Origin of the sequence: Pseudomonas corrugata (assembly GCF_050920615.1) — a bacterium.
In the GTDB taxonomy this organism is placed as follows: domain Bacteria; phylum Pseudomonadota; class Gammaproteobacteria; order Pseudomonadales; family Pseudomonadaceae; genus Aquipseudomonas; species Aquipseudomonas corrugata.
Map to the genome: position 1 here is coordinate 3,495,964 of NZ_CP130434.1, position 115,343 is coordinate 3,611,306.

Here is a 115,343-nt window from a genome sequence, read left to right on the forward strand (position 1 = left end):
CGGTGGCTTGGTCAACTCTGCAGCGGAAAATTGATCACGCAGTTCGGTTGGGCGCCATGCTCAACGGCGTGACAATCCACGAGGGGATAAGCGGTGGACATGTTCAACCTCCTTGAGCACAGGCATCCAGCGCTTGGGTGATGTCGGCCAGCAGGTCCGCGATGTCTTCAAGGCCCACCGACAAACGCACCAACCCCTCGGAAATCCCGTGGTGCGCACGCTCTTCAGGCGTGTAGGTGGAATGGGTCATGCTGGCTGGATGCTGGGCCAGGGACTCGGCGTCTCCCAGGCTGACCGCGCGGGCGAACAACTCCAGTGCGTTCATGAAACGCCGGCCGGTGGTCAGGCCGCCCTTGAGTTCGAAGGCGATCATGCCCCCAGGCAACTTCATTTGCCTCGACGCCAGGTCGTACTGAGCAAAGGAGGGCAGGCCGGGGTAAGCGACCCATTCGACGGCCGGGTGCGCGTGTAAATACTCGGCGATCACCTGGGCGTTGCTACAATGGCGTTCCATGCGCAGTGACAGGGTCTTGAGCCCGCGCATCAGCAGAAAAGCGTCCTGAGGCGACATTACCGCACCGGTCAGGTCCTTGAGGCCTTGCAGGCGAATGCGGTCCGCCAGTGGATGACTGGTAACTACGATGCCGGCCGTGATATCGCCATGGCCACTGAGGTACTTGGTGGCCGAATGCACCACTACATCCGCACCCATTTCCAAGGGGCGTTGCAGGTATGGAGTGCAGTAGGTGTTATCGACCACCAAGGTGACATTCCGATGATGGTGGGCAATCTTAGCCACCGCGCAAATGTCGACCAACTGCATGTTCGGATTGGCCGGGGATTCGAAATAGATCATGCGCGTCGAAGGACTGATGGCATCGCGCAGTTCGGCCAGGTTGGACATGTCAACATGACGCACCTTGACGCCAAACTCGCCGATACCGTGGTGCAGCAGGGCGAAGGTGCAGCCGTACAACGTACGGTTGAGAATGATCTCGTCACCGGGGCGCAGCAGGGTCCAAAAGGTCGCGGCAATGGCTCCCATGCCGGAGCTGAAGGCCACCGCCGCCTCGCCGTTTTCCAAAGCCGCCATGCGTGACTCCAACAGAGCCAATGTGGGGTTGGAGATCCGCGTGTAAAAATGCCCGGATTCTTCGCCGGCGAAACAACCGGCGCCGTACTCGGCGGTAGGGAAGGCGAACGTGGAGGTCAGGTAGATCGGCGGGATCAGTGCGCCGTTGTGGTCCAGCGGCTTATAGCCGTGATGGATGGCGCGGGTGGAAAAGCCCAGTTCATTGTTTTTATTGTTCATGTTGGACGCTCCTGTATTTCCTACAATGCTATGCTCAATTTCAACAAGAAAAATTCCAAATTGACCCAGAAATAACCCATAAATTGGAATAAAGGCTCCGGAAAACAAAATTAGGAGGCAAGACATGCCTAGCGAGCTGGATCGTACCGACAAGGCCTTACTCGCGGCCCTGCAAGGCAACGCCCGGCTGACCATCGCCGAACTGGCCGAACATGTGGCGCTGACCACTTCGCCGTGTTGGCGCCGGGTGAAAATTCTTGAAGAGAACGCAGTGATTACCGGCTACCAGGCGATTCTTTCGCCCAAGGCACTCGGCTACGGCGTCACCGCATTTGTTAGCGTGATGATGGAGTCCCACAGTCAGGAAATGGCTCGATCCTTCGAACAGCGCCTATTGGAAATCCCGGAGATCGTCGCCTGTCACAACGTTTCCGGACGCTACGATTTTCTACTGGAAGTGGTGGCCAAAGACCTGGAGTCTTTCGGCGAGTTTGCGCGAGAGGTGCTGCAAACCTTGCCGGCGGTCAAAGAGATTTATTCAAGTTTTTCGTTCAAATCGGTCAAGCCCTCGCGGGTGATCCCGGTGCTGGGCTGAGCGCGGTATTACCTTTTGATGTTTGTCCGGGCAGGCGCGTTATTTGGAGTGAAGGCCAGGTCGCAATATGGCTTCGTTAGCGAAGCTGATCACTTCAAGCACAGATGAGCTTGTCCACCTGTGCGCTGCGCAGTTGAGGAGGGCCCTCAGTTGAATACGTCGATGGTTCCAATTGCGATAGCCGCCACGAACATGACCAGGCACGTACCGATGCTCCAGCAGATGGACGCTCGCTGGTTGTCGCCGTAGTCGATATACAACAACCCGCACAGCAGGTAGGTGGAGGCTATAAGTGGGCTTAGGAGATGAACGGGCTGGCCGATGAGACCAGCAATGGCCATCTCTTTTGCGCCAATGCCATAGTGGCTAGCGGTCTCGGCCAGGATCGTCATAATCCCGAAGTAGAAAGCGTCATTCGTCGACACGATCCTTTGTTGAACAAGTGGGCGATGTCAGATGTTCATGTGTCGGTCAAGGCGCCGTAATAGCTGGATAGCATTCTATGAATGGGAATGGTTGTTCATCTATACGTGTTCATGAACCTTGTTCGTCCAGTACAACGGCAGCAGCGTCTGCTTGGAGATGGGCAACCTCGAATAGGAAGGAAAGACATCGCCGTGGTTCACGAAGAGTCCTGAAATCGCTATGTCCGGCGCCTTGCTCTAATTGTGGAGCCGAATGTTCATAAATTGATGCTCATGAGAGACAGCTCTCTAGGCCCCCCCCTTTTTCGGACCGCTGCAGCGCGTTCAGATTGAACGCGCTTGTCTGATTCATGCTGGACCGACTCAGCTCACCTCGGGGTGAATGAACCCGCCTGCTCTTGATACCCTTTGCGTAGTTTCTCCCCGATCAGCTTTTCCGCTTCACGCAAAGCACGTTCGGGACTGTCGAGGGACTTGATCAGGGTCTGACCCTCGGTGCCGATACGGCCAAAATTCACCGTCACCTCGGCCTCTGCGACACCAATACGCCAGAACTTGTTGGAGTTGCCTTCACCGAAGGTGAACTCGCGCATCAAGGGTGTCGCTTCAGCGGTGACAGGCGGCTCAGCCTCGATCTCGACGCTTTCCTCTACCGACTCCGGTTCCGGCAACGCAGGGGCTTCCTCACCCCGCAGGAGCGTTTCGATGCGATTGAGCACGTCTTCCGGATCGCGCAGCCAGTCATGGCTAAGCACGTCGATGATCTTCCAGCCAAAACTGCGCAGTACCGTCGGGCGGAAGATGTAGCGCTCACGCACGTCAGTGGCCGATGCGGTGTCGCCGTCCAGCAGCACGCCGAGGCTGAAGTGTTCGCCACTGGCGTCACTGATCGCCAGGTCACAACGGAACTGAGAACGCCCGACATATTCCTGGACCGAATGCCCGCGTTTGCGCAACGCAGCGGCTAGGGCGCTGCGCAGGTGGTCCTTGGGCAGGCTGACGGCAAAGGATTGCTTGGCGCCTGGATTGAGGTTGGCGAGGATACCCTGGGAGCGCGGCGCATCCCCAATGGCACTGGCCTGGGCAAACTGCAGGAACGCACGCAATGCAGCGGCACCATCGTTGTGGGTGTTGGTGATGGCCTCGGACTCAATGCTGGAGACGATCGCCATGCGCTTGCGGGCGCGACTGAAGATCACATTCAGGCGTTTTTCCCCGCCACGCTGGTTGATCGGGCCGAAGTTCATCAGCATCTTGCCGTTCGGCCCTGGCGCGTAGCAGATGCTCAGGATAATAACATCACGTTCGTCCCCTTGGACGTTTTCCAGGTTCTTGACGAACAGGCCATTGAATTGCCCGGCATCTTCACGCACATACTCGCGCTCAAGCCGTGTGGCAAAGGCCGAGTCGCTGCTGGCCAAGTCTTCCAAAGCCTGCTCGATAGCGCCTTGCTGGGCCTCGGAAAACGCCACGATGCCCAGGCTAAGGCCGGTCTCGCGTTGCAGCAATTCACGCACCAGGTTGGCGATATAGCGTGCTTCGGCCAGGTTGCTGCGGCTGAGATAGACACCGTCGCTCATCTTCAAGAAGCTGATCGGGCTTTCCAACAGCGTATCGGCACCTTGGATCACGGCCTCGGTATCCGTGGAGTCCAGCGCGGCGTGGGCCGGGGCAGGGCGCTCGATGCGACGGTCGGGAATGGTGATCAACCGCCCTTCATAGAACGCCGCGTTGGAAAAACTGATCAAGGCTTCGTGGCGGCTGCGGTAGTGCCAGGCCAGCAGGGTCGCCGGCAGGTTACGCGCAGCTTGACTGAGCAGGCTGTCGGCATCAAGGTTGATAGCGATCTGTTCGCCGTCCTCCATGGCAATCAGTTCGTTATCGTCCTGGTCGCCGGCACTGGAGAAGAAGTTGGTCGGTGGCAACTGCATCTCGTCACCCACCACAATCACCTGCTGCGCACGGCTCAAGGCCGGCACGGCTTCTTCGCTGGGGATCTGGCTGGCTTCGTCGAAAATCACCACGTCAAACAGGTCCGGCGTCAATGGCAGGGTGTCGGACACTGACAGTGGGCTCATCAACCAGATGGGCTTGAGGTCGTTGATCACCCGGCCACTGTCACCACTGGCCATTTCACGAATGGAGCGATAGCGCATGGTCTTGCCCAGCTCATGCTCCAGTTCACGGCGACCCTTGGCGTAGGCCTTCTTGAACTCGCGCGCCTGGGCGTCCAGTTGCGTCACCGACATCGCCGATTGCTTCACATGCTCCAGAAAACGCTGGTGCAGCGTGGCGCTGAGTACGTGAGCGTTGCTTTTGAGCAGGTTGCTTTCTGCCTGGCTGACCTGACGCGCAGCCAAACTCAAGGCAGGGCCATCGAAGCGGGCCAACTGAGGATTGGCGCGGTACAGGCGGGTCAGGTTTTCCTGGGCAATCAAACCGTCCAGTGCACGTTGCGCCAAGGCGTACTGTTGCACGACCGCGAGGCAGACAGGATTGGCCTGGTGCAGCTCATTGAGCAGGGGCAGGGTATCGGGCAGTTCGTCGAGTTCTTCACGTAGATCGCGCAGGTATTCCGCCAACTCGCCCAGGCTTGGCGCGGGGTCGAACACACAATGTTGCGCGACCACCTCGGCCAGGCGCGCCAACGGCTGACGCAGGCTGGCTTCCTGGCGCACGCCGGGCAGGGCATCCGGGTTACCCCGCAGGCTTTCGACCCACTGGCGCAACAGCGGTGATGCGCTGAGTTGCTGGAGCAGGGCTTGCAGGTTGTGCACGAACAGGTCGATGTCCGGGATTCCATAACGGCTTTGCAAGCGTTGCTGCTCGGCGTGCAATTGGGCCGTGGCGCGGTGCTCGCCCGCCAGGTTGTCGAGCACACTGCGCAAACTCGGGCGAATCGCGTGCTGGCTGAAGTCGTAGCGTCGTTGCAATTCACCGCGCAGCCGCCACCAGGCGGGTTGCAGCCAACGCAGCGGCGAGCTTTCCAGCCGCTGTACCAGCTCGAGGGCCGCCTGGGTGTCCTGTGGTGCAAGTTTTTCACGCCAGTAGTGGGTGGATTCGCGGGCGTTGTGTTGCTGCACAGCCAGTGCCTGCAACGCCGCTTGTTCGGCATGCAGCGCTTGAGAGCCTGATGAGCCTGGCTCCAGCAGATCGAGGTGCGCGGCCAGGTTGGCGCTGGTCAGTTGTTCGGCGGCCTGGGTCAGTACGCACGCATCTGCCAAGCGAGTATTCCCGGACAGCAGGCTCGATGATGACTCCAGAAACAGCTCGACACTGTCCATCAACCCACAGGCTTCATCCAGGAACGCCTTGAGTTGACCGTACGCATGTTCATGGGTAATCAGGCTTGAGGCCAAATGGCTGAAAGGATGACGTGCAAAGCTGTCGAGACCGAAACGTTCTTTGATCGCCTGATACACGCGGCCGGTCAGCTCGCTTTGGGCCTGCCAATGACGCCACTCGGGCAGACGCTCCAAGGCTTCGGGTGGCAGCTTGGCAAGCACGGGCGGCAGCTCGATCAGATGACGCACCAGCTCGCGTCCCGAGCATGCCAAAGACTCCGGCACGCCCGTCATGGCCTGTTCAAAACGCTCGATCAAGCCCAGCTGTTGGCTCAGGCCGGCCAGTAAGGTGTCGCGCCGCGCTTGCAACTGCGGCGACTGGGCATCGCCGGCGATCCAACGCTCATAGCACTCGCGCAGGTTACCCACGAAGGCTTTCTTATCGGTCTGGGAGTCATGGATCAGGCAGCACAAGTCGCCCAGTTCACTTTGTTGCAGGCGATGGAATACCACGTCCAGCGCCGCACGTTTCTCACAGACAAACAGCACTCGCAGGCCGCGACCGGCATAGTCCGCGATCAGGTTGGTGATGGTCTGGGATTTGCCCGTGCCCGGCGGCCCCTGAATAATGAAGTTGCGCCCGGTGCGGGCCAGGCTGACGGCAGCATTTTGTGTCGCGTCGCCGGCCACCACGTTCCACTGTTCGGGTAGTGGGATAGGGTCGGGGGCCTTGACCTCGACGTCCCGAGGCTCGATGGAGAACATCCGGTCAAACGCTTCGTTCTGCGCCGGTTCGTCGATCAACTGCGCATAGTCACGCACCAGCGACATCTTGCGATAGTTGAAGTTGGCCAGGGTCACCTGGGTTAGGTCGATGTCCCAAGCGTAGCGATGGCCCTGGTTCTCGGGCAGGGCGAAGGTGCTGTTTTCGGCGCTGCTCGCAACCATCTGAGGATGTTGATTGCGCAGCACAGGTTTGGCGCCTACGGCCAGGCGCAGCGGCAACTCACTGGGCAGGACCTTCTGCTGGAACCATTGCAGGCCCAGCGGACGGAAATCTTCGCGGTCGTAGCTGAAATCCGGTTTCACCAAAGGCGTCGACAGGCGCTGGCGGGCACGATGGCGCTGGAAGTGGTGCAGATGCTGCACGGCCTTCTGGTGGATCAGCTCGATTTGCGGTTTGCTTTGCAGGCGTAGCTCGACCCCGGGCTCGGTCAGTTTGATCTGGCGCGCAATATCGGCGTGGATGTCTTCCAGCGAAGTCTTTTGCAGGTCGACGGTTTCCGGCAATCGGATATCGTAGAGCTGACGCAGTTGATGGCGCAGCACCGGGTTGAATTCGGCCTCGGTTTCGTCGCACTGCAACACGAACTGATCACGCACGCCTTTCTTGCGACTCAACTCCACTGGAAGCCACAGCAGCGGGGTGACGATGCGTTCTTCCGGCGTGTCCTTGAGGTTGTGCCAGCGCATGAAGGCCACCACCAGGCGCAGGTTGCTGAAACCGAACTCGGCGCGGTCGCGGCGGGTTTCCTGGATGATGCGCTCCAGCGACGCCTGCAACCAAGTCTGGTCTTCAAAGCGCAGCCACTGTTGCAGGCCAACGGGCTTGCCGCTCAGCACTTGCTCGGAGAATCCGCCGAAGGTCGGCTGCCAGGTGCACAGCGCTTCGGGCCGGATGCTTTCAATGCGCATCACCAACGGCACGCTAGCCACGGTCAAGTTGACGTTGGCCTGGGTCGGCCGGAAATACAGCAGGCGATTGCGCCGCGAAAGGTCAAACAAGCGGTTGCGCAGATGTTCCAGCACCACCGTACGCCGCGACGCCGGGCCTTCAGCCTGGGCCAACACACGCTCGACATCCAGGCTGGCCGGCTGTTCGCGCCAGGACTCCAGGCGCCGCGCCAGCGAGCCGACATCCGTGGCACGTTCGTGGCGGTTGAGCTCCGTCATCTCGACGATCAGGTTGGCCAGCACCGGGTTGAGCCGGCCATTGAGCTGGAACAGGTTACGGCGGTGCCGTGCAAACGTCTTGAGGTCATTGATATCGGCAAAATCCAACCCGCACGCCAGACACGCCAGTAACTGACCAAGCTGGAATATGTCGGTGATCTCATCGTGGTGCCCGAGGCGATGCTCCCAACTGTGCAGGTCCGGAAGGAACACCGGGTGGTCGATAGCCTGATGCAGATCCTCCTGGACCTGCAGGTCGGTAATGGCCACGCCACTTTCCGAATCCCGGGTCAGGCGGACTTTGCCGACGACGTTCAGCGCCGATTCCGGATTGGGCTGCACCTGCTTGATCGCTTCCAGCGCCAGCCGCGGCGGCACACCCTCAGGATTACGCAGTTGCAGCGTGCGTTCCGGTCCCTGCAGCACATCGAGATAACCGAGCTGGGCGACACGTCCCAGTTCGTGAAGTTGTGCCACTTGACGTAGCAATGGCAGCGCCAGGAACAACACATCGTCGATGGGCACGGCGGCGCCATCGTGGCTCTGCAGTAATTGAGTGAACGTGACGGGTTGGATTACTGGGTCCATGTGTCGACCTCCGCTTTGAGCGCGCGAACGAGCGGGTCGAGCTCACGTTTGGGTAATTTGATATCGCGCTTGAGCACGCTGATAAAGTCATCGGCGCTGCCGAGTTTCTTCGCGGTGCGCGCGGCATGCAGCAGAGCCTCATCCCGCAAGTCACGGTCCACGAGGCTCAGGTCGAGCATGATGAAGTGCAAGTATTCATGGATGCTGGTGTCGATGCGCTCGGCATTCAACGTCGTCAGGTCGAGTGGCGTTTCGTTGTCTTTCCAGTCCGGGAAAAAACCACGTACCTGATTGAGCACAACCTCGGATTGCAACACCGGGGAGCCGATGAAATGGGCCATAAAGCCGCGGGTGAGGGCGGTCAACTCGACCTGATCGGTCACATCCAGGCGATTGAGCGACAAGGGCCCGCGCAACCGGCGATCCAGCCAGTTATCCGTCTGCGGGAGTTGCTGCCACCAGCTGTCCACCGCCTGGGAGCGCAAAAACGTCTCCGGATGGGAAACGCCCTGGGACAGCTGCGCATCCTTGCCATCCAGCTCGCGGGCCTGCTTCAAGTAACTGGCCGCATCGACGCTCACAATGCCGGTGTGAATCTTGACCAGCGAGGTAATCGACGCCTCCGACCCATTGGCCACCAGTGCCGCGCCGCGGTCGGCATAGATCTCAGTGTGCAGGCTATATAGACGTGCAGTCTGTTCCAGGCTGGGCGGCGTATTCACGTCGGCCATGGCGTGATTGAGAATCCGCTCGGCGGTGAGAAAGTCGCCACCGTGCTCCGACCACAGTCGGTAATGAGCCAGCTCGTGCCCAAGCAATGCCAGCAGTTCCTGGGCGTCCAGACGCTCAAGAATCGGCCCATAAAACACCACATGCACCTCATCGGCCAGGTAATACAGGCTCGCGTTCATCGCGCCGTCGCCGGCCTGGTAAAGGGTGGCGGGTGCCTTGATCTGCAAGCACTGCAACGCCTTTTCACAGGCTTGATAGGCCTGTGGATGGGCCTCGGGGCTCAGGCGATAAGTATCTCGCAGTAACTGTGCACGCACATCTTGAGCATGTTCCTGCTGAACACCCAAAGACGATGCCCAGTTCCAAACGACAGGTTCATGGGTCTTCAGGTAATCAACCACACGTTGCTGGTAAGGCAGTGGTGTCAGGTTGCTGATATCCAGCGCGGGGGGGCTCATCGTTCAAACATCCTTGAGGATACGGCTCCATAACTGCGACTGCGCAGCAGAGATATGGGCTGGCATCCCGGTATCAGTGATTGGCAATAAGCGCGGAGCATACCTAGGGGGCAGGGAAATTACTTGTGAAACTGCATGTTACCTGGCTCAAGAGCTCAGGCGACAAACCAAATACGCATCGTTTAACATAATATACATTATGCGTAACAAAATATTACCAAGCCTGCCTAGTCATGAACGCACATTGCTGTCGAGAACAGCTAAAAATGCGAAAGCTGTCATTTAAAAATGCCACCCTAGATTCAAGCGCTTACGAGCAACCCGCTTCGTCCACGTCGATCCCTGCAATTAATTAATGCGACATTTTAGCGATCTAGGATCGCGCGCCCGTCCGCGCTTATTCGTTCTTTGCCACACGGTGAGTGTAAAAAACACCGGCGAACTCCATATGGTGCGTGATGTTTAACTCATTGAATTTTCAACGTATTAGTAGAAATCTGGCTTTTTGGTTTTTGCCGCGCTAACCCGTTCTATAGAGTTCCTTGGGACAGGTAAAAAAGCGATTTTTTGAAAAAGACCGTCTTGCGAGTTTTTGTCAGTTAAAAATGATACTGACGCTGTGTGAAATCTGTAGCGTTGAACATGGGGTCTGTTAACGAATTTCAAGCACAATCCTTCGTGGAAATATCAATTTCAGCTATTTACAGCCAGATGCGGAAGGTTTGGGGGTAGACACCCTGTACTGCTTCCACCCAAAAACCTGATAGGTGGAGGTAGGCGCCGCCCATTTTCATCAACCAAAACGATGTCCATGATGAACGTGGAAGTCTCAACGTATTTCTTCATTGATAGGTACCCCATAAGATTTTAATCTTGAGAATAGACTAGTCGCTATGGGACGTTTTGCGTAACTCAACCAAACGGCTATTTAGTTGAGTTAGATTTACATCCATTTTATGGCGAGTTCAGTCACCGTTTCAGTGGCCCTATCTAGATCGTCAGGAAAAATGGTGTAGAACAGTTAATAGATCATCACTTTACATAAAAATGCACGTGCAATGTACTCAGCAAGGTTACCTACTCTAACCCGCCCTCCCCCCTTTTTTTTGTATTTTAAAGGATGTCATTGATATCACCGGGCATCTCAAATCGCATACTTATAGTCCGGTCATGCGCTACAGCAGTCTTATCAACATCAGACGTGATGTTAAAAGGCACAGATTGAGTAGTATCGTTTTTGATAAAGTCCATGACTTTCAGCATTGTCTCAATTTCGGCAGCTTGAGGACTCTCTCCACCGTGCACCATACCGCCGACATGACCATCATGTGGGTGCTGCTCGCCATGTGAGTCAAGGCTCACACCAAGGAACGGAGTGTCGGTAATCACCCAGGGTGGGTTAACTTCAAACCAATCGATACCAAGCACTTGTTGGCGCTTGATTTTTCCGGGGTTAGCGTTTTCTTGAGCTTTAAACCAGTCGTCAATCCGATCGTCGACCCAGCCATGAAGGCGCCAAAAAACCGGGTTTACGTGAGATGAGTAAAACTCACCAAGGTAATCGTATTTTGGGGAATTCCACTTATCGGCAAAATCGAAAGGGCCTCGCTCGGAGGCTTCTCCTGTTACCGGATCTACTACCAGCTGCCCTGTTTCGGGATCTCGAGCTGGTGTAGCCCATCGATTGTGCATCGCGTTATGAATGGTGAACTCAAGCAAATTGCCCAATGCCCCAAGACTTAGACTGGCGAGCGTCGTAGGACTTTTAAACTGCAGCTCCCACTGCCGCATGACACTTGCGAAATAATCCGAAGATTTTGCCCACTCGGAGGTGGAAGGGACCATGTTGCCGGACAGGGTGAGATCTTTCCTATAGATCACCTCACCCGATGCGATTTTGACTGGAGCATAAACAATTTGGGCAATATCTGGAGACGGAATATTTTTCCAGGAAGTGGGAGGGGGTAAACCTTCTCGGACATAACTGTCATGCACCATCTTGATCATCCATCGGTGCATGAAAAGAAAATCCTCTCCAGCCCCATTGTCGAGAATCAAGCTACCTCCTTGGTCTTTAGACTTGCGAGGCGGACGCTCGACCGCCCAACCAAGCTTGGTGATGTCAGCATAGGTATCGGGGTTCTTAAAATTAGGCCACCCTCCCCGCACGGTATGCCATGTAGCATGCCATAGCCTATGCCACTTGCTTGAAAGCATGGAAAGGACTGATGACGATAAACCGACACCTTCAATATCTCTTGGCTCAACGAACTCTCTCTGTATTGCAACGACACTTGCTGTGAACCCGGCAGCATCGTTACCGTGATCTTTGGCACGCATGACCGAGCCGACGAGGCATGTACGGCGGCCAGTCGTTTCGGGCCATTGTGGTGCGAGCGTTAAGTCATAAACATAATCGTAGCCCTCAGTGGAGGATCCTTTGGCCCCGGTGCCGTGGAGGCGGAGAATTAACGGCTCACGAGAGACGACTTGGCCAGTAATACCCATTACCCCGCGCTGAGTATCATCTTCATTTTCGGGCCAAGAAAGGCTCCCGGTAATGGCACCCCCAAGGTTAGAAAATATCGTCATTTCGGCCTCAGCAAACTGAAGCTTATTGAAATCGACAACAATGGCCGGTTCGTTGATGAAACTACGGTAGGTATAAGTTCCGACCAGCTCGAACGGTTCCATTGAATTATTCCTTATGATCAGCCATGCGGAGGAGCATGGCCCAGGAAGGTATAGCAGAGCTGCGTTGAAAATATCCGCCATCCCGGATTGCTGATTACGCGGCCCAAAGGCTCGGTTTCCCCTGCCAACGATTCGCCCAGCACCTCGCGGGGCAACATGCATGACTGGGGTCAGGTTGATTCGCCAATTCTTACCAGAATCGAAGTCGAAAACTCCCACTTGCTTTGACCTTGTATCTTCAGTGGGTAGTGCTATACCTAGCCAATATGGTGGCGATTTGCCTATGGGGCTAGCCATCGAATCGCGTCCTGACCGGTAACGACGATTGGGTCGCAAACGCGTATTCAGTTATTTCCTAGAAGTGCCGGTGGATCCCACCACGGGTGCGCTGATGTAGGAGGACGCGGTGGGAAGGTAAGCGAACAATGCTCCTACGTGATGCGCTTGTTCTGTTCTCCACCGACTGGCAGCTGGATCTCCCCTCGCCTTGGCGAAGCGTCCTGGGTTCAGTCGAGCCCGCCGCCGCCGACGTCGCATCCTTCCTGACATTCGGGCCCGAGCCGGTGTTTCCCGCACGACGCGCAAGTCCGCTACCGGACGCCCGGGCAGACGCCCACGTGTTCCGTGCTTTCGACGGCCTGGCGCCGGAGAAAGTCCGGTGCATGCTTGTCGGCCAAGACCCTTATCCTCGCATTGCACGCGCCACTGGCCGCTCGTTTGAACAAGGCGACCTCCAGACCTGGCCCGCGAAATCCAACGAGATAGCGCTTAGCCTCCGATGCCTGGTGCAGAAGCTTGCACAGTCGCGCACTGGTAAATCGGCCTATGTTGCCCAGGACGGTTGGTCGACGGTCATGGCCGACGCGATGTCGGGCGCACTGCCGCTCGAGTCTCCACAGTCGCTGTTCGATCACTGGCAGCAGAACGGCGTGCTGTGCCTGAACGCCGGTCTCACGCTGACCCGTTATCTGCAAGGCGGCGCGCCAGAACAGGCGCACGGCCATATCCCATTCTGGGCGCCGGTGGTTGGCGGCGTGTTACGTCATCTGGCGGCGCGGCAGGACAGGCCGGTCGTTTACCTGCTGCTGGGCGGATACGCGCAAACGCTGGCACAGAGGATAGGCATCCGCCAGACCGCCGAAGCCGCAGGTCGCTGGGGCGTCGAAGTGGACGAGGTACGTCTGCTGCATCCCGCCGCGCAAGGGTTCCTGTCGGGCCCGAACCCCTTCGATGAAGTGAATAAGAAACTCGTAGCGCTGGGCGAAACCGCGATCAACTGGTGACACCAAGGAAAGGAGGACGCGATGGCTAAGGCCGTATTCTGCGACATCCGCGATACGCTCGGTATCGTCGACTACAAGGGCCACTTGGTCCTGTACAGACCCACGAGCGTCGACTTGCTCAAAAGTCTCAGAGACATGGGGTTGCGTGTCGGGCTAATCACCAACCTGCCCAGCGACGTCTCGACCCAAGAAGGCTTACAGATGGTCAAGGACGCCGGCATCGACGAGTTCATTGATCCCGATGGCTTCGTGACCAACCACGACGCCAACGCGGGCAAGCCGGACCCCGCGATATACCGGTTCGCCGCCGCGAAGATGGGGCTGCTCACAGAGGACTGCATCTTCATTGGCGAGAATCTGTCCGAGGTAGTCGGCGCACAGGCGGCCGGTATGGGCGCGGTGCTAAAGCCATTCCCGCCGGGCCGGGAGTTCCTCCAGAAACCGCTCGCCGCCGGCCAGATCTCGGACACGTCCAGCGGCCGGCTGAGCGAAGTCCTTCTGGAGGAGGATCACCTTATCGCCAAGCGAATCGTGCTGAGCGCCGTCAAGCTGAAGGAGAAGCTGAACGCCCTGGGGCCGACCGACGAGGTGCGCACGTTACTGCGGCCCATGGGCTTAATCGTCTGGCTCACCAACAACTTCGTGGACACCTACCACCACCGCAAGGAAGAGGAGGTACTTTTCCCATTCGCGATGATGTGCGGGGTCGATCCCGCCGACTTGGCCGGCACCCTGGTCGATCACGACCAAGGGCGGGCCTACTTCCGGGCCATGGGCGCTGCCTACCGGCGCGTCTGCATGGGCAATCGGGCGGCCACGGTCGAGTTCGCGGCCCTACTGGGCGCTTTCGCGAACCTCTACAAGACCCACGGCAAGTACGAAGACGACATCCTCTTCAAGAAGATCGGCGACCGTCTCAGCGACCAAGACGACGCGCTCATGGCGGACCTGATCGGCCGGATCGGGCCGCCGGACATCACGCTCTACATCAATCTGATCGCCATGCTGGAGAAGGAGCTGGGTCTATGAGCTGGACACAGACTTCGCAGGCCGAAGGCTTGACGCCGGAACAACTTGCCCAGCTCGCGGTGCTCATGGATCGGTTGCTACCGGGTGATGCACGGCGCGGGATTCCGTCTGCAGGTGAGGTTGGCGCTGCCAACTTCGTTAGCCGGCTGCTGGGGCGCACGCCCGACGTCTACCATGAGACGTCGGCTTGGCGGACGCTCTATCCGATTGCATTGGCAGGCCTCGACGGCTATGCACTGAGCCAGTTCGGGCGTCCGCTCACAGGGCTTACGCAGGCGGAGGTCGACTTTGTACTGAACGGCCTGCAGGTCAGCGGACTGCCCGGCATCGCCGCGGCTGACCAGAAGGTCTGGTTCAAGACACTGCTCCGACATTGCTACCAGGGGTGTTTCGGCGATCCCCGCTGGGGCGGTAACCGTGGGGCCAAAATGTGGCGGGCGATCGGGTACCCGTTGCTGCCGGCGACGGAGGATGCATGATGGACAAGACCTATGACGCTATCATCGTTGGCAGCGGCGCCGGTGGCGGCACCGCCGCGCGGGTCCTGACCAAACGCGGCTGGAACGTCCTGGTGCTGGAGAAAGGCGACTGGCGCCACCCCGACGAGTTCCTGCCCTTCGACGAGATTCACTTCAGCGAGCACAAGGCGTTGATCCCACCGATCGAGGACGGCCAAATCTGTGTCGACCCCGTCGATCCGACCAAATCGCGACCGGTCGAGCGCTGGTGGATCGGCAACATGGTGGGCGGCTCCACGATGCTCTGGGAAGCGAACCTGCCCCGCTACACCGAGGAGGATTTCACCCTCTCGAGCGTAATGCCGCAAAAACCTGCGGACGTTTCGATGCCCGACTGGCCATGGCGGTACAGCGACTGGCATCCCTACTTCGAGATGGCCGAATGGGAGTGGGCGGTTTCGGGCCGCACCAACCAGAGCCCCGCGCAGGAACCAACACGGGCCGGCTACGACTACCCCATGCCACCGATTCGGCAGCACGGATCGACGCCGTTCCTGGTCGAGGCCTTTGGAAAGGCCGGGATGAAACCCTACTTGAGCCCTCGCGGCATCAACTCGCGGACATTCGATAGCCGCCCTGCTTGCCCGTTCTGCGGCTTCTGTCAGGGCTTCGGTTGCGCGGTGAACGACCGGTCGAGCAGTACCAACACCGTGCTCGCCCGCGCGCTGCGAACCGGCCGATGCGAGGTTCGCACCGGGCACTACGTGACTAGCATCGTCCACGAAAAGGGTAAGGTCGTGGGCGTCGAGTACATAACCGAGCGTTTTGGCGTGCGGCAGGTCATCAAGGCGTCGCGTGTCTTCGTGTCGATCCAGGCGATCGAGTCGGCTCGGCTCTTCCTGTTGTCAAAGGTGCCCAATCCCAACGTCGGCAAGTACTTGACCTACCATACAAAGGGTACGGCCGAACTGACCTTTCCCGGTCAGCCGGCATGGAACGAGGGGCCGGAGGGTATCTTCCAGCCTAAGACTTCGCTGGGTAGCCTGCAGCTGCGAGACCTCTATGTGATCCGCGATCCGAAGCGGCCTGAGCTAACCAAGGGCGGGAAGTTCTCGATCTACGACCCGATGACGGTCGCGCCTCCGATCAAGTGCATCTCGCGCACCGGCGGCGCTGGAAAGCTCGCTGGCGACCTCTGGGGCGCCGACCTCGTGAACCGTCTGGCCGAACTCCGGGATCAGGGCGGCGTGCAGTTCTCGTTTACTGGCGAGACCATGTCGATGGAGTCCAATCGCGTCGAGCTGGATCCGAAGGCCGTCGATTCCTGGGGCGTGCCGATGGCGAAAGTCTTCTACAAGCACCACCCGTACGACCTCGAGATCAGCAAGTACTGCCTGGAGCGGGTGGTCACGATCATGGTCGATGCGGGCGGTGAGCTGCGCAAGTTCGATCCTCAGAAATTTGCAAATGAAGGCTACGGCCACAACCACGGCACGCTGCGTGCTGGCACCGACCCACAGACCAGTGTCCTGGACGCCAACTGCCAGTCCCACGACGTGAAGGGCCTCTACGTGCTCGACTGCGCCTTCATGCCGACGGCGGGTGCGTCGAATCCGACGCTCACGCAGATCGCCAACGCAATTCGCGTCTGCCAGTCGGTTCCTGGGCCATGACGCGTTTAATCGCCCGCCGGGGGGCCGCCCGGCACGCACCCGAGAACAGTTTGGTGGCGCTTCTGAGCGCCTATACTGCCGGCGCAGATGGCTTGGCCATCGAGGTGCGCCGCACGGTGGATGGCCAACTGGTGCTGGCGGCCGACGACGACCTCTCGCGCCTGACGGGAACAACGGTGAAAGTTTCGACGTCGACCCTGGCGGATCTGCTGGCACTGGACATGTCGGAGACCTTCCGCCCGCCAGCATCGCCAAACTTCCACTACTACGACCCGTCCGTCATCGGCCGCAAACTACGGATCGCTACCCTCCATTCAGTGTTGACCGAATTGCCGCACGACCTGGACCTCGTGGTCGCGCCGTTGCCGCCGGAGGGCGCGGCTGATGCAATGATCGGCGAGGTCGTGAGCCTGCTCGCCCTGCACCGCGTCCTGGATCGTGTCGTGCTGTGCGTCGAAACTGCGGCGCTGGCGGCCAAAGCGCGGGCGGTCGCGCCCGAAACGCGGGTGGTGACCTTCGCCGATGAGACCGCCTATTTGAATGGCATTGTGGACGGTTCGGTCACATCCCTCGACGACCTATTCGATGCGGACGGCGGACTGACCACTCGCGCGCAGGCTTTCAAAGCTGCATTCGAGCATGGCGGTCGTCTCGGCGTGCTGGTTCAGCCCTCGGTACCGACGCTGTCGGCGAGCGACTGGACGAAGCTGGCGGCACACGCCTGGATCTGGGGGGCGCTCACCGACTCACCCCAGGAGCCGGGCGTGCGCCCCGGCGGTCTGACGCACCTGGACACCCAGTTCGCGGGAACTCAGGTCGACACCACCCAGATCGCTCTAGGCTATGCCAAGGCCAACCGTTTCGCGTGGATCCGGCAGCAGGATGGCGTCCACATCAACATTGCACCCTACGACGACCCATTCCCTGCCGCACCGACCACGCCCGAGGAAGCGAGGCTTCAGCGCCTCGAGAACGGCCTGATGTATACAGCCAAGGACTGGCCGTACTACTCCGGCGGCGGCCTAGGCACCGTGGTTGGTATCCGGGGCGATTTCGTCGCCGAGACGCAGTACCACGTCGAGGCCGTAGGCCAGGCCACGACGCTTGAGATGGCTGCCACGAACGTGGACCCTGGCGCCCATCAGGCGACGCCTGCGACAACCTTCCGCCAGAAGGACAGCTTCTACGACCCGCATGGTGCGCCGCCTTACGTGGGCGTCGAGCACGATGAGGACGACGGCTACCGAATTAATTGGAACCTCGGTGTCGAGTACGACAGCAATCAGTACGGCAAGCCCGTGGGTGACGGTCGTTCTCCCCGCGGAGCGCGAATGCGCCTGGAGCGTCGTGGATCGGTATTCACGGCTTACTACCGCGAAGGTGTCGACGCAATGGACAACCCTCTGGGGCCGTCCGACTGGGTCGCAGTGGGCGCAATCCGCAACGAGTCGATGAACCCCACGGTCTTCCTGCGCTGCGCTGGCAAGCGCTGGCGCCAGGAACGCGAGGACGATCCTGACAAGTACATGCCAATCCTGGCCAACAGGTTCCTGTTCAAAAGCCTGAAGGTCCGTCGTTTCCCCTAACTCAGCCGGAGCGCCCATGCCATTCATCGAACCCGACTTCGAACGCCAAATGATCGACTACGGCCTGACGGTGGAGGATCTGGGCCCGCGCCTGGATCCGGGGACGACGGCGGCCGCCCAGCTGGATCTTGGATTGCCTTGGCCTCCGGGCCTGGCGCCCCAGCCCAAGGCGATCATACCGGAACCGGACCGCGATACCCCACTGCCCCATGCCGACGTGCTGGTGGTGACGTGGACGGTCGCCGAGGTCGAAGCCCTGGCCGACGTGCTGACGCCGGGTGTCGGCCGCAACAGCTGGTACCGCTATGCAAACAAGTTTGAGAGCGACTATGTAAGTGCAAACAAGATCCGCAAGGGCGCGCCGGCCCTCGCAGCGAAACGGCTAGGTTCGTACTACCTCACCGAGATCGCGGGCAAGAAGCTGCTGCTCTTCAAGTCCGAGCTCCACCTCAATCAGGACGGCATACGCACGGCACCCGGTAAAGCAACGCTGCCGGTGGCGGACCTTTTCCGCCAGATAATCAAGGAAGTGAACCCGTCGCTCGTCATCACCGTCGGCACGGCGGGCGCGACGTTTCCACCGACAGGAGAGACTGCGATCGACGGTCAGAACTGGCAGCCCCATGCACTTGGCGATGTGATGATCACCCGGGGAGCGAAGTTCAGGCTCTCGCAGGAGTTCGCCAACGAGGCGTTCGCCCACACCGGGTACACGTCCAACCACAATCTGCCGACCTCCCGACTGGCCCAGGCGGCAACTCTGCTGGACATGCACGCCGCCAAGCTTACGGAGCCAGGGTTCGGCCCACCAACTACCAAGTACGCCTGGCCCCAGGGCGGGTTGGTCAAGGGCCATCCGAATAAGCCGAAACTGCGGCTGGACGGCGAGGACTTCCCGGCCTTCCACCCCATCCTGACCACCGATTCCTTCGAGTTTGGAACCTCGACCAACGACCTTCAACTTCAGGGCTGTGGGGTAGAGATGGGCGATGCCGTCCTGGGCATGGTGGTTCAGGAGCTGCGCGACGCCGGCAAGCTCGCGCCCAACTGGCTGGTGATCCGCAACGCCTCCGATCCGCAGATCAACGGTGGTCTGCCCGACGGCCAGTTGACCGACATCGACCCACGAATGCGCCGTGCCCTGAACATGCAGGCGCACTGGGCGGTCTGGTATTACGAGGTCTACGGCTACTGGACGAGCGTCAACAGCGCCATTGGCGTTTGGGCGATGGTGGCCTGAAATGGATGAAATTAAAGTCCGTGCGCTTCCGACAGAGGTGGAACTGGTCCTGGACGTGATGCCCTGCCAGGGCCTGCGCCGAACCTACGACTCAGGATCTGCGCCGCATCCCTGCGGCCACTTCGCCGAGTGGGGACTACACCATAGCTTCGACTATGCGAAATCGGGCCCGCCGCCCGCGCCCGGCGTAATCCAGCCCGCTGTGTACCGCGGCAAGCGGCCCCTCTTGCCCGAGGTGCTGTCGGGCTGCCGCAAGGCGCCAATCATGTGCGTCGGCATCAATCCCAACCTGCCCAGTTGGTGGGATCACAACGCGCTCAATCCGTACTTCGAGGACTATCTCCAGTACGCCCACTACTTCCGCTATCGCTCGACAGCCAAGCTGCGCATGCCGGAGGCGGCTTACGTGGCGGCCCTGGCCGGACGCCAGGACGGGCCAGGCGTGGCGGAGCCGCTGATACCCGAAGGCACTGAGATCCCGGTCGAGCTCCATCCGGTGACGATGTACCTGGCCTACCAATCGCTGCTCGACGGCTTGGCCGACGCCGAAGGCTGGCCGGCCGGCAAACTCGTGGTCGGCGAGGACCTGAGCTACGCCAACATGGTGGCCTGCCCATCCGCGCGCTGGACCTCACGACCCAATCCGCAGGCGCCGGACCTGCCATTGATGGGGACGAAGCGCGAACAGGGGATCGTCGCGGAGTGCTTCTATGGACGAACCCACTTCCTGCGGCAGCTCTTCCAGAGTCTGCCGGCGGTGATCCTGGTATTCAGCGCCACCACTGCGCGACCCTTCATCACCGCGCTCAAGACGCACTTCCGTCCCCAGGGCGCGCCGAGCCCCGACGAAGACCTGGATCAACTGGCCCAGCGGGAGATCCGACTGGAATACGGCCGCCTGGCCGATGGCACGGTTCTAGACGCCCGGGTGCTGTTCATGCCACATGCCTCGGCCAACCCGGCACAGTTCAAGGTAGCCCTGCCGAAGACTATCGAACAGCTTCGCCAGGAGGTGGCCGCGGGCCGGATCCGCTTCCGCCCGGATACCGGACGGCTGGAGCGCCCGCGCGGCGGATGCGTGTTCTGCACTAACGAACTCTACAGGATCGGCCCCTGTGACTACCGCGCCGAGCTGCGCGCCCTCGAGGTGGGTGCTGTAGGACCGCTGGGCGCGGCGGCGGCCGTGCCGCCCGATCCGCTGACCGAACGCGCAACCCAAGAACGGCTGCTGGCCGACTTCATGGCGCCGCCGCAGCCTGACCTGGAAGTCGAGGCGCTCGATGCCGCCGCGCCATCGGCACCGCCCTTGATCCTCTTCGGCAAAGTCGTGCCGATGGCGGGCGATCCGATCCCGAACGGCGCGGTGTATCTGAAGGCTGGATTGATCTTGGGAGTGCAGGACCGCGATGCCCCGCCGCCCCCGGGCTTCGAGGCTGCGGCGAAGATCGAGACCGCAGGTGTGATTGTTCCCGGTCTGCTCGATACGCATAACCACCTTGCCTACAACATCCTGCCACTATGGAACGCCAACCGACGCTTCGACAATCGCTCGCAGTGGCAAGGCCTCACCGACTACCGGCGCTTGATCTCGATTCCAATGACCATCCTGGCGCAGGAGCGCAAGGATCTTATCAAGCTGATCGTCCGCTACGTCGAGGCCAAGTTGCTAATGGGCGGTGTGACCTCTGGCCAGGGTATGATCAGTCGCTTCCGCGGGGAATCGCTCTATCGCGGCATTGTCCGCAACTTCGAGGTGACAGGCGATCCCAATCTGAAAGCCGCCCGCCACCGCGTCGGCGACCTGACCGCACGGCCCAAGGACATCGACGAATTTCGCGGGTTAATCAACTCAGGGGCACCGTTCTTCTTCCACCTTGCGGAGGGCGAGGATGCGGATGCGCACCGCCAGTTCGAGCTGCTCGAAGAGCACAATCTGCTCTCGGAAAAAATGCTGGCGATCCACTGCGTGGCCCTCAAGCGCCCAGACTTCGACCGGCTGGCCGAGGTCGGCGCCAAGGTGGTTTGGTCGCCGCTAAGCAACCTGCTCCTCTACGGCCGAACCTTGGACCTCAAGGCCGCACTGGCCTCGGGCGTATCGCTGTCGCTAGGGAGCGATTGGACGCCGTCCGGAAGCCGCAACATCCTACTGGAGATGAAAGTCGCTCGGCGTGTCGCCGATGCTCAGGGTGCCGATCTGACCGATCGCGCTATCGCCGAGGGCGTCACTGTGAAGGCTGCGCAGGCGGCTGGCTGGGGCGAGAAGTTGGGTGTGCTAGCGGCAGGCCGTTACGCCGACCTGCTAGTCGTGGACGACAAGGGCGGCGATCCGTACAGCTCGCTGGTAGCTGCGACCGAGGCCAATGTGCGTCTGGTGGTGGTGGCCGGGCACGCGCGGTACGGCGATGCGGACCTGATGACGGCTGCCGGCATCGCGCCCGCCGCGGGCGAGGCAGCTACGGTGGGCGGACGCGCCAAGCGGCTCAACCTCAACCACCCGGCCTCGCCGTTGAACAACGTCACGCTCGACTTCGCGCGGTCGATCCTCGCGGACGAGATGTCGGACATCCAACGGGCGCGGTCGCGGGCGGCATTCTTTCCCCTCGCCGACGAAGCCGCCGAGATCGAGCTAGACCTGCAGGCCGACGACGAGTTCGAAGCGTTGGCTGAGGTGGCGCCAGTGGCGTCGATCATCCTCGACGCGCTGACCATTGTGGACGACCCGGGATACTTCGGCCGATTAGCGACATTTGCACACCTGCCCGACTTCTTGACCGGTGAAGACGGAGTGTCGCAGTACTACAGCGAGTGAGGGTAGACGATATGGTTAAGGTTCCGGATCTGATCCCGGTTAGCGTCATGGCGACTAGCGGCTCGGGCGTGAAGGCCACCGAGGCTGCTCTCCTGCGGCACGGGCAATTCCTGCGACAGGGTGCGTATCGGCTCGGTCGTCTCAAAGCCCGCGACATCAAGGAACTCGAGCGCCTGGGCCAGATCGTCGAGGTCCTGCCCACCGCGGACCGCGAATTGACGATCGGCTGGCTAGAACCCGGCACTACCACCACGCCGCCCGAGGCGCTTAACGCCGAGGAGCCCGTGCAATACCGGGATCTCGCGCAGCAGAGCCCTGAGTACTACGTCGTCCAGTTCAACGGTCCTCTCAGTGACCAGCTCCGGGCCGAGATTGCAGCCGGCGGCGTTGCGTTTGGCGGTTACGTTCCCGAGTTCGCCTACAAGGTAAAGCTGACGAAGGAGCAAAGGGCGGACCTCATGCTCCGCCCTGAGGTGCGCCGGATTGTGCCTTTCTCCTCTGAGCAGACGCTTCGGCGCCTGCGAGTCGTGGAGGAAATCGAAGTGGTGGGTCCGAAGCGGCCGCAGGAAGAGGTAATCTTCGACATCAAATGCCACGATAAACGCGACTTGCCGCAAGTGGCGGCGGCCCTGAAGGCCGACGCGCGTCTGATGCGGGTCGAAGTGGGCCGCAACCGCGCCCGCCTCTGGCTCGCAGACGGCGCTACCGAGGAAGTGGTGAAACAGAACCTGGGCAGTGTGCCGCAAATCTCGGTGGTGGAACGCTTCCACTATCCCACCATCGACGCACAGTTCGTCCGCGCCGGTCTACACGCCCCAGCGGCCGACGCCGCCGTGCCGGGCCCGACCCAGGGCAAGGGTGAACTCATTGGCGTCGCGGACACCGGCGTCGACCGTACGCACCCCGATATCGGGACGCGCATCAAGGACGTAGTGCTCCTGGCAACCAACGCCGTCGAGGGCGATCCCGCCGGCCACGGTACCCATGTCTGCGGCATCATTGCGGGCGACGGTGCCGCGTCCGACCACGAGATCCTGGGTGTGGCGCCGGCGGCAGAGCTGTTTGTGCAAGTGCTCGCCGACGCAAGCGGTCGGTTCAGCGGCATCCCCGTCGACCTGAACGATCTGTTCCAAGAAGCCTACGACAAAGGCGTGCGCATCCACAACAATTCGTGGGGGGCACTGGCGGCCGGGCTCTACACGATCGACGCCTACGAGGTGGACCAGTTCGTCCATGAGCACCCCGACTTCCTCATTGTTATTGCTGCGGGCAATGCTGGGCAGCAGGCTGGGGCCGATGGTGGGCTGGGCCGTATTGCCTTCAATTCGCTGCAATCGCCAGCGACGGCCAAGAACGCGCTCTCGGTCGGGGCATCGTGCTCGCCACGCCGCGATGGCGCCTACGAGGGCATGATCTGGCGCAATTGGGCCGGCCGTTTCCCTGCGCCAACCTTCCCGATAGTAGCCGACGAGCCGATCTGCGGCGTACCGGACGTGCTGGCGGCTTTCTCCAGTCGTGGGCCCACGGACGAGAGCCGTGTGAAGCCTGACCTCGTCGCGCCGGGCACCGCCGTCGTCTCCGCTCGTAGCGTCGCATCGTCGCCAACCACGCCCTTCCCGGGCCACGGCGACAAGTACTGCTACATGAGCGGTACCAGCATGGCTGCGCCCGCGGTAGCCGGCAGCGCCGCCCTGCTGCGCCGCTGGTTCATCGAGAAGCGCAACACGCCGACACCGTCAGCCGCGCTGCTGAAGGCAGTCCTGATCAACAGCTGCCACTGGCTTGAGCGGGAGTCGGCGATTGACACGACCGTGGGACGACCGAACTTCCACCAGGGCTTCGGCCTGCTGGACCTGGATCGTGTGTACCCCAAAAACGGTTTCGACATGGCGTTCGAGGACATTGCGAGCAGCGACGCCAACGCGCTGAAGGCCGACCAACCCGAGCGCGCGGTGTGGCGACGTCGAGTGACCTGCCGTTCGAGCACGCGCCTGTCGGTGACCCTAGCCTGGACCGATCCGCCTGCACACGGGCTGCAGCACAATCTCGACCTCATCGTGGTCGACTCCGCGCGGATGCCGCGCCCGGGCAACGAGCAACTATCGCGAGTGAGCTGGCAGAAATTCGACCGCACCAACAACGTTGAACAGGTAGCCTTCGATGCACCAGCTGGCGTCTATGTCGTGCAGGTGACTGCCCAGAACACCCTGTTCGGGCCGCAGGGCTTCGCCATCGTCGCCACAGGCGATATCGATCCCACGTTCACCTAGGCCATCCCTTCCTTTGATGCAGCTGGCGCCAGGCACTGCGAATGGCCATACCGTTATCCTGGCGAAAGTCGGCAATGGTCTTATCGTCTTGGGCCAAGCGTCCCGTGAGCCACATCTGCTCGAGGTCGCGCTTGGCCTCACGCTCAAGCCGGTGGCTGGTTCGCCTCCTCCATCACGTCGAACCGCAGGGACATTTGCAGCGTTGAGGCTGCGCTCCGCTTTCTCAGGTTAGCCCTCACGACGTTGTCTTCCCCTGCGCGCCACGGGTTCTGCGGGCGAACTGCTCCAGGCGACGAGTGGAGCAGCCAGCGCCAGCTGTAATGCCTCAAGCCGTGCCAGCGGCGGCCGCACGGTCGCCACGACGGTCAGCCAGCTATCTCAAGCGCCGGTTCATCACGCTGCACTTCCAGCTGCGTGCTACCGAGCAGCGTCATCCGCGACCAGCAGGCCAGAATCGCCAGTTTGCCTTGGGGAGATGCCAGGTTGGCGATCGCCTGCGCCAACGTCGGTATCCCATCGGGCTGTTGTTCGCGCTTGCGCTCATCATGGTCGTGTAGCGGCGCACCGATCCGCGCGCGAGTCGCCAATTCGGCAGGCTTCGGTGCGCCACCGAGGCGATCTTCCAGCGCCTTGGCGGTTGCTTCAGCGACGTCAGCCAGCCGACTTGCGCTGGCAGATGCCATCTTGCCGCACAGAGCAGCAAACAATGCCTCGCGATCTGCGGGCTTGCTAATCGACGTCACACCCCAGCCTAGAGCGCGGCGCAACTAGACCGTTCGCTGTGTGTCGTCACCGGCGGCGCGCAGTCCGGCGATTAGGTTTGCACATGCGCTGTGCAATGCGCTGTATCTAAGTGTCAGCTCGTCGTAGATATCGGCATCGACAGCCTGCTGTGTTGAGGCGTCCTGAGTGACATCGTGGCCTGCGGCCGGACGATTACCCAGCGCCGCCGCGAGGTACCGCGCCAGTTGGTGCTGCGGCGGCGGGTCAATACGTACCTGCAGTTTGGTGTCAGGCCTGTACAAAGGCCTGCAGTTTGTACAGGCTTAGTGACAGGTCGAGTGCGAGCGGCGCCCCAAGTACAAGTCACTGGCCGAGACGGCGGCACTCCTGGTGTTGGACAACTGACCTCGCTGTCTGAACCGCTGCAATCGTTAACTATCCTGACACCGGGGGAGCCACTAGTATTCAGCAGATCTGACATTTGCGCAGGCACGCGATTTTCGCACTTACTCTTATAGCCAAATTCCTCTACAGCGCTTTCATACAACTTGGATCTGTACCCGCTCAGGCACTCTAAAGCGCCTAACAAAAACGTACTACAAGTGCAAAACTTTGCTCCTCCAAAGCAATGGAAAATGCGTTTACCGTAATGTTGGCTGTGCCGCCAGGCACGTCTTTCCACAACACCTGTTCGACGTTGTTGGTTCGATCGAAGTCCAATGAGCTTGGGCTCATGTTTCCGTGGCGTTCGTCGCCCCCAATCTCTACAGAAAGATCCAGGTCGTTTTGTAGGCCCTCCCCTGGAGGGTCCGTCCATACAAGGGTGACCTTTAACTGACTTGCATCGATGGGCACCGGAACATTGAAGACTTGGTTTTCTCCAGTGTCTAAAGCCATATCTTCGTCAAGAAGCTGAATTGATTTGTTTGTCCCATCCGCCGCCACGATTGCATGCACATCGACTCGTCCAAAACCTTGACTGTTATTGGGAGAGGCACCCGCTTCGGAGGCTTGGTACTGACCGGCCAGGGAATATGCCCCGTTAATGATCAGCGCCTTAATTAGTGCTGCACTCGGCGACTTCAGATTGTGCTCCACTCGTAGAAACTCGCGCACAACCGCTGCTGAACCTGCAACCAGAGGGGTGGCCATGCTGGTGCCTCCCTCAAACATATAGAGTGGGTCGTCGCTGAGCCCCCATCCTTCCGACCTCGTGGCGCGTGACCTGGTGGACAAGATATACGAGCCAGGAGCAACGACATCCGGCTTTATCCGCCCATCAGCTGTAGGCCCCCGACTGCTGAAAGCAACCATGCCTTCAGCGCTATTGGCCACTCTGTCGGACTTGATGGGATCTGCAGAGAAATCTGCGGGCCATCCTTGCCCGTAAGTCAGGAACTGTTCTGGGCGACTGTTCTCGCTCGCACCAACGGTCAGGCAATTCTTCGCTGTGCCTGGGGGAGCAACTGAGCCTAGATCAATCTGTCCATTAGCATCGCGGTCAGTACCTTCGTTGCCTGCGGCAAAGCAAATCAGCATATCGCGATGCTCATAAACGAACTTATCGAGGGCCCTTGCCTGACCATCATACTGACCAAAATTTCCTACACTCCCCCAGGAGTTCGTGTGAATACGTGCCTTGTCGGATGTATAGGGCGTTGTGAACAGTTGCTCAAGTTCGTCAGGCAATCCACCCAAGCCACCTGAATCATCAAGGACCGATTGAAAGATGAGTTTTGCGCTAGGTGCCGTTCCCTTGACAGGTCCATCGGAAGTTGAAATGCCGTCACCAAGCACACTTCCAGCGACATGCGTCCCATGCCCGTCGGGATCATCCTTCCTTCCAGCGCGCCCTAATGCATAGAGTTTCTTCACCCTGCCTGTAAATGCGGCGTGTACGTCCGTAGTCGAACCGAGATCAAAACCAGTGTCCGCGATTGCAATGAGCTCCCCTTGACCGGTGTACGGGATCGCTGTGTTCGTGTTTGGGTCTTCAATGCCCAGTATTGTCCGCGCAATATTGTTGAAGAGTTTGCGAGCGACAACGCCTTCAATGTGACGAACATCATCAACCGCCGCAACATCGGACAGGCGACGACGCTTGAGGGTTAACCGAATTTTGTTGCCTTGGATAGACAATTCCGATTCATGAAGATGTGCTGCTTCGGCGATGCACTTGGCCGCATTCTTAACATCTGCATTGCAGTGCAGGACTGCATCGACCGTAATCCGGTCAGAATCCAATGCTGGTGTTCTTGCAATAACTGCTGCAGCAGCCTCGACACCTCCCTGCTTTGGCGGAATCTGAAGAAGCCGAGGTCCGATCTTTACGACGTTCGGGTAAACGTCTGCCCAGCTAACAAACGACAACGCTCGGAGTTTAGCCAGATCGGTTCCGGGGAAGTGGCAGATCAATGCGCCGGGGACGGCCTCGAGAATATGAGCACCTGCCTTAGCAAGCTCAGTTCGCTCGGCCGCTTTTAGTGGGTGAGAGGTTTGGACGAGCACGTAGTCCGAGTCGGTTGCTGTCGCGTTATTAAGTGAAAGCGCCGCAAGCATCACTTTGGGAGCGGACGTATTTATCGTAATGCCGTTGATCATGATAGGCGTCATGGTTTCCTCCAAGTTCCCTTCAAGTTGGTGGACTGGCAAGCTGTCGCGCATAGGGCATGCAGGTGTGAAAAATGCTAGGTCTGTATTAACTTCGCAGTCATCACCACCTGATTTTTAGGTAATACTTCATTTTTTGTTGGAGTAAGACGTGTGACCGATGCAAGCTGATCTTCGGGCCGCGATAACATCGAGGTGTACTACTAATTCAGGATGAACAGATCCCCTTCCACATCCGTAGCGTTGTGTTTACGACTCTTCGCCGCGGAGTCGTAGAGGATCAGCAGAACCTCCCCACGCTGCTCGCCCGACTCGAACAGACACATGCCCTCAGCATGATCGTTGCCTTGTCCGAAAGGCACCTCCAACACCTTCTCCAATTGATCCGTAAAGACCACGCTTTGCTCGTCGGACGTGAAACCACCACGCCAGCGGAAGACCGATACCGGACCGTCATGGTCCATAGTGGGCCCCGCCAGGATCAGCAAATCGTCGCCGCTCGTGCACAGGTCACGCACTCCCAGGCCGTTTAACGCAAAGAAGTGCTTGCGGTAGTGGCGCGCATCTGGGCCGATCTTCTTGAGCACCAGCATTTCAGTCGAGTCGTCGCTCAGCTCGGGCTCGATCTCCAGCAGCAGGGCCCAGCCGCGAAGGACCGGTCCACGCAGCCCCAGCAAAAGGCGCGAGCCGATCACCGTCAACCCTTCGATATCTAAGCTGTTGTCTTTACCCGGGATACGCAGGAAGTCGCGTAGCTGATGATCTTCAGCAATTTCCGTGGTCAGATCGTTTCCGACCTGGTTGCCATGCAGCTGCGCCGCCGTACGTCCATCGGCGTCCACCTTCCTGGCGAGTGCATAGCGGTCGTACTGCTGAACCACAGGGATGCGGGCCAGCAGAAAGCGATTGCCGTCCGCCTCTACCGTCGATAGCCGCTCGACATTCATCTGGGCAGGCTTGTCGACCTCGGCCTTCTTTCGCTTCAGACTATGGGAGCCCGCCACCCAAAGATAACCACTGTCATGTGCATAGGCCAACCCTTCGATATCGATCTCGGCGGCTTGGTTTGGTTTGGGCAGGTCCAGGTACTCTAAGAGCTGAAACGATTCGTGCTCAGCGCACATCACGACGCCGCCAGGCGCAGTGTCTTGGATTGTCAGGCGTTCCAGGTTCGTGGTTTCGTCGTTAGCCACCCAAAGTGTGTTGCCAATCTGCTGAGCGACCGAAAGGCCATCGCGCAACGATGCAAACGCCGGATCAAATCTCAACATCGCAGTATTGCTTCGGCTACTCATTGCGCTCTCCTGTCCTCACGATGTTGTGCCCAGGTTATTCAGAATCAGACTTTCCGCGTCTCCTTCGTCCGATCCTTGCGATCGTCCTGTCCGACCGTTCCACCGTTGATGGCTTCGGTCAAATCGATGGGGCTGTCCAGGTCCGCGTACTTGTTGCAACCGCTCGCTTTCCATTTGGCGCAGCAACGAATCTGATGTCGAGGCTAGTAGCTGCCCAACGATTATCAAGGCCATTTGCTAGTACGTTTTCTGACAATCAATAGAGCGCTGGGGAATTTGTGAGGTGGGTGAATGCCTCGATCGCGGTAGCTTTGACATCTTTATCGGGATCAATTGTCATGGGATGCTTCCTAGTTACCTTTCAACGCTTCTGCTGCACAAAGCGTTGCTGGTGTGCAGCGGGCGAAGTGCCTAACACTTCAGGCGCCAATATCGCTATGACTTGATTGTAAACGCCGAAGTTAATTATTGCGGTTTAAGCTTGGCTCCCAACCACTGTGAAAATACGATTCCAATCTCGAGCCACCAATGTTCGACACGCGATTTCTGATCCCCCGAAGCAGCGTTTTGAGACCGTCTGCATGCTTGCTTCAGTTACATAGAAAATTGACTCGCCATTTTCATCGAGCAAAATGCCACCTGCACCTCGCAACAATGCGTGTCCTGCAACGACGTCATGTGCGGAAACCGCGTACAGAGAAACTCCGCAGACTCCATCTCCTGCGGCGACTTTTGCAAGCCTATAGGCAATTGAGGGCATCGCAACAAAACTGCTGGGGGTGCACAGCTCACAATTGATCTCTGGCTTCAAGATCGCGGCGGCACTCACCATCACGTAGGAGCTGCTCGACAACGCCAGCCCAGAAAGCTTACTTGTTACTGGCTGTCCGTTGCGTAACAAATCGGGTAGTCCTTCGGACCAGGCGATGCAATCAGGCGAGCCCTCAACAGTGACTGGTGCGTAGACCACCCCCAATACCGGAATTTGCTTATGCAGAAGGCCGACAGAAATGGCAGACCCTTTGAGACCTTTGAGAAAATCACTCGTACCGTCGTTAGGATCGACGACCCAACACCAGGAATGTCCCGTGAGGCTATGTCCGGTTTCCTCGCCCCAGAAGTCACAAGAATAAAGTCCTAGAAGTTGCTGGCGTAGAACGCGTTCGATTTCTATGTCTACTGTGGCCTTATCGCCCTTCCCTCGTGGTCCATTTACCCTCGCCCATTCCGCAATAAGTAGCTGCCCCGCGCGGATCACTACCTCGATAGTCCGAGTGAGTAGCGTTGGGAGATCTGATTTGTGCATGGGTCTCTCAATATCGGAAGAAATGCTGGGGCGCTTGATGAGGGTTAGGCTGTCAGCTAGGCAATTCAGATTTGTCTATGCATCCAGGGGGCATTATCTGACCACATGTAATGCGTCGAAAATAGGCGTGTGGAGCCGCGGTCACCTTGAGGATTAGGGTTATGCTAGCCACCCGCAAGGCGCCCAGTAGGTTCATGTTCTATTCCGAATTGCGAGGCCGCATCAAGAAATCTATGTGCAGCTTCATTAGATCTATTTGCCATTATGCGCTGAGCTTCGGCCTCAAATTGAGCCTTTAAAAACCACTTAGACGTTTTGACTTTACGTCTTCCTTTCATGGCCGTCTCTCGTGAACGCTGTTGGGTAAGGGGGCTTCGTCGTCGCGCTCGTCGTGGCCTATTGCTGGCAGCGATGATTGGCGTGGAGGTCGATAAGTTTGAAAGCCAGAAGTATCCGTACCCTCCTCCCCGGTTTGATCTGCAAAAAGGTCTCCTTTGGTATTGAGCTACAGTACCAATGGAGAGCCGACAACTACTCAGGGGCATCCTCCTCATCAGGTAGATTTACTGCGTTGACCATTCGAGTGATGACGATAGACAACCAGGTTTGATGGGCGACAAGCTCTGGATCAACGTCACCATCCGCATTGGACGTTTTATAGAGTGATCTCCAGCCCAGGATATCTGCTGGGTCGACCTTGTCGTTGTCTCTGAATACAGCTTTTGAAGCAAGCCGGTAGGCGTATGTATCTAAGCAAGCGTCATCCGCTAACCTTAGCTCGACTCGGCCAAAATCAAAGACATTCTCAGCGATCCATCGCGAAGAGCCGTTAAGTTTTGGAGGTATTGTCAGCAGGACACCAACGATGGCCTTATCTGAATCAGGCCGATCCATTTCGTTGAACAGGTCGATCAGTTGTTGGCCGGAGAAGCGTTTGATTATCTCTATCCCCTGCTCCGGCTGAGCAACGTTCGCCACCGCGACCATAAGCATGGTTGAAGGACTGTGCTCATTACTCGTCGCAGATAACTGACGGGCGCTAATCTGAAGTGCGGGCATAAATCTCTCTCAAAATGAACACTATAGATTGTAGCTCTATAGAGTTCAAAAAGGCTTCATCGTTCCTTTTGTGGATTAAGCAAAATGGAACTGAAGGAAGCGTTCGCCATTGCGTTACGTAACACACGGCTTCGCCGGGGCTTGACCCAAGAAGATTTTGGAATCGTCAGTAGCAGGACATATCTCAGTACGCTTGAGCGCGGCCTTAAGAACGTTACATTGGAAAAGGCATCGGAGCTTGCCGACAGAATGGGGGTGCACCCGCTTACCCTCCTCCTTGAGAGTTTTTTGCTCCTCGATCCAGATACAGATTTAGACTCGCTGTTTGAACGTATTCGGCGTGAGATCAATACGGACCAAAACTCTTAGCTCGGAGCCGGTGATGTCGAATTATTGCGGAGCGTTGTCTGGCGTCTCGTAAGGAGTCAGGTAGATCGACCTTGAGCAACTTGAGGTTTCCGGGGAAGCCCACTAGTCAATCTCAAGGTATACGAGAATCTCCAGCATGGCCCTGATGGCGTGCCGGCCAGGTAGGCGACTGGTTTTCCGGCGATATGTCACCTGCCGTTGACCAGCCTCTCCCCGCGGCCTGTCATATCTGCAAAGTGCTTATGCGCCATAGAGTCAGAATGCCAACCCTTCTGCTAACTGAATCAGCATCTCCTCAACCCGGCGGGTGCCCTGGATGGTTGAAAGCATCGCAATTGGGCTTTTACCCGAAAAGCAATCCTTGGACTTGGAGAGCCAGTGCTTGGCCTTTTCGTCGTCTCCGAAGAGCGTCTGGGCCATGGCGATGATGTGTGCAACACGAAACAGGCGATCGCTCTCGTCCACCGTCAATCGCTGGCCGCGCGCCAGCCTGGTTTTGAGAGCTTTGGGCGAAAATATTTGGTCGCGCTCTAGCGGACTCATTCTGCCAAAGTCGCAAAGGGCTTTGACATTACCAGCCGAGAAACCAGCTTCGATCAGTTCGTGGATGTCCCGATCTGAAGCGTCCGTGGGGATTTGGAGAAGTGCTTCCAACCGTACCCGGTAGGCACCATAGGCATTCTCACGCAGAATTTCAGCAAACATAGGGCACCCTCTTGTTCGGCATTTGCCGTGCACCTTTCGCGACAGGCAGCGACCGTCCATGACCGGCCGGTAATATCCGTCCGAGTAGAGCTCAGCATGAGCATAATGAAACGTCCCCTACGATGGAATGAGAGTCAAACGATCATGAGCGAAAACGAACGCTGGACAGTCAAATGCCAGGAAACCGTGGATGGAACTGGCGACGTCATCGTTGATCTGCCACCAGAATTGCTTGCGAGATTAGGTTTGGGCCTTGGGGACGAGTCGACTATCGAGATGGTAGATGGCGCGATAGTCCTGAAACCGAAGCACAATACGTCGTCCTCGTCCTGAACTTTGCTCTACTCGTCAGAACTGCCTCGATTTATCGAAAACCGGTAAGAACCCAAGCCCGCTTCCCATTGCGGTTTTTTGACTTGGGATCGCCTTCGAAAATCCATCTTGCTCAAGCAAGAATATTGATCGCCCCTCTATCCAGCGTCGATTCTCCGAGGACGAACACAGCGACCAATCTGGTTGAACCCCTATCATTTCCCAAAGCTTTGGTTGAGTTGGGCTGGAAAATACCTGCAGTGAGCAATACCCTGCGTGTATCCGCCGAACGTTACGAGCTGAAATATGTCAGGGACTAAGATATTTGAAAGCCCACGTTGGCTGCGCGACCTGTTGCGCTTCCTGCCGCTGAAGAGCCAATTCGTACTGTCAGGCAACATTCGCGATCTGCAAGCAAGCGAAGTGACACCTGGGACAGTAACCGCGCAGAGCTTCAATCAGACCCTTTGTAATGCCCTGCTCGATGCAGGCTATGCCCACGTGCTTGTCTGGGACCCGGTATCCGGTTTCCGGTTCATTGGTAAGCCCGGTACTGATCCTGCAACTGGCCAGACATTCATGCAGGAACTTGGTTTGACCCTAATTGACGGGGTCGCGCCAGCAGGCATCGATCTGTTAAGCGCCACCTTACCGCGCCTGGTGGGCCGAACCGGCGAGCCCGTCGCGCTGTTGGTTGACTTCGCTTCGCGCCTAGTAATGCGCAACGATTCACTCAACGCCGCTGAACACCAACTGTTCACCCAAGCTCTGGTGCAATCCCATCAGGCCCGTAGCCGTCCTGCGACTGAGTTGCGTAAACCGTTCTTTAACTCTCTGATCTGGCTAGTGGAAAAGGAAGGTGATCTACCTGATTGGTTTTTGGTCGACAACCCACGCCTTCGCCATATCCCGGTGTCCAAACCTGATCAAGTTGTCCGCCGAGCACTCGCGCCCGCTCTGCTCAAAGCGCTCACAGGTAGTCAGGGCGTCAGCGAAGAAACCACTACCCAGGCTGTTGAAGCGTTTGTACAAAACACTGAGGGGCTGTTGTTGCTCGATCTCAGTGCCATCGCGCAGTTGGCACGGGTAGAGAGTGTACCTATGGAAAAGATCGCCGATGCCGTGCGCCGCTATAAGGTCGGTGTTACCGAAGACCCTTGGCTAAAAATTGATCGTCAGCGAATTCGCCAGGCAGACGCCATCGTTCACCAGCGGGTCAAAGGCCAAGAGCATGCCGTGACTCACATGCTCGACATCGTCAAGCGCACGATGACCGGTGTCGGCGCCAGCCGCAAGGGCAATCGGCCCAGGGGCGTGGCCTTCCTCGCCGGCCCGACCGGGGTGGGCAAAACTGAATTGGCCAAGACCATCACCAGCCTGCTGTTTGGCGACGAAAGCGCCTATATACGCTTCGACATGTCAGAATTTAGTGCTGAACATGCCGATCAGCGCTTGATCGGCGCACCGCCCGGCTACGTTGGCTATGACGTCGGCGGCGAGTTGACCAATGCGATTAGGGAGAAACCGTTCAGCGTGGTGCTATTCGATGAAATTGAAAAAGCCCACCCCCGTATCCTCGACAAATTCCTGCAGATCCTTGATGACGGTGTACTCACCTCCGGCCGCGGAGATCGGGTGTACTTCTCTGAAGCACTGATTGTGTTCACCTCCAACCTGGGCATCTACCGTCAAGGCGACAACGGCGAACGAGTGGCTAACGTGCTGCCTGGCGAGGCCTTCGAGCAGGTTCAGAGCAAGGTGCATAGCGAGATCGACCGGCATTTCAAGCTGGTGCTTAACCGACCGGAAATTCTCAATCGTATTGGCGAGAACATCATCGTCTTCGACTTTATCCGCGAGGATGTCGCCGTACAAATCTTCGAGCAGATGGTCAACGCTACCTTTAGCGACCTCCAGGGGCAGGAGCTGTTTATCGAATTGACAGCCGAGGCACGCCAAACCCTGCACAGCCTTTGCTTGCAGGACCTATCCAACGGTGGACGGGGTATCCGCAACCAGTTGGAAGCACGCCTGCTCAACCCATTGTCGCGAGCGTTGTTCGACCAGGATGCGCAGCCAGGTGAACATTTCACGATCACCGAGTTGACTAGTAGTGGACTGATGATGGAACGTCATTGAGCATGGACTTGAGCCTGTCGCGCGTGCATTTCCCGGTCACTACCCTAGGCCCCGGCCGACGCCTGGGCATCTGGTTTCAAGGCTGCAGCATCCGCTGTCCTGGCTGTATTTCTGCCGATACATGGGGGCCAGGGCAGCGTCGACTGTCGACGGCACAACTGCTGGATCAGATTACGCCCTGGCTGGACGTTGCAGACGGCATCACGATTTCAGGCGGCGAACCGTTCGATCAGTTTGATGCCTTGATCCGCCTGCTCCAAGGCCTGCGTCGTCTTAGTCAGGTCGATATTCTCGTTTACAGCGGTTATTCCCTGGAACAACTCGACGACCAACTGCGCCAGGCCAACGGCCTGATCGATGCGTTGATCAGCGACCCCTACGACGAAGCCCTCAGCCAAACTATGGCTCTGCGCGGAAGTGACAACCAACGCCTTAACCTGCTTACCCCCTTGGGTCGGGCGCGCTTGGGCGACTTTGAACGCCTACTGATGACCACCGACAAGGCACTCGACCTAATGTTCGACGAGACGGGCAGCGTGTGGATGGCCGGTATTCCTCGGCGCGGTGATTTGCTGCGTTTGCGCGACCTGCTGCAGGACCAGGGCCATCAATTACAGATCAGCGCTCACGCATCGCGACGCCGCTGAATGGAGTACCCCATGATTCGTTTCTGCCCCAATTGCAACACCGAGCGCTCGCTTCAGGAGATGTTCTGCGAGGGATCCATCTTCGAGATGGCCTGTGGCTGGGATCTCGCTGGAGAACCCATCCACCCTGAAGGATGGCGCCCCCAGGCCATCACGACTCAGGAGACCATCGCTAGAGTGAGCCCAGCACCGGACAACGCAACGGCCTTGCTTTGTGAAAATGGTCACCCGATGGACCTAGGCGACCTGATGTGCCACGAATGTGGCGGCGAGCTCGCGCAATCGGTACCTTCCGCTTCCGTGCCAGACAGCGGCGAATCAGAAGCAGTCACGGAAACCCTGATCGATGGCTGGCGCTTTGTTCGAGAAATCAGCAACACCGACGGCGTTTGTGAGCGCTACCTCGTCGAGCACAACGAAACCGCGCAACAAGCGGTATTGACCTTGTATCGATCCGGCTCTGAGCCGGATCCGGTGATCTACGATGTGATACGCCGGTTGCCTCGCGAGCATGTACCCGAGATCATCGTCACCGGTCGCTGGAATGATCGCGCCTACGAAGTTATTGAGGAACTTAGCGGTGGGACCCTGGCTGACCTTGGCAGCGTCATTCGCGATAACGCCAGCGTACGTCACGTAGTCAGCGAATTGGGCCAGGCGCTGCATGTGTTCAATGAGGCCGGCTTGCGCCATCGCGACCTGCGCCCCGCCAGCCTTCTCGTTCGCTCCCGCGAACCGCTGGACCTGGTGATCAGCGGCTTCGGCTCGGCACGCCTGTCGGAGTTCGACCTGGATATCGTCTCGCCCCTAGAAACCAGTCGTTACATGGCGCCAGAGGCCATTGCAGGCGGCGTTGCAGCGGCCTCAGACTGGTGGAGCATGGGCATGATTCTGCTCGAGCAACTGACGCAGGGTGCCTGCTTCAGTGGCATCAATGCCAATGCCTTCCTGATCCACGTACTGGCAAACGGCGTGCCGATCCCCGACGACCTCGACCCGCAACTCCATTTGCTGCTGCGTGGGCTGTTGGCGCGCGACCGCCACCAGCGCTGGCAATGGCTGCAGGTCGAGGCCTGGCTTAACGGTATTGCGGTAGAGGCACCGCCCTCCTCCGTTCAACAGAATGATGAGGGCGAAGGCGCTACGCTGCAGTTAGGACAGCGCCGCTATCACTTGCCCGGCGTATTCGCCCTTGCAGCGGCACAGACGGACAACTGGCAACAGGCCCTCGACCACCTGCTTCGTGGGGTAATAGTGACCTGGGCCGAGCAGGTCAGCTTGGCGCCTTCCCTGGTCGCAGGTTTGCGTCAGATCGTTCAACACGAAGGCATCGAGGACGACTTCCGCCTGATGCTGGCACTGAAGGCTCTCAATCCAGAAATCCCCTTAATCCATCGCGGCGAGATCGTGACCCCGGGATGGTTGCTGGAACACCCCCTGGAAGGCTATCGCCTGATCAGCGGTTCGGTTCCAGACCTGCTCGAGCAGCTACAGACTGACCATTGGCTGTCGCGCCTGAAGACCCGTGCGGAAAACGTCCGTCAGCGTGCCTTGCATCAACATATCGAGCTGGTCGAGGAGCCGTTGCGGATTTACTTGCTATCGACCTCGCGTGCCAAGTTGGCGACGCAGTGGCTGGAGCGCCAACGACTACTTCCCGACACCGATCACCCGGGGCTGCTGTCACTTTCAGAGCGCCGGGTAATCGCGGAAGAGGATCTAATTGTGCTGCTCAGTGCCGCGATTAGCCAATTTCGTTCGGCCAGCTCGATCATCGAAGAGGCCGCCCAGCTGGCCAAGACCGCCGACGTCAGCTGGTTCGATACTGAGACTGCGGGTGAACTGCTGCTGCATTCACGTCTGGAGTTGTACCGTAGTGTCGATGAGCGCATTCGCGGCTTCGCCCGCTCCGGCGTGGCAACAGTGGACCAATGGGCCGAGCACTTCCGTCTGGAGCGGCGCATGCCATTGGCTCAGATGTTGGTGCTGCTGGCCATTCCGTCCAACCAGTGGCTGGAGCCACAGAAACAGCAGTATGTGTCGCAGATCCTCGAGTTCTTCGAGAAGAAGGTAGTGACCGCCGTGATGCGCGGTCCGTTGGTGCGCATGAGCATTGGTAAGACCACCGCCCGCGTTGACGTCAACGAACTGAACAGCGAACGCAGTCCGGCTGCGGCCTTGCTCGACCATCTGTTGCAACGCAATGCCAATGCGGTGAACCTGGACCCGGAAAGCTTCCAGCTCAACAGCCAACTGGAATCACGCCTGCATGCCCTGTACCGGCAGAGCGCGCTGTACAAACGCGACACCGGTATCGATGGCCTTTATTTGGGTTTCCCATTTCTGCTCAACCGCGATGCACGCGGTACCACGCGTACGCGGATTATCCCGTTGTTGCTGTGGCCGGTTAAGCTGCAGCTTGAACTGGGCAGCCGTGGGCACGCCGCCCTGGCGTTTGACAGCGAGCGTGAAGAAATTCGACTCAACCCTGCCTTGGAAAGCGTGCTCGGTGCTGAAACCTTCAAGCGCTGGCGTAAGACCGCCGATGAACTACTAGGTCGCTCGTCGATCCGCGCGGCGGATGTGATGGATGCCTTCGGTATGCTCGCTACCATCCGCTCGCGGGCGCTCGGCAGCTTACCGCCCAGTATCGTGGAAATTGCTCCTTACCAAGATGAACTGAGATGCGCTGCGGTACTTTTTCATGTGACTTTCATGGGGCAGGCGATCGGCGAAGACTTGCGCCAGCTGAAGAATCTGTCGCCTGTCGGCACCGGCCTGGAAACTGCATTGCGCCTCAAAGCAGCCGATGCAGCTGTGCCTGAGACACCACCAAACGAGTTGCAGCGGTTCTTCACTGTTGCAAGCGACCCGTCCCAGGAAGCGGCGGTGATCCAGGCACGACATAGTCCAGGGCTACTTGTTGAGGGGCCGCCAGGTACAGGTAAGAGCCAGACCATCGTCAATATGGTCGCCGACGCCATCGGCCATCAGCGCAGCCTGCTTGTTGTTTGCCAGAAGCATGCCGCGCTAGAAGTGGTGTACAAACGCCTGGTGGCTGAAGGTCTGGGCCAACGCATCGTTATGCTCAATGACGTCAACCGCGACCGCGAGCCGGTTATCCGTAGCATCCGCGAACAGCTGGAGCGTTTGTTCGCCGACGGCACTCGGCCGCCAAGCTGGCAGAGACAACGCGAGCAGATCGCTGCCCGTATCGAAGCCCTGGAGGGTGAACTCGACCGCTTCCACCAGAGCTTGCACCGTCTCGATGAAAGCACCGGTCTTAGTTATCGCCAACTGCTCGGCGAGCTGATTGAATTGGAGGCAGGTCCTGAGCCAATCGAGTTCCCGGCCTTACGTCAACGCTTGGTAACACTGGACCTCGCCAGCCTGACGCGTTTAGAGGAAAACTGCGCCCCTCTGATACGTCTGTGGCTACCCTCTCGCTTCGAAGGCAGCCTGTTGAAGCAGTTGAAGCCATTCGCCGCCGACCGTGCGACCTTGCAGGCCTTCACTGACAACCTGAACAGTTTCACCCAGGCCGAAATTAACCGTCAGGCAACGCTGCAGACGCATTCGGCCAGCTTCGAAATTGACGATCCGACGCCGTACCGTAGTTGGATAGCGTCCCATGTCGCTACTCTGCTCGATTTGAAAGAAGAGCAACGCCTACGCTTGGCGCGCTGGCTGCCATTGTTCCGCAGCCGCGAAGTCGGCCAGGCGCCGAGAGGTGAGTCGATTCTCGGCGAATTACGCCAGCTCGATCAGCAGCTCGGTCAGCTGGACCAGGGCCACTTCGCAGCCACGCTATCGCCAGCGCTGAGTCTGGTTGAGAGCAAGACACTCAGGCATTTGGAGCACGACTGCGCCAAAGTCATGGCTACCCGAACCTGGCTGGCGAACATCAACCCGTTGCATCTGCTGCGGCGCAAGCGCTTGCGCAACTTTCTTCAAGAGCAAGGGCAAAGTCTCGCTGCTGATGTCCTCCCGACTCTGCATGCCGCGATCCACCTGGAAATTCAGTGGCGTCCTCTGCGCGCCGAGTTGGCGACACTGCATCAGGTACTTGAGCTGGAGACCGTGAGCCAGCAAGCCTGCCTGGAGTTGGTCAGCGCAGTGAAGAGCGACATCCGCCACCTACTAGAGATCCAGGCGCTGGCCCACGCCATAGCGCAATCGCCGCGCCCTGAGGAAGCCGACGAGGCCGTCCTGGCTGGAGACAAGCAGCACCTCGAGGCGCTTCTCAATAATCTCGACGCCTCGTTGATGCGCCACGGGGTCCGCCAGTCCAGCCTTGACCAGCTCAAAGTGCTCGGTGATTGGCTGGGCGATGAGCTGGTGCAACAACTGCAACACGCCATCGCGCACAACCTGAACAATCAATTGACGCTTGATCGCCTGCATGAGGCGCAGCCGTTTCTCGCCGCCTATCAGTCATTCCGTGGCCGCGCTAGTCAGCTGGCCGAGCTGGATCTGGAGCTACTCGCACTGCTGAGACAGCGCCAGGAGCAATTGGACGGCATTGCACCCGAGCAACTGGAGGCCGCCGTAAGACGGTTGCTTAATCGCGAAGCGCGACTAGGTTGGAAACATCGACTTGAGCAGGCCCACCCCGAACTGCTGTTCAGTCAGGATGAGGCTCGGACAAAGGTGGCCAGCCTCGCTCAAGCCGACGCGCAGATGCGTGTGCTCAACCGAGAGTTACTCGCCAACGGCATCGACCTTACTCGCCTGGGCAATCACAAACAGTGGGAGGACGTCACCCGACTAACGGGCAAGCGCTCGCGGCGCCTGCGCGAATTCATCGAACTGGGCAGCCACCTCGGCCTAATGAGCTTACGTCCGGTATGGTTGATGAATCCGGACGTGGCCAGCCGTGTGCTGCCGCTTAAGGCCGGCCTGTTCGATACCGTAATCTACGACGAAGCTTCGCAGATGCCTGTGGAATTCGCCTTGCCGACCCTGTTTAGAGGTCAGATCACCGTGGTCAGCGGCGATGAGAAACAGATGCCGCCGACTGCTTTTTTCTCCAGCCGCATCGAAAGCGACGAAGCCGAAACATTCGATGGCGACGAGCCTGACGCTGACGCTGACGAGGAACAACGCGAAGCCTTCGAAGACACCTGGAACCGTCGCGAGATCAAGGACTGCCCTGACTTGCTGCAATTGGCGCGCACCGCCCTGCCCAACACCACATTGCAGATCCACTACCGTTCGGCCTACCGCGAGTTGATCGGCTTCTCCAATGCATCATTCTACGGCAACCGTCTTAACGTCCCGGTCCGTCATCCGCAAGCGAACATCCTGCGTATCAAGCCTCTGGAGCTGATCGAGGTCGGGGGGCTATACCAGAACCAGAGTAACGCCGAGGAAGCCGAACGTGTCGTCGAGTATCTCAATGAACTCTGGCAGCAACCCTACGATCTGCGTCCCTCGGTCGGCGTGGTCACGTTCAACCGAAAGCAGGCAGAGTTAATCGAGGAGCACTTGGAGCAGCGTGCGGAACAGGACGAACTTTTCCGTGCTGCCTACACCGAAGAGCGCGAACGCAGTGAGGACGGCGAGGATATGTCGGTGTTCGTCAAAAACGTGGAAAACGTACAGGGCGATGAGCGCGACGTCATCGTCTTCTCTTCGACTTTCGGTCGCAACAGTCAAGGCACCTTCCGTCGCAGCTTTGGTGTACTCGGACAGACCGGCGGCGAGCGTCGCCTCAATGTGGCGGTGACCCGTGCACGACGCAAGGTGGTGATGATCACCTCGATGCCGATCGCCGATATCTCCGACATGCTCAACACACACCGCGCGCCGATCAGCCCGCGTGACTATTTGCAAGGCTATCTGGAGTACGCGCGCGCGCTCTCCGCGGGTGAGTTCGGTAGTAGCGGTAAACTGCTTGAGCGCCTGCAGACAGACCGAAACGGCCAGCAACGAGAACAAGGCCAACGCCGTGATGGTTTCGTCAGACTGGTCGGCGAGTTTATTCACTCCCTGGGCTGGCTGGCCGCCCCTGCCAGCGAGGGCGACGCCTTCGGTCTCGACTTCGCCATCGAGAACGCAAGCACGGGCCTATACGGCATCGGCATCGAATGCGATGCCCCGTGCCACGCACTACTAGAGCGCGCCCGCGCCCGGGAAATCTGGCGTCCGACCGTACTGCACCGTGCCATCCCTCATATTCACCGAGTCTCGTCACAGGCTTGGTATCACAATGGTGAAAGCGAGCGTGCACGCCTGCGTGAAGCCATTGAACAGGCCATGCAGGCCGCGCCCCCGTCACAACAGACGCCAACTACAGCCGATACGGAAACCTGCCTATGAGTGGTCCGAAGGTCGTTCGCATTGTCACCCGGGAAGAAATCATCGCCATCTGCGAAGGCCACCTACAACGCCTGGAGCTGGTCTTGGCACGTTGGCAGGCGCAAGCCAGTAAGGTCGGAGAGCTGAACGAACAGGAGCGCGTCGCCACCTTCGCCCGACGCGATCGCCTGCGCGCCCTGTTGGCGCAAGAGCGCTTTGCTGAGCTGCAGAAGGCCGTACCGGCCGAGATCGAGCACCTACGCCGAGACCTGGAGGATCGCGAAGAACGCGCGATTATTCGTGCCGCTCAGCGACGCCAACGCGAACGACGCCTTAAGGAGAACGCCGCAACATTGCTCGAGGCATTGCAAGCGCGCTCCGAAGGCGCCGATCAAGACCTGTTGCGTTCTCTCACGCAATTGGCCAACGGCATCATCAAGGAAGATGGCGAGCGTCTGCTGGCTGCGGGTTTCGCCCAATTGGCCAAGGCCGATCAGAAAGAGACGCTCAGCGAAACCCAGCGAGCTTTGGCACAGCAACTCAAGGTCGATGACACTCCGAACTCCTTGAGCGAATGGATGGCTGCCCGACACCCTGAAACCTTGCCCGATATACGCCTGCAACGCATAAACCGACACATCGCTGAACTACAGCTGCTGCAGGGTACCGACAGCGCCGCGTCATTCCTTCAGGCGCAGGAAAGAGCCGAGGCGGAACCCGAATCGCAACGGCGTAATCTGCTGCTCGACAGTCTCGTCCTCGACTTGGTCTCATCCACTCGTACTTTCAAAAACAAGCGAGAGAGCCTCGAACGGCTACAGGACTTGGCCAGCGAAATGGAAACACAGGCAGGTACTGACTATACCGCGCTGTTAAGTCAAATCAGCACCTGTAGTACTGTCACCAACCTAGAGACGATTGCGGGACTGACCGAGCAGTGTGAAGCCTTTATCGCAACCCATTTGCAGGCCGAGGCGGCCCTGGCCCGCCGCGAAGCCGTGCTAAGTGGATTGGCCAGCCTCGGCTACGAAGTACGCGAAGGCATGGCGACCGCTTGGGCGGAAACTGGTAAGGTCGTGCTGCGTAAAGTAGCCACTCCCGGCTATGGCGTAGAAGTCGGCGGCAAGGCTGACAATGGTCGTCTGCAGGTTCGTGCAGTAGCTCTCAGCGGTGACCGTGACAAAACCCGGGATCGAGATATTGAAACTATTTGGTGTAGCGAGTTTCAGCGGTTACAAGCGCTGTTAAAAGACAGGGGCAGCGAGTTATTGATCGAGCGCTCCCTCTCAGTAGGTGAAGTTCCGCTCAAAGAAGCGAGCGCTTCCATACAGGTCGCGGAAGCGGTCATTGCTCAGCAAAAAACAGTATAAAACACTACAGTGCAACGCTCTCGTAAGCGTGGCTTTCTCACATTCTGCTCAACTGGTGTGGCGACCCGCACGCTCCCTGGTTATGACTGGCAGCAGACTGCCCCACCGCTGCTGTTGACGCCGCCCTACTTCGATTGTTTTCAAGCCAAATTGCGCCTACCTGAGTAATAGCCAACCGTACGGCTGCCGTTATGCCGGTAAGGAAGTGAGTCAAAGTATCAATGATGGCCACTAATTCCTTCACCACGCTCTGCGGCTGAGGCATAGTGATGGCATCGCTTAGCCCCACCAAGGACAGGGTATGAAGGTCAAGCTCCTACCTGCTGCGTTTCTCTTTCTCGGCTCGTATTTTCCGCTGAGTGTCATCCTGTTGTTGCAAGACATCGCCGAAGCCAGTTGGAAGAAATCCATTTGTTGGTCCCTGCAGAACTGCGAACTGCCTACGCTGATGAACAGTGGGCGTTCTCTCACCCTTTTCATCCTGTGCTCCGCTAGCTTGATCGTATTTCTGTGGGTACTTCGCAACCTGCCCAGCGACCATGAGGTCACGGTCAAAGATGCCAAGACCGTTCCCAACGACCTGATCAACTACGTTTTCCCATACGTTGTTTCATTCATGGGGCTGGATCTGGGGAGCGACGGAAAATTTTACGGGTTTGTGGTTTTCCTGGCCTGGATGTTTTTGATCACCTATCGATCGGGGCAGATCCTGATGAATCCACTGCTGCTCGCAATGGGATGGCAGTTGTACGAGCTCAATGTCGTGACCACGAAACACGACCGCACTCGGATGGCACTCTCCAAATCAGCGGTCTATCCGAAAGACACGCTCAAGTGTTGCTACATCCAAGGAATGTATATTTTGTCGAAGGATCAGAATTGATGAACGCAGACCAAGCCCTTGATGCACTCCATCAGTTCGACGTGGAAGCGGCAAGCTGCAGCGTTTGGACTTTCAAGAAAAGCCAGAGTAAGGCCGGCCGCTTCAAGGCCCAGTCAGTAGTCGCTACGCCGGAGCTGATTGCCGAGCTCAAGGACGTGACAAGTGCGCGAATTGGCAGATGTGCTGAGGCCGAGAACTACGATTTGATCACTCAAATCAATGAGGCATCATGCTTGTTTCTGGAAGCTGACGAGACGCTATTCCCTCAGCTTCAAGATGTTGTTGATCAGCCTCCAGAAGAGCATCTCATCGACAATTTTTCAGACTTGCAGGGCAGCCTCGGATACGTTGTCCGGCTCACCCACGAGGACGATATCCTGTACTGCGTGTCTCGGCTTCCAGGTGATTGGCAGGTTAAAAAACGCAGGCAACGCATCAGTCTTATCCTGCATGAGAACCGCCTTGATCTCGCCAATGATGAGACGTTTACCATCAGCAAGACTTTCGATTTCTTCGTGCTGAACGAAGGTATCCTTGTGCTGAACCGATCCAATTTCGAATCCTTGCTGGAATACAAGCAGACCTATATCAGCTCGTTCGAAGAGCTTCGGGCAGATGCAGTCTTCCAAGCTGTGTTTTCCGACATGGCACTGCTGATTGAGCATGTTGGCACCAACACCATGCATCTGCGTAGGATGGCCGTTGTTCAAGAGCGCGCGTTCTACAGCAGCGCTTTATTCATGGACAAGTTGCGTGAGGTCAACCGGGCCAGAAACTGGAACATTGGCTTCGATGCTGACGGCAGGATCGTCCCATCACCAGAATCTGTCAGATCCATTATCCAAGTCTTGCTGAACCATAGGCTGCACTCGGAAATCACCGGAGATGACTTCGACGTGCCCTCCGCTAACCCTGTGAAATAACGGCGCGTCATGCCCATAGCCCGCTTTTTCGGCAGCGCCGAACGGCTCTCAACCATAGCGTATTTCATGACCTCTATTTACGAATACTTATCGAAAGTACAGGCCGGCGAGCCGATCAATCTTGAAGCCCTACTCAATCGGCTCGGCGCGTCTGGCATTAGTGCTGTCGACGCCAGCCGCATATTGGTCGGCCAGAAACTAGCCAAGGGGAATTCACGCTATGCCGTGACCATTAAGGATGAGCTCGAATTTGCAAGCCTACTGGTACGGTTCGCGCCTTCTAAGATTGCAGGGAGGGTGGGCGCTGCATTGGACGGTGACAGCCATAGATCTTCTGTATCTGAGTCTTTTTTGCTGCTGCGCTCTGAGCAGCACCAACACCCGGTAGTTGCCATTAGCGAGTCAGGTCAGTGGGTAACTACCCGGCGACTCGCAAAATCCGGGGTTATCGTCGAGAACCTTGAAAACTTTTTGCGCTTCCACGAAACGCTGACTTTCGTTAGCTCTTTACTGTCTCACCCTATCACTGACGCTGAGCTGATTTTCGGCTCAGGCAATCAGGTCACAAATGGTCTTAACGGCGCTTTCTTGGCTCAATTTGATCCGCTTTACTGCTTGTTCGATGTCGATGTAGGCGGCCTACGTATGTTCAAAACACTAAAAGCCTTGGTACCCGATCGGGCCATCCACTTCCTCGCCCCTGATGACATCGAGTCGAGGCTCGCACGCTCCAAATACGAGCTTAGTTTTGAGCATCGACAAGAACTCTTTGCGCGTTATCGCGGCATGTCACCCGAGACAGATAATTTGATTATTCTCATGCGAAACTCCGGCAAGACACTAGAACAGGAAACCTATTTAGCCCCGCTACACACGGAAATATAGGATTAAGCATGTCCAGCATGTTTCACGAAGCGTTCAAGATTCGACAAGTCATTCTGGTCAACAGCGGCGCCTACTGCTACACCAGAATTCGTATCGACCAGCACACCGCACTGCTAGGCGCCAATAACTCAGGCAAAACCTCCCTGCTCAATGCGCTGAAATTCTTCCTCCTTCCCGAGGAAAACTTGAACGACTGCGTTAAGAAGTTCGGCTTCAAGAACCCTGATGGTTTCTACACCCGTGAGCAGACTTTTGGTTTCTACTTCCCAGAAAGCAGCTCGTTCATCGTGCTTGAGGCAGAAAATCCTCATGGGCCTTTCTGTGTCGTCATTAATCCAGGTTCCAAGCAATTCAGTTACGAGCGCACCTGCGTACCGCGGCCCTACTCAGACATTGAACACCTCTTCTGGGATCATGACTCTCATGCTAACAATGGTGCTGGCGCTCCTATAGCAGGGCTGTCATCTGCATCAGCAGCATCACAGCTCAAGGCATTGGGCGGGGTAGTGATCCGAGACACAGAGACAATCAAGGCTCGTTTCTATCACCATCACCACAACCGCCCCGATCTTGGCAGGTTCTGTTTGCTGCCACTTAGCCAGGGCGGCAAGCCACGTGAGATCGAGGCATGGAAGAAACTCATCCATCTGGCTTTTGACATCGCGGCCAAGGATAAGCGCACTCTTCCCGATACCATTGCGACCATCATCGAAGGCAAAAAAGATCGCAAGGAAGCTGAGCTGAACGTTAACTTGCCCGCGATCCTTGAGCGCTACGAAGCGCTCAAGGCCACAAAGCTTCGGTTGCAAGAGATTCGTAACGGCAAGGCCTTTTGGGATGAATTTGAGCATGCCTATTTGTCCTTTCTGCAATCAGGCTCTGCCGTGATGAATCATCTTCAGGATGCTGACGCCGCAATCAACGAAGCTGAAAAAACTCACCATGAGGAGCGCCAGAAAAGATTCGATGCGCACACGGCTGCGAATCAAAAATCGAACTTCTTGCGTAATCAAACCGGAGATGTTGACACCAAACGCAAAGAGAAAATCGGCGAAATGGGCGCAGTAAAACGTCAGTTTGACGCCATGAAGAAAGATGCTGAAGCCCTCTCTGTCGTCATTCACGGTTATCCCGATATGACGATTGATCAAATGATCGAATCGATAGAGGCCGCATCTGACGACGACACGAAGAAGGTAGAGTCCCTCAAGGATAGAGAGGTCTTCCGGCAAGAATTCGAGTCCAGAACGCGTGAAATCAATGCCGATGTGGCACGGGCAGGCACGTTAAAAGCCCTGCTAGAAGGTAACAGGAAAACAGTCCTTGATTTCCTAGGCCTAGAGGCAGCTACCGCGCTTTTCTCGCTGAATAGCGCCGCTTTTTCTGGAGAATGTGAATCCTTGCGAAGTGACGCACGGGAATCTATCAACCAATTCACCGCGCTTTTTGATCAACGCGAAAACGTTCTTGGGTTTCTGGGCCAAGCAACCCCCGTTGCCATCAAGGAATACGATGCAGCTAAAGTCTTGCGCGAGCGGGAAGAGGAGCTGAGCACCCTTTCGAGACGTATTAATGCCAATCGCAAGCGCATAACCGAAATGGCCTCTGACGCCACTCAGACCCTTGATCAGCTAGCGACAAAGATTCGCGAGCTGGAAAGTCAGATCGCGAAGGATAAAACCAACATCGCGAGGCTTAAACGTAAGGACTACATTGAAACCGAGTACCACCGGCTTGAGCAGGAACTAGCTGCTGCCACGAACGATCTACAGCAACTTAACGCAACGCATACTGAGATCAGCGAGCAATTGACCGAGGCAGCTGTTCATCTTGAACAGGCGCGTGAAGAATTGCGCGTGGCGGATAATCGAGAAGCTAATCTGGCTGCATGGTCTAAGCGCGTTCAGGACTGCATTCAATACCGTTTGGAATTTTTGCGCGATGGATTTAGCCAATCGGAGCGTCAATTCGTCGTTCTTGATGATGAACTCATCTACAGCCTTGAGACTCGAGTTTACGGTACCTCCAGCGATTTCAATATACTGAAGGAGTTCGCATCGAACCTTATGGAAGCGGTTCCTCAGCCAGAGCATGATCTAGCGCACCAGAGTGCCATGAGTCTTAGCGCCCTACTTCGAATACATGAGCACTATTCATTGCTCTATGGACGGTTGGACCTAGAAGAGAACAACCACTACAACCACGTGGTGGAGCACAACTCCGACACCCGCCTGCAAATGCAATCGATCGAGCATGCGAAGCGACTCATTGCTGACTTCATCAAGAAAATCGAAATGCATCTGACCGAGATTCAGGTCTCGAACATCGACCAAGTTTGCATCGAATACACGTTGCACCCCCAGTTCGATGAGCTACTGAGCACGGTTAAATCCGTGAACATGACGGGTGGTGAGCTACCCACACACGTACTTTATGAGCGCATCGGAAGCTTTTCGGCTGAGTTCTTCGACGCCGGTCAGCGCCGGGACGGACACCTCAACATGGCGCGACTGCTCGTGGGAGTGGAATACAAGGTCAAACTAGCTGGTCGCGACTGTTTCGCTTCCGAAAGCCAGTCCACTGGCACCTCCGTCATGATCAATAGTCGCCTTCTCGCGTTCCTGCTGAAAGAGCTGCTCCAGATCGACACTCAGGTTAGTCTGCCCCTTTTAATAGATGAAATATCCAATCTGGATGCTAAAAACCTCAGCGCCGCCCGTGATATCGCGGAGGCTGATGGCTTTTTCATCTTCGGTGCTACCCCCGACCTCACGACCAGCATTGGTAAGGTAATCTGTAACTACGTCAATTTGGATTACTTCAGAGCCAATGAGCTCGCGTACAACCGTCAGCGTACGATCCTCTATACGGGGCTCAATGAATCTCTGACCACCGTCCAGGTCTGATCGCCATGATTGTTAAGGCGGAAGTCACACTCGTTCACATGATTCAGAACAAAGGCATCTTTTTTGATCTGATCGATCACATGGACAAGACAGGCGAAGGAGATGAAGTTCGCACGGTCATGTACCAGCAAAAACTTCGCGGCCTTCTCGATGCCATCGCCCCGCTCCCAGAAGCCCGCTTTGTACGCGAAATGCCGGCCGAACGGCGCAAGCTTGAAGCGGCACTAAGCGTCGAGAACCTTCTACGGTCAGGACTTGTCACCCAGGTAGACAATGCTCGTGGCGTCATGGTGTTTGCACCTTTCGTAATCGAAATGTTCAGGCATTTCGATAGCGCCCGACTTCGCCACCTCAGTAGTGCAGATTACGAGGTTATCCGTAGAACCCTTACTGACCTCTATATTGCCTTCGGGAAGTTGCCTTCGCTCGACCCGCACGACGTCGACTTTAAAGAGCATGTCAAAACCTTACAATACGAGATCCGGCGCGCGACCAGCAAAATGCAGGAGTGTGTGGCTTCTCTTCAAGGATGCGTGCAACGCCTAAGTGAGATCGTAGAGCAAGCTGATTACACCGAGGTTGATGAGGTGCGTAAGGCTCAGGATGCCTTATCCGAGATCAACACGATCTACATGCGAAATATTTTGCCGGCTCTCCAGTTCTTAGACGAGGAGCCGGATATCAAGGGCGGCATCTCGGCCCTGGCTGCCTTGATACGCATCGGTGAGCTATTGGATGGCAATGACCATGCGAACCTAGTGACGTCAATTTACTACGCTGTGGAATCGATACGCTCGTATCGGCATGACATTTCAATTATCAGCGCATCGCTCATGCGTTATGTCCAGCAAAGCGAAGCTCATCGATTGGCTTACGATCGCATTGAGCGAGCTTGGAATCGTTTGTATGGGGCGGTCAGAGAGATGCAGGACGGAAGCCTAAAAGACAACACGCTCCCCTGCACTCACCCTGCCCTGGCCAGCATCAAAACCTTCCTAGGAATAAAGGTTCGGTACTTCGAGGCGAAGGTGCACTGGCCGAAGGAAAATCATCGCATCATCTTTGGTGAGCATCTACGCACGGCGCTGCCCCACGTCAGCATTTCAGCAGGCGTAATCCATGAGGTTGTGGCACCAGCAACGCATATAGGTCACGCCAAGCGACTGAGCGATGCCCGCCTGCTTACCATCGGCGCCCTGGTTGATAGCTGGGTGGCTCGCACCACGGTTAATGTCCATCTCGAACTACATGCTCACCTTCTCAAACACTTGGACGACTACGAGCTAACCGACCTTTTGGTATCGCTGGAATGGCTCAAGAAACGGGAAGGCCTGACAATCACGCCACTCTTCCAGATGAGCCTGCTGGAAAGCGGCTGCCAGCGACTGCGGTATTACAACCTTCATGTGGAGGCAACTACAGATGCTTGATGAAAAGATTGCGACAAACGATGGGGCTAAGAAAGGACTGAACCGTCAGCATTCGGTCGAGATATACAGCCAACTCATGAACGGAAAAATGGTCAATCGGACCCTCCTTACAGAGGGAGCGTTGAGGTCCAACCCGCTCTTTGAGGAACTGCTTAATCACTTTGACCGATATCAGGATCACTATGGACTGATGGGCTATGAGCTGATCATGCGCGATGGCTTTGCCTTCATCCGCTCCAATGACACCAGCGACAGCAAGGACGAGTTGGCGCGTAACATCCAGGGTGTTCTCCTAGTGCTTTTCCGTGGCGTCATGGAAATGGGCTTGACCATGGATGCCCTGCTGAAAGACGCAGCAGGCCTATCAAACACTCATATAGAAGAAATCGGGAAGGATCAGGACAAGCAGGAAGTTCTCATTGCCTGCGGGATGAAGACTGGCACCCTGCTTGATCACCTAAAAAAGCTTGAAACCCGCTGCATTGCCTACCGGAATGCCAAGGGTTATCTCGTGCTGTCAGAGGCTGGGGCAGCCTTTTTCAACGACCTATTAGCTGAGGGTGACATTGAAAACTAGCTAATACGCTATACAGGGTACGGTCGTCTGGCGGAAATGGGTGAAATGGGTGAAATGGGTGAAATCATATTGAGTTGAACGGCCTGTCTGGTCAAACAGCCGATCTGCGCAATACGCGCGGATGTCTTCGTTGCTGCGACCGATTGTTTGATTCCACTACTACCGGCCACATCGAACAGCAGATCACGCCTTAGCGTTGAAACCCTGGCTTTTGCTTCTACATCGTTTGGACTCTGTTGTTCGCCTCCGGCCTTTGCTGAGCGACACCTCCTTCTCGGCCGGCCAACTGCACAGGGCGCTTCAGCGGGCCTGAAATAACATCCGTTAAAAACATTTCAAAGAGGCGCTCATGAGCATACTTCAAGCCCAATCGCTTCTTCGACATACCGTTATTAACCGCTTCTGTATTGGTCATAAACCTCACCTGTGGGTGCGGGCAAGTTGAAGGGATCACCTAGCCACTTGTGGAATGATTGGTGCGCCAGCTCAAATCTTTACCAAATCACGTAGCGTCCGGCTGCCTCGTGTTCAGTCGCAGCTGTGTGACCTCCGCGGAGGATTGGTCCAGTTGCCGCCTTGTCTCAAACACCTGGTGATTGGCCTGCGCAATCGATTCTTCAAGCCTTTTAACTTCATCGCGTGATAAGTCCAACTGCTCTTGCAGCATCTCCTTGGCTCCTTCGGCCCTGGCGACAGCCGTTTTCATTTCGGCAATTTCGCCCGTCAGATGCTGCATTGTGTCCCCCTGCGTGGACATAGCCTTCGTCTGCTGCCGGGCCTCGCTAAGGAGGCGCTCGTTATCTCTGTTGAGTCGAGTCAGTTCGTCCTGCTTGACCATCAACGTCTGCTGGAGTTGGCGCAGCTCAACCTGAACTTGCTGCACCTGCCCTTCGTGTCGCTGTTGCTCCTGATCCCGCTGTTCCTTGACCGCATTGCGGTAATGCTCCAATGCATCTCGGGAGTGAAGGTGCTTTTCTTCCAGAGAACGTATCTGCTCATCCTTCTCCTGCACGCGAATTTCCAAGTCACTGCAATTTTGGCTTAGGCGTGCATTGCGGGTGATTTCAGTTTGAAGGCCGGTCTGGCAGATCAGCAACTCTTCCGTTTGAGCCTCCAATGCCGCCTTCTGGCTATCAAACTGGCGCTGCAAAAAGGTGAACTCTGCATTCAGAGCGTCGTACTTTTTCTCCAGTGCAAGGCGCTGCTTGTCAAAAGCGCCTTGAGCGTGCGCGATTGCCTGACCTCCCTCCTCCGTCATTCGCTCTAACAAGCCAGCCACAAGCTCGGTGAGCTCATCACTTAATCGCTCTCGGGATGCCAGCGGCCTGGGGTCAAAATCTTCAATTTCCTTCAAATAACGATGAATAGTCGACTTCGAGCCGGTATTACCCAGTTCGATGCGCACGGCGTCGATGCTCGGATTCTTCCCTCGAGCCAGCAGTGCCTTTCTAGCCTCCAGGACAATCGCCTTGTTGATTCCGCCGCGGGCCATCTTTCACTCCTACGATTACGTACTGTTTTACATACCACATATATACATAGCATTTTACAATTATAAAAAGAACTATATGAGGGCGTTTCTTTGATAAAATAATGGAGCGTTATCGCATCATAGAGCCGTTTTTCGCTTTTTCCAGCGTGGGAAAAGGTACGTTTGGCGTAGGAACGAGATGAACAAGGCGGATCGCTACCTGCAGGCCGGCACACGGGAAAATACCCGGCGCAGCTACCGTGCGGCGGTGGAACATTTCGAAGTGACTTGGGGTGGCTTTCTCCCCACGACGGGCGATGGCATCGTGCGCTACCTCGCCGAGTACGCGGACAAGCACACCATCAGCACGCTGAAGCAGCGCCTGGCCGCCCTCGCCCAATGGCACATCACGCAGGGATTCCCCGATCCCACCAAAACGCCCACCGTGCGCCAGATGATCAAGGGCATCCGTGCGTTGCATCCCGCCCAGGAGAAACAAGCGACTCCCCTGCTCCTGCAGCACCTGGAACAAGCTGTTCAGTGGCTGGAGCAAGACGCGGAGCAAGCAGCCGCCCGCCAGGACCTGGCCACCCTGCTGCGCAGCCGGCGTGACATGGCCTTGGTGCTGATCGGGTTCTGGCGCGGTTTTCGCGGGGATGAGTTGTCGCGCTTGCAGATTGAGAACACCCAAGCGCAAGCAGGGGTGGGCATTACCTTCTACCTACCGCACAGCAAGGGCGATCGCCAGCACCGCGGCACGACGTTCCGTACACCCGCCTTGAAGAAGCTTTGTCCGGTGCAAGCCTATGTGAACTGGATCACCGTCGCCGGCATTGCGCATGGCCCAGTCTTCAGAAAGCTCGATCGTTGGGGGCATCTGGCTGAAGACGGCTTTAACGCCAACAGCCTGATTCCACTGCTGCGGCGAATTTTTAATCGCGCGGGGGTGTCTGGCGATCTGTACACCAGTCACTCACTACGTCGCGGCTTCGCCACCTGGGCCGCGGCCAATGGCTGGGATATCAAAGCGATGATGACGTACGTCGGCTGGAAGGACATGAAGTCAGCCATGCGCTACATCGACACGGCAGATTCCTTTGGGGAGTTGGCGACAGGTCGGCCGCTCACTTCATCAGCTATTCCCCAAGTGCAAGCGTTGACAGTGGCTGAAAATCCCTAAGGGCCGGATGAATTGTCACCGTGCGCTCCGATATCAGCTGCCGCACGCAGAAAATGCTCCAGTGTTACTTCAGACATGTCCTTATCCCCGGCCGACGACCTCTGTTAGCCGGGCACAGTGCACCGACAATCCTTCACTCAGCGATCATCTCAGCACGCCCAGTGCATGTCGATAGACGCTTGGTAGCGAAGGTGGCGATCCTCGATCTCTGGGCACAATGCAGTAATGAATACTGTGCGAACGGCTTCCCAAGGGCAGTGTTTTGTCATTGTCTCGCGTCTAGTATGCTTCCCAAGTGGTTTGTCATGACCACGGGAGGTAGTGATGAAGGTTAAAGAGAAGAGAGAAGTCGAGATCGTCAGCGACATCCTGTGCGATGTCTGCCTCGATAGTACTCGCGTCGCGGGCAATGGCCTCCAATATGCCTTATTGCAGGCCCAGTGGGGATATGGCTCGGCCCACGATGGTGAGCGTTATGAGATACACCTGTGTGAGCATTGTTTTTTCCAGACCGTCGCCAGCCTTAAGCAAGAACGGCGTACCCAAACGATGTTCAGTGAAAACGACAAGGATAAACTCACTGACAATTTCGGCATGGTTGCGACGGACGATTTTTTTAACGACGGTGGAAGATCTACAGAGAAATCGTGACAAGATCAAAGCTCAACGGCCGATCAGCGCGCTAACGACTGGCCCCTTTTGGCCGTTGGCTAGCTTCCACGAAAGGAAGCTTTGGGTCGACTCCTGCCCCTCGTGACGGGTGGCAATCGGCCAAGAGCGGACGGTGGGCTAAGTCAATTCGCCATCTCGAGAGAAGAGTTGTGCGTATTCCGTTGGGCTAACCCCAAGACGTCGCACAAATGCATTTCTTAGGACGTCCACGCTTTGGTAACCACAGCGACGCGCAACTTCTGATATCGACTGCCCTCCAAGCTCAAGTTCTCTACAGGCTGCTTCCACCCTAACGTCCTCGACGTACTTTGCCGGCGAAGTCTGCAGCTCTTGCTGGAACATGCGTAATAACGTCCTGATGCTTGTGGAAAGCCTGCCGGCCAGTGCTTCGACTGACAGTTCCGAATTTAGATTTCCCCTGATCCACTCGCATAGCTCACCCAGAGTCGTACCGGGTGCATCCTGCGACTGACTGGTGACACTGAACTGCGCCTGTCCACCCGGACGCCGCAAGAACAGGAGCAGGTTTTTCGCAATGTCCAAAGCGACGTCATCACCTAAATCCTCGCTGACCAATGCCAGCGCAAGATCGATCCCGGCGGATGTGCCAGCCGAGGTATATACGTTTCCGTCCTTGCCCCAGATTAGATCAGGATCAACCTGCACATTTGGATAGCGTTCAGCCAGGGCGGGAGTCATCTGCCAATGCGTCGTGGCCCTACGCCCCTCCAGAAGTCCCGCCTCGGCAAGTGCGAACGTACCTACACTTATCGAACACAGGCGCCTCACCGTTTCGGACTGCAAGCCAATCCATGTGATAGCTGCCTGATCAAGCTGATCCATTACTTCCCAGCCCGCAGCCACGATCAACGTGTCGATGGCTTTGTTTTCGAGGCGTTCTTGCGCAAGCGTCCTGTGCGCTGTGAGTTTGAAGCCGGTGCTGTTCTCCAGATGCTCATTAGCATCCGAAGAAACCAGCTCAAGTACGTATGGGGCGGCCTCCCTGTCGTACAGACTATTCGCAAAGGCGAACACATCTGCGGGTCCAACCACGTCGAGTGCATCTATGGGCGGCATGGCCAGAATCACCACTCGTTTTTGCGTCCCACCTACAGCTGATGAGTTGCACTGGTTTGTTTCTTCACTGCCCGCTCCCGTCTTTGTCATGGGTGCATATTGGCACAAATCATTGGAAATAGTTAATACTGCCAAACCGATAAGCACGCCTGACATCGGGCAACTTCATTTTCAAGGAGCAAAATGCGAGTGAGCGGCATTTTTCGAGACCGTACCAGTGACCGAACGAGCCTAGACGAATGAGTGTTTTGGTAAGTCGCCGCCAGGTTATTGCAGGCTTAGGAGTATTGGGTCTCAGCCTGCTGGCCGGCTGCGATTCTGGAGGTAGGCCGCCGTACAAGTACGGCAAGGATCTGAGTGATCAGATGCTTGGGCGCACATTCAAGTTAACGGATACCGACGGCTATGAAACGTCGCTCTCAGCCTTTCGCGGCATGATGCCAATGGTGATATTTGGCTTTGCAAAGTCCCCTTCGATCGTCCCCACTGCCTTGGCTCGTGCGGTAGAAATCAAAAAAAGGATGGGCAAAGACGGCGAGCGTTTCCATGTCATATTCGTCACCTTAAACCCCGAACGGGATACACCGGCGAGACTGGATGCCTACGTCAAATCCTTTGACCCATCATTTGTTGCCCTTTACGGCACGCTGGAGGAAACGGCCGCCACCGCGAAAGAGTTCAATGTGGCCTACGAGAAAACTCCCAGCGGATCGACGTACACACTGTCTCACTCAACCACGAGCTATGTTTATGACTACAGGGGAACGCTGCGCCTCGGCCTGTCTCAATCGCTTTCTGCGCAAGAGTGCGCTGAAGATTTGCTGAACCTTATGGAGATCTGCGAATGATCTCCAGTGCGCTCCCTTCGAAATTGATGAACGACATAACGACCGAGCACTTAGGTCTAGGGCATTGAGCTCAAATCAGATTCGATTGACGCTAAACCGCTGCCTGTATTCGCCCGGGGTCAAACCAGTAACCCTGACGAAAATTTTGCGGAACGCGCCGGGGTCGCTGTAACCAACTTCCCACGCAATAGCCTCGATCGACAATGTACTGAATTGCAGCATCTCACGGGCACGGCCAACTCGCAGCCTCTGGCAATAATCGATGGCGGTGAAGCCTGTGGCCTTGCGAAAGCGTCGCAGGAAAGTTCTTTCTTCCAGGCCCGAGCGCAGAACCAGCGACGCAAGGGCCGTATCTTTCGCACCCGTCGCCTGTAGCCAATGCTGGACTTTCAGAACCGGGGCGTCGCCATGAGTCAGGTTTGGAGAAAAAGCACTGTAGTAGCGCTGCTCTCGGCCGGGCGGATCTACCAGCAAATAATGTGCGGTTTCCGCCATGATGACCGGCCCTAGAAAACGGTCGACCAACTTCAAACCGAGATCAATCCACGCCATCAGGCCCCCTGCGCTGATGATATCGCCGTCATCAATGACAAGCCGATCGATATCAAGATGCGCATCGGGAAACCTTTGCCGAAACAAGTCAGCATGGTCCCAGTGCGTGGTGACCGATCGCCCCGCCAGCAGACCGGTTTCAGCCAACAAGAAAGCCCCTCCGCAGACAGAACACAACGTCGTGCCCGCGCGATGATGGCCGAGGAGCCAGTCAACAAACGGTGCAGCTTCCTGCGACGAGACTTGCGTACCCAAGCGAGGTGGCATCAATAGCACTGTTGGAGACCCACCGGCCTCCCCCGCCTTCTCCCCGACTCTGACAGGTGTGCCACTGTGTCCCTCAACCTGCCATTGGCTGACCTGCAGGAAAACGCCCGCCTCTTTGTAGTGCTGCGCCGCAAAGCGATCGGCAACCGCGAATAGATCAATCAAACCATGCACGGCCGCAAGCTGTACGCCAGGGAAAAGGACGATGCCGATTTCAATTGGGAGAGGTCTGGTCATTTGTCGGTATTTACCCTGTTTATGTCGATATCGCCACGAGACACTATCATGCCTGCGAATCATCATGTCAAAAGTTTCACCACCAAACGAAAGGGGTAGGAGATGACAAACGAAGTAGCAACAGTCGCAACTCCAGAGTGGCGAATTGCAGGTGAATGGCTGGACGTCTGTTCGTGCAATTCACCGTGCCCATGCACATTCGCTCAGCCTCCCACAGGCAATCATTGCGAAGTGCTGTGGGCGTACCGAATCAATGAAGGTCACTACGGCCCGACACCCATGGCAGGCCTGAAGGTGGTCCTGCTCGCAAACTTCACCGGCAACCTTTGGGACGGCGCTTGGCTGGATGCAGGCGTATTCCTAGACGCTGCCGCCGACGATGCACAGCGAGCGGCCTTGGCGGCAATTTTCACCGGCCAGGCCGGCGGCTGGATGACACAGTTCGTACCAACGCACGTGCGTGAGCTCAGGGGTGTCGAGTTTGCGAAGATTTCGGTCGACATCGAGAGCACGCTCGAACACTGGCGGGTGACCGTCGATGACAAGGTCGAAGCGAGTGGCCAGGCCATGAAGGGGCCGACCTCCGATCCGACCAAGCTGCTGCAGAGCTTCAATCCACCCGGCAGTGAAGTCGGTCCCACCGACGCGCCCGTGACCTGGGGCAAGAGCGTTGCGGGCCGTTGGAAGGCCTTTGGATTCGATCAGAATATCCCAGCCGGCCAAGCGAGTAAGCACATCCCGTTCGACTGGCATGGACCGGACGCACCATGATGAAATCGGTCCTCTCCGCTTCACGATCCGCAGCTTCTGCGCTCGGGCGGGGTCAAGCGGGCCTGGGCTGGACGATAGTTGTCGTTGCGCTCAGCCTCGCCGCCTGGTTCGAAATGCTGGTGGTCATGGGTGACATGGATGAGGGGCCAGGAACCCCGCTACACGGCTTACCCGCCTACCTTATTGGTTGGGTCGTCATGTTGACAGCAATGATGCTGCCGTCAGAACTCAACTACATTGCGGCGTTTGCCGCCATGCTGAAGTCCCGTGGAGGAAAATCGCTCGCACGAACGCGGCGCATGGCTTGCTTCATCGCGGGCTACGGAGTCGCCTGGATCGGCTATGGACTGGCGGCCTATCTGCTGGATTATGCGATTCGTGCCCTCAGCCTCGAGTTTCTTGCGTGGAACCGCGCTGGTCCCTATTGGGCTGGCGCCGTTTTGATTATCGCGGGAATCTTCCAGGTCTCGGCCTTGAAAAATGTTTGCCTCACGGGATGCCGTTCGCCGCTGTCCTTTTTCGCTCAATATTGGCGAGGGGGCGATTTCGGGGCTGTGCTGATGGGCGCGCGACACGGCATGGTCTGTGTGGGCTGTTGCTGGGCGATGATGGCGGTGATGTTCGCTGTCGGCGTCATGAGTCCTACCTGGATGGCGTTGCTGACCCTGTTGATGTTCGCTGAAAAGGTACTGCCCAGTGGGCATAAGCTCGCGATTCCAATCGCCGTGTTCCTCGGAGCCATGGGGATCTGGATGGCGCTGTCACCCGACACAGTACCGTTTCTGAAAAACCCCATGACAGCCACCGTGAACATTTCGCACATCCACATACACTGACTAACGGAGCGATTTCGTTTTCCGTAATGGGGACTGCGGCATTTTTATGCCGCCGCCCCCAGTCTTTTGCCGATCGCGGTGGCCTACGCCATCTCGCCATTTGGCGAGAAGCGTTGTGCGTACTCCTTCGGGCTCACGCCAATCCGCCGCACGAAGGCTTTTCTCAGGACATCCACGCTGTGGTAGCCACTCCGCCGTGCGACCTCTTCCATAGACCGACCACCCAGTTCGATCGAGCGACAGGCAGCTTCAATTCGGACATCCTCGACATACTTCGCCGGCGTTGTCTGCAATTCTCGCTGGAACAAGCGGATTAACGTCCTGACGCTGGTGGAGAACTTGTCCGCGAGTATTTCGACTGTCAGATCTGAATGCAGGTGTTCCGCAATCCACAGACACAACTCATCCAGGTTGGAACCGGGAACATGCTGTGATTGCAGGGCGACACTGAACTGCGCCTGCCCGCCGGGACGCCGCAGGAAGAGGACAAGATTTTTCGCGATCTCCATAGCCACTTCATCGCCCAAATCTTCGCTGACCAACGCGAGCGCAAGATCGATACCGGCGGAGATACCGGCTGACGTGTACACGTTGCCGTCCTTGACCCAGATGGGATTGGGATCGACCTGCACCTTGGGGTAGCTTTCGGCCAGGCTTCGCGCCATACGCCAATGAGTCGTTGCCCTGCGACCATCCAAAAGTCCTGTCTCAGCCAGAGCAAACGCCCCGACACAGATCGAACACACCCGCCGAACACTCGCGGACTTCGTTCTTATCCAATCGATAGCGGATTCGTCCACCTGCTCCCGAGCTTTCCAGCCCGAAGTCACGATCAACGTATCGATTGCTTTGTTGTCACTACGTTCTTGTCCAAGCGTCTTGTGTGCCATCAACGCGATGCCCGTGCTGCTCTCCAGGTGCTCGTTGGCGCCTGCACAGACCAACTCGAGTAGATAGGGAGCAACGTCACCACGGTGCAATCGGTTCGCGAAGGCAAACACCTCCGCAGGGCCGATCACGTCTAGCGAGTCCACAGGAGGCAATCCCAGAATCACGACACGTTTTGGTCTCACACTTATAAGCGGATGGCTTGGTTTCGTCGTTTTGCTCACATCAATCTCCGCGCAGACAGAATGCGCATATTGGCACAAATCATCTGCCAATAGTCAATTTAGCCAGCCAGAAATACTTAAACTGAACCTCAAGCCACCCACTCTGAGGAAAGCAAACATGAGTACCCCTGTCATCATTGGCGGCTTCAGCGCTCCCGACTCTGAACTTGCCCAAAAGGCTTCTTCGCTCGTCGAGCGCGTCCACACTAAACCGCTCCTGCACCATGTGCATCGTACCTGGTGGTTTGCCGAATTCCTTGGTCAGCAGCGTGGCCTGAAGTATGACCGTGAAGCCGTCTATCTCGCGGCGCTGTTGCACGACCTGGGACTGACGAACGAGTTTTCCGCCGAACAGCGCTTTGAAGTCGATGGCGCTGACGCTGCCAGCCGCTTTCTACTAGCGAACGGCTATTCGAAGTCGAAAACCGAGCTCGTCTGGGACGCGATAGCACTTCACTCCAGCGCTGGTATCGCTGACCGCAAGCAGCCAGAAATCGCCCTCATCTACCTAGGCGCTCACGTCGACGTTATGGGCTTGAATATAGAGGAGATTACACCTTCGCTGATCGAGGACGCACTCGCGCTCTATCCCCGCATCGGAATGAAGGCTGCGTTCACTGAGGCGGTAGCAGAAGTAGCCAGGAAAAAACCTTTTACTGCCATCGGCACCGGGCTCGCTGACGTCGGCCGTCGCCACATACATGGTTTCGACTGCCCGAACGTGTGCGACCTGATTGATAACGCGCCCTTCGACAGCTGACATTCGGTGTTGCGCACGGGAATTTACTTTATCCAGATACCCCCGCACACCGTCCTCGACTGAGCGAAGCGTATTTCACCAGTACCGGAGTATTCACTATGCAACGACGTAAGTACTTAGTCACCGGGGCTACCGGAAAAACAGGCGTCTATACCATTCGCCATCTTCTCAACGGAGGGCACGCGGTTCGGGCTTTCGTCCATAAGCAAGACGAGCGCAGCGAAGCACTGAAGAATGACGGCGCCGAGATTGTCGTAGGCGATCTTCTGGAGCACGACGACATCATCCGTGCGATGGAAGGGATCACGGGCGCGTACCTGTGTTATCCCGTACGCCCAGGCTACATCCAGGCCACCGCATATTTTGCGGATGCGGCTAAAAAAGCCGGCGTCGAAGTCGTAGTGGAGATATCGCAGATTTCTGCTCGCGAAGACTCACTGAGTCACGCCGCGCGTGACCACTGGATCGCGGAGCGAATTCTTGATTGGTCTGGCATACCGACGGTTCATATTCGTCCGACGTTCTTTTCTGAGTGGCTGATCTTCCCTTGGGTACTCGATCAGATCGTGAAGGAAGACAAGATCACGCTGCCATACGGTAGCGGTAGGCACGCGCCGATCGCAGCTGAAGATCAGGCGCGACTCATTGCCGCCATTCTCACGCAACCGTCTGCACATATCGGGAAGACCTACCCATTGTATGGCCCCGTCGAACTGGACCACGAAGAGATTGCCAATGAAATCAGCAGCGTTGTAGGCCGCACGATCACCTACACCCCTTCGACCATCGAGGAATATAGCAAGCATCTGGAGACCTACAATCTGCCAGACTTTTTGATCCAGCACTTCCTTGCTGTCGCGCTTGATTACCAGAACGGAATTTTCGCTGGCGAGGACAGGATTATTGGCGAGGTCACTGGAAAGTCGCCTCAGTCAGTCAGTGACTTCGTACGTGCCAACAAGCAAACGTTTGAGTGTTGAAGTTTTTTGGCGCATGCGTTGTGTGTTTGTTGTCTTCGCATGCGCCATTTTTAATTGATGTATCAACGAGAGGCCGATGTCGTGCGAGTGGCCGGCTAAATTTGCTTCTCGTTCAGCAGCCGCAGTGAATGGCGCTCGCGCGAGTACCTGCGCCCGGCCGCCTTCCATCAAAACCTGTTCAATCACAATTCTCTGAAAGGAGAAATTCAATGAAACTCAGCGGTAATACGATATTTATTACAGGAGCGACATCTGGCATTGGACGCGGGCTTGCCGAGGCCTTTCACAACAAAAGGAACAAAGTGATTATCGGCGGTCGCCGCAAGGCACTGCTGGATGAAATCACCCAGGCCAATCCGGGTATGGACTCGGTCGAAATCGACGTAAGTAACGCGGCGCAGATTACTCGCGTGGCGCAACTCCTGACGCAAAAATATCCAGAACTGAACGTCATCATCAACAACGCAGGCATCATGCCGTTCGACGACGTGACCGGCCCACTCGATGACGCGCAAGCCATCGATCTGATCGACACCAACCTGATGGCGCCGGTGCGTATCAGCGGCGCTTTTATCGAACACCTGAAGCAACAGCCGCAAGCGTTCATCATCAACAATAGCTCGACGGCCGCGTTTATTCCGATGGCGATGTTCGCGCTTTATTCCGCGACCAAGGCCGCTATCCACTCTTACTCGTTGTCCCAGCGTTTCGCATTGCGTGACACCAGCGTGCGTATCCTTGAAATTGCGCCGCCCTGGGTCGATACGGATCTGGTTTACAAGAGCGGTGACGCGCGCGCCATGCAGCTGGAACCTTTCATTGAGCAAACCATGGCGCTACTTGAGACCGCGACGACCGAGGTCGTTGTTGAAGCAGGCCAGGCACTACGCAATAGCGCAGGACCGGGGGAGCACGATGTAGTGAACTACCTCAACCAAATGTTCATCGACAACCCACTTCCGGCGCCTTGACTGCAATCCAGCAGGCCACCAAGCCATCGGTGGCCACTCACTACGTTGATACAAAAGCAGGGTAATTACATGGGACACAGGCTAGACAGAATCAAAGAGATTCTTAGCGCAGAAGCAAAGGCCATCAGTAGTGTAAAAATAGACGATAGCTATGATAAGGCAATTGAATTCATCAAAGCGTGTCCGGGGAAACTCGTCATAACCGGCATTGGAAAGGCAGGTTTTATTGCAAAAAAGTTCGCGGCGACGCTCTGCTCAACAGGAACGCCTGCCGTCTATATTCACCCCGCAGAAGCCGCTCATGGTGATCTCGGCATTGTCGAGAAAAACGATTTGATTTTTGCTTTTTCTACCAGTGGTAAAACTCAAGAAGTCATTGAGCTCATTAAATTCAGCCGTCATCTCACTACTGGAAAAGTCATCGCTATCACCTCTCACCCAGAAAGCGAGCTCAGGAACAACGCTGATCTGGTTCTCGATATGGGTGTCATAGAGGAACCCTGTTCTTTGGGTTTGACTCCAAGCGCCAGCATTGCGGTCATGAGCGCAATCAGTGACGCCATCACCCTGACGCTAATGGAGGAGAACGGAATTACTCGCCACGATTATGGTGTACGTCATCATGGTGGTTACCTCGGGCACAAGGCCAGGCTAGCTAATGACACTGAATAGCACAGCTGACCAGAGGCAAACGACGTTGCAAATTTCTGAACTGATTAATTCATTTTACCGCTATCGGATGAATTCAGTGCTCGAGCGCTGGCTTCGACTGTGATCGTTTCCTTCTTTCCATTAGCACCCTCCACCGTCAGTGTCAGTGGTACTTTGTCTCCTTCTTTCACCTGGGCGTACACGCCGATGAGCATCACGTGGTAACTGTCAGGGTCAAAGACGACAGTTTTTCCAGCCGGTAGCGCAACCGAATCAACAGGGCCCATGCGCATCACTTCATTCTGCATGGTTGAGTGGTGCATCTGCACCGTCTTGGCAACCGGGGATTGCACGTTCACCAGTTTGCTGTCGGTGCTTGAGGTGATCTTCAAGAACGCCCCGGTTGATTGCTGCCCTGGCACTGTTGCTCTAACCCAAGCGTCGTCGATCTTGGTCTGTGCGCTAGCTTGCCAAGCCATCCCCAATAGAGAAAACAGTATTGCTGCCTGTGCAAGAGGCTTGATAACGACGGTTTTACGGCATCGAAAATTCATTAACTTGCCTTCATGACAGAGAGAAGATCTTCCACACATTCTTGTTCCGTGCGCGACTGGCTAAATCCAAGTCGCAAGACACCCTTGGCGTCGTACACATAACTCATGGCGGTGTGGGACAGGGTGTACGTCGAACCGATAGGGTTTTTTTCATAAAAGACACCAAACTCTTCAGCAGTGGCGGCCGTCTCTTCAAGATTTCCGTACAGCGCCTCAAACGTTGGATCAAAAGCCTTCACGTAAGCATCCAGCACGTCAGGCGTGTCACGCTCTGGATCGAGCGTAATGAAAATGACCTTGAGTCGATCGCCATCAGGCCCCAAGAGTTTTTTGATCTTTACGGCTCTCGCCAGTGCAGTAGGGCAAGCCGCCGGACACTGGGTGAAGCCAAAAAAGATCATCGGCACCATACCCTGGTAGCTCGCTAGCGTTTTTTGATTGCCTTGAGGGTCTTTCAAGGTGAATGAGCGTCCGCGCGCCTGACCACTCAAGTCCCATCCGTATTTAAACGTGCCTGCGACGCTGTCGAAGCTTGCGAGCATGCCCAAACCGAGCACGCCGATGCCTGCAATCAACTCTCGGCGAGTCAAGAGTGCGCTCATGTGTCGAGACCTGTAATGAATAAGTTATTCGCGCTGACCTTCATTGCCTGGACTCCTCGAAATGCGTAGTGACGAAACAGAAAAATTCACAATTTGGATGTCTGGAGGTTGGAGTGAGCCAAGTCCCCCAGCCATCTCGGGGCTTTCAAAAATTGCTCAATGGGCTACCTGGACCGTGGCGGCGGCTTTCTTTTCTTGCTGTCTGATCGTCAGAATGGCAAGGCCGGCGATCAGGCAAAGTGCTCCGCCAGTGAAAAAGGCTGGCAAGTAACTGAGCAAGGTCACTCGCGACCAGCCAGCTCCGAAAGCCGCGACGGCTGCGCCAATTTGATGTCCGGCGAAAATCCAGCCAAACACAAGTCCGGCGCGTTCTGCACCGAAGCGGGAGGCGGCGAGTCGTACTGTAGGCGGAACCGTCGCGATCCAATCAAGACCGTAAAAAACAGCGAACAATGAGAGACCGTAGATCGAGAAGTCAGTGAAAGGCAGCACGATCAGCGACAGTCCGCGAAGGCTGTAATACCAGAACAACAAACGACGGTTGTCGAAGCGGTCAGACAGCCAGCCTGACGCAACCGTACCGACAAGATCGAATACGCCCATGGCCGCGAGCAAGCCCGCTGCTTTCACCTGCGAGATACCAAAATCACCGCACATTGGGATTAAGTGAACTTGTACCAGGCCGTTGGTTGTTGCGCCGCAGATGAAGAATGTTCCGAATAGAATCCAGAATACCTTCGTCTTCGCCGCGTCACGCAGGGCAGTGAATGAGGCCGCCAGAATCGACGCGCTGGTTGAGGTGGGTACGGTAATCGGACCTGAACTGGTATCGCCGTACGGCCGCAATCCCATATCACTTGGTCGATCACGCATTACGAGCAGCACCGCCAGTGCTGCAATCACCAGCAAGAGGCACATCAAACCGAGCGCCCAGCGCCATCCGGAATGATCGGTGATGCTTGCGAGAATTGGCATAAAGATCAACTGCCCGGTCGCGGTGCTGGCGGTGAGAACGCCGACGACCACACCCCGGCGAGCACTGAACCAGCGCGACGCGACGGTGGCACTGAGGGTCAACGCGGTCATCCCTGCGCCGACGCCAACCGCGACACCCCACAGGACCACCAGTTGCCAGACCTTTGTCATACCGAGTGAAAGCACTAGGCTGACCACTATCACAGTCAGCGCGGTGAGGGTGACATTGCGTAGGCCATACCTGTTCATCAGCGCGGCGGCGAACGGCGCGGTCACCCCGAATAGCACGAAACGGATCGACAGGGCCGAGGAAATTTCCACGGTGTTCCAGCCGAACTCCATCTGCATTGGCACGATGAAGACGCCAGGTGCGCCTACCGATGCGGCGCTAATCAGGGCGGTTAGGAAAGTGACCGCAATCATGGCCCAGCCGTAGTGAACGTTACGTCGCGCGAGAACTGTCGAGAGCCATCCGGAAATCATAAGTGCTCCTATTGCTGGCGGAATGTGGCGCTCGTCGCCACTTACGGTTTCGAAGAGAAAGGCAATGAGAATTACCGAGTGATCAACTACGTCGCAGGGGCTTCGTAGTTCGCCGGCAGGACCAGCTAAGGGTCAGTCTATGGATTTCCGGCTGTAGCAAATGACTGTTTCCGGATGATTCGTGCCAACTTCAGTCGCGCGTTCGCGTACGGTGTTTCACTCGCCGCTGTAAGGAGATCCGATAAACCGGCGTGGAATGGCGTTCGACCAATCGAATCCAAGGGGTAGAAATACTTTTGCACCTCGGATCGGCAGAGAAGGGTCGCTGGTTGGATTACTGGCTCTCGAACGCTTTCAGTCCCCGCTGGACGGCGGGCCTGGCTTCTACCGCTTTGTACCAACGCGATAGGCATGGGAGCGTTGCCCAATCCAGTTTGTCGTTGACTGACGCAACAATGGTGAACGCTGAGATATCCGCCATAGAGAATTGGTCTCCAGCCATAAAGTCCTCAGTAAGAAAACTTTCGGCGTACGCGAGTTGCTCAATGACGCGCAGATCGATCACCGCGGCTGCATCGCCTAATCCAGTTTTGCGCAGAAAGAACGCCGCATGGCTAGGCGCAATAACGTCAGTCACGAAGTAGAAGTAGCGATCGAATACTTTGTCGCGCCCCGGCCCTGGCTGTGCGGGCGCCAGCCGACCCGGAGCCCACGCGTCAGCGAACTGTATGATCGCGTTGGATTGGTTGATGACTCGCACTGTTGTCGACGTAGAGTCGACCAAGGTAGGGACCTTTCCGGCCGGGTTCAGCGCCAAGTACGCCGGGGTGCGATGCTCAAGTGCTCGCAGATTCAGCAGACCTGCCGTGTATGGCACGCCTGCTTCTTCCAGCGCGATTGCAGCTCTCAGGCTGTTGCCGGTTTGGGCGCCGTACAGTTCTATAACTTTGTTCATCGTGCACTCCGTCGCGCGCGATCTGGCAACGCAAAGGCTGGCTACTCAGGTTGTCCAGTGTTGAACAGCCCAAGCAACCAGCCCTTAGAGCTCTTTAAGCACCAGGCAAGAAAGGTCGTATAGCGGTGGCGGAAATATCTGGCGGTGTCAGTCGGCGATTCGTCGTTGAGCCGCCTATGTAGCGCTCGGCGATCCTCCAGCCGTTATCGGTCTCGCGAAGTCGATCAAGCATCGGAGAATACATCCAGATCATCGGTAGGTAATCGCTCTCAGTCAGCTCGCCGTCGCTCATTTTCGGAGCTTCTTCCGGAACCGCATAGCGCACAAGAAGGTTGTGATATCGGACTGCAACGAGCCCGTTTTCTTCTTCATCAACAATGTGACCCGAGCCGCAACGACTGACTCCTGGAACCAGATAGGGATAGATTTCGGTGAGGAAATGGCGGATGTTGGGTCCACCGCTAACTTCACCCTTGAAATGTATAACCTTTGCGTCGGCCGTAAAGGAACTGATCATTTCCTCGAGATCCCATGTCTCGAAGAGCCAGTTGACTCGGTTGACGAAATCTACTGCACTCGCTCGCTTATCAGGATCAATTCTGCGCGCGGCAACTACCCTCGGAAAGAAACGCATCGTTACCTCCTAAACAAATAGTTAGCACTGACACTGCACGAAGCGAATGCTCGGTTCGCTCGCTCCGTCCTACCCCGATTGAATAAGTAATCGTTATCGTGCGCTTGGCTCCCACTCGCGCCATAAGCCTCTGCAGCAACCGGCCTGTCGATAGGTGCGATGTCCCACTTGGCCCACAAGCGACGGTCATTAGGGCGAACTGCCCTTCAGGCATCCCCTTAGAGCTCTGCCCTCAGATGTTGCATAAATTGGCGAGTAGCAATTGCGACCGCCTCGTGATTTTCAAGTGGTGACAGGTGTCCAGTACCAGGTAATACATGCATTCGGGCGCCCGGAATTCGTGGCAACAACTCGCTTTGCAATGTCACCGGTGGATCTATCTGATCAAGCTCTCCTGCAGTGACCTGGACGGGGCCTCTGATGGACAAGACGTCAGCAGTGATGTCTTCAACCACCCCACCCAGTAGCCATGCTGCTTTGGCCTGTGCTGCACCATAAATTTGAGCACCTCGGGCCTTCACATACATTTTCGTTCTTCGCGTCTATTTACGAGCTCACGGATGCCTGACTCGCCAAGGCATGCGAGGGGGCGGCGAGATTCAGTCTATGCTGTTCGGACGGAGCACAAGTGACAGATCCAAGACTATTTCTGCCACAAATGCTCACTCTATGCCCGGACGCACGGGGCCTCCTCCAATGAAAAAGTTGACGAAACCAGGTGCTCCGCCCGCAAACGTGAGGCAGAAGCGGATTGTCATATTGGGTTTGCCACCGGTGGACGCGCTCGACGTGATCGGCCCAGCGGAAGTATTTGCGTGGGCGAATCAACTGGACGGCGCTGGGCTTGCCCCGTACGTGCTCGAACTCGTTAGCTCTGCTGCTGATGTGCACCTCGAGAGCGAAACAGGTATTGGGTTCAGAGGGCATAGCACACTCGAGCAAGAGCGTCGTGCGAACAAACCCATCGACACCTTGATCGTGACAATGGGCTCCAGGTCGTTCGAACAGGTCGACCAGGAAGCCATAGAGTGGCTTCGAACGCGCTCGAAGACTGTGCGGCGCGTGTGCTCTATATGTGTTGGGGCGTTCGCCCTGGCTGCCGCGGGCCTTCTGGACGGCCGCAGGGCGACGACTCATTGGAGCGTGGCACGACGTTTGGCGGAGCGCTATCCCAAGGTACAGGTCGACCCGTCTCCCATTTGGGTGCAAGACGGCAACGTCTATACGTCAGCTGGCATATCGTCCGGAATCGACCTCGCGCTATCGCTGGTAAGTGAAGATCTTGGAAATGACTTCGCCATGGAGATAGCGAAGAATTTGGTTCTGTACTTACGTCGTCCAGGCGGACAAGCGCAGTTTAGCTTCGCACTTCAGTCGCAGCAGGCGCACAATTCAAGTCTGAGCGACTTATGCCACTGGATCAGTGAGCATCTGCATATGGATCTCACAGTCGAGATGATGGCAGCCAGAGTTTCAACCAGCGTCAGAACGCTGATACGAATGTTTCAGCGGGAATTGCAGACCACGCCTGCAAAATACGTCGAAACCGTCCGGCTGGAAGCGGTCTGCCGTTCGCTTGCGCTTGGCGAAAAATCGATGCACGACATCTGTCGCCGGAACGGTTACCACGGCGTCGACGTGCTTAGGAAGGCATTTACGCGCCGCTTCGGTGTGAGCCCAATGGAATACTCCCAGCGCTTCGACAAAAGCACTGAGCCGACGCAGTCCGGTTGACGTCGGCTTCCAGCACCTGCAAGCGATACCTCCAAACCTATGGGCAGCCGATAGTCTGCGACTAATCGTCAGAGACACCGTGCGCGATGTCGCCGACTACCACAGACGCAAGCTCCCGCCTTAACGAGTCTACCTTTTCAGTACCGTTCATTTGCTCAAACTGTCGTTGAGCCTGTTCCCAGAGAGGTGCAGTCCTTTCGAACAAGCTCCGCCCCTCCTCCGTTAGCACTACCAGGCGGCTTCTTCCATCAGATGGAGAGGGGCTGATCGAAATCAATCCTCCCCGTTCCAGGAAACCCGCCATTTTCCCCATCGCCGTGCGCTCGATATCGAGCCGCTCAGCAAGGGTATTGATTGCAGCAGTCCCCATTTCGTGGAGAGCAGCCAAGGTAAGGTATTGGGTGATCCGGAGACCCGATGGCTCAAGCTGCGCATCATAAAAGCGAGTGATCTGCCGGCTCGCCCTCCTTATTGCGGAGCAATTGCACTGGTCGATCCCTGTTGGTTGGTTAACCGGCAGCATCTGTATATTTCCTCACTACTACTGATGACTATTTACGCCCCGGACGTGCGAGTCACGCATAGACGTCACGGTATTTTTCGATGAACGCCTGCACGGACAGCGCAGGTGTGCCGGTGATCTTTTCAACCACGTCGTTCACACCCGCAAAGACACCCTCTCGGTAGTTCTGAGCAACTTCGACCAAGTGTTGTACCAAGGCCGGAGGAAACTTGTACTCGTGTTCCATTTTATGCTGGAACGCCTCGATTGACGTCGGAGCGTACTCGATTTCCGCGCCAAGCACTTCGCTCATGGCAGCAGCGATCTCGGTGTGATTCATCTCGATCGGGCCATGAAGGCTGTAAATTTTACCTTCATGCCCTGCAGGGTTGGCCAAAATGTGGGCGATCACCCGACCTTGGTCGTCAGTAGCAATAGGAGCGTGGCGACCATTCTCGAAGGGGAACTCGATTTTCTTCTTGGCCCAGATTTCCTTTGCGAAGTGAGGGTACGCAAGCCAGTCCGCGAAGAAGGTAGGGCGAAGGTGCGTTGTCGGTACACCCGACCAGTCGAATACACGTTCGGAGATCCAATGGTCCTGTGCCAAATGGCTTTTGGAATCACGCCGCGCGGAGATCTGCGACATGTTCACGATCGCCTTTACCTCAGCCTCTTTCGCTGCTTGGGCAAAATAGGCCGCACCTTCGACGATTCCCGGTGCGAGTGGATAAAGGAAATAGGCCGAGCGAATGCCTTCCATCGCTGCACGAATGGCATCGATGTCGGTGAAATCACCAATAGCAATTTCAACTCCGCGCTGGCGCAGAGCTGCTGCCCTTTCGTCGTCCGAACGCACGTAGGCGCGGACGCTCTTGCCCAACTTAAGCAGCTCATCGATTGCTGCAGCACCAGTCCGCCCGGTTGCACCGCTTACAAGAATTTCAGCTGCGCTCATGATCGTAGTCCTCTCAATTGGTTAGAGCATATGCTCTTTAATTCACGATAGGAGCATATGCCCCTATGCGATTTAAAATAGGAGCATGTGCTCCTATTGTCAACTGACGGCAATGACCGTTCAGCGGTTCGATAATTCTCGGAATTCAACAGAACCACGAACCACCCGATGGCCTCCCGGGTGTGGTGCCTCGTGTATCGCGTGGATGCAAGCCGCCTGCCCCCACTTCATCTACAGCGAGCAGAGATAAGAAGCGGGTCAGGCCTCACCTGAGTCCTAACGATGTATTTGAGGATTGGCTCTCGAACGGAATCCCCCTGGTGCTCGCAATTTTCCGATCCGCGAGCACCCTGCGGCAGCGCTAACGTTGATCGGTGTTGATCAGAAGGCGCTCTCAACCGGTGTCGATATCAACCTCAATTATGTCGATATCGCCAATAGCTGCCATGCAGTTGCCACCGTACTCTGTGCCTGAAGCGGACGGTTATAGCCCTTAGCTTCCCCCTGCGCTTAGGTGGCTGAGGTCCGGGCGACCGTTGTCGCAACTCTCACCTCCAACTCTTCTAGGGGTTTTACGTGGGATCGGTCGCTCGATATGCAAAGTGGACAGCTGTCGGTCGAAACCTCTGTCGATGCGAGATCGGAACGTAGACCGACTGAGGCTAGCGAACCACTTCACCTCGGCAAAGAAAGTAAAGAATCGCAAGTACCACTTATAGCACTCTGATGATTTGCGATAAGTGGTGGTTGCAACACTGTGACGAAAAAAACGTCTAGGAGTTAAGAATGAAGATTGTGTCTAGTTCATCAAGCGCTCTCGATATTTCAGTCGGTTCTGTAGAATGGGGAGAGTCCACCAAAGGAGTCCTTCGTGAGAGCGAACAAGTACAACTTATCGACAACTTAAAATTCATCTTCAGCCAAGAAAAGCTTGATACCGAGCGCCACCGACTTGGCCTTTTAAACCCGAAGTATATTTCTATCGATGACCTTGTGCCGCCCGACACAAAAATGGTTAGAGAGTCTCTGACCTACGTTCAAGAACTGTACAAGCCAACTTTAATGCGACACTGCTGGCGCACCTACTACTTTGGATCATTGATCGCGCTGCACGATGGAATCGACTTCGACCGCGAACTTGGCTTCACCTCCGCCATGCTTCACGACCTGGGCCTGACGCCCACAGCTAACCCGCAACCATGCGACTGTTGTTTCGCCGTCAATGGTGGCGTGCACGCACGAGACTTCTTGCTCGGAAAAGGGTTCTGTCGCGAGCACGCGGATATCGTCGCGCACGCAATTGCCGTTCATCTTAATTATCATGTTCCGGCTGAGGAACATGGTGCAGAGGCATTTTTAGTTACTCGCGGCGCTATCTGCGACGTTTTTGGAACAGGTGTTTCTCGAATGTCACAACAATCAGTAAAAGAAGTTCTTTCCAAATACTCTCGAGACGAACTCTACAGTGTATTCAGCGCGACTGCTTTCGAACACTTGGTCGGTACACGTTTTGAAGTGTCCTTCAAGGCAGTAACAAGTGGACTGATTGAGACAATTCCTCACGCACTTGATTTGCCTCCTTACGTGCAAGATAAAAATAATCTATGATTAGACGCGGCTACATGACTCCACAGCTTTTTAGCTCGGAGTAGTAACCTAACTTAGTTCGATCACAAACTATTGAAGCCTTGTTATTTACAGAAACCTCGGGCTGCAACTTACTTAAGTAGTAGTTGCCAGCCCGGCTCAACCCTGCCAGTAACTTCATATCGACGGAGTTTCTATGCCTGCTTACGTTGTCATGACACGCGTTCGGATCACCGGCGCGAACGAGCTAGACGTTTACAAGAAAATGGGCCCGCAGACACTTACTGGGCGTCCGGTGACACCGCTAGCGTTCTAAGGAGATCTCGACATCCTTGATGGCCAGCAGATTGAAGGGGCTGCCATTCTTCAATTTCCCTCGATCAAGGACGCCCATGAATGGTATGCAAGTGACGCGTATCAAGAAGCGCTCGAACATCGCTTGAGGGGCGGGGATTACCAGGTGTTTGTTATCGATGGCATTGAGCACGTTACGTGATCAGACGAACGCGAACAATTTCCCTAGCGTAGTGAGGGGTACTAAAAGCTTAGAAACGGAAAAGGCGCTAATTCAACTCGCTAGCAAAATAAGCGGCGACCAACGGGCTGTTGGCCGCCGCTCCTAAATCAAGCCTCTGCCTGGTCAGGAATGTCGCTCACCACCTCAGTCAGTTCGAGGGAATCGATATTGTAGAAGAACCCGTAGATTTTCACGTGCGCCGGTACCCCTGGGTTTGCGCGAACGACTCCGACGTCGTATTTCAGTGAAGTCTCGAAATCCGAAATGCAAATGCTGTCATGGTCAAACGCCGACGAAATATCGCTGCCGTGCTCATGTTTGAATGCGTCGATGATGCCATCAGTGGTGAAGGACGTAGCACCGCAGAAAGAATGGTGCACGACCACTACTCTTTCGATACCGAAGAGATGAACCATAGTAGCGATAGACTGCACGCCCGCAACAGCCCGACCACCGGCGACTGATACGGGGAACAAGGTGGTGGTATGCCCAACCCTGTTACCAGCCTCATCGAGAACGTTCTCGCCCGGGTAGACCTCACCGAAATGCTTGGCGACAACGGCCGGAATTTCCGACGCACGCGGATCGAAGCAATGGATGACGATGGTATTGAGACTCACTGCCTTGGCGAAGAGCGGGCGGAACTCCGACTCGTTGTACCAGGGCTGTGCTTTGAACGAGAAATCATTGAAGTTGGGCATTTTCTGTCTCCAGTGCTTTAAGAATTTTGTGACTGGGCTGAACCAGTCGACCAAAAGTACACAGATCTGTCTACCTCTTCAAGAAAAAAGTAGACAGATCTGTGTTCCGGCATTACGCTGCATAGTGGAGAATTTCTATGAAAAATATTGCTTCAGACTTCAAAGACCTTCGCTTTGAGCAAATCGCGTCTCTCAAGCCACGCGATCGCATTTTAAAAACAGCGATCGTCCTTTTTAATGAGCGTGGCGTACACACAGTCGGAATTGATCGCATTATTGCTGAGAGCGGTGTATCGAAGAGAACTTTCTATAACTACTTCCCTTCGAAGGCAGATCTTATTGCTGCCTATTTGGATTTTTGGCATTGGCTTCGATTTACGAATTTGAACAAATACGCCGCGCGAGTTAGCGGCAACCCAAAAGCCGAACTGTTGGCGATCTTTGATTTCCTCGAGTATTGGTTTTCAGAGCAGGACTTCAGAGGCTGCGCATTTGCTCGTGGTCTAAATGATTTCAATGATGACGCATCGACTACTTTACGCGCAAAAGTAAGCATGCACTTCGAAGAGTGGGCAACATTTATTAATGCGCGCTTATCCCAGCTCGTGAATTCTGACAGAGCTGAAGTTATTCTCCCACAGCTTCTGAGCCTCATAACCGGCACAACCGTTGTTGCCCATGCTTCAGGCAATACAAAAATCGCGCAACTAAATAAACAAATAGCCGAAATTTTATTGAGTGACGGAGTCCCCTGATACGGACGGACGTGGTGTGTTAAAACTCTCGAAGAAAAGCTCCAGGTTGGGCCGAGCTGTTTCTCGATTTCAGGTGGGTAAGTCGCGCATTGTCATGCTCGATAGTCATCACGAATAGCGCAGCCATGCCTTGGCTCTGAGCGCTATGAACTAATGTACTGGCTTTACTATAGGTCGTTCCGTCTAGCAAACACGGCAGTTGATGAGCTCAAACCAACGCAAATGCTTGTCGCGCTGTGGGATCTGCCGATTCGCCAACTCACCCATTTGGAACTGCTCCGCAGGTGACGGATACCAATCAGCCAAAAGCGGACAGTTCCCACGCGGATCAGTAAACCCACCTTGGGTATCGAGATCTCCAGAAAAGCTGTACCTGTTACGGCCCTATTGCAGCGCGCTCGAATTGGTCATAACCTATTGTTGGTTTTGGAAGCCCCAGCCTCCCCCATCGCACACCAGTGCACGGTAAATGCCTTCCCACCCTCCGCTATCGCGGGGGCGCCACACACTCATGCTAGGCCCTAAATCAACTCGATCTAGTGTCTGTAATCGGGGGGAACCAGATGCATATGGGTCGATTATCTGGTGCCTCGTATGTCCGCGCTCTCCTCAAACGATGTAAAACTGCTGTCGCAGATCCTCCACTCCACATCAAAAGCTCTGGGCCGTGCCAGCAAACTCGCAGCTCAGCGTGAAATGCTCAGCAGGCTGCTCGGCTTCAATGACTGGAATGGGGCATGCGCAATGTTGCCCAACCACACGCCCGACAATACCCATGTTGGCATTGCCTTGCTCGAAGTGCCGTCCGCACCACCGGAGACATTCATAGCCACCGGCATTGATGCTCCATGGCGGCTGCCCGATAAGGTGCGCAATCACCTGACTAAAAATTCCTTGAGCCCGGCAGGCTTCACCGTGCCCAGTTACTCGAGGCCTGACCCGAAAGGTGATCCGAAACCACGGTACCGGAGTTTTACGGTCGCGCTGAAACCTGGGAGCAGCACGGAGCACAAAGTGCCATTTGGTCCGCACGCGCCCGATTACAGCCGCCTGGATCACACCCCCACCGTGATGACATTTGCCAATGCACAGGGCCGCGTCGATTTCACGCTCACTGTCTGGTGCATCACCCTGCACTCTGGCACCGGCACGGCGACGAACTTCACCGGCGCGATGTCAATGCCGCTGTCCCACACACTCATTGCGTCAATCACCGGCCGCGCTCCTGATCTTCGCCAGGCCTATTGCTTGGTCAACAGCCGCCAAGGCGGATTTGCCTACGCAATCGTTAGGTGCAATGAGAGGGGCAGCGAGCTGGAAATCGTCAAGCATCTTCCCCACGTGACGGAAGACGAGGCTTGGGCAGAACTGGCGCCGTACAACAACGTACTAGGCCTATCTCTTCTGGATGTAGCAGACATCACCGACGCATGCTTTAGCGCGGACAATGAGGACATCGGGGAAACCTGGTGACGGTCGTTGCGTAATTGCACCGGCCTGCCCAGCCTGCTGCGTCCATATTGACCATCTATTGCATCTGACTTGGACGGTCCCAGCCAATGGTGACCGTCAGGAACAGCCAAAAGCAGCCGGTTACGATCGGCTGCAAACGGCCAGCAACTCGCTGTTTGACCATGACAGAGTTCAACTACGCGTTGACGACCTCCGACCGAGAACATTAGAAACCTCAAATAAAACCAGCACCCAGAGCGCCATAGAGATCAAAAAATACCCAACGCTCGCCCCGATTATCAACAATCTACTTTCCCACATTGCCTTAAACACATGATATGAGAAGTGCAAATCACTATTTGGCAGCGCTTGAAAAATTGGCAATAACAAGAATACTAATATGAACCCAACAGTCAGGACTCTTGATAAACAGCTTTTTCTCTCAACAGCCTGAAAAGCATGCATATGAAGACGAGTCAACGACGTCACAATGGCAGCAACCCAAGACAAAATAACCGCCATAGAAAAACCAACCATTACTACCAATCTATGACTTGATCCTTCACTAAAACTTCCCATATCCTTGTATCCAACCAAGATCATCTGCTGGACCAGCAACCACCCTCCTCCCTCAGCTGTATCGGGCACAATGGCGCTGACTGCCACCAGTAAAAGGATAAGCGACACAATCACCAGCTTCGTCTGCCCTATACTGAAAACTGGAAAAAAAATACTTGCCCTGCTGCGCCCATAGCCGTCATCGGACATAACCTAACCTCAGTTGGTACCTGTGTGTTGTGATCGAGATATCAGGTGCTAATGCGAGCGTAGACAAGAAAATTTCGGCAAGTTAAAAACGCTTAGATCAAAATGCTATCATTCATCTCGGGACGAAGAACTGTCGCTGGCAAAATTGTAGGGGTCATGAGTTGCACCATTGGGTGGATCGAGTGTTCGCATCCCAAATAAGCGAGCAAGCTTGCTAGAGAGACTCTACGAATGACCGCTTCGGGTCGGATAGCGACCACCACGCACTGTGCCTGCCCCCCCCCTTTCCCTCCCTCAACGCGGAGGACAACACCATGAACACTATTGCTACATGCAGCCATCAGCCTTGGAACAAGGGAAAGCTTGTCGGGCAGTAAGCCCCGCTCCGAGTCAGATATATCTGGACCATCCGCGTAAGACTTCAGCTTGCCGAGAAGACGCGTGATTTGGCGCTGTTCAACTTGGCCATCGACAGCAAGCTGCGTGTCTGTGACTTAACCAAACTGCGAGTCCGAGACATCGCCCATGGGGAACATGTGTCGTCACGGGCCATCGTGATGCAGCAGAAAACCCAGCATCCAATGCAATTTGAAATCACTGCGCAAACCCGAACGGTCCTGGAGGCTTGACTGCATCAGGCTCACCTCCGTGGGGAGGACTTCTTGTTTCCGAACCGGCGGCTCAGACCATCTCTCCACCAGGCAATACGTTCGAATAGTCAAAGCGTGGGTGACAGCCATTGGCCTTGACCCAACCATGTACGGTAAACACACGCTACGGAGAACCAAGACATCGTTGATATATCGCAGGACGAAAAACCTGAGAGCTGTCCAACTCCTGCTTGGTCATACGAAACTTGAAAGTACTGTCAGATACCTGGGAGTCGAGGTCGATGATGCCCTGGAAATGGCGGAACAGAGGGAAGTCTGACAAACCAATTATTGGAAGGTCTAGCGATGTCTAGCGAATTTTGCCAGACATCGCTAGCAGCTCTTCGGAAACCCGAACGCATCAATTGCTCAGGTTCAGATCGAGATCCGTCCCCACCGACACGCTCCCCTGGGCGCAGCGACCGAAGATTGCCTTCGGCCGCCGCGCCAGCCGTGGGCAAAGCCAGCTGTGGATCAGTAGGTTTCCAGCTTAAACGGCGCGTCCGCAGTGGCAGCGTTGCCTGTGCTGAGCAGACCTGCCGCATCTGGCCGCGTCAGGACCGTGTCACGGGTCTGTATTTCCACCTCGATACTGTCGTCGTCAATCGCCGAGTTATCGGCGTTGAGTGGCAGCTTGAAGGTGGCCTTGGCTTCCAGGTGCGTCTGGCAGTTCATGCAACCTTCGACGTGCCAACGGCTGAGGATCGGTCGGGTACCGAGGTACTCGCGCTTGCCGTCGACCTTGGCGTAGGCCGAGATCAGGAACGAACCACGGATTTTCGCTCGGTTGATACGGCTGATCCGCAGGGTCTTGCCGATTGGCTGCGGTGCCTCGGCCTTGAACAGCAACTGCTTGGCGGGTTGGGCATAGGCATCCAGGGAACCGGCGCCATAGACGTAGCCCAGTTGCTTCTCGATGTTGATGCAGTCACGGGTGGTGAAGGGTTTGCCGTCGGCCTTGACGAAGGGGTCCAGGGTGGTGTCCAGGCTCAGTATGGCGTTCGGGTCCAGCCCCGCGCCGCCCGCAGGGGGTTGCACGCCGTCGGGTTTATAGTAAGTGGCTCCGGGATCCTGGGGGTCGATGCTGAATTCATCGGTGGCCCCTTGCCGGCGCTGCCAGGTCCAGAACACATAGTCGATAAAGCAGTGGTGGAAGAAGAAAACCGGGTCCAGGCCAGCGGTTTCATTCTCGCCCATATCGCCATTGGCCCCGGGAATCGCCGAACTGTCGCCCTGGCCCGGGTAGTCGAAACCGCCGACCGCCAGGTGCATGAAGTTGTGGGGCTCCTCCAGCGACACATGGTGAGGGCCCTCCGGGACGGCGTCGTTCTTCGCGCCAGCGGAGGTGGTATTGGAGAACAGCGTATAGCTCGGAGAGTCGAGGCAGGCTTCGAAGCGACTGAACACCTCGCCGCGCCACTTGCCACCAATCTTGATCTTGCCGCTCAGCCAGGTGCTGACGTTCTCATTGAGGTAGGTGATGTTCTTCGCCGTGTCCTTGAACTGCGCGTTGTGTGCCGCCGTGGCTACGCGGTCCGATTCGGTGCCCAATAGCCCGGACAGCGGATAGCGCACGGTCTCGTAGCCTTCGGGTTTGCTGTAGATGATCGGTGTGTCCTTGACCTCATCGGTGATGGCTTGCGGGAACACGAAAGAGCGCAGCGGGTTTTCGATGTTCTGACCGTCGATCACGAAGTATTCCTGGGTCAGGGCCGAAGGCAGGCCATTTTCTCGTGACTCGTCGCTACATTCATCCCAGAACGGCAGGGTGACGTTTTCACATTTGGGGACACTGCGCAGCGCCTCTTCCAGGCGCCAGAGATAGGCGCGGTGCCAGCTCGGAAAGAGCACCGTGCCGTGCTGGCAGTAGCCACCCCACCAGTTGGGGTCGGTCTTGCCTTCACCACGGAACGGTTCGCCATGCAGACCACCGATGGAGAAGAAGGAGTTGGGGTGGCTGGCGGGAAGATCCTTGATGCCTTTCCAGGCGCGGATCAGTGCTTCAAGTTCATCTTTCTTGCCGTGGTCATAGTCGTACTGAACATCACTGAGAGAACGGCGTACACGAGGGGCGGATGACATGGTGACCTCCTTGTTGCCAGAAGTCCCGAAAGGCTCGGGGGGTACTGCTCCGTCGTCAGCATATATCGGATCTAGCAACGTGCCAGTACGAACGCCAATACACAGACCAGCGGCTCATATTGGTCGAAAACAGATGAGCAACGGTTTTCGGCCTGAAACGGTCCTGCCGCGACCGCAAAAAAGTCGCCGGAACTCCCCTCCTCGCTAATCACACTCCCACTCCCGTCGATCAATACCACTCAGCACCTGCCTGAGAAAACGCCTTGCAGGTGGAAGGGCGCCAACTATGCTCCCCAGAAGCTGCCCTTGGGCATTGGTTTCAGGCAGCAGGACCTCCGGTTTTGCCGTCCGGGCATCGCAACGTTGATTAGCAGGACGCTACACACCTGACGACGCAAGCGCGTTCGCCGCGGTGTTCCCCAGGAGGGAGCCATGCCCGCACCAGGACAGTTCTTGATTGCAATCCCGGTCTACGATGGCGTGGACTTGCTCGACGTCAGCGCCCCGTACGAGCTGTTCAACCGGATGGCTCAGATTGAATCGCAGCACAACCCCGCAGCACCACCCCGCATGCCGCTTGCCATGTAATTCAGCTGATCAAAGGACACACGGCCGTCAAGGCCGTCGCACACATTCGCGCAGTGGCGCAGGGAGCACAACATGACTTCGCTTCGTATAGTCCTGGCCGGGTTGATGGTCTGTACAGCCTCCTCGGCAGCGCTCGCCGAACTCGCCGCCCAGCCTTTCCTCGCACCGCCCAGGCTCCTTGAAAAAGGACCGACGGGCACACTGAAGGCGACCGAACTGGCCGTTCCGGAAGGTGGTTGCAACCCGGCGGGCGACATCACCCGCGACGGTCAAACCGTCGAACTCAACCTGCAAGTGCAAAAGCGCGAAAACTCTATCTACAACCCGGGCAATCCCGGCGGCGCCAAGGACCAGGTCAAGCTACGTTCCTATGGTGGCTGCCTGTCGGGGCCGCTCATCGATGTGCAGCCAGGCAACACCCTGCGAGTGCACCTGGACAACCAACTGGAGAAAAACGATCCCAGCTGTCCGGGGGGAAGTGATCCGGCGAATGGTGGGGCGGGTTGCTTCAATACGATCAACCTGCATTACCACGGGATGCACGTCTCGCCGTCGGGCAACAGCGACAACGTGCTGCTGAACATCGCTCCGCAAACCAAATTCGAATACGAGATCAACATCCCCACCGATCACCCTTCGGGCACTTTCTGGTACCACGCGCACCGGCATGGTTCCACGGCGCTGCAAGTAGCCAGCGGTGCCGCGGGCGCCCTGATTGTGCGCGGCAACCGCCCCTACACCGGCAGCAAACCAGGCGACATCGACACCATTCTCAAGAACGCTGCCGGGAAGCCCATTACCGAGCAAGTCTTTCTGTTCCAGCAAATCCCGTATGCCTGTTTCGATGACAAGGGCGCCATCATTACGCAAAAGGATGGCACCTGGACGTGTCCCAGCGGCAAAACAGGTGTGATAGAGAACTTCGATGCGCAACTCTCCTCGGCCACTGTCTGGGATGAGAGCGGTCGGTTCACCAGCATCAACGGCGCGGTGCAACCGACCCTCCAGGGCATTGCCGCGGGAGAAATCCAACGCTGGCGTTTCATTCACGGGGGTATCCACGACACCGTGAACCTGCAGATCGTGCCCATGAACACGACCAATCCCAAAGCCAGTCTCGCGCTCAAAGGTGTGCTCAGTGGTACGCCGAAGGAACAGGCTGCGCTGATCGCCGACCTGTGCCCGGTGACTGTGCCCGATTCCAGCAAACCGGTCGAGCTCGTCCCTCAATTCGAGATCGCCGCCGACGGACTCACGCGCACCATAATTCGCCCCATCGGCGTGAACAAAAAGAGCGTCAGCGGTGGCATCGGCAGCAACTTCCTGCAACCCGGTTATCGCAGTGATGTGTTACTGATGTTCCCCCGCGATGGCACCTACTGTGTGCTGAACCAGGCGGCAACACCCGCAGAACGTGCCAATGCCGGCCCCAATGGTGGCCCGGGCGGCCAGGGCCCGAACGAAACCCAATTGCTGGCGACGGTGATCGTCTCTGGCGGCAAGGTCGTGACCGACGATCCGCAAAGCTATATCCAGCAAGCGCTCTACGACGCCAACAAAACGGACCCATCGCTGCCTGCCACGGCCCTCGAAGGATTGCGTACCGGCAATCTGAACCCTTGGCGCGGGATGGACGACCTCAAGGGTGCGGTGGTCAACAACGACATCCAGAAGGTTGCCTTCTTCATCGGCAATCCGCCATTCCCGCCCTCACCGCCTGCCACCCCGCCGAAAAAACCGGGAGATCCGTGGACAGGCGCGTTCGGCTTTTTCATCAACTACAAGTCCTATGACCCCGACCGCATCGACTTCACTCGCCAGGTCAACACCACCGACGACTGGGTGCTGAGCTCGCAGGGCGAACCCCACATCTTTCACATTCATGTCAACCCGTTCCAGGTGATGGACGTGCTCTACGCCAAACCCGGCGAGAAACCCAAAAGTATCTTCGGCCCCAATGGCGAGTGCCTGGTTCCAGCCGACGAACTGGGCCTGCAAAACCAATACTGCGGGATGTGGCACGAGTTCAAGGACACCCTCTTCGTGCAGAACGATTACCAGGTGTTGGTGCGCACCCACTACGACCGTTACATCGGCGAGTTCGTCATCCACTGCCACATCCTCGACCACGAAGACGGCGGCATGATGACCAATATCCAGATCGTTCCAGACCTCAAAGCCGTTGGCGGCGGCATTGGCATGGCCGGCATGAAGCACACCTCGAATCAACCGTCGGCCCCCCATCAACATTGATGGGTAATCCGATTGCACGACAATTGTCGACAAGGAGTCGGGCATGACAATTAATTCCACAACCGCGCCTGTCACCGACCCCACCTGGTATGGGCAGATCCGCGATATGTTCACCTCCGAGGACCGGGGGCTCATGGCCAGGCAAGGCCTCGACCTGGCCAGCTACGGCGTAGTGGCGGGCAACATGCCGCCGGGGCAACCCTGGTCCCCTGACTGGGTGGGTAAGCGTTCTCAAGCGAAGTGGTGTCGTGAGTTGAGAGCGACCTCATGCGACTAGGCCCTGTTCTACGCAGTTTTACTTACGACCCCTGGCCATTGCTTTTGGCCACGGCGGGACTCGGCCTGGCCCTTTCCGTTTACAACGAGGTCAACACAGAAGGTCCCGCGTTTTGCGTGGCCGTGAATGGGCTATCGATCATCACCAGTTGGCCCGCTGCACTGCAAGCGGAGCTCGCACTGAACCCACTCCACCGAATCCTGGCGGGTTGGGCCTTGATGCTTCTGGCCATGATGCCGCCCCTTTTGGCGATGCCACTCATGCATGTCTGGCGCTCTAGCCTGCCGAGCAGACGAATACGAGCGTCAGTCGGATTCCTGCTCGGTTACTGTGCGCTGTGGATGGCCGTCGGCCCCATCCTGATAGCCCTGCAGTTGCTGCTACAGATTGCTGTCGTAAAAAACGCCCTGGTCGTGGCACTGCTGATCGCGATGCTATGGAGCGCGAGCCCGTGGCACCACGCAGCACTCAATCGTGGCCATCAACGGCGGCGAATAGGCCTGTTCGGCTGGGCTGCCGACAGGGATTGTCTGATTTTGGGCATGACGCATGGCGTCTTTTGTATTGTTTCGTGCTGGGCCTGGATGTTAGTGCCGCTTGTTAGCGGTGCATGGCACATTCCGATGATGTTGTTCGCAGGCGTAATCTTGCTCGCTGAACGGCTCACGCCTCCTGGCCCGCCACGCTGGGGCTGGCACCCGGTTTTTTCACCGATTTACCTTTACACCCTCCTCACTAAGCGCAATGCGGAGCGTCCCCATGGTTAAAGGGGCTTGTTCAGTCTGATCGGCATGTACGATCGACTCTTCAAGCAGTGCTGCAAGATCCTCCTCCGGCTTCCTGCCGACCGCCCCACCTTCCCTCCCTAACGATTGACGACTGCTACGCTGAAGTCTCCATGGAGGATTCGCGATGCCAAATTCTGACCTGTTCCCTTCCCTGCTGTTTAAGCTCAACGAAAACCAACTGGCTCTCGAAGCCGCTATCCTGGAGCTCTCGAACTGGGTCGAGCAGCACGGATCCGCCGAGGTTGCCGACAACGTGCGCGGCGCCCTTGAAACCATCGATAGGAATGAGGAATTCATCAAGATGACGCTCGCAGTGATGATGGCGCCGGAGTGATGGCTATCTCAAGTAGTCCCTCGCAACAGGCAAAAAACGGCCAAAAGGGGACATCGAAGATTGGCCGATAACGGACCGCTAACCTTCCCAGTGCTTAATGTAGTTCGCGGGTACTGGATACCGGGAGTGCACATCATGGGCAGTGGCTCAGCTCCCAGGCCAAGCCACTGGGAGAAATTAAAGCACAAGGCCAAGCACTGGATTACGTACCTGGCCCTAACCACCAAAAAGGGGACCTTTTATCGACTGATTGGCGCCGAGAGAATCGTATAGCCATACCCGGACACTCTCCACTTGCTCCAACAAACCTCAGTCCCTCAGTCCTTCTGCAAAGCGCACGGCTGCACGCATCGGCCCGACAGCGTGCGAACTGGAAGGGCCGTCGCCAACCTTTAACAGATCAAAAACACTCCAGCGGCATACTTAGTTCCGCAGCTAACGCTGGTGGATGATCAGGCTTTGTAGACCGGAAAGCGTTCGCACAGCTCTGAAACGTGGCGAGCGATACGAACCTCTATCTCGGCATCACCGAGTTTGTCGAGGATGTCGCAGATCCAGCTTGCAAGGACGCTGCATTCTGGCTCCTGGAATCCACGTGTGGTAACCGCAGGAGTACCAATTCGCAGGCCGGAAGTCACAAACGGCGACTGTGGGTCGTTCGGCACCGCATTTTTGTTCACGGTAATGCCTGCCCGGCCCAGCGCAGCATCGGCATCCTTACCCGTCAGACGCTGACGAATCAGACTGACCAGAAACAGATGATTGTCGGTTCCACCCGAAACCACATCGTAACCTCGGTGGATGAATACGTTTGCCATCGTCCTGGCGTTTTTGATGACCTGCTGTTGATACGCTTTGAATCCAGGCTCCAGCGCTTCCTTGAAGCACACAGCCTTCGCGGCGATCACATGCATCAATGGGCCGCCCTGCCCGCCTGGAAAGACTGCCGCGTTGAGTTTGCGCTCAAGGTCTTCATTACCTTTGGCAAGAATCAAACCACCACGGGGACCGCGTAGCGTCTTGTGAGTGGTAGTCGTGACCACATGCGCGTAGGGAAGCGGATTCGGATACAGGCCGGCCGCCACCAATCCGGCCACGTGGGCCATATCGACGAACAGGTAGGCGCCGACCTTATCAGCGATGGTGCGAAAGCGCGGGAAATCCAGGGTTTTTGAGTAAGCGGAGAACCCGGCGATGATCATTTCCGGTTGATGCTCGACCGCCAGTCGTTCCACCTCGTCGTAATCAATCAACCCCGTCACGGTATCGATACCATACTGCACCGAGTTGTAGAGCTTACCGGAGAAACTGACCTTGGCACCATGAGTCAAATGTCCACCATGAGCCAGGCTCATCCCCAATACGGTGTCACCCGGCTGGAGGAGTGCCAGGTAAACCGCGGCATTAGCCTGACTACCGGAGTGCGGCTGAACGTTGGCGTAATCTGCACCAAACAATTCCTTGGCTCTGTCGATCGCCAACTGCTCAACCTTGTCGACGTGCTCGCAGCCGCCGTAGTAACGCTTGCCTGGGTAACCTTCAGCATACTTGTTGGTCAGCCCACTGCCCTGGGCTTCCATCACCCGCTGACTGGTGTAGTTTTCTGAAGCAATCAGCTCGATATGCTGTTCCTGACGGAGCTCTTCGGCGTCAATCGCACTCAGCAGTTCGTCATCGTAGCCCTGGATTTGGTCTTGCTGGCTGAACATTGCTTATCTCTCCTTAAACTTTTATTTTTGTTCGAATCAGGAAATCCAGCGCGCAGAAACGGTTCCAACAGCGAACGTGAACGCGCCGGATGAACGACTTTTGAATGTTTGAGTTGGTCAGCTGATATAGGCGATAAAGGCATTGACGCCTGCTTGCGCCACAATCTCATCCTGATCGGGAGTACCTGAACTGCACCCTACCCCACCCACGATGAACTCTTGCATGAAGAGCGGCAGCCCACCGGCGACAATGGAAAAGCGTCCCTGGTTGCTGGTATTGATGCCGAAGGCCGGCTTGCCTGGCACGCTGATGTCGCCATAGGCGCGCGTCGATTTACGTGCGGCGGCAGCAGTGAAGGATTTGCTGATGGCAATGTCGATACTGGTGATCCGCGCATTATCCATGCGCTGAAACATGATCAGATGACCGGCGTCATCGGTAATGGCGATGTCCATATCAACCGCCAGCTCCTTGGCTTTCGCAAGGCAAGCTTGCATGATGTGTTGAGCATCAGCCATTGACAGTCTGGGTACCATTTTCATTGTCTTCGACCTCAGATTTGATGAATTAAAACCACTCCAACCCTATTTGTTCAGAACTCCAGAATTCTCTTCTTGGGTTTTACTTCTGCACCTCCTCGCTCAATCTCTGCAAAGAACTCAGGCAGTGAAGTCGATAGCGCGGACAGGATCTTGCCCAGCGTGTTAACCCCGGGGCTTGCTTGATTCTTTTCTATGACAGATATGGAGCTATGGGTAACCCGTGCTTTTTCGGCGAGTTTGCGCTGTGTAAGGCCTTGTCGAAGACGTAGTGATTTAAGCGTTTGCGCCATCACAAAATCATCCGCCCCAGCTGTTTTTCCACCCTTGTCCAGGGTCAGCCCGTCGCTGGCTACAAGGACAGGTATTTCCTCGGCAGGCATGTCCCGCTCGAACTCAAGCCAGGTCGTTTTCCAGGTTTTACCGGTGACGGGATGCACTCCCTCCGGAGCGAGCACAGCCAGCGGCATCATCACGTAAGGTCTATCGATGAGATCCGACCTTGGCAGCACCCCATGCGCATAAACGCCCACAAAATTCCCGTACAACAAAATATCGATATCCACCGGCAAGACGATTCGAGGAACCAGCACGCGCGCGTACCTGGCCTCAAAACGCTTTAGAACATCACTCAACTGGCCCAGCGATAGATCAGTGCGCCCGGACAGAACCACGTTAAAAAAATCGTCGCCCACGCAGCCGGCAGCCGCGGAGGAATAGACCGGGGAGCACTGAACATCCACTAGCAATGCGGCCAGGAACTCCAACGCCAACCCCAAATGATGATCTCGGTCCTGGTTACTCCCTAACCCGAGGTAAATCAAAGTCGACATGGCGCTGGACTCCTGAGAAGGCTGTAAAGGCAAAGGTTTACTTTGTCAGCCAGGCATTGAAGCGTTCATTGAGTTCGTCGGCGTGGTCACCCCACCACTCGGCATTCATTTGTAATGCTGTCTTGAAGTTATCCGGGGAGGTCGGCAGATGCGGTTTCATCTCCTCGCTGACCAGGGCTTGCGACGATTTACGCGTCGGGCCATAGGCGATGTATTTGCTTTGCTCAGCCAGCACCGGGGTGCTCGTGGCGAACTTGAGGAACTCCATGGCCCGCGCTTTGTTCTTGCTGCCGGCCGGCACAGCCCATACATCCATGTCGTACAGCTGACCGTCCCAGATAATCTTGAACGGTTGCTTCTCTTGGGTCTGGGCCGTCCAGATACGTCCATTCCATGCTGAGGTCATTACGACCTGGCCGTCCGCAAGCAATTGCGGCGGCTGGGCACCTGCTTCCCACCAGATCACCTGACTCTTGATCGAGTCGAGTTTGGCGAAAGCCCGCTCGATACCCGCCTCGGTTTCCAGGGTGGAATACACTTCATTGCGAGGCACCCCATCGGCCAGCAGTGCCCACTCCAACGTGCCTTGAGGCGCCTTGCGCAAGCCACGCTTGCCCGGAAATTTGTTCAGGTCGAAGAAATCCTTCAGCGTGGCAGGCTGCTCACCTTTGAACGCGTTGACGTTGTAAGCGACCGCCGTCGACCAAATGATGTTGGCCACCGCACAGTCGGTGACGGCGCCGGAGATGAAGTCCACGTCAACCGGGGCGCCGCCCGTTCCAGCTTCCAGGTCCTTGCTCGGGTTGATACGTTCAAACAGCCCCGCATTACACGCCCGAACGGCATCCGGTAATTCCATGTCGACGACGTCCCAGGTGACGTTTTTGGTATCGACTTGAGCCTTGAGCTGAGCGATGCCGCCGGAGTAATCCTCTAGCGTGGTTTTCACCCCGGTTTTCTCGCTGAATGGCTTGATCGCTGCCTTGGTCTGGGCAGCAGCCAATGAGCCACCGTACGTGACAATCGTCAGATTCTCTTGCGCCATCGCAGACACACACGCGAGGCTTGTTACCGCGCATATCAACATCTTTTTCATAACTGCTTCCCTAGATCTCAGATCAATTAGTGATTCCACGAACGCGGAGCGAACGACGGCGCAGGACTTCGATAGACAACAACAGCAGAACAGACAAAATGATCAACAACGTTGCAGCAGCGAGAATCGTGGGACTGATCTGCTCACGCATTCCGGACCACATCTGACGAGGGATGGTGCGCTGCTCGACCCCGCCCAAAAACTGAACGATCACCGCCTCATCGAACGAGGTGATGAATGCGAACAGCCCGCCTGAAATGATGCCAGGACGAATGAGGGGAAACGTCACGTTGAAAAACGTATAGGTCGCCGATGCGCCCATGCTGGCGGCGGCGCGGGTCAGTGAATGATCGAACCCCACGAGCGTTGCGGTGACGGTCAGAATCACGAAAGGCGTACCCAGCACAGCGTGCGACAGGATCAGCGCGAGCAGGCTCTGGCCAATCCCCAACTTGCTGTAAAAAAAGTACATGCCAGCGGCTGAAATAATCACTGGGACGATCATCGGCGAAATCAGAATGCCGGTGAGCAGGCGCTTGTAAGGCAAGTCAGAGCGGCTCAGCCCAATGGATGCAAGCGTACCGAGCGCGGTAGCGATCACAGTTGCACCGCACGCCACCAGGAAACTGTTATTGATCGACAGCACCCAAAGCGGATCGTTGATCAGCTGGTGATACCAGCGCAGGGAAAATGCCTCCGGTTTCAGATGAAGCATGTCCGACGTGAAGCTGAAATACGGCTCGACGTTAAAGGACAAAGGGATGATTACCAGAATCGGCACCACCAGAAACAGCAGCACGAGCAGGGCAAATCCGCGCACGGTGAAAAACCAGCAGCGTTCGAAAGGTCCGATGTATTTTGGAAGGCTCATGGCTCACCCCAACTTCATATTGGTAATGCCTACGAATCGGTCGTAGACCCAGTACATCAGCAGCACTACCACCAGAAGCAGGCTGGCGATTGCCGAAGCCAGGCCCCAGTTCAAGGACGTCTGCATGTGATAAGCGATGAAGTTGCTGATCATCTGGCCGGTTCGCCCCCCCACAAGTGCAGGCGTGATGTAGTAACCAACCGCGAGAATGAAAACCAGAATCCCCCCGGCACTGACGCCCGGCAGGGAAAGCGGAAAGTAGATCTTGAAAAAGGTACGCATGGAGCTGGCGCCCATGGAGTGCGCGGCACGGATGTAGGTCTGGTCGACACCGCGCATGACGCTGTAAAGCGGCAGCACCATGAACGGCAGCAGAATATGCGTCATGGCGATGATCGTGCCGTACAGGTTGTACATCAGATCGAGCGGCTGATTGATGATGCCGAGACTGCGAAGGACATCGTTGAAAACCCCGTTTGACTGGAGAATCACAATCCAGGCGCTGGTCCGCACCAGCAGCGATGTCCAGAACGGCAGAAGCACAAGGATCATCAACAAGTTGCTGAAACGGTCCGGCAAGCTGGCCAGGAAATACGCCAGCGGATAGCCCAGCAGAAAGCAGATGAAGGTGATCGCGACGCTGACCGCCAGAGTCTTCAGCAGGTTGTCGACATAGATCTGCCGGCTTTCGGGCTGCTGGACGATGTCGCCGTTATCGTCGTATTGACGATCCAGCGCCGCCAGGTAATGCACCGCGGAAATCGAGGGGGCCATCACCTTGAGTTGCGACCACGTTGCGGTTTCACCCCAGCGTTTGTCGATGCTGATCATCAGCGGCTTGAATTCGGTGATCCCAACTTGACTCTGTTTTTCCAGGCCTCTCGCCGTCTTGTTCAACAGCAGCTTCATGCCGCTTTGAACGCGATTCAAGTCAGTCCCGACCCGGTCCAGGTTCTGCGATTTGAGCAGCGCGAGAATATCGTTGCCGAGGACTGCAAACGTCTTCTCCTCAGGCAACGTCTGCCGATCCCACTGCTTCAACTCGACTGCACTGTTCGGCATGTAGTCGGCGAGCGTGCCGTTTTGCACGCTGCGCATCAGCATGTCGCCAATAGGCATGAGAAAGAAGACGGCGATAAATGCAAGCAGTGGCAACACCAGTAGCACGGACTTGAACTTGTTCCGACGCTCGGCCTTGTCCAGGCTTTCCTTTATTGACTGGCCAACCTTCGGCTGCACAAACAGCCGATCCGCAGGCCCTTCAGACATTACAGGGCGATTCATGGAGTGATCTCCGTGTGAGCGGTGACGAAAGTTAGATAACGGTGTTGAGCGCTCGACAGTCGTCAGCACGCCACCCTACGGTCACCAGGGCGCCGGGAGTCGGCGTCGACTGGTTGACGCCGTTGACCACTTTGACGATGAAGTCATCCTGGTCCGCGACGCTCAACCGCAGACGCAGGTGGTCCCCGTGATAGATCAGCTCTTGAATTTTTGCCGGAAGCCGGTTGTCACATTGACCGTCGGTTGGATCGAGGTAGACGCGCTCCGGTCGAATCGACAAGGTGGTTTTCGTGCCACGGGCGGTACTCGCGGATTTCGCCGCAACGGCCTTCACTCGAAGGTTGCCGACTTGCACTTGGCAGTAATCCCCGTCGCGCTCGATGACCTCCCCCGTCAGCCGGTTGTTTTCACCAATGAAGCTGGCAACGAAGGCGGTCTCGGGTTTCTCGTACAGGTCGGACGGATTGGCCAGTTGCTGAACCACTCCATCGTTGAACACCGCAATGCGATCGGACATGGTCAGTGCTTCAGTCTGATCGTGGGTGACGTAAACAACGGTAATGCCCAGTTGCTTGGAAAGGCGCTTGATCTCGTACTGCATTTGCTCGCGCAGTTGTTTGTCGAGCGCGCCGAGCGGCTCATCCATGAGCACCAGGCGAGGTTCAAAAATCAGCGCCCGAGCCAGGGCCACTCGTTGTTTCTGCCCACCGGACAGTTGTGCCGGCATGCGATTGCCCAGCGGGCCCATGGCGACCATGTCCAGGGACTTTTTAACTTTGCCGTGGATGTCGCTTGAAGACAGGCCGCGCACCTTGAGCGGAAAAGCCAGGTTCTCAGCAATGGTCATGTGCGGGAACAAGGCATAGTTTTGAAAGACCATGCCGATACCGCGCTTCTGTGGCGAGATGTCGTTGACCGGCTGGCGGTCGATGGAGATTTCCCCGTGAGTGACGGTTTCAAACCCCGCCAACATCATCAGGCACGTTGTCTTTCCAGAGCCGGACGGCCCAAGCATGGTGATGAATTCGCCGCGCTGAATATCCAGATTGAAGTTTTTGACCACGAGGTTTTCGCCGTCGTAGCTCTTCTGCACATTGCGAAAACTCACAAAGGATTCTGTTTGCATGTGAACACCCTTCTGCAATTCTTTGATCAGCTAAGTGCGAAGCCGTCTTAAACGGCGCTCACACGGTTTCTCTTGTTCGCGTGGACACAGGACAGCCATCAATCAGGCGTACGGACGCCCGTGTCTGATGGTCGACGCGGCAAACTCAAGAGGAATCTTTCGGCAGAAAAGGCTCAGGGCAAGCCCGGAATCGATAAGGTGTGATGGAGCGGCACAAAGCTGCGCACCCGACGGGGTTGGCGACGACTTGGACCTGGCGATGCATTTTGCATTCATGGTTGTCTCCGGCGATTTTTGCGCCTGGCCCGGAGTCGGACCTCCGGGCACTGCGCGATTCAATCGACTTGTTGTTATGACGTTTCTATACCGTGCCTGACCGCCGCTAATACGGTTGGCCTAGGGGGTCAGCACTTGATTTTGTTCATCTCAGGGTCGTAGAACGCTCGAAGGCTGGCCTCCACCTCATAGCGCTTGGTGGCCACCTCGATCTCGTACTTGCCTTCTTTCACCCAGTCAGCCGTTGCACCTTCGGCGTTGCAGACATAGCCCATGGCGACGTTGCCGCCGATGAAGTGGCCGTACATGCCAGAGGTGGTGCGCCCGACGATTTCTCCGTTCCGATAGATCGGTTCTTCGTGGTAGTTGGTGGCCTCCGGGTCGAGGAACTTGAACAGGACCATGCGCTTTTTCACGCCTTCGGCTTTCTGCTTGAGCAAGGCTTCTTTGCCGATGAAACCGCCGGCCTTGTTGAAGTCCGAGGCAAACGACAGCCCGGCTTCCAGCGGCGTGTCCTCCTCCACCACGTCGTGGCCGAAGTGGCGATAGCCCTTCTCGATACGCAGGGAGTTCAGGGCGTGATAACCACACAACTTCAAGCCGTGAGGCTCACCCGCCGCGACGATTCGGTCGAATACATCCGGGGCGAATTCAGTCGGAATGTACAGCTCCCAGCCCAACTCGCCCACGTAGGTAATCCGTGACGCTCGTACGCGGGCATAGCCGAGTTCGATCTCCCTGGACGTGGCAAACGGGAAGCCTTCGTTGGAGAGGTCGTCGGTGGTCAGCGGTTGCAGCAAATTGCGGGCGTTAGGGCCCATCACGCTGATCACGGCCATCGACGAGGTGACATCGGTGTAAACCACATTCGCCTCGTCCGGCGTGTTGCGGCGCAGCCAGTTCAGCTCGCGAGTCTGCGTCCATGGACCGGTGACGATGAGGAACGACTCCTTCTCAAGTCGAGTCACGGTCAGGTCGGCCTCGATACCACCGCGCTCATTGAGCCACTGGGTGTAGACGATCTTGCCTGACTCGACATCAATGTTGTTGCTGCAAATCCGGTTGAGCACCGACATCGCATCGCGGCCCTGGACCAGTATTTTGGCGAAGGAGCTTTGATCAAACAGGCCGACGGTTTTGCGAACCGCGTTGTGTTCGGCTGCCGACCACTCGAACCAGTTTTGTTTACCCCAGCTGTAGCCGTATTCCGGCTTCTGACCCTGCGGTGCAAAGAAGTTCGCGCGCTCCCAGCCGACCACTTCGCCGTAGCAGGCGTTGGCGGCCACCAAACGGTCATGGAGGATACTTTTGCGTGCGTTGCGAGCGGACTCGAACTGACGGAATGGCCAGTGCATGGCATACAACAGGCCCAAACCTTCCGTGGTGCGGTCGTACAGGTACTGAGAGTTACCCTGGAAAGGCAAATTACGCTTGATGTCGACGTCCCACAGATCCATCGGGGCGTGACCTTTGGCGATCCACTCGGCAAGCACCTTGCCGGCCCCGCCCGCTGACTGGATGCCCACCGAGTTGAAGCCTGCGGCGACAAAATAGTTGCGCAATTCAGGTGCTTCGCCCAAGTGGTAGCGGTCATCGGGGGTAAAGCTTTCTGGACCGTTGAAGAACACTTGCAGCCCGGTCTTCTCCAGCGCTGGGATTCGGCGAATAGCCGCTTCCAGGTAGGGTTCCAAGTGATCGAAATCAGGCGGCAACTCATCAAAACTGAAGCTGTCGGGAATGCCTTCATGGCCCCACGGTTTGGCATTGGGCTCAAAGGTGCCGATCAACAGTTTGCCGGCGTCGGTCTTGAAGTAGTTGTAGTAGTCCAGGTCACGCAGTGTCGGCAGCATGATGCCGTTGATTTCCGGCATCGGCTCCGTGACCACGTAGTAGTGTTCTGCGGCGTGGAGGGGAATGTTGACCCCGGCTTTCTTGCCGAAATTACGCGCCCACATACCGGCGCAGTTCACCACAAACTCAGCGTCGATATCGCCCTGAGCCGTGACGACGCCGGCGGCCTTGCCATCCTTGATCTTGATGTCCAGGACCTGGGTGTTTTCAATGATTTTAGCGCCGCCCATTCGAGCACCCTTGGCGAGTGCCTGGGTGACGTCAACCGGGTTGACCACACCGTCCAACGGCAAATACACGCCGCCGACGATGTCTTCGATGTTCAGCAGCGGCCACAGGTCAAGCGCTTGCTCAGGGTTGACCACTTCACAGGGAAAGCCACAAAGCTTGGCCATCGACGCGCCGCGCTTGAGTTCGGTGAAACGTTCCTGGTGAGTCGCGACGCTCAAGGAACCGTTACGCACGAAGCCAGTGGCCTGACCGGTTTCTGCTTCAAGGCCCTCGTACAAACCAGCGCTGTACTTCGCCAGCATGCTCATGTTGTAGGTCGCGCGCAGGGTCGGCACCAGTCCGGCAGCATGCCAGGTCGTGCCGCAGGTCAGCGTCTTGCGCTCCAGCAGCACGACATCCTTGATGCCCAGTTTGGTCAGGTGGTATGCAACGCTGCACCCTATAACCCCACCACCGACGATGACGACACGAGCCGAACTCGGAACGGTATTGCTCATTTTAAAACTCCAGGGCCAGCACCCCAGGCAGGGCAACTGGCTCGACGATTGGGGGGGTGCTTAGAACACGATGGTTTTATTGCCGTACACGAGCACGCGATCTTCGAGATGGTTTCGAAGCCCACGGGCCAATACGGTTTTTTCGACGTCTTTGCCTAACCGCACAAGATCATCGACAGACTGTTCGTGGCTGACGCGCGCGACGTCCTGCTCAATGATCGGCCCCTCGTCGAGGTCTTCGGTCACGTAGTGACAGGTCGCGCCGATCAGCTTTACCCCACGACGGGATGCCTGGTGATACGGCTTTGCGCCGATGAACGAGGGCAGGAAGCTGTGATGGATGTTGATCACTTTGTGGCGGTATTTTTCACACAGGTTCTGCGGCAGGATCTGCATGTAACGAGCAAGGACGATGCAGTCCGCGCGGTACTCATCGATCAGTTGTTCGGTTTTGGCAAACCCTGCAGCCTTGTTGTCTTTGTCGACCGGCACGTATTCGAATGGGATGCCGTACCACTCAGCCAGGCTGCGCAAATCCTCATGGTTGGAAATCACGCAGGCGATGTCACAGACCAGGTCACCGGTTTTCCAACGGTCCAGCAAATCGGTCATGCAGTGCGAGCCTTTGCTGCACATCAACACCACACGCTTGCGCTGGTCACTGTCGACCAGACGCCAGTTCATCGACATCTCTTGCGCGAGCGGTTCGACTTTGCGTTTCAACACTTCGATGTCAAATGGCAGGGTCTCCGCGCGAACAACCATGCGACTGAAGAAGCGATTGCTCTCTTCGTCAGAGAACTGCGAGGCCTCTTCAACCCAACCGCCATGACTGGCGAACAGGCCCGCCGTGCGGGTGATGATTCCCACCCGGTCCGGACAATCGAAAGCAAAGGTATAAGTACGCTTGGCGCTCATTTCAGACTCCTCAAGACAGGGCAGCTTCAAGCGCTGGAACGGCGTCGAACAAATCGGCAACCAGGCCGTAGTCCGCAACACGGAAAATCGGCGCCTCCTCGTCCTTGTTGATCGCAACGATGATTTTGGAATCTTTCATGCCGGCCAAATGTTGAATGGCACCCGAGATGCCGACAGCGATGTAAAGGTCAGGCGCCACGATCTTGCCTGTCTGGCCAACCTGCATATCATTGGAGACGAAACCGGCGTCGACGGCTGCGCGAGAGGCACCCACCGCGGCACCCAGCTTGTCGGCGACTTTTTCCAGCAGCGCGAAATTTTCGCCACTGCCCATGCCGCGCCCCCCGGAAATGACGATCTTGGCCGAGGTCAGTTCGATCCGTTCAGAGACGCTGAAATCGGCACTCAAGAATTTGGAAAGACCGGTGTCGTGAGAGACGGAAATGGCCTTGATGGGCGCCAATGCCCCCGTCCGTTCGGCAGCTGCAAACGCCGTGGTGCGAACGGTCAGCACCTTGACGGCGTCAGAGCTTTCAACGGTCGCCAGGGCATTACCGGCGTAGTACGGTCGAACGAATGTGTTCGGGGAAACGATTTCCACAACGTCACTGACCTGGGCGACATCCAGTAATGCAGCAACGCGAGGAAGCAGATTTTTGCCGTAAGCGGTCGAAGCGGCGATGACGTGACCATAGGCCGAAGCCTTGACCAAGTCGGTGACCAGGGCCGCGACGTTCTCGACACCTTGATCGGCATACGCGGGCGCATCGGCAATCAGTACGCTCTTCACACCGGCGAAGGCCGCCAATTCTTCGGCAACGTTGCCCGCCAGTTGACCGGCAACCAGAATGTCGACGTCGGCCCCAAGGCTCGCAGCTGCTGAAAGAGCGTTCAAGGTGCCTGACTTAAGAGCCCCCTCATGGTGCTCAGCAATCAATAAAACAGCCATCAGATCACCCCCGCTTCGTTCTTCAGCTTCTCGACCAGTTCTTGAACGCTACTCACACGAATGCCTGCCTTACGCTCAGGCGGCGCTGAGACCTTGATGACTTTCAAACGAGGAGCGATATCGACACCGAGGTCGCTGGCATCAATGACCTCCAGTGGTTTTTTCTTCGCTTTCATGATGTTGGGAAGTGAGGCGTAGCGTGGCTCATTCAGACGCAGGTCAGCGGTGATCACTGCGGGCAACCGCAAGCTTCTGGTTTCCAGTCCACCGTCGACCTCGCGAATGACATTGGCCCACTCACCGACGACGTTGATTTGCGAAGCGAAGGTGCCTTGAGCGCTGCCCATCAATGCGGAAAGCATTTGACCGGTCTGGTTGTTATCACCATCGATGGATTGCTTGCCCAGCAGCACAATGCCGGGTTCTTCACGCTGGGTGACCGTGTAGAGAAGCTTAGCAATCGCAAGGGGTTCCAGATCGCTACCCGCCTTGATCAGCACGGCTCTGTCTGCGCCCATCGCCAGGGCGGTTCGCAACTGCTCCTGACAAGCATCAGGGCCCACCGATACGGCGATGACTTCGCTGGCCTGGCCGCTTTCCTTCAGTTGAAGTGCGGCCTCCACAGCGATCTCGCAGAAGGGGTTTATCGACATTTTTACGTTGCTTAACTCAACGTCAGATTCATCCGCTTTGACACGGACTTTGACGTTGGCGTCTACGACACGCTTCACCGCCACCAGCACCTTCATAGCAACCTCCGAATAAGTCCAAACCTCTGGAATCCGATGCTATAAGCCCCTATAGATGCTTACAAACGATCTATATAGGGCACATGGATAAGTAGGACTTATTCGTCGTTGATCGCTCTAACATGCGGTGGAAGTTCGTGCCAGACGCTCGCGGACGATGCGAATAACGGTCGGGTCGAGTGATAGCGCCAACGCTGGGGCAACCGCAGAGTTTGAAAACGGAAGAACGAAATAGTGAAAGCTGATTGACGAATAACAGGGCTCAGCCAGGCTAAACCTGCGTCAGTTTGGCGCTGTAACTTCCATCGTCGCCTCCCCTACCACTTCCCGAACTTTGTCCATCAACGCCTGCGCCGCTGGCGATTGAAGCGACCCCGCTCGGGAGATCAGACCAATCGGTCGCGTGGTGTGGCTAAGGGAAAGGGGCAGTCGCACCAGATCACCGCTGGCCATTTCATGTTCCAGCTGATGTGCCGAAACGGCAGCGAGCATATCTGAGCGCAGCAACACACCGCGCAAAATCGCCAAGTCGCCCGTTTCAATCACAGGGATGGGCGCGGCGATACCGATGTGGGCGAAAAATGCGTCCAGCAATTGTCGCGCCGGGGAACCGGCGCGAGGCAGGATCCAGCGGGCGCCACTCAAGTCTTCATAGACTGGCGTCCGCTTCAACCAAGGATGGTCGCGGCGTACCAGGATCACCATTTCTTCCTGTAGCAACGCCTCGCTATGCAGGTCGCTGGCATAGGCCGACGGGCGTAGAGCGCCGAGGATAAAATCCACATCGCCAGCGCGCAGCTCACTGGCCAACAAGTCGAACGGGCTTTCATTGGTGACGATCCGTACATGAGGGTGTTCCAGGGTCAGGCGCACGATGGCTTCGGGCAGTATTCCCGTGCGTCCCAGAGGCAAGGCCCCCACGTGCACGGCACCTTGAAGGGAGCCACCCAACGCGGCGATGTCCGCATCGATGTGACGCAGCTCATTCAGTGCTCGGCGCACCCGCAGCAACACCGCAAGGCAGGCGCGGGTGGGCAGCAAGCCATGGGGCGTGCGTTCAAACAGGCTAGAGCCACTGCCCTGTTCAAGGACTTTGATGGCGGCACTGATCGCTGGCTGGGATACCCCAAGGATATTCGCCGTGGTCTGCATATGGTGGGTTTCACAGAGCTTCGCGAACACCTCCAGGCGTCGGGTCTGGAACAGATAAAGCGGCTCGGCGGCGTGCCCCTTTACCTGCCCCAGCAAAGGTGGCACGGCAAGCAATTCATCCATTGCACGATGCGCCCGAGGAGCTGCACGTTCACCGTAATTGGTCAGACGCATACCATTGACGTTGCGCTCAAACAAAGAGACTCCAAGACGTTTCTCCAAGGCAAGGATGGCGCGCGTCACGACGGGCTGAGCACGAAAAAGCACGGCGGATGCCTTGGATACGCTGCCGTACTCGACAACACGAAGGAAGGCACGAATCTGCATGAGATTGGGCAGTTCAAGACTGTGCATGTGCACCTACCGTGTTATCGAGGAAACGGCCGTACAGCATGCAGAACTCATCCCCATAAGTAAAACGCATACCTCTTGCAGCCGAACGCATTATTCACCACAGACCCCAAGTGCGAATGTGGGCCCTATCAAACAGCCGCAAGAAGAGCCCTCCAATGATCAATACAAAAAAAACCGCACTGATTGTTAGCGCCCACTCCGCCGATTTCGTCTGGCGCGCAGGTGGCTCCATTGCGCTACATGCACAACAGGGTTACGCCGTTCATATCGTGTGCCTCTCCTATGGCGAAAGGGGTGAATCGGCCAAGCTCTGGCGCAAAGGCGAGATGTCGGAAGACAAGGTTAAAACAGCGCGTCGCAGCGAGGCCGAGGCCGCAGCGGAGATCCTTGGCGCGAGCGTGGAATTCTTCGACATCGGCGACTATCCGATGCGCGCTGACAAAGAAACGCTGTTTCGTTTGGCCGATGTGTTTCGTCGCGTGCAACCGGATTTCGTGCTCAGTCACTCGATCAAAGACCCTTACAACTACGACCATCCGTTGGCCATGAACCTGACCCAAGAGGCGCGCATCATCGCCCAGGCGGAAGGTTATAAGCCCGGTGAAAAAATCGTCGGTGCGCCACCGGTCTACAGCTTTGAACCGCATCAGCCTGAGCAGTGCGAATGGCGACCGGATGTCCTGCTGGATATCACTGAGGTCTGGGACAAGAAATATGCCGCCATCCAGTGCATGGCCGGCCAGGAGCATCTCTGGGAGTACTACACCCGCGTCGCTCTGCAACGCGGCGTGCAGGCCAAGCGCAATGTCGGAATCGCCTCTACCCGCAACATCGTGTACGCCGAGGGTTACCAGAGCATCTTTCCACGGGTAACGGAGAACTTGGCATGAGCGCACTGATCGGAAAAACCGGCATTGTCGTGCGCAACATTCCCCGTGCCGACTCGGCGCTGATCGACGAACTGGATCGCTTCGGCGTTGCGACCGTGCATGAAGCTCAGGGTCGCAAAGGCTTATTGGATTCAGCCATCCGCCCAATCCAGCAAAACCAAAGCATCAGCGGAACGGCTGTGACAGTGTTGGTTGCGCCGGGTGACAACTGGATGTTTCACGTCGCCGTCGAACAATGCCAACCCGACGATATTCTGGTGGTTGCGACATCTTCACCCTGCACCGATGGCTACTTCGGCGACTTGCTAGCCACCTCATTGATGGCTCGGGGGGTACGCGCCCTGATAATCGACGCTGGGGTCCGCGATACTCGAACTCTGCGAGACATGGGCTTCAAGGTCTGGTCACGGGCAGTTCATGCCCAAGGTACGGTCAAGGAAACCCTCGGCTCGGTCAACGTTCCGATCATCTGTGCCGGCCAATGGGTCGAGCCTGGTGATGTGGTTGTGGCTGACGATGACGGCGTGGTCATTGTCCGCCGCGAAGAGTTACCAGACGTCGTTGAAACCAGCCGCAAACGCGCTCGATTCGAAGAGCAGAAACGAGTGCGCCTGGCTGCCGGCGAATTGGGCCTGGATATCTACGCGATGCGTCAGAAGCTCGCTGACCGGGGTCTGACCTATTACGACAGCCTTTGCGACCTGCAAGGATGACCCCATGAGCCAAACTCGTATTCCGTGCCTGATGATGCGCGGTGGCACCTCCAAAGGCGCGTACTTTCTTGCACCAGACCTGCCCGCCGAAGAGGCGGTGCGGGATCGGGTGTTGTTGGCAGTCATGGGATCGCCCGATGCTCGACAGATCGATGGTATCGGCGGCGCGAATTCGTTGACTAGCAAGGTCGCGATCATCCGCCGCTCGGAGCGGGCGGACGCCGATGTCGATTATCTGTTCGCGCAGGTTCTGGTCGAGCAAGCCCAGGTCGATTATGGCCAGAACTGCGGGAACATCCTGGCGGGTGTTGGGCCATTCGCCATCGAGCGCAGGCTGGTAGCCGCCCAAGGCGCGCTTACTTCGGTGCGGATTTTCATGGAGAACACCGGCCAGATTGCCATTGCCCATGTCCCCACCCCTGACGGTACGGTCAGTTACGCGGGTGAAGCCCACATCGATGGCGTTCCCGGCGGCGGCGCCCCCCTGATTATCGAGTTTGAAGACATTGCCGGATCCAACTGCGGCGCATTGTTGCCAACTGGCAACCCCACAGACCGTTTCGACGGCATTGACGTGACTTGCATTGATAACGGCATGCCGGTGATTTTGATTCGCGCCGCCGATGTCGGCCGCAGCGGCTACGAAAGTGCCGAACAACTGGACGCCGACAGCGAACTCAAAGCCGCACTCGAATCCATCCGTTTACAGGCGGGGCCATTGATGAATCTGGGGGATGTCAGCCAGCGCAGCGTACCGAAAGTGTCCTTGATTGCAGCTCCCCGTGAGGGGGGCGCGATTTGCAGTCGCACCTTCATCCCCCATCGCTGCCACACGTCAATCGGGGTATTTGGTGCCGTGAGTGTAGCGTCCGCCTGCCAGATTCCGGGCTCTGTCGCCGATGGACTGACCCAAGTGCAACCAAGTGCACGAGTACAGCTCTCGGTAGAACATCCGACGGGCGAATTTACCGTCGAACTGCACATGCAAAACGGTGAGTTAGCCGGTTGCGGTCTGCTGCGCACGGCCCGGCTGCTGTTCGACGGTAACGTGTGTATTCCCCAGAGTGTCTGGCAGAACGAGGTGACTCAATGAGCATGAAAACCTTAACGTTGATTGGCTTCGGCGAGGCTGGAGCCATTTTTGGCGAGGATCTTGCGGCCTCGGGTGTGACCGTTTACGCCTATGATCGCCTGCAAGATAACCCCAGTACTCGCGCGGCTCTTTACGACAAGGCCGATCAATGCGGCGTGCTGCTATGCGACAGTTTCGCCCACGCCATTGCGCTCGCAGACTGGGTCATTTCAGCGGTGACCGCCGATGAGGCTTTGACGGTGGCTCAGGCCGCGGCGGTGCTGATGAGACCCGATCAATTGTTCATCGATATCAATTCGGTTGCCCCGTCCACCAAGCGGGCAGCATTCGCCGCTATGCAGCGCCATGGCGTCGGCTATATCGATGCTGCCGTCATGGCCCCGGTACCTCCCCAGCGCTTGAAAACACCCATTTTGCTCGGCGGAGCAGTTGCCGGACAGGTGGCTGAACAGCTCTCTGCACTGGGCATGAACGTACGCCGGGTGGCCGATGAGGTCGGCGTCGCTTCAGCGATCAAGATGTGTCGCAGCATCATGATCAAGGGCCTGGAAGCGCTGACGACCGAATGCTTGAGCACCGCACGCCAGTACCAGGCAGAACGGGAAGTGCTCGCGTCGTTGCACCAGAGTTTTCCGCAGATGGGCTGGGACGACGCGTTGCCGCACTACTTGATCAGCCGCGTGGCTGAACATGGTCGGCGACGCTCCGAAGAAATGAAAGAAGTAGCAAAAACCTCGACCGACATGGGTGTGGTGCCGAACATGAGCCTGGCAATCGTCAACGCCCAACGTGGCCTGGTGGATGCCATGGTGGATGCCGATCTTGACTACCCCAACATCGAGCCTTTCGACTGGCTGAACCTGGTTGATACGCTTTATGGCAGCCCACTCACCCGGGAAAGTCTGGCGGAGGAAAAGCGTTAACATGAGTTTTTCCCCCGAGAACGGTTCATGGACTTAAAACAACTCGAATGTTTCGTACGGGTCGCCGAATTCGGAAGCTTTACCAAAGCGGCCGCGGTATTGAATATCTCCCAGTCGGTGGTCAGCCGCCAGGTTCGACAACTGGAAGTCGAATTACAGGAGCATCTGCTGCTGCGCCATGGCCGTGGCGTGTTGCTGACAGCTTCCGGCCAGCGGCTGTTCGATCACGGAAAAGGCATCTTGCGGCAGGTGCAAGTGGCTCGCGAGGAGTTGCGCGAGCAACGTGATACCTTGTCCGGCAAAGTGGTGATCGGGCTTCCACCGAGCATTTCCCGACGCCACACCGTGGCCCTGGTGTCAGCCTTTCGCGAGCGATTCCCCGGTTGTTCCTTGGGTATCAAGGAGGGTTTGAGTCATTCCATGCGAGAGTGGCTGTTGCTGGGCCGTCTGGATTTCGCCCTCCTGTTCAACCCCGCCCACAGTGCGCAGCTGCACTACGAGCATATCCACTCTGAGCCATTGATGTTGATCGGCGCCTCCAACTCGGACCTGCCTGACACGGTCGCGATGCAAGACCTTTGGCGCTATCCACTGATCATTCCCAGCGAACCTCATTCGCTGCGTCGACTGGTCGAAACCCAGGCCTCACGCCACGACATCAAACTGGATGTGTGCCTGGAAATCGACAGTATTCCCTCGCTCCTGGAACTGATCAATCTGGGCATGGGTTACGGCGTGTTGTTCCGATCTGCCCTCGCCGCCCGCAACAGCCTGCCCGACGGATTGAAAGCGGCGCAGATTGTCGAGCCGTCCATCCCTACCCATTTGTTTATCGCGACATCCGAGCAGCGACCGCTGACGCGTCTGGCTGAGAAGACGTTGGCGATGGTCCGTGAGATATGCATACCTTGATGTCACGCATGCAAAAACAGCATAGCTGCTAGTACTTGGGCTTTGTTGTTCGAGACGCTTGCAAAGCCGACCATCAGGTATCGCGTTCAAACGCAGATCAATGAAGGACATCTGATGAAAAATTGCCTGGCTCCCGATTCCAATCCCACCCAACCTGCGCATGCCCTGCCAGCGGGTGCCTGGGACGCACACTGCCACGTGTTCGGCCCAGCCGCTCAATTCCCTTACGCCGCCGACCGCAGCTACACCCCGCCCGACGCGCCTTTTGAAACCCTGCGAGGGTTGCACGATCACCTGGGGTTCAGCCGTGGCGTTATCGTCCAGGCCAGCTGCCACGGCACTGATAACCGCGCCATGCTCGATGCCATTGCCCGTAGCGACGGACGTTATCGCGGCGTGGCAATCGTTGACGGCAGCGAAACCGACGCCCAACTCGCGGAGATGGATGCCGGCGGCGTGCGCGGGGTTCGTTTCAATTTTGTCGCGCACCTGGGCGGCGCACCCGACCTGGAGGTTTTTAATCGCACCGTCGATCGGCTCGCGCCGTTGGGCTGGCATGTGGTGCTGCATCTCGACGCTCAGGACATCCTGACCTATGTCGATCGCCTGGCCCGGATCCCCGTGCCGTTCATCATCGATCACATGGGTCGGGTCAAGGCTGAAGAAGGCGTTGAACAATCGTCCTTCCTGGCCCTGCTCGATCTGATGGAAAATCCCCTGGCCTGGGTCAAGGTGTGTGGCGCCGAGCGAGTGTCCAGCGGTCGTCGACCGTTCGATGATGCTATCCCCTTCGCCGAACGACTGATCCAGGCAGCACCGGATCGCGTGCTATGGGGCACTGATTGGCCACATCCCAATATCAGCAAAGACATGCCCAACGACGGCGGTCTGGTGGATCTGATGTTCCGCTTCTGCACCGCCCCGTCATTGCGCCAGAAACTATTGATCGATAACCCGCTGAAACTGTACGGACGCTGACAGCAGGACCTTTTGCCACACCTCCAACAATAAGATGGCAGTGAGTAAACCTTATGAATCCGATCCCTGTGCCTGCTCAGGTCGAGACACCGACCAGCGCTAACGTAAAGACCAAGCAACCGTTTTACCGTGCGATGTATTTCCAGGTCCTGCTGGGGATCGTCGTCGGTGTGCTTGTCGGTCACTTCTGGCCTGACTTCGCTGCTGACCTCAAACCGCTGGGCGATGCGTTCATCAAACTGATCAAGATGATCATCGGCCCCGTCGTTTTCTGTACGGTGGTCACCGGCATCGCCGGCATGCGGGACTTGAAAAAGGTCGGCCGTGTCGGCGGCAAGGCGCTGCTGTACTTCGAAATCATTTCGACGGTCTCGCTACTGATCGGGCTGATCGGCGGCCACCTGTTCAACCCAGGTGGCGGCTTCAACGTTGACGTCAATACGCTCGATGCCTCCGCCGTCACCGGGTTCGCGGAAAAAGCCCAGCACCTGCACATGGTCGACTTCCTGATGGGCATCATTCCCAGCACGTTCACCCAGGCATTCGCAGAGGGCAACGTGCTGTGCATCTTGCTGGTCTCGGTGCTGTTCGGATGTGCGCTGTCGGCTATGGGAGAGAAAGGCAAGCCGGTGTACGACATCATCGAAGGCTTGTCAGGTGTGTTTTTCCGCATCGTTCACATCATCGCCAAACTGTCTGCGATTGGCGCTTTCGGTGCCATCGCGTTCACCGTCGGCACTTACGGCGTCGAATCGCTGCTGCCGCTTCTGAAATTGATCGGCAGTTTCTACTTGCTCTGCATATTTTTCGTGGTCGTTGTACTTGGCGGCGTTGCACGGCTTTGCGGCTTCAGCATTCTGCGCTTCCTCGCCTACATCAAAGAGGAATTGCTGGTGGTGCTGGGCACCAGTTCCTCAGAAGTGGTTTTGCCGCAGATCATGGACAAAATGGAACGTCTCGGTTGCTCCAAACCCGTCGTGGGCCTGGTGATTCCGACTGGTTATTCCTTCAACCTCGATGGCACGAACATCTACCTGACGATGGCCGTGCTGTTCATTTCCCAGGCGCTGAACATCGACTTGACCCTGTCTCAGCAACTGACTCTAGTGATCGTCGCGATGCTGACCTCCAAAGGGGCCAGCGGGGTGTCCGGTGCAGCCTTCGTGATGTTGACCAGCACCTTGATGGTCGTACCAATCGTCCCCGTGGCTGGCATGGTGTTGATCCTCGGCATCCACCGTTTCATGGGCACAGGGCTGGCCATGACCAACCTGGTAGGCAACGGCGTGGCGACGCTGGTGGTCTCCGCTTGGGAAAAAGAGCTAGACCGCAAAAAACTGGCTCAAGAGCTGGGCTGCAAGGCTTAACACTCTCCCCCTAACAACTTCCAATCGAGTGCCTGTTCGGTCCAGTACCGAACAGCGGCTCGTCGTGTCAGGAAAATAATAAAAATGAACCGTACCCTGTCTATCGCAATGTTTGTACCCGGTGTCTGCTGGAGCATTTCCTCGATGGCCGCAGGCTTTATCGAGGACAGCAAGGCGAGCGTTGAAGCACGTAATTTCTACTATAACGGCGACTTTCGAGATGGCGTTGGTGTATCCAAGCGAGATGAATGGGCCCAGGGCTTTTTGCTCAACTATGAGTCCGGGTTTACCCAAGGAGCGATTGGTTTGGGCGTCGATGCGCTGGGATACGCCGGGTACCAATTGGACTCCAGCCCCGACCGCTCCGGCAGCGGATTATTGCCCCGACGCGCGTCCGGTGAGGCCGCTGATGAATACTCCAAAGGCGGACTCGCAGCCAAGGCCAGGTTTTCCAAAACCACCCTGACTTACGGCATCGCACTGCCCAAGGTGCCCGTCCTGCAATTCAATGGCAGTCGGCTGTTTCCCCAGACTTTCCAGGGTACGCAAGTCAGCTCCAGCGAAATCGAACATTTGACGGTGAACGTCGCTCAGTTTGATAAAACCGTCACCCCGGACTCTACCGATCAACGGGACATCGGCATCGCGGCCAAGGACGGACGTTATCGGGCCACCGGCGTCGGTGACCACTTCCGTTATGGTGGCGGCAGCTATCAAATCACTCCGACACTGACCGGTAGCTATTACTACGGCGCACTGGATGATGTGTATCGCCAGCAGTTCCTCGGCCTGATTCACACTACACGCGTCGGTAAAGGCAAAATGACCACCGATCTACGCGCCTTCTCCAGTCGCGATATCGGCGCCGCAAAAGCAGGCGAGGTTGATAACCGGGCCTATTCCGCGGCTGTGGGCTACAGCTTCGATAGCGGCCACAGCATGCTGGCCACTTATCAAGTCATGAAGGGTGCAACCGGCTTCCCCTACATCAACAACCCCTACCTGCCCAATTATGTGCAATACCATGACTTTGGTAGCGCTGGCGAACGCAGCTGGCAATTGCGCTACGGTTACAACTTCGCGCCGATGGGCATTCCTGGCCTGACCTTTTTCACTGCCTACATACGCGGGACGGGGCTGGACAAACCGGGCGCCGAAAAGGAATGGGAACGCGACATCGATGTGACCTACGCTTTTCAAGACTTCCTGAAAGGCTTCTCTGTCCGCCTGCGCAACGCGACCTATCGCAGCGACGATGGCCGCGACATTGATGAAAACCGGTTGATCGCCAGTTACTCGTTTTCTTTGTTTTAAATAACGCTCAAAAAAAGCCCGACGCAAGCGTCGGGCAAAGTGCACCAAGCAGAGAGCAATTCCTTTGATCAGCTCGGCTAATAGCCGCTATCCATCACCGAATCTGGTACTTCGATGGCAGGCCCAACCACACGGCTTAACGGCTAAAGTCAGAGGATCATTTTGCAAGCCAGGCATTGAAGCGTTCGTTCAGCTCGTCAGCATGATCACCCCACCACTGCGAATTCACCTGCAATGCCGTGGCAAAGTTGGCCGGGTCGGTTGGCATACTCGACTTCATATCGGCGTGAACCAGTGGCTGGGACGACTTGCGTGTCGGGCCATAAGCGATGTACTGACTCTGGTCAGCCATAATTTGAGTCGAGGTTGCGAAACGCAGGAAATCCATGGCCTTGGCTTTATTGGGCGCACCCACCGGCACCGCCCACACATCGATGTCATACATCTGGCCGTCCCAGATGATTTTGAAGGGCTGTTTTTCTTTCGCCTGTGCGGCCCAGATCCGACCATTCCAGGCGGAAGTCATCGTGACCTGACCATCTGCCAGCAACTGCGGAGGTTGCGCGCCGGCTTCCCACCAGATGACCTGGCTCTTGATCGAGTCGAGCTTTTTGAAAGCACGCTGAAGCCCCTCATCGGTCTCCAGTGTTTCGTACACCTGATCACGAGGAACACCATCCGCTAACAGAGCCCACTCAAGGTTGGCCTGGGGCGCTTTGCGCAAGCCACGCTTGCCGGGATATTTTTTGAGGTCGAAGAAATCAGCCAGTGTTGTGGGGGCCTGTCCTTTGAAGGCATTGGTGTTGTAGGCAACCGCCGTGCTCCAGATGTAGGCACCGACTCCGCAATCGTTCAGCGACCCTGGCAGGAAGTCCGTCGCCGTAGAGCCATCGGGCGCGGCGGCAAGATCTTTCGCCGGGTTGATGCGCTCCAACAGGCCGGCATTACAGGCCCGCACAGCATCCGGCATTTCCATATCGATCACATCCCAGGCCACTTTTTTCGAGTCAACCTGAGCTTTGAGCTGGGCAATACCTCCCGAGTAATCTTCGGTACGAATCTTGACGCCTGTTTTATCGGCATAGGGTTTGATCGAGGACTGTTGCTGAGCCGCCGCGACGCTCCCGCCATATGTGACAACCGTGAGGTTTTCTTGCGCCATCACGGTGAAGGAGGTCAAGCCAGAGACGAGGACTAACGCTAATTTTTTCATGATGCTCCCGATAGATTTCTAGTAAGGAAGGCAGTGTGATCATTGAGTTCGTTATTGTTTTGTTCCACGCATCGCACTAGTCACGCTTCGGTCGCTCAATCGCGTAGCGACTCTTTCTCCTCTACATGCTGGTGTAGTTGGGTCCCCCGCCTCCCTCGGGTGCACGCCAAACGATGTTCTGACTCGGGTCCTTGATGTCACAGGTTTTGCAGTGCAGACAGTTCTGCGCATTGATCTGAAATCGGCTCGCTGACGCATCCTCCACAACCTCGTACACACCGGCGGGACAGTACCGTTGAGCCGGCTCGGCATAGGTGGGCAGGTTGAACGCGATGGGTATCGAGGAGTCCCTGAGCGTCAGGTGGCAGGGCTGATCTTCTTCATGGTTCGTGTTCGATAAATAGACCGAGGAGGTCTTATCGAAGCTCAGGACGTTGTCGGGTTTTGGGTAGTGAATGACCGAAGCACTATCAGCAGGATCCATGGTCGAGTAGTCGGGGCGTTTGTCGTGGAAAGTCCAAGGCAATTTCCCTTTCAACAGGTTCAGATCGACCCAGGCGTAGGCGGCCCCGATCAGACTGCCGAACCGGTGCATGGCGGGACCGAAATTACGCTGCTGGTAAAGCTCGTCATAAATGGACGACGCCCTGAATTTTCCCGCATACGCTGCCAGATCCTGACCGGCCGACTCATTGACGGCAAACGCCTCAAAGATGGTTTCAGCCGCCAGCATTCCGGACTTCATGGCCGTGTGGGAGCCTTTGATCTTGGCAAAATTCAAGGTGCCGGCATCACACCCAATCAGCAGGCCCCCTGGGAAGTGCATCTTCGGCAAAGACTGAAGCCCGCCTTTCGCAATGGCACGGGCGCCGTAGCTGATGCGCGAGCCACCGCGCAGATACTGCTCGTAAAGCGGGTGATGCTTGAGTTGTTGAAGCTCATCAAACGGCGACAGGTAAGGATTGCGATAGTTGAGATCCACGACCTGTCCGATCACCACCGTACCGTCCTCCAGGTGATACATGAAGGCGCCGCCCTGCGTGCCACTCTGGGTCAATGGCCATCCAGTGCTATGAATCACAAGCCCGGGAACATGCTGCTCAGCGGGGATTTCCCAGACTTCCTTGATGCCCAACCCGTAGTGTTGAGGATCGGAGTCCGCATCGAGCTGATACTTGCTGATCAGCTGTTTGCCCAAGTGCCCGCGACAGCCTTCAGCGAAGATGGTTTGCTTGCCGATCAGCTCGATACCCGGCGTAAAGCCGCCTTTATGCTCTCCAGTTCGGCCGACGCCCATGTCGGCAGTCAACACGCCCCGGACCCTGCCCTCCTCGTCGTACAGCACGTCGGACGCAGAAAAGCCTGGAAACACATCGACCCCTAGGGCTTCCGCTTGCTGGCCCAGCCAACGACATACATTGCCCAGGCTGACGATGAAGTTGCCTTCGTTGTGCATCGTGCTGGGCGCGAAGACTCCGGGAACCCGGATTGAAAGGCGTGAAGACGACAGGTAGAAAATCTCGTCCGACTGCACCGGGGTGTTCAGTGGCGCACCCATGTTTCGCCAGTCGGGAAACAATTCGTTCAGTGCGGTAGGTTCGAACACAGCACCGGACATGATGTGCGCACCGACCTCTGCGCCTTTTTCGACCAGACATACTGACAACTCCCGCCCTTCTACCATTGCCAATTGACGCAGGCGAATGGCAGCAGATAGCCCGGCAGGCCCTCCTCCTACTACGACGACATCGAATTCCATAGCCTCGCGTTGCATCAAAACCTCCACAGGCATCGAACATAGCCTCTGGAGCGAATCGTACGAGCGGTTTTATGCCTACAACAAACGATGTATCAGGTGCTTATTAATAAGCTGTACTGATTCGTAAGTTGCCACGTTGAAGGCTCGACAATTCGTCAGCCGCTCATCGCGAGGGATTCGAGAAAGGTCTCCAATACCAAATGGGGACGGCGACCTTTCCGGGTAACAGAAGCCAGCGTCAGATCGTAAAAACAGGAATAGGGCTTCAACGCTCTGAGCCTTCCTTCTGCAACCCAGCTCCGCGCGTAGTGATCAGGCAGATAGCCGATGTACTGACCGGTGAGAATCAGGAATGCCATCCCTTCTCGGTCCGATGCGCTCGCCGTGCAATTTAGCGCCTGATAGTGCTCCTGGATGGTTGCCGGCAAACGGAATGTCGGGGCGATGGCGTCCTGCTCCTGGATACGCTGCTCATTTAAATCCAGATCCTTGACGAAAAACAAAGGATGGCCAACACCGCAATAGAGCTGAGAACGCTCGCTATACAGCGGCTGATATTCAAGGCCTGAAAGCGCACCGACCTGCGGGATTACGCCTACGTGCAGACGGCCATCGAGCACGCCTTGTTCCACTTCACCCGGTGTACTCATTCGAATCTGGATCTGAACGTCAGGTCCTTTTTTCTTTAGGGAAGCCAATGCATCCGTGACGCGCATGTGAGGCATCGTGACCAGGTTATCCGTCAAGCCGATGATTAACTCGCCCCGGAGATGACTGTGCATCCCGTTGACCTCGCTTCGAAATCCCTCCATCGCCGACAACAAGCGTAAACACGCCTCATACACCTGCTGCCCATCCTCCGTCAGGGAGAACCCGGCACGTCCCCTCTGACATAACCGTAAGCCTAATCGCTGCTCAAGCTCTGTCATTTGCTGACTGATTGCTGACCTGCCAACACCTAGAACGCTCTCTGCAACGGAGAATCCTCCGCACTCCACGACACTGCGAAATATCTTGAGCATCCGAATATCAAAATCAGTGACTTGAGCAACTGGATTGGCACGGCGCGCTTTCATAGTTTAGATGACCTGAAACCAAGGGTATCGAAAGGTGTGTTTTATTGAATCTAAGCGCGTGTCAGTTTCTAGGCAAGCCTTGAATTGCATTTCAGGACGCTCAACAAGGCCAACTCTCCGAATGACCACGATGAGTATCTCTCCACGAGGACCACTGCTCATGAACACACAACAGGCTCACGAACTTCCCTTGGCCAGCCAGCTGAAACTGGATTCACACTGGATGCCGTTCTCCTCGAATCGCAACTTTCAGCGTGACCCAAGGTTCATCGTTTCTGCGCAAGGCAGCTGGCTGACAGACTCCGAAGGCAGAAAGGTCTACGACAGTCTGTCAGGCCTGTGGACCTGCGGCGCAGGCCATTCGCGCAAGGAAATCCAGGAAGCCGTCGCCCGCCAGTTGGGCACGCTTGATTACTCGCCAGCGTTTCAATATGGCCACCCGTTATCGTTCATGTTGTCCGAGCGCGTCGCTGACCTCATGCCCGGCGACCTGAACCATGTGTTCTATACCAACTCGGGCTCCGAGTGCGCGGACACCGCGGTCAAAATGGCCCGGGCGTACTGGCGCCTCAAGGGTCAGTCGACCAAGACCAAAATGATCGGCCGAGCACGCGGCTACCACGGCGTGAACATCGCGGGCACGAGCCTGGGTGGCATCGGGGGCAACCGCAAGATGTTCGGTCAACTGATGGATGTCGACCACCTGCCCCACACGTTACAGCCGGGAATGGCCTTCACCAAAGGCATGGCAGAAACTGGTGGTGTGGAACTGGCAAATGAGTTGCTGAAGCTCATTGAGCTGCATGATGCGACGAACATTGCAGCCGTTATTGTCGAGCCTATGTCGGGCTCCGCAGGTGCCATCGTGCCTCCCAAAGGTTACTTGCAGCGCCTTCGCGAGATCTGCACGCAGCACAATATTCTGTTGATCTTTGACGAAGTGATCACCGGGTTCGGGCGGATGGGCACCTGGAGCGGCGCGGAGTACTTCGGCGTGAAGCCGGACATCATGAACGTGGCCAAGCAGATCACCAATGGTGCCATTCCAATGGGCGCCGTGATCGCTTCCAGTGAGATCTACCAAACCTTCATGAATCAGACGAGTCCGGAATACGCGGTCGAATTTGGCCATGGCTACACCTACTCGGCGCACCCGGTTGCCTGCGCTGCGGCCCTCGCAACACTGGATCTGCTGGAGAAGGAAAACCTCATCCAGCAATCAGCTGATCTGGCACCGCATTTCGAACGCACATTGCACGGTGTCAAGGGCGCAAAACACATCGTTGACATCAGGAACTGCGGCCTCGCAGGCGCTATTCAAATTGCACCCCGCGAAGGGGATGCAATTGTTCGTCCGTTCGAGGCGGGCATGGCGCTTTGGAAAGCGGGGTTCTACGTGCGCTTCGGTGGCGACACCCTTCAGTTCGGGCCGACCTTCAACGCTAAACCTGAAGATCTTGACCGCATGTTTGATGCCGTCGGGGAAGCCTTGAACCACATCGATTAACGCAACAACGTGCAGGCAAACCACCCGTGCTGGCGGGTCAACGCCGCCAGCATCACTTCTATTTTCAATCTTGCAGGTCTTCATCCATGAGCATCATTCAACACCTGATCAACGGCGAGCATATCGCCACCACCGGCCGCACCGCGGACGTGTTCAACCCTTCCACGGGTGAGGTTATCCATCAGGTCTCACTCGCGGATCGCGCCGCCGTTCAACACGCCATTGACGTTGCGACAGCCGCCTTTCCTGCATGGCGCAAGACTCCGGCCGCCAAGCGCGCTCAGGTCATGTTTCGTTTCAAGCAGTTGCTGGAGCAGAACGAAGCCAAAATCGCCCGGATGATCAGCGAAGAGCACGGCAAAACCATTGAAGATGCCACTGGGGAACTCAAACGAGGTATCGAGAACGTCGAGTTTGCGTGCGCGGCCCCTGAAATCCTGAAAGGTGAGTTCAGCCGCAACGCGGGCCCGAACATCGATGCCTGGAGTGACTTCCAACCTGTCGGAGTTGTGGCTGGTATTACGCCGTTCAACTTTCCGGCGATGGTTCCACTCTGGATGTATCCGTTAGCCATCGTCTGCGGCAACTGCTTCATCCTCAAGCCTTCGGAGCGCGACCCAAGCTCTACCCTTTACATTGCAGAGTTGCTGATAGAAGCGGGTTTGCCTAAAGGGGTGATGAGCGTGGTTCACGGCGACAAAGAAGCGGTCGATGCTTTGATCGAGGCGCCGGAAGTGAAAGCATTGAGCTTCGTAGGGTCGACGCCAATCGCTGAATACATCTACGCCGAAGGCACCAAACGCGGCAAGCGTGTCCAGGCCTTGGGCGGCGCAAAAAACCATGCTGTGCTGATGCCGGACGCTGACCTGAACAATGCCGTTAGCGCCCTGATGGGCGCGGCTTACGGTTCCTGCGGCGAACGCTGCATGGCGATTTCCGTCGCCGTTTGTGTGGGCGACCAAATCGCCGATGCACTGATCGATAAACTGGTACCGCAGATCCAGGCGCTGAAAATTGGCGCCGGCACATCCTGTGGCCTCGACATGGGACCACTGATCACTGGCGCCCACCGGGACAAAGTGAAGGGTTACGTGGACGAAGGTGTTGAATCCGGGGCCGAGTTGGTCGTCGATGGCCGTGGGCTTCAGGTGACCAACAACGAAAACGGCTTCTTCCTGGGTGGATGCCTGTTCGACCGCGTGACGCCTGAAATGCGCATCTACAAGGAAGAGATTTTCGGCCCGGTTCTCTGCATCGTGCGCGTAGCGAGCCTTGAACAAGCCATGCAACTCATCAACGATCACGAGTACGGCAACGGTACTTGCATCTTCACTCGCGACGGTGAAGCTGCGCGCTTGTTCTGTGACGAGATCGAAGTCGGCATGGTGGGTGTGAACGTTCCGCTACCGGTTCCGGTGGCGTACCACAGCTTCGGCGGCTGGAAGCGCTCGCTGTTTGGCGATCTTCATGCGTATGGTCCGGATGGTGTTCGTTTCTACACGCGTCGTAAGGCGATTACTCAGCGCTGGCCTCAGCGTGCCAGCCATGAGGCTGCACAGTTCGCGTTTCCGAGTAACAGCTAAGGGAAAGGAGCCCGCCTGTGGCGGGCTCCTGACTCCTCACCCAGTCCGCAGAGATTAACGAAGCTCTGACTCCAGCCAAGTGCAAAAGGCCTGTGCAGCCCCAGACAGCGGCTTGTTATGTGGCTTCAGCAAGTAGAACCCGGCAAGGCACTCAATGCTCTGATCGAGCGGCGACACGAGCTGTCCACGCAGCCTGGATTTCTCCACGAGTTCCTCGTTAAGCAGACACACGCCTGCGTTTTCAATCGCCATGCTCGCCGCGATTGCGTAGCTGTCGACGTAGAAACGCTGATAGTTTTCTGCCTCGCCTTGCGGGTAAGTAGCCAGCCAGTCGCTCCAGCCATTGGGTGTGCCCAACACATCGATCAAGGGCAGGCTGAGCAATCCCCCGGCACTTCGAAGTTTGGCAGCAACGTCCAGTGAGCAATACGGCTTCAGCTCAGTCGAGAGCAGCTGCTGGATGTCGTACTGCTGCCAGTTTCCCGCACCGTAGCGAATCTCCAGCTCTGCGCTGGAAGGTGGAGCATCCGCCTCCCAGTTAACGCCGTACATGCGAAGAGAAATTTGCGGATACAGCTCAGCGAACCGCTCCATACGGGGGGCGAGCCACAACTGCGCAAAGGAGTTGTTGACGCTCAATTCAAGTACGCCTTGGGCGACCGAGCTGAAGATGTTGTTCATCCCTTGGTGCATATGCCAAAGGCCTTCCCGGACCACTGCCAAATACGCCCGCCCCGATACGGTCAGCTGGATCGAACGTGTTTGCCTCAGGAATAGCGCCTTGCCAAGTTTGTGCTCGAGCAATTTTATCTGCTGGCTCACCGCAGACTGGCTCATGTTCAGTTCAATCGCCGCAGCCGAAAAGCTTAAATGTCGCCCTACTGATTCAAACGTCCGAAGCCAGTTGAGCTGAAGATTGGTCAACGACATCGCGGCACCCCGGCATAAGCCCTACTTATAAATGACACTGGTATACATCGTTTGTAGAGCCATCTCAAGCGCCTTAGCATCGAATCCAGACGCCCGGAGCCCCGGCGAATCATGTCTCCAATAGACCCGTCAAAGGATCCCCCCGAGATGAAATCGGAAGCCAAAGTTTTAGTGATCGGTGGTGGTATTACCGGTGTGAGCACGCTTTACCATCTGGCCAAATCCGGCTGGACGGATGTCATGCTGGTGGAGAAGCTTGAACTGACATCTGGATCGACCTGGCACGCCGCGGGCAACCTTCCTTCGTTCAGCACCAGCCTGAACATCATGAAGCTTCAGAAAAACAGCATCGAGCTGTATCAACAACTCGCAGAACAGACGGGGCAATCGGTCGGTCACCACCAAACAGGTTCGATCCGGCTCGCGCATACCAAGGAACGTCTGGATGAGTTCAAACGGGTCGCAGGCCTGGCCACGCTTGCCGGTTTGAATGGCGTCGAAGTGGTCGACAATGAGCGCCTGAAGGAACTGCATCCCTTCCTGGACACCACCGGGTTGCTGGGAGGGCTTTGGGACCCGTATGACGGTCATATAGATCCGACCAGCGTGACCAACGCCATGGCTCAATTGGCCCGTGGTTACGGCGCTACCATTGTTCGGCACAATCCGGTTACCGCGATTACTCAACTCGCCGACAAAAAATGGGAAGTGACCACCGAACAAGGCGTCATTCACGCAGACATTATCGTGAACGCCGCAGGTTTCAGGGCTAATGAAGTGGCCGCGATGATCGGCCATCAGTTCCCTATCTGCTCCCTGGAACATCAGTATCTGGTCACCGACAATATTCCAGCCTTGGTGGACAGACCCCACCACCTTCCCCTGCTTCGCGATCCGGATATTTCCTACTACCTTCGCCAGGAGGGCAAGGGGCTGATCCTTGGCCCGTACGAGCGAGAGCCGGTGGCCTGGGCAGTCGATGGGGTTCCAGCGACATTCGGGCAGGAACTGCTGCAACCGGAGCTGAACCGTCTCGAAGAAATCATCGGTGCAGCGATGGAACAGGTGGGAATTATCGGTGACGGCGGGATCAAGACAGTGGTCAATGGCCCTATCGTGTACACCCCGGATGGCCTTCCCCTGCTCGGGCCCGTGCATGGCTACGACAACTACTTCGCTTGCGCAGGGTTCAGTTTCGGGATCACTCAGGGTGGCGGCGCTGGCCGTTACCTTGCTCAGTGGATCATCGACGGCCACCCTGAGGTTGAGCTTTGGGAGCTGGATTCCCGC

General features: G+C 56.8%; 92 protein-coding genes and 3 pseudogenes (1 of these 95 running past the window's edge). 51 read left to right on the plus strand and 44 right to left on the minus strand.

The window, feature by feature from the left end:
* Positions 1 to 103: 103 nt before the first annotated feature.
* Positions 104 to 1,312: a methionine gamma-lyase gene (locus tag QZH45_RS15765; protein ID WP_053194000.1), complete on the minus strand. Its 1,209-nt coding sequence runs from the start codon at positions 1,310 to 1,312 to the stop codon at positions 104 to 106.
* 124 nt (positions 1,313 to 1,436) lie between these two features.
* On the opposite strand from QZH45_RS15765, the gene QZH45_RS15770 reads away from it, so the two are divergent.
* A complete protein-coding gene (locus QZH45_RS15770) occupies positions 1,437 to 1,907 on the plus strand; it encodes an Lrp/AsnC family transcriptional regulator (RefSeq protein WP_041022790.1) in 471 nt (156 codons plus the stop codon).
* 146 nt (positions 1,908 to 2,053) lie between these two features.
* Here QZH45_RS15770 and QZH45_RS15775 read toward each other — a convergent pair whose 3' ends face one another.
* The 4 genes from QZH45_RS15775 to QZH45_RS15790 form a co-directional block, all read right to left on the minus strand.
* On the minus strand, positions 2,054 to 2,332 hold the full coding sequence (locus QZH45_RS15775) for a hypothetical protein (protein ID WP_024777204.1): 279 nt from the start codon (positions 2,330 to 2,332) through the stop codon (positions 2,054 to 2,056).
* Between the two features lie 368 nt (positions 2,333 to 2,700).
* Entirely contained in the window at positions 2,701 to 8,157 is a 5,457-nt protein-coding gene (locus QZH45_RS15780) for a WGR domain-containing protein (RefSeq protein WP_053194002.1), read from the minus strand.
* Positions 8,145 to 9,347, minus strand: coding sequence for a M48 family metalloprotease (locus QZH45_RS15785; protein WP_024777202.1), 1,203 nt, complete (start codon positions 9,345 to 9,347; stop codon positions 8,145 to 8,147). Before QZH45_RS15785 ends, QZH45_RS15780 begins: the two co-directional genes overlap by 13 nt.
* A gap of 1,113 nt (positions 9,348 to 10,460) precedes the next feature.
* Entirely contained in the window at positions 10,461 to 12,041 is a 1,581-nt protein-coding gene (locus tag QZH45_RS15790) for a hypothetical protein (RefSeq protein WP_432783361.1), read from the minus strand.
* Between the two features lie 425 nt (positions 12,042 to 12,466).
* Between QZH45_RS15790 and QZH45_RS15795 the strand changes: the two genes are divergently transcribed.
* The 8 genes from QZH45_RS15795 to QZH45_RS15830 are packed head-to-tail and all read left to right on the plus strand — an operon-like array spanning position 12,467 to position 24,389.
* Positions 12,467 to 13,324 (plus strand): hypothetical protein, encoded by an 858-nt coding sequence (locus tag QZH45_RS15795; RefSeq protein WP_432783362.1) that lies wholly within the window; start codon positions 12,467 to 12,469, stop codon positions 13,322 to 13,324.
* 21 nt (positions 13,325 to 13,345) lie between these two features.
* Positions 13,346 to 14,353 (plus strand): HAD-IA family hydrolase, encoded by a 1,008-nt coding sequence (locus tag QZH45_RS15800; protein WP_432783363.1) that lies wholly within the window; start codon positions 13,346 to 13,348, stop codon positions 14,351 to 14,353.
* A complete protein-coding gene (locus tag QZH45_RS15805; RefSeq protein WP_432783364.1) occupies positions 14,350 to 14,832 on the plus strand; it encodes a gluconate 2-dehydrogenase subunit 3 family protein in 483 nt (160 codons plus the stop codon). The genes QZH45_RS15800 and QZH45_RS15805 overlap by 4 nt, the downstream gene beginning before the upstream one ends.
* Entirely contained in the window at positions 14,829 to 16,484 is a 1,656-nt protein-coding gene (locus tag QZH45_RS15810; protein WP_432783365.1) for a GMC oxidoreductase, read from the plus strand. The genes QZH45_RS15805 and QZH45_RS15810 overlap by 4 nt, the downstream gene beginning before the upstream one ends.
* Positions 16,481 to 18,070, plus strand: a complete 1,590-nt coding sequence (locus QZH45_RS15815) for a glycerophosphodiester phosphodiesterase (RefSeq protein ID WP_432783366.1) — start codon at positions 16,481 to 16,483, stop codon at positions 18,068 to 18,070. Before QZH45_RS15810 ends, QZH45_RS15815 begins: the two co-directional genes overlap by 4 nt.
* A gap of 16 nt (positions 18,071 to 18,086) precedes the next feature.
* Positions 18,087 to 19,310 carry a hypothetical protein gene (locus QZH45_RS15820; RefSeq protein ID WP_432783368.1) on the plus strand — a complete coding sequence of 408 codons (1,224 nt, stop codon included), beginning with the start codon at positions 18,087 to 18,089 and terminating at the stop codon, positions 19,308 to 19,310.
* A 1-nt stretch (position 19,311) separates the two neighbouring features.
* A complete protein-coding gene (locus QZH45_RS15825; protein ID WP_432783369.1) occupies positions 19,312 to 22,119 on the plus strand; it encodes an amidohydrolase family protein in 2,808 nt (935 codons plus the stop codon).
* 11 nt (positions 22,120 to 22,130) lie between these two features.
* Positions 22,131 to 24,389 (plus strand): S8 family serine peptidase, encoded by a 2,259-nt coding sequence (locus QZH45_RS15830; protein WP_432783371.1) that lies wholly within the window; start codon positions 22,131 to 22,133, stop codon positions 24,387 to 24,389.
* A gap of 22 nt (positions 24,390 to 24,411) precedes the next feature.
* On the opposite strand, the pseudogene QZH45_RS15835 reads toward QZH45_RS15830, so the two are convergent.
* The 6 genes and pseudogenes from QZH45_RS15835 to QZH45_RS15860 all read right to left on the minus strand — a co-directional run.
* Positions 24,412 to 24,558, minus strand: a pseudogene (locus tag QZH45_RS15835) (IS5/IS1182 family transposase); the annotation flags it as partial.
* A 196-nt stretch (positions 24,559 to 24,754) separates the two neighbouring features.
* Positions 24,755 to 25,072 carry a hypothetical protein gene (locus QZH45_RS15840; protein WP_432783372.1) on the minus strand — a complete coding sequence of 106 codons (318 nt, stop codon included), beginning with the start codon at positions 25,070 to 25,072 and terminating at the stop codon, positions 24,755 to 24,757.
* Between the two features lie 622 nt (positions 25,073 to 25,694).
* Positions 25,695 to 27,725, minus strand: a complete 2,031-nt coding sequence (locus QZH45_RS15845) for a S8 family serine peptidase (protein ID WP_432783373.1) — start codon at positions 27,723 to 27,725, stop codon at positions 25,695 to 25,697.
* Positions 27,726 to 27,925: 200 nt separating this feature from the next.
* Positions 27,926 to 29,017 carry a DUF3616 domain-containing protein gene (locus tag QZH45_RS15850; protein ID WP_432783374.1) on the minus strand — a complete coding sequence of 364 codons (1,092 nt, stop codon included), beginning with the start codon at positions 29,015 to 29,017 and terminating at the stop codon, positions 27,926 to 27,928.
* 475 nt (positions 29,018 to 29,492) lie between these two features.
* Positions 29,493 to 30,323 carry an inositol monophosphatase family protein gene (locus QZH45_RS15855; RefSeq protein WP_432783375.1) on the minus strand — a complete coding sequence of 277 codons (831 nt, stop codon included), beginning with the start codon at positions 30,321 to 30,323 and terminating at the stop codon, positions 29,493 to 29,495.
* Between the two features lie 531 nt (positions 30,324 to 30,854).
* Positions 30,855 to 31,382, minus strand: coding sequence for a hypothetical protein (locus QZH45_RS15860; RefSeq protein WP_432783376.1), 528 nt, complete (start codon positions 31,380 to 31,382; stop codon positions 30,855 to 30,857).
* 84 nt (positions 31,383 to 31,466) lie between these two features.
* Between QZH45_RS15860 and QZH45_RS15865 the strand changes: the two genes are divergently transcribed.
* Complete coding sequence (locus QZH45_RS15865) at positions 31,467 to 31,751, plus strand: helix-turn-helix domain-containing protein (protein WP_095128399.1); 285 nt, start codon at positions 31,467 to 31,469, stop codon at positions 31,749 to 31,751.
* A 255-nt stretch (positions 31,752 to 32,006) separates the two neighbouring features.
* Here QZH45_RS15865 and QZH45_RS15870 read toward each other — a convergent pair whose 3' ends face one another.
* A complete protein-coding gene (locus QZH45_RS15870; protein WP_432783377.1) occupies positions 32,007 to 32,456 on the minus strand; it encodes an antitoxin Xre/MbcA/ParS toxin-binding domain-containing protein in 450 nt (149 codons plus the stop codon).
* 618 nt (positions 32,457 to 33,074) lie between these two features.
* Here QZH45_RS15870 and QZH45_RS15875 point away from each other — a divergent pair.
* The 10 genes from QZH45_RS15875 to QZH45_RS15920 all read left to right on the plus strand — a co-directional run bounded on the left by QZH45_RS15875 (position 33,075) and on the right by QZH45_RS15920 (position 50,828).
* Positions 33,075 to 34,907: an AAA family ATPase gene (locus QZH45_RS15875; protein WP_432783378.1), complete on the plus strand. Its 1,833-nt coding sequence runs from the start codon at positions 33,075 to 33,077 to the stop codon at positions 34,905 to 34,907.
* A 2-nt stretch (positions 34,908 to 34,909) separates the two neighbouring features.
* Positions 34,910 to 35,554 (plus strand): 4Fe-4S single cluster domain-containing protein, encoded by a 645-nt coding sequence (locus QZH45_RS15880; protein WP_095128403.1) that lies wholly within the window; start codon positions 34,910 to 34,912, stop codon positions 35,552 to 35,554.
* A gap of 12 nt (positions 35,555 to 35,566) precedes the next feature.
* Positions 35,567 to 41,875, plus strand: a complete 6,309-nt coding sequence (locus QZH45_RS15885) for an AAA domain-containing protein (protein ID WP_432783379.1) — start codon at positions 35,567 to 35,569, stop codon at positions 41,873 to 41,875.
* Entirely contained in the window at positions 41,872 to 43,224 is a 1,353-nt protein-coding gene (locus QZH45_RS15890; protein ID WP_432783380.1) for a hypothetical protein, read from the plus strand. Before QZH45_RS15885 ends, QZH45_RS15890 begins: the two co-directional genes overlap by 4 nt.
* Before the next feature lie 301 nt (positions 43,225 to 43,525).
* A complete protein-coding gene (locus tag QZH45_RS15895) occupies positions 43,526 to 44,107 on the plus strand; it encodes a hypothetical protein (RefSeq protein WP_432783381.1) in 582 nt (193 codons plus the stop codon).
* Complete coding sequence (locus QZH45_RS15900; RefSeq protein ID WP_432783382.1) at positions 44,107 to 45,030, plus strand: Kiwa anti-phage protein KwaB-like domain-containing protein; 924 nt, start codon at positions 44,107 to 44,109, stop codon at positions 45,028 to 45,030. Before QZH45_RS15895 ends, QZH45_RS15900 begins: the two co-directional genes overlap by 1 nt.
* Before the next feature lie 9 nt (positions 45,031 to 45,039).
* Complete coding sequence (locus QZH45_RS15905) at positions 45,040 to 45,915, plus strand: hypothetical protein (RefSeq protein WP_432783383.1); 876 nt, start codon at positions 45,040 to 45,042, stop codon at positions 45,913 to 45,915.
* 8 nt (positions 45,916 to 45,923) lie between these two features.
* Positions 45,924 to 48,821 carry an AAA family ATPase gene (locus QZH45_RS15910; RefSeq protein ID WP_432783384.1) on the plus strand — a complete coding sequence of 966 codons (2,898 nt, stop codon included), beginning with the start codon at positions 45,924 to 45,926 and terminating at the stop codon, positions 48,819 to 48,821.
* Positions 48,822 to 48,826: 5 nt separating this feature from the next.
* Positions 48,827 to 50,251, plus strand: coding sequence for a hypothetical protein (locus QZH45_RS15915; protein ID WP_432783385.1), 1,425 nt, complete (start codon positions 48,827 to 48,829; stop codon positions 50,249 to 50,251).
* On the plus strand, positions 50,244 to 50,828 hold the full coding sequence (locus QZH45_RS15920) for a condensin complex protein MksE (protein WP_432783386.1): 585 nt from the start codon (positions 50,244 to 50,246) through the stop codon (positions 50,826 to 50,828). The genes QZH45_RS15915 and QZH45_RS15920 overlap by 8 nt, the downstream gene beginning before the upstream one ends.
* A gap of 217 nt (positions 50,829 to 51,045) precedes the next feature.
* Here the strand turns inward: QZH45_RS15920 and QZH45_RS15925 are convergent, their stop codons facing one another.
* Together QZH45_RS15925 and QZH45_RS15930 are read right to left on the minus strand one after the other, a co-directional pair.
* On the minus strand, positions 51,046 to 51,243 hold the full coding sequence (locus QZH45_RS15925; protein WP_432783387.1) for a hypothetical protein: 198 nt from the start codon (positions 51,241 to 51,243) through the stop codon (positions 51,046 to 51,048).
* A gap of 87 nt (positions 51,244 to 51,330) precedes the next feature.
* On the minus strand, positions 51,331 to 52,320 hold the full coding sequence (locus QZH45_RS15930) for a DNA-binding protein (RefSeq protein WP_432783389.1): 990 nt from the start codon (positions 52,318 to 52,320) through the stop codon (positions 51,331 to 51,333).
* A gap of 178 nt (positions 52,321 to 52,498) precedes the next feature.
* On the opposite strand from QZH45_RS15930, the gene QZH45_RS15935 reads away from it, so the two are divergent.
* Together QZH45_RS15935 and QZH45_RS15940 are read left to right on the plus strand one after the other, a co-directional pair.
* The gene (locus tag QZH45_RS15935; protein WP_432783390.1) at positions 52,499 to 53,479 is read left to right on the plus strand and encodes a site-specific integrase; all 981 of its coding nucleotides are present in this window, start codon (positions 52,499 to 52,501) and stop codon (positions 53,477 to 53,479) included.
* A 324-nt stretch (positions 53,480 to 53,803) separates the two neighbouring features.
* Positions 53,804 to 54,130, plus strand: coding sequence for a hypothetical protein (locus QZH45_RS15940; protein ID WP_150755556.1), 327 nt, complete (start codon positions 53,804 to 53,806; stop codon positions 54,128 to 54,130).
* Positions 54,131 to 54,268: 138 nt separating this feature from the next.
* On the opposite strand, the gene QZH45_RS15945 is transcribed toward QZH45_RS15940, so the two are convergent.
* Positions 54,269 to 55,228 (minus strand): GlxA family transcriptional regulator, encoded by a 960-nt coding sequence (locus tag QZH45_RS15945; protein WP_432783795.1) that lies wholly within the window; start codon positions 55,226 to 55,228, stop codon positions 54,269 to 54,271.
* 239 nt (positions 55,229 to 55,467) lie between these two features.
* On the opposite strand from QZH45_RS15945, the gene QZH45_RS15950 reads away from it, so the two are divergent.
* Positions 55,468 to 56,076: an SCO family protein gene (locus QZH45_RS15950; protein ID WP_432783392.1), complete on the plus strand. Its 609-nt coding sequence runs from the start codon at positions 55,468 to 55,470 to the stop codon at positions 56,074 to 56,076.
* Between the two features lie 75 nt (positions 56,077 to 56,151).
* Here QZH45_RS15950 and QZH45_RS15955 read toward each other — a convergent pair whose 3' ends face one another.
* The gene (locus QZH45_RS15955; protein WP_432783393.1) at positions 56,152 to 57,132 is read right to left on the minus strand and encodes a GlxA family transcriptional regulator; all 981 of its coding nucleotides are present in this window, start codon (positions 57,130 to 57,132) and stop codon (positions 56,152 to 56,154) included.
* Positions 57,133 to 57,234: 102 nt separating this feature from the next.
* Between QZH45_RS15955 and QZH45_RS15960 the strand changes: the two genes are divergently transcribed.
* Together QZH45_RS15960 and QZH45_RS15965 are read left to right on the plus strand one after the other, a co-directional pair.
* Positions 57,235 to 57,903 (plus strand): DUF1326 domain-containing protein, encoded by a 669-nt coding sequence (locus QZH45_RS15960; RefSeq protein ID WP_223458924.1) that lies wholly within the window; start codon positions 57,235 to 57,237, stop codon positions 57,901 to 57,903.
* Entirely contained in the window at positions 57,900 to 58,739 is an 840-nt protein-coding gene (locus QZH45_RS15965; RefSeq protein ID WP_432783394.1) for a DUF2182 domain-containing protein, read from the plus strand. Before QZH45_RS15960 ends, QZH45_RS15965 begins: the two co-directional genes overlap by 4 nt.
* Positions 58,740 to 58,822: 83 nt before the next feature.
* On the opposite strand, the gene QZH45_RS15970 is transcribed toward QZH45_RS15965, so the two are convergent.
* The gene (locus tag QZH45_RS15970) at positions 58,823 to 59,851 is read right to left on the minus strand and encodes a GlxA family transcriptional regulator (protein ID WP_432783395.1); all 1,029 of its coding nucleotides are present in this window, start codon (positions 59,849 to 59,851) and stop codon (positions 58,823 to 58,825) included.
* Positions 59,852 to 59,969: 118 nt separating this feature from the next.
* On the opposite strand from QZH45_RS15970, the gene QZH45_RS15975 reads away from it, so the two are divergent.
* From QZH45_RS15975 to QZH45_RS15990, 4 genes are all read left to right on the plus strand, one after another.
* Positions 59,970 to 60,611, plus strand: coding sequence for an HD domain-containing protein (locus tag QZH45_RS15975; protein ID WP_432783396.1), 642 nt, complete (start codon positions 59,970 to 59,972; stop codon positions 60,609 to 60,611).
* 98 nt (positions 60,612 to 60,709) lie between these two features.
* Positions 60,710 to 61,591, plus strand: coding sequence for an NmrA family NAD(P)-binding protein (locus QZH45_RS15980; RefSeq protein ID WP_432783397.1), 882 nt, complete (start codon positions 60,710 to 60,712; stop codon positions 61,589 to 61,591).
* A gap of 209 nt (positions 61,592 to 61,800) precedes the next feature.
* Entirely contained in the window at positions 61,801 to 62,562 is a 762-nt protein-coding gene (locus QZH45_RS15985; RefSeq protein WP_432783398.1) for an SDR family oxidoreductase, read from the plus strand.
* 69 nt (positions 62,563 to 62,631) lie between these two features.
* Positions 62,632 to 63,234, plus strand: coding sequence for an SIS domain-containing protein (locus tag QZH45_RS15990; protein WP_432783399.1), 603 nt, complete (start codon positions 62,632 to 62,634; stop codon positions 63,232 to 63,234).
* A 44-nt stretch (positions 63,235 to 63,278) separates the two neighbouring features.
* On the opposite strand, the gene QZH45_RS15995 is transcribed toward QZH45_RS15990, so the two are convergent.
* From QZH45_RS15995 to QZH45_RS16015, 5 genes are all read right to left on the minus strand, one after another.
* A complete protein-coding gene (locus tag QZH45_RS15995) occupies positions 63,279 to 63,767 on the minus strand; it encodes a copper chaperone PCu(A)C (RefSeq protein WP_432783401.1) in 489 nt (162 codons plus the stop codon).
* The gene (locus tag QZH45_RS16000; protein ID WP_432783402.1) at positions 63,767 to 64,369 is read right to left on the minus strand and encodes an SCO family protein; all 603 of its coding nucleotides are present in this window, start codon (positions 64,367 to 64,369) and stop codon (positions 63,767 to 63,769) included. The genes QZH45_RS15995 and QZH45_RS16000 overlap by 1 nt, the downstream gene beginning before the upstream one ends.
* A 156-nt stretch (positions 64,370 to 64,525) precedes the next feature.
* The gene (locus QZH45_RS16005) at positions 64,526 to 65,827 is read right to left on the minus strand and encodes an MFS transporter (RefSeq protein WP_432783403.1); all 1,302 of its coding nucleotides are present in this window, start codon (positions 65,825 to 65,827) and stop codon (positions 64,526 to 64,528) included.
* A 334-nt stretch (positions 65,828 to 66,161) separates the two neighbouring features.
* Entirely contained in the window at positions 66,162 to 66,782 is a 621-nt protein-coding gene (locus QZH45_RS16010) for a glutathione S-transferase family protein (RefSeq protein WP_432783404.1), read from the minus strand.
* Between the two features lie 94 nt (positions 66,783 to 66,876).
* Positions 66,877 to 67,416 (minus strand): nuclear transport factor 2 family protein, encoded by a 540-nt coding sequence (locus QZH45_RS16015; RefSeq protein ID WP_432783405.1) that lies wholly within the window; start codon positions 67,414 to 67,416, stop codon positions 66,877 to 66,879.
* A 696-nt stretch (positions 67,417 to 68,112) separates the two neighbouring features.
* Here QZH45_RS16015 and QZH45_RS16020 point away from each other — a divergent pair.
* The gene (locus QZH45_RS16020; RefSeq protein WP_432783407.1) at positions 68,113 to 69,150 is read left to right on the plus strand and encodes a GlxA family transcriptional regulator; all 1,038 of its coding nucleotides are present in this window, start codon (positions 68,113 to 68,115) and stop codon (positions 69,148 to 69,150) included.
* Between the two features lie 61 nt (positions 69,151 to 69,211).
* Here QZH45_RS16020 and QZH45_RS16025 read toward each other — a convergent pair whose 3' ends face one another.
* Both QZH45_RS16025 and QZH45_RS16030 read right to left on the minus strand, forming a co-directional pair.
* Complete coding sequence (locus tag QZH45_RS16025) at positions 69,212 to 69,673, minus strand: MarR family winged helix-turn-helix transcriptional regulator (protein ID WP_432783408.1); 462 nt, start codon at positions 69,671 to 69,673, stop codon at positions 69,212 to 69,214.
* 52 nt (positions 69,674 to 69,725) lie between these two features.
* Complete coding sequence (locus tag QZH45_RS16030) at positions 69,726 to 70,607, minus strand: NmrA family NAD(P)-binding protein (RefSeq protein ID WP_432783409.1); 882 nt, start codon at positions 70,605 to 70,607, stop codon at positions 69,726 to 69,728.
* A 786-nt stretch (positions 70,608 to 71,393) separates the two neighbouring features.
* Here QZH45_RS16030 and QZH45_RS16035 point away from each other — a divergent pair.
* Positions 71,394 to 72,215, plus strand: a complete 822-nt coding sequence (locus QZH45_RS16035; protein WP_432783410.1) for an HD domain-containing protein — start codon at positions 71,394 to 71,396, stop codon at positions 72,213 to 72,215.
* A 307-nt stretch (positions 72,216 to 72,522) separates the two neighbouring features.
* Positions 72,523 to 72,690 carry a DUF1330 domain-containing protein gene (locus tag QZH45_RS16040; RefSeq protein WP_432783797.1) on the plus strand — a complete coding sequence of 56 codons (168 nt, stop codon included), beginning with the start codon at positions 72,523 to 72,525 and terminating at the stop codon, positions 72,688 to 72,690.
* Between the two features lie 128 nt (positions 72,691 to 72,818).
* Here QZH45_RS16040 and QZH45_RS16045 read toward each other — a convergent pair whose 3' ends face one another.
* Positions 72,819 to 73,412 (minus strand): carbonic anhydrase, encoded by a 594-nt coding sequence (locus QZH45_RS16045; protein WP_223458892.1) that lies wholly within the window; start codon positions 73,410 to 73,412, stop codon positions 72,819 to 72,821.
* A 137-nt stretch (positions 73,413 to 73,549) separates the two neighbouring features.
* On the opposite strand from QZH45_RS16045, the gene QZH45_RS16050 reads away from it, so the two are divergent.
* A complete protein-coding gene (locus QZH45_RS16050) occupies positions 73,550 to 74,167 on the plus strand; it encodes a TetR/AcrR family transcriptional regulator (RefSeq protein ID WP_432783412.1) in 618 nt (205 codons plus the stop codon).
* A 594-nt stretch (positions 74,168 to 74,761) separates the two neighbouring features.
* Positions 74,762 to 75,640: a hypothetical protein gene (locus QZH45_RS16055; RefSeq protein ID WP_432783413.1), complete on the plus strand. Its 879-nt coding sequence runs from the start codon at positions 74,762 to 74,764 to the stop codon at positions 75,638 to 75,640.
* A 171-nt stretch (positions 75,641 to 75,811) separates the two neighbouring features.
* On the opposite strand, the gene QZH45_RS16060 is transcribed toward QZH45_RS16055, so the two are convergent.
* Positions 75,812 to 76,387, minus strand: coding sequence for a hypothetical protein (locus tag QZH45_RS16060; protein WP_432783414.1), 576 nt, complete (start codon positions 76,385 to 76,387; stop codon positions 75,812 to 75,814).
* Positions 76,388 to 76,785: 398 nt separating this feature from the next.
* Here QZH45_RS16060 and QZH45_RS16065 point away from each other — a divergent pair.
* A pseudogene (locus QZH45_RS16065) lies at positions 76,786 to 77,317 on the plus strand (tyrosine-type recombinase/integrase).
* A 194-nt stretch (positions 77,318 to 77,511) separates the two neighbouring features.
* Here the strand turns inward: QZH45_RS16065 and QZH45_RS16070 are convergent.
* The gene (locus QZH45_RS16070; RefSeq protein ID WP_432783415.1) at positions 77,512 to 79,119 is read right to left on the minus strand and encodes a tyrosinase family protein; all 1,608 of its coding nucleotides are present in this window, start codon (positions 79,117 to 79,119) and stop codon (positions 77,512 to 77,514) included.
* A gap of 432 nt (positions 79,120 to 79,551) precedes the next feature.
* Between QZH45_RS16070 and QZH45_RS16075 the strand changes: the two genes are divergently transcribed.
* The 5 genes from QZH45_RS16075 to QZH45_RS16095 all read left to right on the plus strand — a co-directional run bounded on the left by QZH45_RS16075 (position 79,552) and on the right by QZH45_RS16095 (position 83,359).
* On the plus strand, positions 79,552 to 79,707 hold the full coding sequence (locus tag QZH45_RS16075; RefSeq protein WP_432783416.1) for a hypothetical protein: 156 nt from the start codon (positions 79,552 to 79,554) through the stop codon (positions 79,705 to 79,707).
* A 72-nt stretch (positions 79,708 to 79,779) separates the two neighbouring features.
* The gene (locus tag QZH45_RS16080; protein WP_432783418.1) at positions 79,780 to 81,960 is read left to right on the plus strand and encodes a multicopper oxidase family protein; all 2,181 of its coding nucleotides are present in this window, start codon (positions 79,780 to 79,782) and stop codon (positions 81,958 to 81,960) included.
* 43 nt (positions 81,961 to 82,003) lie between these two features.
* Positions 82,004 to 82,237 carry a hypothetical protein gene (locus QZH45_RS16085; protein ID WP_432783420.1) on the plus strand — a complete coding sequence of 78 codons (234 nt, stop codon included), beginning with the start codon at positions 82,004 to 82,006 and terminating at the stop codon, positions 82,235 to 82,237.
* Positions 82,228 to 83,004, plus strand: a complete 777-nt coding sequence (locus tag QZH45_RS16090; RefSeq protein WP_432783421.1) for a DUF2182 domain-containing protein — start codon at positions 82,228 to 82,230, stop codon at positions 83,002 to 83,004. The genes QZH45_RS16085 and QZH45_RS16090 overlap by 10 nt, the downstream gene beginning before the upstream one ends.
* A 145-nt stretch (positions 83,005 to 83,149) precedes the next feature.
* Positions 83,150 to 83,359 (plus strand): hypothetical protein, encoded by a 210-nt coding sequence (locus tag QZH45_RS16095; protein ID WP_432783423.1) that lies wholly within the window; start codon positions 83,150 to 83,152, stop codon positions 83,357 to 83,359.
* Between the two features lie 312 nt (positions 83,360 to 83,671).
* On the opposite strand, the pseudogene QZH45_RS16100 reads toward QZH45_RS16095, so the two are convergent.
* The 13 genes and pseudogenes from QZH45_RS16100 to QZH45_RS16160 all read right to left on the minus strand — a co-directional run.
* Positions 83,672 to 83,758, minus strand: a pseudogene (locus QZH45_RS16100) (serine dehydratase beta chain); the annotation flags it as partial.
* Between the two features lie 53 nt (positions 83,759 to 83,811).
* A complete protein-coding gene (gene glyA, locus QZH45_RS16105) occupies positions 83,812 to 85,068 on the minus strand; it encodes a serine hydroxymethyltransferase (RefSeq protein ID WP_432783425.1) in 1,257 nt (418 codons plus the stop codon).
* Between the two features lie 117 nt (positions 85,069 to 85,185).
* Positions 85,186 to 85,587: a GlcG/HbpS family heme-binding protein gene (locus tag QZH45_RS16110; protein ID WP_432783427.1), complete on the minus strand. Its 402-nt coding sequence runs from the start codon at positions 85,585 to 85,587 to the stop codon at positions 85,186 to 85,188.
* A gap of 74 nt (positions 85,588 to 85,661) precedes the next feature.
* Positions 85,662 to 86,441 carry a 2-amino-4-hydroxy-6-hydroxymethyldihydropteridine diphosphokinase gene (gene folK, locus QZH45_RS16115; RefSeq protein ID WP_432783429.1) on the minus strand — a complete coding sequence of 260 codons (780 nt, stop codon included), beginning with the start codon at positions 86,439 to 86,441 and terminating at the stop codon, positions 85,662 to 85,664.
* A gap of 37 nt (positions 86,442 to 86,478) precedes the next feature.
* Positions 86,479 to 87,486 carry an ABC transporter substrate-binding protein gene (locus QZH45_RS16120; protein WP_432783430.1) on the minus strand — a complete coding sequence of 336 codons (1,008 nt, stop codon included), beginning with the start codon at positions 87,484 to 87,486 and terminating at the stop codon, positions 86,479 to 86,481.
* Between the two features lie 73 nt (positions 87,487 to 87,559).
* A complete protein-coding gene (locus tag QZH45_RS16125) occupies positions 87,560 to 88,408 on the minus strand; it encodes an ABC transporter permease (RefSeq protein ID WP_432783431.1) in 849 nt (282 codons plus the stop codon).
* A 3-nt stretch (positions 88,409 to 88,411) separates the two neighbouring features.
* A complete protein-coding gene (locus QZH45_RS16130) occupies positions 88,412 to 89,692 on the minus strand; it encodes an ABC transporter permease (protein ID WP_432783432.1) in 1,281 nt (426 codons plus the stop codon).
* Between the two features lie 31 nt (positions 89,693 to 89,723).
* Positions 89,724 to 90,818 (minus strand): ABC transporter ATP-binding protein, encoded by a 1,095-nt coding sequence (locus tag QZH45_RS16135; RefSeq protein ID WP_432783433.1) that lies wholly within the window; start codon positions 90,816 to 90,818, stop codon positions 89,724 to 89,726.
* Positions 90,819 to 91,222: 404 nt separating this feature from the next.
* A complete protein-coding gene (locus QZH45_RS16140; protein WP_432783434.1) occupies positions 91,223 to 93,673 on the minus strand; it encodes a GcvT family protein in 2,451 nt (816 codons plus the stop codon).
* Between the two features lie 60 nt (positions 93,674 to 93,733).
* A complete protein-coding gene (gene purU / locus QZH45_RS16145) occupies positions 93,734 to 94,591 on the minus strand; it encodes a formyltetrahydrofolate deformylase (RefSeq protein WP_432783435.1) in 858 nt (285 codons plus the stop codon).
* A 10-nt stretch (positions 94,592 to 94,601) separates the two neighbouring features.
* Entirely contained in the window at positions 94,602 to 95,540 is a 939-nt protein-coding gene (locus QZH45_RS16150) for an electron transfer flavoprotein subunit alpha/FixB family protein (protein ID WP_432783436.1), read from the minus strand.
* Positions 95,540 to 96,289 carry an electron transfer flavoprotein subunit beta/FixA family protein gene (locus QZH45_RS16155; protein WP_108215562.1) on the minus strand — a complete coding sequence of 250 codons (750 nt, stop codon included), beginning with the start codon at positions 96,287 to 96,289 and terminating at the stop codon, positions 95,540 to 95,542. The genes QZH45_RS16150 and QZH45_RS16155 overlap by 1 nt, the downstream gene beginning before the upstream one ends.
* A 282-nt stretch (positions 96,290 to 96,571) precedes the next feature.
* Complete coding sequence (locus QZH45_RS16160; RefSeq protein ID WP_432783437.1) at positions 96,572 to 97,795, minus strand: LysR family transcriptional regulator; 1,224 nt, start codon at positions 97,793 to 97,795, stop codon at positions 96,572 to 96,574.
* 155 nt (positions 97,796 to 97,950) lie between these two features.
* Here QZH45_RS16160 and galB point away from each other — a divergent pair, with 155 nt between their 5' ends.
* The 8 genes from galB (at position 97,951) to QZH45_RS16200 (ending at position 105,985) form a co-directional block, all read left to right on the plus strand.
* Complete coding sequence (galB, locus tag QZH45_RS16165; protein ID WP_108215560.1) at positions 97,951 to 98,685, plus strand: 4-oxalmesaconate hydratase; 735 nt, start codon at positions 97,951 to 97,953, stop codon at positions 98,683 to 98,685.
* Positions 98,682 to 99,398 carry a 4-carboxy-4-hydroxy-2-oxoadipate aldolase/oxaloacetate decarboxylase gene (locus QZH45_RS16170; RefSeq protein WP_432783439.1) on the plus strand — a complete coding sequence of 239 codons (717 nt, stop codon included), beginning with the start codon at positions 98,682 to 98,684 and terminating at the stop codon, positions 99,396 to 99,398. Before galB ends, QZH45_RS16170 begins: the two co-directional genes overlap by 4 nt.
* Positions 99,399 to 99,402: 4 nt before the next feature.
* A complete protein-coding gene (locus QZH45_RS16175; protein WP_432783441.1) occupies positions 99,403 to 100,491 on the plus strand; it encodes a 4-oxalomesaconate tautomerase in 1,089 nt (362 codons plus the stop codon).
* Positions 100,488 to 101,414 (plus strand): DUF1932 domain-containing protein, encoded by a 927-nt coding sequence (locus QZH45_RS16180; protein WP_432783442.1) that lies wholly within the window; start codon positions 100,488 to 100,490, stop codon positions 101,412 to 101,414. Before QZH45_RS16175 ends, QZH45_RS16180 begins: the two co-directional genes overlap by 4 nt.
* Before the next feature lie 27 nt (positions 101,415 to 101,441).
* Positions 101,442 to 102,326, plus strand: coding sequence for a LysR family transcriptional regulator (locus tag QZH45_RS16185; protein WP_108215556.1), 885 nt, complete (start codon positions 101,442 to 101,444; stop codon positions 102,324 to 102,326).
* Between the two features lie 114 nt (positions 102,327 to 102,440).
* Complete coding sequence (locus QZH45_RS16190; protein ID WP_432783443.1) at positions 102,441 to 103,304, plus strand: amidohydrolase family protein; 864 nt, start codon at positions 102,441 to 102,443, stop codon at positions 103,302 to 103,304.
* A gap of 53 nt (positions 103,305 to 103,357) precedes the next feature.
* Positions 103,358 to 104,671: a dicarboxylate/amino acid:cation symporter gene (locus tag QZH45_RS16195; protein WP_432783444.1), complete on the plus strand. Its 1,314-nt coding sequence runs from the start codon at positions 103,358 to 103,360 to the stop codon at positions 104,669 to 104,671.
* A gap of 84 nt (positions 104,672 to 104,755) precedes the next feature.
* Entirely contained in the window at positions 104,756 to 105,985 is a 1,230-nt protein-coding gene (locus QZH45_RS16200) for an OprD family porin (RefSeq protein WP_108215553.1), read from the plus strand.
* Between the two features lie 157 nt (positions 105,986 to 106,142).
* Here QZH45_RS16200 and QZH45_RS16205 read toward each other — a convergent pair whose 3' ends face one another.
* The 3 genes from QZH45_RS16205 to QZH45_RS16215 form a co-directional block, all read right to left on the minus strand.
* Positions 106,143 to 107,198, minus strand: coding sequence for an ABC transporter substrate-binding protein (locus tag QZH45_RS16205; RefSeq protein ID WP_108215552.1), 1,056 nt, complete (start codon positions 107,196 to 107,198; stop codon positions 106,143 to 106,145).
* 121 nt (positions 107,199 to 107,319) lie between these two features.
* Complete coding sequence (locus QZH45_RS16210; protein ID WP_432783446.1) at positions 107,320 to 108,972, minus strand: electron transfer flavoprotein-ubiquinone oxidoreductase; 1,653 nt, start codon at positions 108,970 to 108,972, stop codon at positions 107,320 to 107,322.
* 140 nt (positions 108,973 to 109,112) lie between these two features.
* Complete coding sequence (locus QZH45_RS16215; RefSeq protein ID WP_108215550.1) at positions 109,113 to 110,033, minus strand: LysR family transcriptional regulator; 921 nt, start codon at positions 110,031 to 110,033, stop codon at positions 109,113 to 109,115.
* Between the two features lie 160 nt (positions 110,034 to 110,193).
* On the opposite strand from QZH45_RS16215, the gene QZH45_RS16220 reads away from it, so the two are divergent.
* On the plus strand, positions 110,194 to 111,540 hold the full coding sequence (locus QZH45_RS16220) for an aspartate aminotransferase family protein (RefSeq protein WP_108215549.1): 1,347 nt from the start codon (positions 110,194 to 110,196) through the stop codon (positions 111,538 to 111,540).
* Positions 111,541 to 111,626: 86 nt separating this feature from the next.
* Positions 111,627 to 113,123, plus strand: a complete 1,497-nt coding sequence (locus QZH45_RS16225) for a CoA-acylating methylmalonate-semialdehyde dehydrogenase (RefSeq protein ID WP_108215548.1) — start codon at positions 111,627 to 111,629, stop codon at positions 113,121 to 113,123.
* Between the two features lie 54 nt (positions 113,124 to 113,177).
* On the opposite strand, the gene QZH45_RS16230 is transcribed toward QZH45_RS16225, so the two are convergent.
* Complete coding sequence (locus QZH45_RS16230; protein WP_108215547.1) at positions 113,178 to 114,053, minus strand: LysR family transcriptional regulator; 876 nt, start codon at positions 114,051 to 114,053, stop codon at positions 113,178 to 113,180.
* A gap of 147 nt (positions 114,054 to 114,200) precedes the next feature.
* Between QZH45_RS16230 and QZH45_RS16235 the strand changes: the two genes are divergently transcribed.
* A protein-coding gene (locus tag QZH45_RS16235; protein ID WP_432783448.1) for an FAD-dependent oxidoreductase crosses the window boundary here: on the plus strand, positions 114,201 to 115,343 show its beginning. It continues 1,287 nt past the right edge of the window; the window shows 1,143 of its 2,430 coding nt (coding positions 1–1,143); it begins with the start codon at positions 114,201 to 114,203; its stop codon lies beyond the right edge, outside the window.

What these genes read in the sequence shown, in the direction of transcription:
- QZH45_RS16200 (WP_108215553.1), top strand. Translation starts at nt 104,756, where the DNA reads ATGAACCGTACCCTGTCTATCGCAATGTTTGTACCCGGTGTCTGCTGG.
- QZH45_RS15885 (WP_432783379.1), top strand. Translation starts at nt 35,567, where the DNA reads ATGATTCGTTTCTGCCCCAATTGCAACACCGAGCGCTCGCTTCAGGAG.
- QZH45_RS16085 (WP_432783420.1), top strand. Translation starts at nt 82,004, where the DNA reads ATGACAATTAATTCCACAACCGCGCCTGTCACCGACCCCACCTGGTAT.
- QZH45_RS15985 (WP_432783398.1), top strand. Translation starts at nt 61,801, where the DNA reads ATGAAACTCAGCGGTAATACGATATTTATTACAGGAGCGACATCTGGC.
- QZH45_RS16110 (WP_432783427.1), bottom strand. Translation starts at nt 85,587, where the DNA reads ATGGCTGATGCTCAACACATCATGCAAGCTTGCCTTGCGAAAGCCAAG.
- QZH45_RS16150 (WP_432783436.1), bottom strand. Translation starts at nt 95,540, where the DNA reads ATGGCTGTTTTATTGATTGCTGAGCACCATGAGGGGGCTCTTAAGTCA.
- QZH45_RS16030 (WP_432783409.1), bottom strand. Translation starts at nt 70,607, where the DNA reads ATGAGCGCAGCTGAAATTCTTGTAAGCGGTGCAACCGGGCGGACTGGT.
- QZH45_RS15800 (WP_432783363.1), top strand. Translation starts at nt 13,346, where the DNA reads ATGGCTAAGGCCGTATTCTGCGACATCCGCGATACGCTCGGTATCGTC.
- QZH45_RS15935 (WP_432783390.1), top strand. Translation starts at nt 52,499, where the DNA reads ATGAACAAGGCGGATCGCTACCTGCAGGCCGGCACACGGGAAAATACC.
- QZH45_RS15815 (WP_432783366.1), top strand. Translation starts at nt 16,481, where the DNA reads ATGACGCGTTTAATCGCCCGCCGGGGGGCCGCCCGGCACGCACCCGAG.
- QZH45_RS15920 (WP_432783386.1), top strand. Translation starts at nt 50,244, where the DNA reads ATGCTTGATGAAAAGATTGCGACAAACGATGGGGCTAAGAAAGGACTG.
- QZH45_RS15980 (WP_432783397.1), top strand. Translation starts at nt 60,710, where the DNA reads ATGCAACGACGTAAGTACTTAGTCACCGGGGCTACCGGAAAAACAGGC.
- QZH45_RS16185 (WP_108215556.1), top strand. Translation starts at nt 101,442, where the DNA reads ATGGACTTAAAACAACTCGAATGTTTCGTACGGGTCGCCGAATTCGGA.
- QZH45_RS16005 (WP_432783403.1), bottom strand. Translation starts at nt 65,827, where the DNA reads ATGATTTCCGGATGGCTCTCGACAGTTCTCGCGCGACGTAACGTTCAC.
- QZH45_RS16095 (WP_432783423.1), top strand. Translation starts at nt 83,150, where the DNA reads ATGCCAAATTCTGACCTGTTCCCTTCCCTGCTGTTTAAGCTCAACGAA.
- QZH45_RS16125 (WP_432783431.1), bottom strand. Translation starts at nt 88,408, where the DNA reads ATGAGCCTTCCAAAATACATCGGACCTTTCGAACGCTGCTGGTTTTTC.
- QZH45_RS15905 (WP_432783383.1), top strand. Translation starts at nt 45,040, where the DNA reads ATGCCCATAGCCCGCTTTTTCGGCAGCGCCGAACGGCTCTCAACCATA.
- QZH45_RS16180 (WP_432783442.1), top strand. Translation starts at nt 100,488, where the DNA reads ATGAGCATGAAAACCTTAACGTTGATTGGCTTCGGCGAGGCTGGAGCC.
- QZH45_RS15855 (WP_432783375.1), bottom strand. Translation starts at nt 30,323, where the DNA reads ATGCACAAATCAGATCTCCCAACGCTACTCACTCGGACTATCGAGGTA.
- QZH45_RS16090 (WP_432783421.1), top strand. Translation starts at nt 82,228, where the DNA reads ATGCGACTAGGCCCTGTTCTACGCAGTTTTACTTACGACCCCTGGCCA.
- QZH45_RS16070 (WP_432783415.1), bottom strand. Translation starts at nt 79,119, where the DNA reads ATGTCATCCGCCCCTCGTGTACGCCGTTCTCTCAGTGATGTTCAGTAC.
- QZH45_RS15830 (WP_432783371.1), top strand. Translation starts at nt 22,131, where the DNA reads ATGGTTAAGGTTCCGGATCTGATCCCGGTTAGCGTCATGGCGACTAGC.
- QZH45_RS15965 (WP_432783394.1), top strand. Translation starts at nt 57,900, where the DNA reads ATGATGAAATCGGTCCTCTCCGCTTCACGATCCGCAGCTTCTGCGCTC.
- QZH45_RS15925 (WP_432783387.1), bottom strand. Translation starts at nt 51,243, where the DNA reads ATGACCAATACAGAAGCGGTTAATAACGGTATGTCGAAGAAGCGATTG.
- QZH45_RS15825 (WP_432783369.1), top strand. Translation starts at nt 19,312, where the DNA reads ATGGATGAAATTAAAGTCCGTGCGCTTCCGACAGAGGTGGAACTGGTC.
- QZH45_RS15820 (WP_432783368.1), top strand. Translation starts at nt 18,087, where the DNA reads ATGCCATTCATCGAACCCGACTTCGAACGCCAAATGATCGACTACGGC.
- QZH45_RS15940 (WP_150755556.1), top strand. Translation starts at nt 53,804, where the DNA reads ATGAAGGTTAAAGAGAAGAGAGAAGTCGAGATCGTCAGCGACATCCTG.
- QZH45_RS15840 (WP_432783372.1), bottom strand. Translation starts at nt 25,072, where the DNA reads ATGGCATCTGCCAGCGCAAGTCGGCTGGCTGACGTCGCTGAAGCAACC.
- QZH45_RS16220 (WP_108215549.1), top strand. Translation starts at nt 110,194, where the DNA reads ATGAACACACAACAGGCTCACGAACTTCCCTTGGCCAGCCAGCTGAAA.
- QZH45_RS15930 (WP_432783389.1), bottom strand. Translation starts at nt 52,320, where the DNA reads ATGGCCCGCGGCGGAATCAACAAGGCGATTGTCCTGGAGGCTAGAAAG.
- QZH45_RS16135 (WP_432783433.1), bottom strand. Translation starts at nt 90,818, where the DNA reads ATGCAAACAGAATCCTTTGTGAGTTTTCGCAATGTGCAGAAGAGCTAC.
- QZH45_RS15810 (WP_432783365.1), top strand. Translation starts at nt 14,829, where the DNA reads ATGATGGACAAGACCTATGACGCTATCATCGTTGGCAGCGGCGCCGGT.
- QZH45_RS15895 (WP_432783381.1), top strand. Translation starts at nt 43,526, where the DNA reads ATGAAGGTCAAGCTCCTACCTGCTGCGTTTCTCTTTCTCGGCTCGTAT.
- QZH45_RS15850 (WP_432783374.1), bottom strand. Translation starts at nt 29,017, where the DNA reads ATGAGTAGCCGAAGCAATACTGCGATGTTGAGATTTGATCCGGCGTTT.
- QZH45_RS16170 (WP_432783439.1), top strand. Translation starts at nt 98,682, where the DNA reads ATGAGCGCACTGATCGGAAAAACCGGCATTGTCGTGCGCAACATTCCC.
- folK (WP_432783429.1), bottom strand. Translation starts at nt 86,441, where the DNA reads ATGTCGACTTTGATTTACCTCGGGTTAGGGAGTAACCAGGACCGAGAT.
- QZH45_RS16055 (WP_432783413.1), top strand. Translation starts at nt 74,762, where the DNA reads ATGTCCGCGCTCTCCTCAAACGATGTAAAACTGCTGTCGCAGATCCTC.
- QZH45_RS15890 (WP_432783380.1), top strand. Translation starts at nt 41,872, where the DNA reads ATGAGTGGTCCGAAGGTCGTTCGCATTGTCACCCGGGAAGAAATCATC.
- QZH45_RS16025 (WP_432783408.1), bottom strand. Translation starts at nt 69,673, where the DNA reads ATGCTGCCGGTTAACCAACCAACAGGGATCGACCAGTGCAATTGCTCC.
- QZH45_RS16020 (WP_432783407.1), top strand. Translation starts at nt 68,113, where the DNA reads ATGAAAAAGTTGACGAAACCAGGTGCTCCGCCCGCAAACGTGAGGCAG.
- QZH45_RS16130 (WP_432783432.1), bottom strand. Translation starts at nt 89,692, where the DNA reads ATGAATCGCCCTGTAATGTCTGAAGGGCCTGCGGATCGGCTGTTTGTG.
- QZH45_RS16215 (WP_108215550.1), bottom strand. Translation starts at nt 110,033, where the DNA reads ATGAAAGCGCGCCGTGCCAATCCAGTTGCTCAAGTCACTGATTTTGAT.
- QZH45_RS16080 (WP_432783418.1), top strand. Translation starts at nt 79,780, where the DNA reads ATGACTTCGCTTCGTATAGTCCTGGCCGGGTTGATGGTCTGTACAGCC.
- QZH45_RS16230 (WP_108215547.1), bottom strand. Translation starts at nt 114,053, where the DNA reads ATGTCGTTGACCAATCTTCAGCTCAACTGGCTTCGGACGTTTGAATCA.
- QZH45_RS15995 (WP_432783401.1), bottom strand. Translation starts at nt 63,767, where the DNA reads ATGAATTTTCGATGCCGTAAAACCGTCGTTATCAAGCCTCTTGCACAG.
- QZH45_RS15900 (WP_432783382.1), top strand. Translation starts at nt 44,107, where the DNA reads ATGAACGCAGACCAAGCCCTTGATGCACTCCATCAGTTCGACGTGGAA.
- QZH45_RS16225 (WP_108215548.1), top strand. Translation starts at nt 111,627, where the DNA reads ATGAGCATCATTCAACACCTGATCAACGGCGAGCATATCGCCACCACC.
- QZH45_RS15990 (WP_432783399.1), top strand. Translation starts at nt 62,632, where the DNA reads ATGGGACACAGGCTAGACAGAATCAAAGAGATTCTTAGCGCAGAAGCA.
- QZH45_RS15865 (WP_095128399.1), top strand. Translation starts at nt 31,467, where the DNA reads ATGGAACTGAAGGAAGCGTTCGCCATTGCGTTACGTAACACACGGCTT.
- purU (WP_432783435.1), bottom strand. Translation starts at nt 94,591, where the DNA reads ATGAGCGCCAAGCGTACTTATACCTTTGCTTTCGATTGTCCGGACCGG.
- QZH45_RS16160 (WP_432783437.1), bottom strand. Translation starts at nt 97,795, where the DNA reads ATGCACAGTCTTGAACTGCCCAATCTCATGCAGATTCGTGCCTTCCTT.
- QZH45_RS16210 (WP_432783446.1), bottom strand. Translation starts at nt 108,972, where the DNA reads ATGCAACGCGAGGCTATGGAATTCGATGTCGTCGTAGTAGGAGGAGGG.
- QZH45_RS16140 (WP_432783434.1), bottom strand. Translation starts at nt 93,673, where the DNA reads ATGAGCAATACCGTTCCGAGTTCGGCTCGTGTCGTCATCGTCGGTGGT.
- QZH45_RS15860 (WP_432783376.1), bottom strand. Translation starts at nt 31,382, where the DNA reads ATGCCCGCACTTCAGATTAGCGCCCGTCAGTTATCTGCGACGAGTAAT.
- QZH45_RS15880 (WP_095128403.1), top strand. Translation starts at nt 34,910, where the DNA reads ATGGACTTGAGCCTGTCGCGCGTGCATTTCCCGGTCACTACCCTAGGC.
- QZH45_RS16120 (WP_432783430.1), bottom strand. Translation starts at nt 87,486, where the DNA reads ATGGCGCAAGAGAATCTGACGATTGTCACGTACGGTGGCTCATTGGCT.
- QZH45_RS16060 (WP_432783414.1), bottom strand. Translation starts at nt 76,387, where the DNA reads ATGTCCGATGACGGCTATGGGCGCAGCAGGGCAAGTATTTTTTTTCCA.
- QZH45_RS15910 (WP_432783384.1), top strand. Translation starts at nt 45,924, where the DNA reads ATGTCCAGCATGTTTCACGAAGCGTTCAAGATTCGACAAGTCATTCTG.
- QZH45_RS15805 (WP_432783364.1), top strand. Translation starts at nt 14,350, where the DNA reads ATGAGCTGGACACAGACTTCGCAGGCCGAAGGCTTGACGCCGGAACAA.
- QZH45_RS15770 (WP_041022790.1), top strand. Translation starts at nt 1,437, where the DNA reads ATGCCTAGCGAGCTGGATCGTACCGACAAGGCCTTACTCGCGGCCCTG.
- QZH45_RS15955 (WP_432783393.1), bottom strand. Translation starts at nt 57,132, where the DNA reads ATGACCAGACCTCTCCCAATTGAAATCGGCATCGTCCTTTTCCCTGGC.
- QZH45_RS16205 (WP_108215552.1), bottom strand. Translation starts at nt 107,198, where the DNA reads ATGAAAAAATTAGCGTTAGTCCTCGTCTCTGGCTTGACCTCCTTCACC.
- QZH45_RS15950 (WP_432783392.1), top strand. Translation starts at nt 55,468, where the DNA reads ATGAGTGTTTTGGTAAGTCGCCGCCAGGTTATTGCAGGCTTAGGAGTA.
- QZH45_RS16050 (WP_432783412.1), top strand. Translation starts at nt 73,550, where the DNA reads ATGAAAAATATTGCTTCAGACTTCAAAGACCTTCGCTTTGAGCAAATC.
- QZH45_RS15790 (WP_432783361.1), bottom strand. Translation starts at nt 12,041, where the DNA reads ATGGAACCGTTCGAGCTGGTCGGAACTTATACCTACCGTAGTTTCATC.
- QZH45_RS15870 (WP_432783377.1), bottom strand. Translation starts at nt 32,456, where the DNA reads ATGTTTGCTGAAATTCTGCGTGAGAATGCCTATGGTGCCTACCGGGTA.
- QZH45_RS16010 (WP_432783404.1), bottom strand. Translation starts at nt 66,782, where the DNA reads ATGAACAAAGTTATAGAACTGTACGGCGCCCAAACCGGCAACAGCCTG.
- QZH45_RS16075 (WP_432783416.1), top strand. Translation starts at nt 79,552, where the DNA reads ATGCCCGCACCAGGACAGTTCTTGATTGCAATCCCGGTCTACGATGGC.
- QZH45_RS15975 (WP_432783396.1), top strand. Translation starts at nt 59,970, where the DNA reads ATGAGTACCCCTGTCATCATTGGCGGCTTCAGCGCTCCCGACTCTGAA.
- QZH45_RS16155 (WP_108215562.1), bottom strand. Translation starts at nt 96,289, where the DNA reads ATGAAGGTGCTGGTGGCGGTGAAGCGTGTCGTAGACGCCAACGTCAAA.
- QZH45_RS15795 (WP_432783362.1), top strand. Translation starts at nt 12,467, where the DNA reads ATGCTCCTACGTGATGCGCTTGTTCTGTTCTCCACCGACTGGCAGCTG.
- QZH45_RS16190 (WP_432783443.1), top strand. Translation starts at nt 102,441, where the DNA reads ATGAAAAATTGCCTGGCTCCCGATTCCAATCCCACCCAACCTGCGCAT.
- QZH45_RS16035 (WP_432783410.1), top strand. Translation starts at nt 71,394, where the DNA reads ATGAAGATTGTGTCTAGTTCATCAAGCGCTCTCGATATTTCAGTCGGT.
- QZH45_RS16000 (WP_432783402.1), bottom strand. Translation starts at nt 64,369, where the DNA reads ATGAGCGCACTCTTGACTCGCCGAGAGTTGATTGCAGGCATCGGCGTG.
- glyA (WP_432783425.1), bottom strand. Translation starts at nt 85,068, where the DNA reads ATGTTCAGCCAGCAAGACCAAATCCAGGGCTACGATGACGAACTGCTG.
- QZH45_RS15945 (WP_432783795.1), bottom strand. Translation starts at nt 55,228, where the DNA reads ATGCCGCCCATAGATGCACTCGACGTGGTTGGACCCGCAGATGTGTTC.
- QZH45_RS15845 (WP_432783373.1), bottom strand. Translation starts at nt 27,725, where the DNA reads ATGACGCCTATCATGATCAACGGCATTACGATAAATACGTCCGCTCCC.
- QZH45_RS16045 (WP_223458892.1), bottom strand. Translation starts at nt 73,412, where the DNA reads ATGCCCAACTTCAATGATTTCTCGTTCAAAGCACAGCCCTGGTACAAC.
- galB (WP_108215560.1), top strand. Translation starts at nt 97,951, where the DNA reads ATGATCAATACAAAAAAAACCGCACTGATTGTTAGCGCCCACTCCGCC.
- QZH45_RS16015 (WP_432783405.1), bottom strand. Translation starts at nt 67,416, where the DNA reads ATGCGTTTCTTTCCGAGGGTAGTTGCCGCGCGCAGAATTGATCCTGAT.
- QZH45_RS15915 (WP_432783385.1), top strand. Translation starts at nt 48,827, where the DNA reads ATGATTGTTAAGGCGGAAGTCACACTCGTTCACATGATTCAGAACAAA.
- QZH45_RS15875 (WP_432783378.1), top strand. Translation starts at nt 33,075, where the DNA reads ATGTCAGGGACTAAGATATTTGAAAGCCCACGTTGGCTGCGCGACCTG.
- QZH45_RS15785 (WP_024777202.1), bottom strand. Translation starts at nt 9,347, where the DNA reads ATGAGCCCCCCCGCGCTGGATATCAGCAACCTGACACCACTGCCTTAC.
- QZH45_RS16195 (WP_432783444.1), top strand. Translation starts at nt 103,358, where the DNA reads ATGAATCCGATCCCTGTGCCTGCTCAGGTCGAGACACCGACCAGCGCT.
- QZH45_RS16175 (WP_432783441.1), top strand. Translation starts at nt 99,403, where the DNA reads ATGAGCCAAACTCGTATTCCGTGCCTGATGATGCGCGGTGGCACCTCC.
- QZH45_RS15780 (WP_053194002.1), bottom strand. Translation starts at nt 8,157, where the DNA reads ATGGACCCAGTAATCCAACCCGTCACGTTCACTCAATTACTGCAGAGC.
- QZH45_RS15960 (WP_223458924.1), top strand. Translation starts at nt 57,235, where the DNA reads ATGACAAACGAAGTAGCAACAGTCGCAACTCCAGAGTGGCGAATTGCA.
- QZH45_RS15765 (WP_053194000.1), bottom strand. Translation starts at nt 1,312, where the DNA reads ATGAACAATAAAAACAATGAACTGGGCTTTTCCACCCGCGCCATCCAT.